The organism is Nonomuraea sp. NPDC003214, assembly GCF_053590035.1.
In genome coordinates this window covers 446,631-556,200 of sequence record NZ_JBSFSX010000002.1, presented here as the reverse complement: position 1 = coordinate 556,200, position 109,570 = coordinate 446,631, and the positions used below count along the sequence as shown (strand labels likewise).

Below are 109,570 nucleotides of genomic sequence, written 5' to 3'. Positions count from 1 at the left end.
CTGCGGACCATGTCGACCAGCCCGCCGCCCCAGGTGGAGTTGATCCGCCCGCTGCGCCTGAACACGTTGTCCTCGACCTGGTCCACCCGGCGGCCCGCCATGATGCCGCCCACCTGGACCTTCTTGGCGAAGGCCACGATGTCGGGCTCCAGGCCGAGCTGCTGGTAGGCCCACGGGGTGCCGGTGGTGCCGCCGCCGGTCTGCACCTCGTCCAGCACGAACAGCGCGTCGTGCTCGTGGCAGAGCCGCTGCATCGCCTGGAGGAACTCGGCGCGCATGTGGTTGTCGCCGCCCTCGCCCTGGATCGGCTCGGCGATGAAGCAGGCGATGTCGTGCGGGTGGCGTTCGAAGGCGGCGCGGGCCTGGGCGAGCGCGCGTTCCTCGGCCGCCTCGACGTCGCCGAAGTGGATGGCGGGCACGTCCACGCGCGGCCAGTCGAAGACGGGGAAGCGCTCGGTCTTGACCGGGTCGGTGTTGGTCAGGCTCAGCGTGTAGCCGCTGCGGCCGTGGAAGGCCTGCGTGAGGTGCAGGACGCGGGTGCCGAGCGCGGGTGAGCGGCCGGCGGCCTCGTTGCGGCGGCTCTTGTAGTCGAAGGCCGTCTTCAGCGCGTTCTCGACGGCCAGCGCGCCGCCCTCGACGAAGAACAGGTGGGGAAGGGCCGGGTCGCCGAACACGCGGGTGAAGGTGTCGACGAAGTCCGCCAGATGCTCGGTGTACATGTCGGGGTTGGCGGGTTTGTTCCGGGCGACCTGGCCGAGCAGGCGGGTGAAGTCCGGGTCGAAGGGCGGGTTCACGCCCAGGGGCGCGGATGCGAAGAACGTGTAGAAGTCCAGGTAGCGGCGGCCGTCGCGGGCGTCGACCAGCCAGGAGCCCTGGCTGAGCTCCAGGTCGAGGACGAGCCGGTAACCGTCGACGAGCAGGTGGCGGGCGAGGCGGGCGTGTACGTCCATGTCTCCTCCACAATGAGCCGGACATGCTGTACATTTCCCGCCTTCATCCCGATATATACGTAAGATTTACGGATGATGGGCCTTCGGCGCGAGGTTCTTCACCCGGAACGCCAGAGCCACCATCGCGATGCCGTACAGGATGGCGAAGAGCCCGATCAGCCAGGCCAGCGTGAGCAGGCCCGCCCCCGGCCAGATCAACAGCAGGACGCCGAAGATCACCGACAGGATGCCGCCCACGATGAGCATCCACTCGTTGTCGATCACCTTGCGGAGCTGGATCCCGTCCACGATCTCGGCGATCCCGTGGAAGATCGCCCAGAACGCGACCACGTACAGCAGTGCCAGCGAGGTGATGCCGGGCCACACGAGGGCCACGATGCCGGCCAGGACGCTGACGACGCCGATGAAGATCGGCCACGCCCGCGACCGCGCCCCGTGCCGGAACCCGGAGAAGATCGAGAAGATCCCGTCGACGATCGCGTACGCGCCGAAGAAGACCACCAGCACGAGCAGCGTGATGCCCGGCCAGATCAGCGCGAGGATGCCGAAGAGGATCGCCGCGATGCCGCGGATGAGCACCAGCCACCAGGTGCTTGCGAGTCGTTCCATTCCGCTCTGCTGTCCAGGATCGACTCCCGGATAGCCCCGCATGCGGTCAAATCACTGTGAATAGACCACGATCGACACCGCGATGTACTGCACCAGGTAGGCGGCCAGCGTGAAGGCGTGGAAGACCTCGTGGTAGCCGAACCAGCGCGGCGACGGGTCGGGCCGGCGCAGCCCGTACACGACGGCGCCGGCGCTGTAGAAGACGCCGCCGACGGCGACGAGCACCACGGCGGCCACCCCAGCGCCCTCCAGGAGCTGCGGCATCACGAAGATCGCGGTCCAGCCGAGCGCCAGGTAGAGCACGGTGTAGAGCCAGCGCGGCGCGCCCATCCACAGCACCCTGAACAGCACCCCGGCCAGCGCCCCGCCCCAGATCACGCCGAGCACCGCCACCCGGGCGGCCCCGTCGAGCGCCAGCAGCGCGAACGGCGTGTAGGTGCCCGCGATGATCAGGTAGATGTTCGCGTGGTCGCAGCGCCGCAGCACCTCCGCCAGCCGGGGGCCGAGCGTGCTGCGGTGGTAGGTGGCCGAGATGCCGAAGAGCAGCCCCGAGGTGATCGCGTAGACGGCGGCGGCGAGACGGGCCTGGAGCGTGGGGCCGAGCGCCACGAGCGCGAACCCGCCCAGCAGGGTCACGGGCAGCGCCCCCGCGTGCAACCAACCGCGCAACCGGGGCTTTACGGTGATCGTCGTCATGAAACCTACGGTACCGTAGGTTAGAGACCGTTGAGAAAGCGGACCGCGATCGGCACCGCCGCCGAGCCGCCCGATCCGCCGTGCCTGACGAACACGCAGAACGCCAGGTCGTCGGTGAATCCCATGAACCAGGCGTGCGGCCGCTGACCCTGCACCTCGGCCGTCCCCGTCTTGCCCGCCACCCCCGGCGGCAGCCCCGCGCCACTGGCCGTCCCATGGTCCACGACGGCCCGCATCATCTGCCGCAGCCCCGCCACGACCGTCGAGTCCATCGGCACCGGCGGATGCGGCGGGCCGTCGATCCGGCGCACCTCCTTCTCGGCGAGCAGCCGGGGCGAGCGCAGCGTGCCGTCCTGCACGGCGGCGGCGATCGCCGCCATGCACAGCGGCGTGGCCAGCACCTTGCCCTGGCCGATGATGTTCGCGCCGGCATCGTCCGGCGTCTGCGGGTCCTCGATCGAGCCGCACGCGCCCTGCGCGCCCGTCGGCATGCTGCGCCCGAACCCCCACTCCAGCGCCGTCTCACGCAGCTCCTCGGCGTCGAGCCGGGTCGTGCCCTGCTGGACGAACGTGGTGTTGCAGGAGTACGCGAGCGCGTCGGCGAAGGAGACCACGCCCCGGTCCCTCCCCCCGTCGTTGTCGAAGCCCCGGTGGCCCGGGATCGCGTACCTGGCCGGGCACGGCACCGGGGAGCCCGGCTGAAGCCCGGACTTCAGCAGCGCGGCGGCCACGATCGTCTTGAACGTGGAGCCGGGCGGGAACATGTCGTGGAAAGCGCTGTAGTTGTCCTTGAGCCGGTCGGCCACCGCCAGCACCTCCCCGGTGCCGGGACGCAGCACGACGATCGAGGAGTTCTCCACGCCGTCCAGCGCCCGCGCGGCGGCGGCCTGGACGGGGCGCGACAGCGTGAGGCGCACGACGTTCGGCTTCGGCTCGGCGGTCAGCAGCCGCCGCTCGGCCCCGCCCGGCTCCTTGGCCACCAGCGCCAGCCCCAGGTTCACGTCCCCGAACTCGGGCCGCAGCCTGGCCAGGTACGACTCCACGTGACTGTCGCGCGGGATCGGATCGCCCTCCCGGGTGACCAGCTCGACCGCCGGCCCCTCGAAGTCGGTCAGCTCCACCGTGGCGCCGCCCTTGAGCACCGGGTGCAGCGTCTCCGGGGCCCACAGCACCTTCCACTCCCCGTCTCGCACGGCCAGCCGCAGCACCCCGTCGAACGGCCACTCCCCCAGCTCGTCCAGCGTCCGCACCCCGCTGAACGGCACCTCCGCGCTCTCCTCGCCGGTGCTCTTGACCGGCGCGGGGCGTAACTCCAGGCCGGTGACGCCGAGCTCCGCGTCCATCGCCCGGTGCCGCTCCCGGAAGTCGCCCGGCGGCCGGTCGACCAGCCGGCTCATCGCCCCGACGTCACCCGCCCGCCAGGCGTCGAAGTACGCCTTCGCGGTGGCGGCGGCGCTGCCTCTGACCCCGCCGGCGGCGGCGACGGCGAAGGCCACCGCGGCCATCACCGCGAGAACCGCCCCGAGGAGCACGATCAGCCTTCTGCGTCGCATACGGTTCTCCCAGGGAGGGATCAGCGTGGCACGTGGACAGCGGCGGGAACCGGCCCCCGGCCAGTATTCGGTGACGTTCGGCGAGGTCGAACTGCTCCGGGATCTGGACAGGCAGGACGGCTGGATGCTGTCCAAGGATGGCGTACCGCAGTCGTATGTCGACCTACAAGACCCCACATTCCTGGAATTCGAGTACGTACGCCTCATGGCGGACGTCATCGACCTGCTTCCTGAAGGGGAGCTGAGCTGCGTCCACGTGGGCGGCGGGGCGTGCACGATCCCCCGTTACGTCACGGCGACCCGGCCGGGGTCGCGGCACATCGTCATCGAGCCCGACGGGCTGCTCGTCGACCTGGTGCGCGAGCAGCTCGGGCTGCGTTCGGTGCCCCGGCTGAAGGTCATCGTGGCCGGTGGGCGCGAGGGCACCGCGAAGGTGTGGGACGCCACGGCCGACCTGCTGGTCCTGGACGCCTTCAGCGGCGCGACGATGCCCGTGGAGCTGGCCACCGAGGAATACCTGGGCGACGTCGCCCGGGTGCTGCGGCCGTCGGGCACGCTGCTGGTCAACCTGGCCGACGGCAAGGGCCTGGCGTTCGCCAGGCGGCTGCTGGCCACGGTGACGGGCGCGTTCCGGCACGTGGCGCTGCTGGCCGAGCCGGGGGTGATGCGGGGACGCCGGTTCGGCAACCTCATCGTCGCCGCCTCACGGACGGAGCTGCCGGTCGAGCTGCTCACCCGCCGCGCGGCGGGCGGCCTCACGCAGGCGCGGTGCGTGCACGGCGAGGCGCTGGTCAACTTCATCGCCGGAGCCGCGCCCATCAGGGACGGCGACGCGGTGCTCGCACCGGTGCCGCCCCCCGCGGTGTTCGGCTAGGGGCGCAGGTAGGCCAGGACGGCGGCGACCCTGCGGTGCACGTCGCCGCTGTTCTCCAGGCCGAGCTTGGTGAAGATGGCGTTGACGTTCTTCTCCACCGACGACACCGACAGGTGCAGCGCCCTGGCGATGGCGCCGTTGGACCTGCCGTGGGCCATCTCGCGCAGCACGTCGCGCTCGCGCGGGGTGAGCGACTCCGGCTCGCCGCGCACGTCGTGCCTGGCCATCAGGCCCTCGACCACCTTCGGGTCGATGACGGAGCCGCCGGAGGCGACCGCCCTGATCGCGCCCAGCAGCTCGTCGAGGTCGCCGACGCGGTCCTTCAGCAGGTAGGCCAGCCCCTCGGTGCCGTGCTTGAACAGCTCCAGGGCGAACAGCGCGTCGGAGTACTGCGACAGCACGACGATGCCGACGCCCGGATGGGCGGCGCGCACGCGGTGGGCGGCGTCGATGCCCTCGAAGCCCTGCCGCCACCGCCCTCCGGGCATCCGGATGTCGGTGACCACCACGTCGGGCCGGAGCCTGCGGACGGCGTCGAGGAGCTGGTCGGCGTCGCCGACGGCGGCGGCGACGGTGACCTCGGCGGAGGTCTCCAGCAGCCGCCGGGTGCCCTCGCGCACCAGGTAGTGGTCGTCGGCCAGGACGGCCCTGATCGGCTCACCCATCGACCGGCACCCAGGCGTGCACCCGCGTCCCCTTTCCCCGCTCGCTGTCGACCCGCAGCCCGCCGCCCAGCGCGGTGAGCCGGTCGGTCAGCGTGCCGAGCACGCCGGGCCGGGCCTCGAAGCCGGCGCCGTCGTCGCCCACGGTCACGCCGAGCCGTCCGTCGTCCCTGGACAGCCGCACTTCTATCCTGGCCGCCGCGGCGTGCTTGAGCGCGTTGGCCACGGCCTCGCTCACGGTGAAGTACATCGCGCCCTCGACCTCGTCGGGGAAGCGCTCGGCCCGCAGGTCGCGCCCGGCGTGGACGTGGACGGGCACGGGCAGCCGGGCGCAGCGCTCCTCGACGGCCTCGACGAGGCCGCCCTGGCTCAGCGCCGACGGGTGGATGCCGGCGGCCAGCTCGCGCAGGTCGGCGAGGGTCTGGCGGGCCTGTTCGCGCAGGCCGGCGAGGGTCGCGGCGCCGCCCCCGGTGGCTCGGGCCAGCTCGATCCCGGCGATGAGGGCGACGAGCTGCTGCTGGACGCCGTCGTGGATGTTGCGCTCGATGCGCCGCCGCTCGGCCTCCTGGGCGTTGACCAGGCGGGTGGCCAGCCCGGCGCTCTGGATGGCGAGCCCGGCGGGCACGGCGAGCGCTTCCAGGAAGCGCCGGTCCTCGCGGGTCAGGCGGCCGGAGACGCGGGGGCCGCATTCGAGCCGCCCCTGGCCGCCCCGTACGGGCAGTGTGAGGGCCGCGGGGCCGTCCTCGGCTCCGGACACCACCCGCCTGCCGTCGGCGAGCGTGACGGCCGCCCAGCGCGTCTCCAGGCCGGTCCGTACGGCCTCGGCGAGCCTGCCGAGCTGCTCCACGGGCTCCGGGCTGTCCTCCAGGTCGGGGGCGAGGCCGGACAGCACCTCCCCAACGGTCGGCCGTACGTCGAACACCAGGAGCAGGCGCGAGCCGCGCAGGCCGATGCGGATGTCGAGCAGGTGGTGGCGGGCGACCGCGACGACGATCGCGCCGGGCAGCGCGCCGAGCACGGCCAGCATGCCGACCAGGCCGACCGCCGGGGCCTGGCCGCCGCTGAGGAACAGGTAGCCGAGCACGATCCCGATCTGGTTGGCGGCGGCGCCGGCGGCCATCCAGCCGTACTGGGCCCGCTCGGGCGGGCGGCTGCGCCACCAGCGGAGTACGAGCCCGGCGAGGACCACGTGGCCGAGGACCCAGACCGTGAACTGCCCGGCCGCGGAGGCGAAGACGCCGGCCCACTGGACGGGGCCGTGCACGTCGACGGGCCGGCCGGGCAGGAAGGACACCGCCAGGTTGCCGGCGGCGTGCAGGGCGATCGCGACCCCGGCGAGCCAGGCGACGGGCCGCCAGCGCCGCGACGGCAGCCGGCCCTCCGGGAACAGCAGCGGCACGTACACCCAGCTCAGCCCGTAGAAGACGGCCATCGCGGCGAGGGCCGCCCGGGCGAGGCCCGGCGCGACGTCCGCCAGGGCGACCCCGGACAGGCCGACGCCGAAGCAGACGGCGGCGGCCAGCAGCAGCCTGCCGTAGGGCACGTCGGGCCGCCGGACGGCCAGCAGCAGGCCGAGCGCCGGGAGGATCAGGCCGACGGCGACGAACGCCGCCTGTGAGGCGAGGGGCCCGCCCGTCGCGACGGTGGCCGCCACCAGCGTCACGGCCGCGGTCGCGGCCGCCAGGACCGCCGCCAGGTTGGTACGCATATCCGACCATCGTCACAAGCCTTCCGGACGGCGTCCATCCGGTTGACCGCACACTTCGTACGGCCGTCCGCACCGCCGGGACGGTGGCCCGCACGGTGGGCCGGGCGGGCCGGTCCGCGTTTTGCTGGAGATCCGTCGAGCGGAAGGGATCTTCCTCATGAACCACCGGACACGAAGCCTGGCTGCCGTCGCCTGCGCCGTCGCCCTGGCCGTCCCCGCCATGACCGTCCCCGCCCAGGCCGCACCCGTCTCCTACGCCGGGACCGCCCAGGTCGCGGGCGTCGAGATCCCGGACACGCCGCTGGGCGACGCGCTGCGCTGGGTGCTGGACGCCGCCACGCGGACGCCGATCGGGCAGGCCGAGCTGGAGGCGCGCTTCGCCCCCGAGTTCCTCGCCGCGGTCCCCGCCGAGCGGATCAACGAGGCGCTGGCCGCCTACAAGGGCATCCAGGTGCGCTCGGTGCACGTCCAGCACGCGGGCGCGCTCGTGGCCGCCGTGGACCTGGGCGGCAGGCGCTACCTGCTGACGCTCGGCGTGAACGGCGCCGGGCTGATCAGCGGGCTGCTGCTGGCCGAGCCGCCGGAGCCGCGGCCCACGCCGGCGAGCTGGGGCGAGCTGGAGCGGCGGCTGCGCGCGGTCGCGCCGCGCACCGGGTTCGTCGCGGCCGAGGTCACCGGCCGGTCCTGCCGTCCGGTGCGGGGCGTCGCGGCGGGCGTGCGCCGGCCGCTGGGGTCGATGGTCAAGCTGTTCGTGCTCGGCACGGTGGCCGCGCAGATCAAGAAGGGCGCCTACCGCTGGGACACGAAGCTGACGATCACGCCGGAGCTGAAGAGCCTGCCGACCGGCCGGTTGCAGGACCTGCCCGACGGCAGCAAGGTGACGGTCCTGGAGGCCGCCAAGCTGATGATCTCGATCAGCGACAACACGGCCACGGACCTGCTCGTGCACCGGGCCGGCCGGCGGGCGGTCGAGCGGACGATGCGCGCCTGGACGAAGGGGCACGAGCGGCGCAACGAGCCGCTGCTGACCACCAGGGAGCTGTTCGCGCTCAAGGGCGCCCGCTATCCGAAGCTGGCCGAGCGCTATCTGGCCGAGGACACCCGGGGCAGGCGCGCGTTCCTGGCGGACGTGGTGGCGAAGGTGCCGCTGCGGGAGATCGCCGGGTGGCCGCGTCCGCGCGAGCTGGACACGATCGAGTGGTTCGCCTCACCGATGGACGTCTGCCGCGCCCACGCGAGGCTGGCGAAGCTGGACGACGGCCGGATCGGCGAGATCATGTCGGCGAACGACGCCGGGCTCGGGCTGCCGGCGGACCGGTGGCGGACCGCCTGGTACAAGGGCGGCTCGGAGCCGGGGCTGCTCGACATGAGCTTCAGCGCCACCACCCGGGACGGCAGGAGGTACGTCGTGACGCTCATGGCGGTGAACCCGGGCGCGCCGCTCGACGACGACCGGGCGGGCCAGGAGCTCCTGGCGCTGGCGCGGGGCGCGTTCGGGCTCATGGTGGAATAGTTGAAAACTAAACTGGGTTGACCGGAGCACGATCCCCGGCCGTAAGGAGCCCGAGATGCCCGCCGTGACCGTCGACAACCTCCTCACCCTCCCCCGCCTGCCCGAGCCGGTGGCCGGGACGCCGCAGCGCAAGGTGCTGGCCGTCGAGACGGCGCCCAGCGGCTTCGAGGGCGAGGGCTTCCCGGTGCGCCGGGCGCTGGCCGCGATCAAGCCCGCCTACCTGGACCCGTTCGTGATGATGGACCAGATGGGCGAGGTCGACTACGCGGCCGGGGAGCCCAAGGGCACCCCCTGGCATCCGCACCGGGGCTTCGAGACGGTCACGTACATGATCGACGGGGTGATGGACCACCTCGACTCCAACGGAGGCGGCGGCTCGATCACCAACGGCGACACCCAGTGGATGACCGCCGGGGCCGGCATCCTGCACAAGGAGGCGCCGCCGGAGTGGCTGGTGCAGCAGGGCGGGCTGTTCCACGGCATCCAGCTGTGGGTCAACCTGCCCGGCGCCAAGAAGATGACCGCGCCGAAGTATCAGGACATCGGGCGCTCGTCCGTGGTGCTGCTCAGCAGCCACGACGGCAGCGCGCTGGTGCGCCTGATCGCCGGCGACCTGGCCGGCCACTCCGGGCCCGGCAGCACGCAGACGCCGATCACGCTGCTGCACGCCACGATCAGCCCCGGCGGCCGGCTCACGCTGCCGTGGCGCAAGGACTTCAACGCGCTGGCCTACGCCCTGTCGGGGCGCGGCACGGCGGGCGCCGACCGGCGGCCCCTGCACGGCGGCCAGCTCGCGGTGTTCAACGGCTTCGGCAACCGGCCCGGCCTCACCACCGACGGCGAGAGCATCACGCTGACCGCCAAGGACACGCTGGAGGTGATCGTGCTGGGCGGCGCGCCGATCGGCGAGCCGGTCGCCCACTACGGCCCGTTCGTCATGAACACCCGCGCCGAGCTCGTCCAGGCCTTCGAGGACTTCCAGGCGGGCCGGCTCGGCACCATCCCCGCCGGCCACTCCTGACCGGGGCCGCGACGAGGTCAGCGGTATGCAGGTGACTTCCAAGCGCCCGGCGGCAGGGTGGGCGGCGTGTCACGTACGGAACTCACCACGGAACTCACCACGGAACTCACCACGCAACCCACCACCGCCCCGGCGGTCGCCGGGCGGCTGCTGGGGCTGCTGATCCCGGGAGCCCTGCTGATCTGGCTGGCGGCCACCGTCGTCCTGGTCGCGCTGCCGGAGCTGAAGGTGGCGCTCGGCCACGCCGGGACGCCCGGCACCGCGACGGTCGTGTCGTGCCAGGCCCTGGGCCAGGGGCGCTACGACTGCCGGGCGTCCTTCGTGTTCGACGACCGGTCGAAGGCGCCGATCGTCGTCGCCACCGTGCCGGACGCCGAGGCGGGCGAGGTCTTCCCCGCCGCGCTGACGCCGGCCGGTGACCGGGCGCTGCCGACCGGGGCGCGCGGCGTGTGGCGTCAGGCGCTGGTGCTGGGCGCGCTCCCGCTGGGCGTGGCGCTCATCGCCGTGGTCACGGTCGTGATCAGGCGCCGTCACGCGCTCACTTGAGCGTCACGCAGGCCAGCCGGTCGCCCGCCGCGCCCGCGTCGGGGCCCGAGGACGTGGTGTGGCGGGCGTGGATCACCAGGGAGCCGGGCAGCCTGCCCGAGTCGAGCGACCAGGCGTTGCGCGCCGTGGCGCGGCCGGCCCCCGAGCTGTCGGTGGTGAAGTCGAGCCACACCTCGTTGCGCACGCTGGCCTGGCCGGGCTCGTGCTGGTAGTGGGGGCCGGCGTCCTCGCCGGTCTTGCCGCAGGGCTTGGTGTGCAGGTGGGCGCCGTAGGGGCGGGTCGGCAGCAGCCCCTCGACGACGAGGGAGGTGAGCGTCTGCCCGCCGGTGGACTCGGCGGTGACGCTGGCCTGCGCGCCGGCCGGGACGAGCTTGCGGTCGTAGGCGATGGCGGCGGTGTCGCCGTCGGTGAGCTCGCCGCCGCCGGTCAGGCGCACGTCGCCGGGGTCGGGGGCGTGCGCGAGCTGCGGCGGGGAGCCCGCGCAGCCGGCCGCGAGCAGGACGAGCAGGAGTGCGGGCACGCGCATGGAGATCCCCCGGTCCGGGAGCCCGTACGGTCCGGGCTCGGCGAGGGCACCACTCTAACCAGTAGCCGCTCGGCTACGCACCGTGTTTCGCGGCGATGTCGTCGATCAGGGCGGCCAGGGTGAAGTCGAGCTCGGTGAGGCCGCCCTGATCATGCGTGGTCAGCGCGAGATGCAGGTCGCGCCAGCGGATGTCGATGTCGGGATGGTGGTTGAGCTCCTCGGCCCGGACCGCGATCTCGTCGACGATCCGGATGGCCGTGGGGAAGTCGGGCGCGCTGACCGTGCGCCTGATCTCGTCACCCTCGCGCCGCCACCGGGGCAGCTCGCGCAGCTTCTGCTCGACGTCCATGAGGCCACGTTACTTCAGCGCCCCCGCGCCGAGCCCCGACTGGATCTGGCGCTGGAAGATGACGTACACGACGAGCACCGGCAGGATCGTCATGCTGAGCGCGGCGAACAGGCTCGGCCAGTCGGCGTCGGCGCCCGCCAGCGTGGAGATGCTGGCGATGCCCTGGGTGATGACCCAGTCCTCCTCGTCGCGGGCGACGAGCACGAGCGGCAGCAGATACTGGTTCCACTGGCCGAGCACGTTGAAGATGGTGATGCTGATCAGGCCGGGCTTGGCCATCGGCACCATGATCTGGAAGAACGTCCGCGTATGGGAGGCCCCGTCGATCCTGGCCGCCTCGGCCACCGACTCCGGCAGCCCCCGGAAGAAGGCGGCCAGGAAGAAGACCGTGAACGGCAGCGAGTAGGCGATGTAGACCAGCACCAGGCCCGTGTGCGTGTAGAGCAGGCCGACCTGCTGCACCACGAAGAACAGCGGCCCGAGCGCCAGGAACACCGGGAACGCCATGCCCGCCACGAAGAAGTAGTAGATCAGCCGGTTGCCGGGGAACCGGTAGCGCGCCAGCACGTAGGCGGCCATCGACCCGAACACCATCGTGCCCAGCGTGCTGAAGAAGACCACGATCACCGTGTTCAGCAGGTAGCGCCCGACGTGGGCCTTGTCCCAGGCCCGCCCCCACGCCTCCCACCGCAGCGCGCCCGGGAGCTGCAGCGCGTCACCGAAGATCTCGGCGTTGTTCTTGAACGAGGCCAGGAACGTCCACAGCAGCGGCAGGATGATCAGCAGCGCCCAGATGACCAGCGCGACGTGGGACAGCCCGCTGAGCAGGCTCGGCCGGGGCCTCGACAGGCGGCGACGACGCGTGGCCATCAGTACTCGATCCTTTCGCGCCGGGTGGTGCGCAGCGTCAGCACCGCGAACGTGACCGTGAGGAAGAACAGCGCCACGCCCATCGCGGAGGCGTATCCGTACTCGCTGTAGTTGAAGGCGGTCTTCCAGATCTGCACGGGCAGCACGTGCGTGGTGCCGTCGGGCTCGCCCTTGTCACCGGTGAGCACCTGGATCAGGGCGAAGCCGTCGAACGCGGCGATGCCCAGGTAGACCCAGCCGACCTGGACGGTGTCGCGCAGCAGGGGCAGCGTGATGGAGAAGAACAGCCGGAACCGGCCGGCCCCGTCGAGGGCGGCCGCCTCGAAGTAGTCCTTCGGGATGGCCGCCATGCCCGCCGAGAACAGCACCACGTAGAAGCCGACGGCCTGCCAGACCATCACCGCGATGACCGCCCACAGGGCGATGCTGGGCTCGACGAGCCAGCCCACCGGGTCGAAGCCCAGCTTGATCAGCACCCCGTTGACGACGCCGTACTCGTCGGGCCGGTAGATGGCCCTGAAGAGCACGCCGACCACGGCCACGGCCAGCACCTGGGGGAAGAAGAACACGACGCGGTAGAACTTCGACCCCCAGATGCCGCGCATCCCCGCGCCGTGCGACCCTCCGCCCAGGTTGATGAGGAAGGAGAAGAACAGCGCGATGACGATGGTCGCGAGCGGCAGCACCAGCAGCAGGATCCCGTGGTTGCGCAACGCCTGCCAGAACGCGTCGTCGTCAAAGAGCTTGGCGAAGTTCTCCAGTCCCACGTAGGCCGGGCTCGCCGCGTACCCGTCCCAGTCGGTCAGCGAGATCTGGAATGCCTGGATGTACGGGCTGATCACGAAGACCGAGTAGAGGACGACGGGGACGATCAGGAACCCGGCGATGAATCCGTACTTGCGCAGCCGCTCCATCGAACTATTCGCTCCGCGTCTGCTTGGAGACCTTCGAATCCTTCTTGATCTCGTCGGCCTTCTTCTGCACGTTGACGCAGAACTCCTCGGGGGTGCTGCGCCCGGCCATGACCACGTTCATCTGCTCGGTGGCGTAGTCGAAGAGCTCCTTGTACCAGCCTTCGAACCGGGCGTCGGTGATGATGTTCTGACCGGCGGCGTCCTGGGCCTTGGCGGCGCTCCGGAGCGCGGCGGGCAGGTCGACGCCCTCGGCGGCGCCGTTGACGACGGTGAGGTTCTGGGTTTTCTGGGTGAAACCCTTGGCCCCTTCCTTCGACAGCATGATGCGCAGGTACTCGAGGCCGCCCTGGGGGTTCTTGCCCTTGGCGCCGACGACGAAGTTCTCGCCCACGCCGACCTGGATGGCGCCGTACGGCATGACGTCGCTGGGGGTCACGTCGGGGATGGGGGCGATGGCGTACTCGAAGTCGTCCGGGATGTCCTTGACCATCTCGTTCTCGATCCACGAGCCGGTCGGGTAGAACAGCACCTTGTTCTGGAGCTGCTTGACCTGCGTCTGCGTGTGGTCGAGGCCGAAGTACGCCTTGTCGCCGTACTTCGCCTGGATGTCGACCCAGGCTGCGACGGCCTTCTTGACCGGGTCGGCGAGCCAGGCGTTGTCGACGAGGTTGTCGATGTCGATGATGACCTGGTTGCCGCCGATCTTGGCGGCCGTGTAGAGCATGTTCCACGTCTGGTAGTACGGGCCGACCTGTCCGGGGTAGGCGAACAGGACGATGCCCTCCTTCTTCGCCTGCTCGCCCAGGGCGGTGAACTCGGCCCAGGTCTTCGGCACGGTCCAGCCCTTCTGCTCGAAGAGCCGGGCGTTGTACCACAGGGCCCGGTGGGACACGGTGTAGTTGAGCACCAGGTCCTTGCCGTCGATCTTGGCGTTGGTGATCACGGCCGGGGTGACCGTGTCGCGGACCTTCTTGCTCGGGTCGTCGTAGGAGGGCGCGTCGAACAGCGCCGTGAGGTCGGCCAGGTGACCCTGGCCGGCGAGCGCCACGAGGTCCATCGACTCGGGGCCGGAGTTGTTGATCACGTCCGGCGCGTCGCCGCTGACGAAGCGCGGGCGGAGCTGGATGCCGATCTGCTGGGTGGCGTTGTGCTTGATCGTGGCACCGGGGAACGCCTTCTTGTACAGCGGCTCGTGGATCTCCTTGGCGTAGGCGTCGGTGTAGCCGCCGCTGAAGATCGTTACCTCGAGCGGCTTGTTCGGGTCGACGCCGAAGGGGTTCTTCGGGTCGGCCGAGGTTGCCAGCGTCGTGGCGGGGGCCGCAGAAGACGGGGTACCGCCCCCGCCGGCCGTCGCGCAAGCGCTCAGCAGTCCCGCGCCGGGACCTGCGACGAACGCGGTGAGGCCGATCCGGCGCAGAAGCTGGCGCCGCGTGATCTCTCCCGGGTGGGTCATGGGGGGCTCCTGAAGAGAAGGGACCGAATTAGGAAAGTTTCCTAAACGTGCGCCCGAACGTACGAACGCACCTGGATACGCGTCAAGAGGGTGCAATCGAGACGTGACCTTGCCGTGATCCCTTGCCTAGAACCGGATTCTAGAAGCAGAGTGGTCCGCATGATCGAGGAGTACGCGGACAGGGTCTGGCGCGGCGACGCCGACGACAGCATCGTGGACATGGGACAGGGTGGCCGGGGTGTCGTCAATATAGGCGATGGCCTGGGGTGGTGGTCCGGCTTCGGCAACGTGACCGCCTTCGAGACCGAGGGCTCGCTGGCGCTGTTCGACACCGGCAGCCCGTTCTCGGCGGGCAGGCTGCACGAGGACGTCCGGGCGTGGAGCCGGGCGCCGCTGTCCGCGGTGTTCTATTCCCACGGGCACATCGACCACGTCTTCGGAACCGGGCCTTTCGAGGAGTCGGGCCCCAGGGCGACGGTGTACGCCCACGAGGCGGTGCTGGACCGATTCCAACGATATTTGCTCACTAATGGTTACAATGCGGTCATCAATCAGCGGCAGTTCCAGGCAAGCAACCTGCGCTGGCCCACCGCCTACCGCCACCCCGACGTCACCTACCGTGACGCCCTCACCGTGCGGCTCGGCGGGCTCACCTTCGAGCTGTTCCACGCCAAGGGCGAGACCGACGACGCCACCGTCGCCTACGTGCCCGAACACCGCCTGCTGCTGCCCGGCGACCTGTTCGTCTGGGTGACGCCCAACTGCGGCAACCCGCAGAAGACGCAGCGCTACCCGCGCGAGTGGGCGCACGCGCTGCGCCGGATGGCCGCCCTGGACGCCGAGATCATGCTGCCCGGCCACGGCGCGCCGGTCTTCGGCCGCGACCGCGTCCGGCAGGCGCTGCTGGAGACCGCCGAGTGGCTGGAGTCGCTGGTCGCCCAGACGCTCGACCTGCTCAACGCGGGCGTCCGGCTCGACGACATCGTCCACGCCGTACGGCCGCCCGCCCACCTGGCCGACCGGCCGTACCTGCGGGCCCGCTACGACGAGCCCGAGTTCGTGGTGCGCAACCTGTGGCGGCTCTACGGCGGCTGGTACGACGGCAACCCGGCCCGGCTCAAGCCCGCCCCGGACGCCGTCCTGGCCAAGGCGGTGGCGGAGCTGTCCGGCGGCCCCCAGGTGCTCGCGGACGCGGCTCTGAGGGCCCTCTCGGACGGCGACGACCGCCTGGCGGGCCATCTGGCCGAGATGGCCGCGCAGGCCGCTCCGGACGACACGGGCGTGCACCGGGTGCGCGCCGAGGTCTTCGCCGCCAGGGCCGCGCGGGAGGCGTCGCTGATGGCCAGGGGCGTGTTCGAGTGGGCCGCCTCAGAGTCGCGCGGTCGCCTCTAGGTGCGCGCGGGTCTCGGCGAAGGCCAGGTCGGTGCCCTCCAGGGCGCGGGCCACGTCCTCGTCGGTGTGGGCGGCCGACATGAACCAGTTGTGCCACGGGTGCACGTAGACCCCGTGGCGCAGGCAGGCGTCGCTCCAGTACAGGGCCGTGGACAGGTCGGCGTCGCCGTCGAAGCTCAGCCACGGGATCGTCACCGGCCCGGTCTGCCTCACGGCGAACCCGTGCGCCGTGGCCTGCGCGTACAGGCCCTCGCGCAGCAGGGTCCCGGTCCGTTCCATGTGGGCGATGCCGGAGGTGTCGCGCAGCGTCTCGATCGTGGCCTTGGCCGCCGCCATGGCCACCGCCGAGAACCAGAACGACCCCGTCGAGTACAGCGACTGCGCCGCGCCGCGCAGCGCGTCGGTCCCGGTCACGGCGGCGATCGGGTAGCCGTTGGCCATCGCCTTCGACCAGGCCGTCAGGTCGGGCCTGACCCCGTACGGCTCCCACGACCCGCGCAGGTCGATCCGGAACCCGGCCCGCACGTCGTCGATCACCAGCGCGGCCCCGAGCCGGTCGGCCAGCGCCCGCGCGCCGCGCGCGAACGCGGGCTCCACCAGCTCCTGGTCCTCGAACGAGTCGTGCTTGAACGGCGTCACGATGATCGCCGCCACGTCGCCCTCGACGGTGGCCGCGGCGGCCTCCAGCGACTCCAGCGAGTTGTAGGCGAACTCGACGAGGTCGGTCCGCTCGTTCGGGGTCGTGCCCGCGGTGGAGGGCGTGCACCACGGGTCGGCGCCGTGGTAGGCGCCGTGCGCCATGAGCACCTTGGCGCGCCCGGTGGCGGCCCTGGCGACCATGAGCGCCTGGGTGGTGGCGTCGGTGCCGTTCTTGGAGAACATCGCCCAGTCGGCGCTCGGCACGGTGTCGACCAGCAGCTCCGCCAGCTCCACCATGATCGGCCCCGGCCCGTTGAGGCAGTCGCCGCGGGCGAGCTGTTTCGCCGCGGCCTCCTCCACGCGCGGGTGCCGGTGGCCCAGCACGACGGGGCCCCAGCTGCACATGAAGTCGATGTACTCGCGCCCGTCCGCGTCCCACTGCCGGCAGCCCTCGCCGCGCTCGAAGAACTGCGGGTAGCCCGGGGCGAAGATGGCCGCGTTGAGGTGCCCGTACATGCCTCCGGGGACGACCTTCAGCGCCCGCTGCCGGAGTTCGGCGTCAGTCATGGAGCTTCCTTCAGGTGAGGAGGGCCAGGGTCGAGTCGAGGTCCTTCAGGCCGGCGTCGGAGCCGAGCCCGGTGGCGACGCGGCCCGCCGCCGCGGTGCCCCAGCGGGCCGCCGTGCGCACGTCCCGCCCGTGCAGCAGGCCGGTGATGAAGCCCGCGCAGTACGCGTCGCCGCAGCCCGTGGTGTCGGCCACCGGCGTGTCGAGCGCCGGGACGAGCTCGTCGGCCTCGGCGGTGACGACGAGGCTGCCGCCCGCCCCCAGCGTCACCAGGACGCCGCGCGGCCCGTCGGCCAGCAGCGCGGCGGCGGCGGCCCGCACGTCGCGCTCGCCGGTCATGAGCAGCGCCTGGGCGTCGTTGGGCAGCACGTAGTCGACGTGCGGCAGGAAGGCCCGCGCCGGGCCGAGCAGGTCGGCCATCTCCGACAGCGGGTCCATCGTGACGATCGTGCCGCCGGCGCGGACCTCGTCGAGCAGCGCGAAGAACGCCGGGTCGCCGAGGCCGAACGTCACGTCCACGCCGCCGAGATGGATCGCGCGGGCGGCGCGCAGCGCCTCGGTGTCGAGGTCGGCGGGCGTGAGGCCGAGGTTGGCGCCGGGCACGTGGAAGCTGGGCCGGCCGCCGTCGGGCCTGATCGGCAGGATGGAGGCGGCCGTCTGCTCGCCGGGCCGGCGGGCCAGCCGGGTGACGTCCACGCCGCGCCTGGTCATGGTGGCGATCAGGAAGTCGCCGAGCTCGTCGTCGCCGACGGCGCCCATCGAGACGACCTCGTGGCCCAGCTTGACCAGGTCGACGGCGGTCCCGGCGGCGGCGCCCGCGGCGGTCAGCCTGATCTGGTCGACCAGGACGGTGTCCTGCCCGTCGGGGATGCGCTCGACGGGCCTGGCGAGGATGTCGACGATGTGCACGCCGACCGTGACGACGGTCATGGACTAAATAGACAGACGTCCGAATAAAAAGTCAATATGCTGGGGACGGGACGAAGGAGGGGCCCATGCCGAAGATCGTCGACCATGAGCAGCGCCGCCGCGAGGTGCTGTCGGCGGCCCGCCGGGTGATCGTCAGGGACGGCATCGACGCCGCCACCACCCGCGCGATCGCCAAGGAGGCCGGCTATTCCAACGGCGTCCTGGCGCACTACTTCACCGACAAGGACGAGATCCTGCTCTCGGCGCTGCGCCAGTCGCACCAGCGCATCCGCGAGCGCCTGGCGCGCAAGGTCGAGGGCGTGTCCGGGCTGGCCGCGCTGCGCGAGCTGCTGCTCGACAACCTGCCGCTGGACGCCGAGCGCACCCAGGAGACGCGCCTGGAGGTGAGCTTCTGGAGCCGCAGCCTGGCCTCCGAGCTCCTGGCCGACGTGCAGCGGGCCGAGGCCGCCGAGCTGCGCACCGCCGTGCGCGCCCTGCTCGCCCAGGCCAGGCTCGCGGGCGAGCTGACCACCGAGGCCAACCTCGACGACGTGACCGAGCAGCTGCTCGCCCTGGTCGACGGGCTCAGCCTGCACCTGCTGCTCTACCCCGAGCGGCTGCGCCGGGTGGACCTGGAGCGGCTGCTCCTGCAGTTCGTCGACCAGCTCTAGCCGTAAGTCGGACGACCGACTAGGTTGCCGGGCATGAACCTGCGCGAGGAGCTGTGCGCCTACGGCCGCAGAGCCGTCGAGCTCGGCCTGGTCATCGGCACGTCGGGCAACCTGAGCGTGCGCGACGGCGACCGGGTCGCGGTGACGCCGTCCGGGGCGGCGCTCGACCGGCTCACCCCCGACATGTGCCCGGTCGTCGACGTCGAGGGATTCCTGCTGGAGGGCGAGCTGCAGCCGTCCTCCGAGACGCCCATGCACCTGGCGATCTACGGGACGACCGACGCGCGGGCCGTCGTCCACACCCACTCGATGTTCGGCACCGTGGTGGCCACGACGATGACCGAGCTGCCGCCGGTGCACTACAACGCGCTGACGCTCGGCGGCACGGTCAAGGTCGCCCCGTACGCCACCTACGGCACGCCCGAGCTGGCCGCCGGCGTGCGCGAGGCGCTGGCGGGCAAGCGGGCCGCGCTGATGGCCAACCACGGCGGCGTGACCATCGGCGCGACCCTGGAGGAGGCGTTCGAGGCGGCCCGTCTGCTGGAGTGGCTGTGCGAGGTCTACGTGCGCGGCCTCGGCGTGGGCGAGCCGACCGTCCTCACCGAGGACCAGCTCGCCGCCGTGGTCGAGCGCGCGCTCAACCCGCCACGGTTCCCGCGCCGTTAGCCGCGATCTCCGCCAGCCCCAGCGGCAGCCCGCCGGAGCCCGCGATCCGGTCGTGGAAGGACTTCAGCGACCCCTGGTACGACTCCCGGATGCGGTCGATCTCGATCGCCCCGGTCAGGTAGGACGGCGCCTGCGTGGGCCAGGCGCAGTAGCGGTTGACCTCGCCCTGGGCGGTGCCGGGCGACAGCGACGCCTTGGTGGCCATGAACGTCTCGGCCTGCTCGATCGTCATGTCGTCGCAGTGCAGCGCGGTGTCGACGACGATGCGGGCGGCGCGGAAGATCCGGCAGTCGAGGTGGGCCAGCTCGGTCGCGGGCGTGTCGAAGTAGCCCTGCTCGTGCAGCAGCTTCTCGACGTAGAGCGCCCACCCCTCGCTGAAGTACGGCGTCCTGAACACCTTGCGCACCGCGCGCGGGTTGGCCGCCATGTGCGACAGGTGCCAGTGGTGCCCCGGGTACGCCTCGTGCACGGCGATCGAGGGCATCTGGGCCCGGCTGTTGGTCCGCAGGCGCTGCCGTACCTGCTCGGGGGTGAACCCGTCGGGCGTGTACGGGACGAAGAAGACGCCGGTGCGTGAGCTGGTGAGGGGCGGCGGGGCCAGGTAGTGGGCCACCGACAGGACGGGCCGGGTGTAGACGGCCGACGGCAGGACCAGGCACTCCTCGCCCTCGGGGAAGGTGACGAGGTCGCGGTCGCGGACGAAGTCGCGGGCGCGCAGCGTCTCGGCCTCGTACTCGGCGCGCATCTCCTCCAGGGTCGCCGGGTGGTCGTCCATCAGCGTCTCCATGGCGGCCCGCCAGTCCTGGGAGCCGTTGACGCGCACCGACACCTCGCGCATCCGCTCGTCGAGGGAGTCCCAGGCGGCCTTGCCCTTCTCGTGCAGCTCGGCGGCGCCGTAGCCGAGCAGTTCGCGCTCGCGCAGTAGCGTGCTGTAGAGGTGCTCGCCCATCCGCCAGGTGCCGCCGCAGGAGAAGCCGTCGAGGAAAGCGACGAGGTCGTCGAAGGCGTCGGCGGCCGGGGCGGCGGCGTCGGCCAGCTTGGCGCGCAGGTCGGGGTCGGCGACCATGCCGGGGACGGTCTCGGTGAGGAACGCGCGGCCGGTGCGCGCCTGCTTGAGCCCGCGCTCGACGAGCAGGGGCGCGGCCAGGACGGGGTCGAGGTTGGCGCGGCAGGCGGCGAGCACGCCGGGCACCTCGGCCAGCCGGGAGATCGCGGCGGCCACCAGCTCGGGCTCTGGCTTGAGCCGCTGCTGGAAGGGCGTGAAGAAGGAGGAGAAGACCGGCGCCAGGTAGGCGGCGGGGTCGCGGCGCCACTCGGCCCAGTTGGCCAGGGCGATGGACCCTCTCAGATGGGACAGGACCAGGTCGCGGTCGATCGCGTCGTCCAGGGTGGCCGCCTCGCGGGTGCGCAGGCGCTGCAGCCAGAGCACCTGCTCGCGTTCGCGGGCGGTGAAGCCCTCGGCGGTGAAGTCGCCGAGCGTGTGGTCGTAGCCGTCGGCCCCGAGAGTGCTGGCGACGACCGGACGTCCGGAAAAGTACCAATTGAGAAAGTCGTCCACCAACGCACAATATCCTGAGCAAATGCCCCTTCAGATCACCGGCGCGCTAGGCGATCCCGACCTGATCAGGCTCCCCTGGGAGCTTCCCCTCGAACAGTGGCCCCAGCACCATCTCGTCGACCTCCCGCGCGGCATCTCGCGGCACGTGGTGCGCTTCGCCCGGCTCTCCGGCAAGGTGTACGCGATCAAGGAGATCAGCGAGCGCTACGCCAAGCGCGAGTACCAGCTCCTGTGGGACCTGGCCCGGCTCGACGCCCCCGCCGTCGAGCCAGTCGCGTACGTCACCGGCCGCGACGAGGGGCTGGACGCGGCGCTGATCACCCGGCACCTGCAGTTCTCGCTCCCCTACCGGGCCGTCATGTCCGGCACGCTGCGGCCCGACACGCTCACCCGGCTGCTGGACGCGCTCGCGGTGCTGCTGGTGCGGCTGCACCTGAACGGGTTCTTCTGGGGCGACTGCTCGCTGTCCAACACGCTGTTCCGCCGGGACGCGGGCGCGTTCGCCGCCTACCTGGTCGACGCGGAGACCGGCGAGATGCACCCGATGATCAGCGAGGGCCAGCGGCTCGGCGACATCGACGCGGCGCACACGAACATCTTCGGCGAGATGCTCGACCTGGAGGCCGGCGGGCTGCTGCACCCGTCGATCGACCCGATGGAGACCGCCGAGGACGTGGTCAACCGCTATCACCGGCTGTGGGCGGAGATCACCCAGGACGAGATCATCGAGGAGGTCGACTGGCACCGCGTCGAGCAGCGCATCCGGCGGCTCAACCTGCTCGGCTTCGACGTGGCCGAGATGATGGTCCGGCGCAAGGTCGGCACCGGGCGGCTCATCGTCCGCCCCAAGGTCGTCGACGCCGGTCACCACCAGCGGCGGCTGCTCCGGCTGACCGGCCTGGACGCCGAGGAGAACCAGGCGCGGCGGCTGCTCAACGACCTCGACGGGTTCCGCGTGGCCAAGGGGCTGCGGCACGAGGACGAGGCCATCGTGGCGCACCGGTGGCTGGCCGAGGTGTTCCAGCCCACGCTCGCGGCCATCCCCGCCGAGCTGCGCGGCAAGCTGGAGACCGCCCAGCTCTTCCACGAGATCCTGGACCACCGGTGGTACCTGTCGGAGGCCGAGGGGGGCGACGTCGGGCTGGCGGCGGCGGTCAAGTCGTACGTGGACAACGTGCTGGTGTTCAAGCCTGACGAGAAGGCTTTACTGCCGGACGAGACTCCGAATATGAATTAAATTCCACAATGGCACGATAAATCCGTCGCGGTTGGGTTTTTCTTACTCCGGGCCATATAGATCCTTATCTTGTGGAAATTGCTGTCAGTCCGCTCTCCCTAAGCTGATCGCGTGCTGGGACTGGACGGCTGCCTGACCGAGGTCATGGCGATACCGGGAGCGCTGGACGCGATGCTCGTGGACCACACGAGCGGCATGGCGGTGGCCGCCAGCGCCATCCCGCCCGGCGCGGACGCGGAGAAGTCCGCCGCCGCGCTGACGGAGACGCTGCGCGCCACCGTCGACGGGCTGGCGCGCGCCTGCCCGGGCGACACCGTGCGCGTCGAGGACGTGCTGATCACCACGGACAAGGGCCACCACCTGCTGCGCCCGCTGGACACGCTCTTCGACGGGCCGCTGGTGATCTACGTCCGGCTGGACCTCGAACGCGCGAACATCGCCCTGGCGCGGCACCGGCTGCGCGCCATCTCCGCCGAACTGCTGGCGTGACGGCATGCCACCCCTGGACACGCACCTGGCCGGACTGGCCCGCGAACGCTCCACGGGCGCGCTGCGGGTCGGCCGGGCCGGCACGATCTACCTCGACGCCGGGCGGATCACGTACATGGAATGCGCCCGCACGCCGGGCGCCGAGCGGCTGCTCGCCTCCCGGGGGCGCGTGTCGGAGGCCGCGCTGCGGCGCACGCAGGCCGACGGCGGGTGCGAGCGGCTGCTGCGGGAGGGGCCGGTCACGCTCGGCGAGCTGCAGTACTGCGTGCTCGGCGCGGTGCTGGACGCGGCGTTCTTCCTGCTGCCCGCGGCGGGGCCGCGGCCGAAGTTCCGGCCGGGCGAGCGGCACTGGCTGGGCGGGCGCTGGTACTTCGACGTGGCGGGGCTGGTGCGCGAGTGCGCGCGCCGCCGCGCCCACCTGGCGAGCGTCTGGCCCGACGCCGCCGTCGACACCGCACCGGTACGGGTCTCGCCCCGGCTGCGCGGGCAGGGCGTGACGCTCACCGACGTGCAGTGGGAGGTCGTGGTCGCCGCCGACCAGGAGGCCACGCCGCTCGACCTGGCCAGGCGGCTGGGCCGGACGGGCTACGCGGTCATGCTCGCGGTGCGGCGGCTGGCCGCGGCCGGGCTGCTGCTCCCCGACGAGCGGGCCGCCCTGCCCAGACGCGCCAAGCGGCAGCCGAAGCCGGGCCCGCAGGGCGCCGGGGAGCCCGCGGAGCCCAGGCAGCAGGTGGACGTGGCCCTGCTGCTGCGGCTGAGGAAGGCGCTGGAAGAACTGGCGTGAGGACCGCTCACGCCGGGACGATCACAACGAACGGAGGACGACATGGCCGGCATGGACATCTCGCTCAAGGAGATGATGACGATCGACGGCTCGATCGGCGCGGCGATCGTCGACCACGGCAGCGGCATGGCGCTGGGCACGCTCGGCGGCTCCAAGGACCTGGACCTCCAGGTGGCGGCGGCCGGCAACACCGAGGTCGTCAAGGCCAAGCTGCGCACGATGGACTCGCTCGGGCTCAAGGACGCGATCGAGGACATCCTCATCTCGCTCAGCGGCCAGTATCACATCATCCGGCCGCTGACCGGGCGCGGCGGCAAGGGCCTGTTCCTCTACCTGGCCCTCGACCGGAGCCGGGCCAACCTGGCCCTGGCCAGGCACCAGCTCCGGGCCATCGAGGAGAAGCTGGAGGTCTGAGACCCGGTGGCTCGTGCCCGGGGCGCGGCGGGCACGAGCCACCGTCACACGCGGGAGGTGAGCCGCGTCACGGCGGCGACGATCTCGGGCCAGAGCGGGCGGGGAAGGTCGTGCCCCATGCCAGGGAACGTCAGCAGCTCGGCCCCATCGATGGCCGCCGCCGTGGCGCGCCCGCCCTCGACCGGGACGAGCTGGTCGTCCTCGCCGTGCACGACCAGCGTCGGCACCTTGACGGCCGCCAGGCCCTCGGTGCGGTCGCCGGAGGCCATGATCGCGGCGAGCTGGCGGGCCGTGCCCGGCGGGTCGAAGCAGCGGTCGAAGGCCAGGCCGGCCAGCCGCAGGACGCGCTCGCGGTCCATCTCGTAGCCCGGCGAGCCGATCACCGACCAGGTCTTGAGCGCCTGCGCCAGGACCGCCTCCCGGTCGGCCGGCGGCGCGCCGAACAGCACCGCGCCCGCGGCCTCGGTCGGCGGGGCGACCGCGGGGCCGGTGGTCGACATGATCGAGGTGAGGGTGAGCACCCGTTCCGGGTGGCGCACGGCCAGCGTCTGGGCGATCATGCCGCCCATCGACGCGCCCATGACGTGCGCCGCGGGCCAGCCGAGCGCGTCCATGAGCCCGGCGGCGTCGTCGGCCATGTCGTCCAGCAGGTACGGGGCGGCGCCCCGGAAGTCGGGCACGCCCGCCTCGTGGAAGTGCGTGGACAGACCGGCGTCGCGGTTGTCGAACCGGACGACGTGATGCCCCTGGCCGGCCAGGGCCGTGCAGAGGTCGTCGTCCCAGTGGATGAGCTGGGCGCCCAGCCCCATGATGAGCAGGAGCGGGCGCCCGTCAGGTGAGCCGAAGCTCTCGTAGGCGAGGTCGATGCCGTTCGCCGAGGCGTGGGTGGTCACGGATACTAGAATTACCTTCTAATTCGTCCCGCGTAAAGCACGCCCGGCCACCCATGCGGAAGGCTCAGGCGCCCGGCCGGGGGACGGCTCGGACGCCTGAGCTCCTTGCTGGGTCAGCTGCCCGTCAGGGTCAGCGGCCCATCAGCTTGCGGAGCCGGTCGCGGCCGAGGATCACGCCGCCACCGGCCAGGGCGAGACCGCCGGCCAGCACGGCGCCACCGACGCCACCGGTCTCCTCGCCGGCCGCCGCGGCGGCGGGCTTGGAGCCGCCGCCCGCGGGGCGCTCGCTCGCGGTGTACGCGGCCGGAGCGACGCCGCCGCTGCCGGGAGCCTCGACGCGGGGCTTGCTCTCCTCGGTCTTCTTCTCCGCCAGGATGGTCGGCGGCTGGGCCGGGTTGCGGTCCACGCGGGACCAGGCGCCGGTCGAGAAGGCCACGGGGTGGTTCTTCTTGCCCACGCCGTCGCCCCACTTGGTGATGACGTACTGGACCTCGATGTGGCCCTTGCCGCCGTTGCCGTCGACCATCAGCGTGCTGGAGTTGAACTTGCCGCCGGTCAGCTCGGCGAACGTCTTGGCGTCCAGGTCGAGCATGACGCCGTTGTTGGACGGGTTGCCGGGACCGCGGTCACCCACGAAGAAGGGCATCTTCTTGCCCTTGTAGACGACGTAGCCCTCGGTCATCAGCGGCCAGCTCGGGCTGGCGGCCAGGCCCTTCTGCATGGGCTTGCCACTGGCGGGCAGACCCGTGTCACCGGCGCGGCCGGAGGAGTCGTCCCAGAAGTAGGACGCGGTGGTCGCGCCCTTCAGCAGCACCTTCTGGCTCTCGTCGACGTCGGCGTGGGCGGCGCCGGCCCCGAAGGCGAGGGCGCCGGCGGCGGTGGCGGTGAGCAGGGCGAAGGAACGCATGCCGATACGAGCAGACATGAAAAAGTAAAGTCCTTTGTTAGGCAATGGGGAAAAGCGCTCACTCAGAAGGGCGTAGCCGGGCAGAACGCCAAACGGTCGCTACGCGGAGCGCGAGAAGTTCGGGGAAGTGGTGCCGCTCAGTGGGCGCGGGCTGGGGGTACGACGCAGCGGTACATCACAGGTAGGGTGTCCTCTCCATCTCGCCTACCGGGTTAGCTGACGGGTTCGGGCGTGGAGATGCCCTACCGGCCGCGAAGGGCCGGATTCACCCCAGAAGTTGGGTCCCCGGTTCCCGTGAGGGATTCGGCGCCAGGTGGCCGCCTCTTCCTGGTGAAGGGCTAGGTCACCACCTGGTAACGCCACCCAATGTATATGCCAAACCGGACAAACGCAAAGGTAACACCATGAATCAGGCGAAGATCTACCTAGGAGGGTCAAGAAAAGGGGGGCACGGCATTGCCGTACCCCCCTGAAACGCCAGGATCTCAGCCGCCGCTCTTGCGCCTGAAAGATCGCTTGCTGGCAGCCGGCCCGTGTGCCCCGTGAATCTTCGCGGCGTCGGCGCCCCTGCCACCCGCGCTCGTGCCCGCGGCCTGGTTGCGCTTGCGCTCCAGCGCCTCGCGGAACTTGCGCTTCATCTCGTCCTCGGGAGTCTCGCTGACTTCCGGCTCCGGTGTTTCCGCCATGGAGGACCTCCTGGTGTTGAGGGACGTACACAGCTTCGCACGATCGCCCACACGGCGCGAAACCGGGACGGCCGCCCAGCGGTTAGGGTGAGCCTGTGCGCGCACGCGATCTCGTCAGCGACTTCCCGACCGTGACGCTCGACACCCGCGCGGCCGACGCCGCCCGGCTGCTGGCCGAGCACGGGCTGCCGGGGCTCATCGTGCTCGACGACGACGGCCGTCCGCGCACGATCCTGCCCGGCACCCAGGTGCTGCGCCTGGCCGTCCCCCGCTACTGCCTCGACGACCCCGCCCTGGCCAGGGTCGTCGACGAGGAGCACGCCGACGCGTTCATGCGCGGCCTCGGCGAGCGCACGGTCCGCGAGACCCTGCCCGAGCAGCCGCGCGAGCTGCCCATCGCCGACGGCGACGCCACCCTGCTGGAGCTGGCCGCGCTCATGGCCCGCACGCACAGCCCGCTCGTCGCCGTCGTCGACGACGGCGCCCTGCTGGGCGGCGTCACGCTCCAGGCGCTGATGGGCCAGTCGCTGCCGCACTAGCTCCTTGGTGTTGCCTTGACCCGATGGCGGGCAGATTCCGGTCATGGTGAGCCCGCTCGGCCGGGATCTCGCGATCGATCTCGGCAGTGTCAGCACCCAGATCCACGCACGAGGCCGGGGCATCGTGCTCAACGAGCCCACGGCCGTCGCGCGAAGTCCCGAGACGGGCCGGGCCGTCAGGTTCGGCGCCCAGGCCGTCTGCTGCGGCGACACCTGCTGGCCGGTGCGCGGCGGCATGCCGGGAGACCCCGAGCTGGCCCGGCTCCTCATCCGCCACTTCGTGCACAGGGTGCACAAGTTCACCAGGCCGCGCCTGGTCATGGCCCTGCCCGACGGCTGCTCGCCGATCGTCGCGCGGACGCTCGGCGACCTGGCGTACGAGGCCGACGCGCGCGGCGTGGTCCTCGTGCCGCACGCGCTGGCGGTGGCCCTCGGGGCCGGAGTGGCGCTGGACGAGCCCGCCGGCGCGATGGTCGTCGACATCGGCCCCGGCCTCACCAGGATCGCCGTCCTGGCGGGCGGCGACGTGGTGACGGCCGCGTCCACCGGCGTCGGCGGCGACGACATGAACCGCGCCATCGCCCGCCTCGTCGAACACCGGCACGGCATCCTCATCAGCGAGAGCGAGGCCGAGGCCGTCAAACGCGACGCCGGCACCGCCTGGAAGCCGCTGCACCGCCAGGTCCTCGTCCACGGCCACGACCCGGAGACCGGGTGCGAGCGCGTGGTCACGGTCCCGGTGCACGACCTCTACGAGGCGACCAGGCAGCCGGTCGACGCGATCGTCCGGGCCGCCGCCCGCGCCGTGGAGCACTGCCCGCCCGAACTGGCCGCCGACCTCGGCGAGCGCGGCGCCACCCTCGCGGGCGGCGGCTCCCTGCTACGCGGCCTGGCCCGGCGGCTGCGCACCGCCCTGGCCATCCCGGTCCGCCGCGCCGACCAGCCGGTCGAGACCGTCGCCCTGGGCCTGGCCCGCTACGTCGACCGCCGGTGGCCCGGACGCACGCCCTAGCCGGTCTACTCCTGTGAGGCCGTGCGCAACGCCCGGTAGAGCAGGCGCGGGTCGCCCAGATGGTGGCGCAGCAGCTTCTCCAGGCCGCCGATCGGGACGAGGTTCTGCGGGGCGCGCGGGTCCTTGTAGTCGACGCCCGCCAGCGGCGGCAGCGCCAGCGTGAGCTCGTCGGCCAGCCGCGTCACCTGGGCGGGCTCCAGCTCGGCGCTCGCCTCGCACCGCGCGATCCCCGCCCACGGGGTCGAGGACCGTACCGGAAGCCGCACGTACCAGGCGTGCCGCCGCCAGCTCGTCCCCATGAGGAACACCGGCGTGCGCTCCCCCGGCGCGAGCGCCGACACGACCGCCGACTGCGGCGGCGGCAGGTAGGCGGTGTGGTGGGTCTTGATGTAGCCGACCGTGTTGGGCAGGTGGGTGCGCCCGCGCAGCGGGCCGTCGACCAGCAGCAGGTCACTCGTGCCGGCCCGGTGCCTGACGGCCAGGTCCACCTCCAGCTGGGTCACCTGGCGCTGGAGCGCCAGCGACAGCTCCTCCATGCTGGAGTCGGCCGCCCGCCCCGGCCGGTAGACGGCGTGCGCCGTCTTGACCTCCGGCGCGTACGGCGACGCGCTGATCAGCGAACGGCCGACCTCGATCGCCGCCAGATCCGCGCCGCCCGGCCCGCAGCGGACGATGCCCGCCGCGAACGAGGCCGCGATGCCCGGCAGCGGCATCGGCGCGTCGGCGTCCGACACCCACACGCGGGCGTCGATCCGCCGCACCCCGTCGGCCACCAGCAGCGTGTCGGGCGCGTCCACGCCGGGGCCCGGCCGGACGGGCTTCCAGTCGGCCACCGGCCGCTCGACGTCCAGGATCAGCTCGGCGCTCGTCGTGCCCAGCTCCGACAGGGCCTCCACGGCCAGCGCCGCCGCGTAGCCCGGATCCCACGGGTCGACGGTGAACCCGGTCATGGGCCCACCCGGCGCACGTGCGAGCCCTCGGTGTCGCGGCTGACCTCGAACCGTACGGGGACGCGCTCCGCCAGCGCCGGGACGTGCGTGACGACGCCCACCATGCGCTCCTGGCCCGAGGCGAGCCGTTCGAGCGTGGTGGCCACCGTGTCGAGCGTGGCGGGGTCCAGGGTGCCGAAGCCCTCGTCCAGGAAGATCGACTCCAGCCCGCGGGCGACCGTGCCCGACAGCGCCAGGGCCAGCGCCAGCGCCGCCTGGAACGTCTCGCCGCCCGACAGCGTGCGAGCGCTGCGCCGCATCCCCGCCTCCGCGTGGTCGATCACCTCGATCTCGCTGCGGCTGCCCAGAACGAGCTCGTACTGCCCGTCGGACAGCTCCCGCAACGTGTCGGACGCGGTGGCGACCAGCAGCGCCAGCGCCTCGGCGCACAGCCAGCGCTCGAACGCGTTGGCGCGCAGCCGCAGGTCCAGCTCGTGCGCCACCTGGGCCGCCTGGTCGTGCTCGGTCACCTCCGCGGTCAGCTCGGCCACCTTCGCGCGGTCCTCGCGGATGCGCTCCAGCGCCGCCTCCGACCTGGTCACGGCCGCCGCCACCGCCGCGGCGAGCTGGTCCGGTCCCCCGGCCCCACCTCCCGGTACGGGGACGCCGTGGTCGGTGAGGCGGTCGAGGAGCGCGGCCCGTTCGGCGTCACGCCTGGCCGCCAGCTCGGCCAGGGCCCGCTCCGTCTCGTCGACGACCACCCGGGTGGCGATGCCCGCCTGGTTGCGCCACTCGATCAGGTCGCTCCAGGCGTGATGCAGATCGGCCCGGTCCACCGGTGGCGGCGCCTCCGCGTGCCCGCCCAGCGTGAGCAGCCGGTCCCGGGCGGCCTCCAGGGCGCGCCAGGCGTCCTCGCCCTGCCGCGCCGCCCGCACCGCCCGCGTCCGTGCCTGCTCCAGCCGGGTCCGGCAGCCCCGCGCCGCCGACCGCGCCTCCGCGGCCACCTTCTCCGCCTTCCCCATGTCGGCCAGCCGCGCCTCGATGAACCCCCGGACCACGTCGCCGTCAAGGCCCCCACGCGACCCCCGCGAGCCCTCCCCAGGGGCGGCACCCCGTACGGGACGGCCACCCCCGGAAGGCGCGGCGCCCTCTGGGGAGGCGGCGCCGGGCCCAGGACCAGCCCCGTCCGGAGAGGCGGCGCCGCTTCCGGGGCGGGCGCCCTCCAGGGAGGCCACCCCGGCGGACGCGGAGGCTCCGGCGGACGCGGAGGCCCCGTCGGGCGCGGAGGCCCCGTCGGGCGCGGAGGTCCCGTCGGATGCGGAGGCCCCACCGGACGTGGTGGTTCCGGCGGGGTTGGTGGGGGTGGGGAGGCCGTAGGGGTGGAGGGGGTGGAGGGCGGCGGCGCAGGCGGCGCGGTGGTGGGCGAGGTCGGCGTCGAGGCGGGCGGCCTGGTCGGCGAGCATCGCGGCGGACGTCTCGGCCTTGCCGTGCTCGGTCCGCGCCTGGTCGGCGTCGCCGCGGGCGATGGACACGGCGCGCTCGGCCGTACCGAGGTCGGACAGGGCGCCGTGGCTGGGCGGGTCGGTGACGGGGCGCAGGCAGACGGGGCAGGGGTCGCCGGCCGTCAGGCGGGCGGCGAGCCCGGCGCCCGCGTGAGCGTCGCGGAGCCGGTCGCGGACGGTCTCGGCGGCGGCGAGCCGGTCGCGGGCCTCGGCGAGGCGGGCGGCGAGCGCGGGGACGCGGGCGGCCGTCTCGGCGGCGGTGGCGTGCGCGGCGGCGGCGGCCCGTTCGGCGCGGTCGAGGGCGTCGAGGGCGGCCAGCGCGGCGACGAACGCGGCGCGGTCGCCCAGGCCGGCGAGCGCCGCCTCGGCGGCCTGCTCGTCGGCGGCGAGCGTGGCGGCCTCGGCCTCCAGCGCGGTGACGGCGTCGGCGGCCTCGCGGGCGGTGGCGGCGAGGGTGGGCACCTCGGTCGGCATGGTGAGCGAGCGGAGCGCGGTGATGCGGTCGGTGAGCGCGGCGAGCGCCTCGCGGGTGCGCTGGTGTTCGGCGTCCCTGGCGCGCAGCAGCTCCAGGTCGGCGCCGATGCCGTCGGCGAGCGCGCGCAGCGAGCCGGCGCGCTCCCGCGCCTCGCGCTCGGCCTCGTCGGTGGCGCCGGACAGCTTGGCGAGCTGGTTGCGGGCGAAGGTGGCCGCCTGCCTGGCCTGCTCCTCCTCGGCCGCCGCGCGCTGCCGGATGCGGTCGTAGACGTCGGCGTCGAGCAGCTGGACGAGCAGGTCCTGGCGTTCGCGGGGGGCGGCGTGCAGGAACTCGGCGAAGCGGCCCTGGGGCAGCACCACGCACTGGGTGAAGAACCGGTATTCGAGCCCGGTGACGCGCTGGACCTCGGTGGTGACGTTCTCGCCTTCGGCGACGGGTCTGGCGACCTCGTCGAAGCCGGTGGCGCCGGGGGTCAGCTCGTCGAGCCTGGCCTCCTTGGTGCGCACGGTGCCCTTGCTGTCGCGGACCAGGGCGCGCACGACGCCGTAGCGGCGTCCGCCGCTTTCGAAGACGAGGCCGACCTTGCCGGCGGCGGCGGAGGGGGCGAGGGCGTGGGCGATCACGTTCTCCTTGCCCCAGCGCGGGACCGTCCCGTACAGGGCGAAGCAGAGAGCGTCGATGATCGTGCTCTTGCCCGCGCCGGTGGGGCCGACGAGGGCGAAGTAGTCGGTGTCGGCGAAGGAGATCTCGGTCGCGCCGCGGAAGCTGCCGAAGCCTTCGACGTGCAGCAGCAGGGGTCGCATCAGCCGGTCACCTCGTCGTGCAGGCGGTCGAACAGGGTGGCCACGCGCTCGTCCTCGCGCCCGGAGTCGGCGAGGTAGGCGCGGAACAGCTCGCGCGGGCTGCGGGCGGCGGATCCCGGCCTGCGTACGGCGTGCACGGGCCGGAACCGTTCGTCGATCACCACGTCGACGGCGCCGGGCAGCAGTTCGCGCACCTGGTCGGCGAGGCCGACGCGGGGTTTCTCCTCGACGACCACCTTGAGCCAGTCGTCGCCCGCCTCGACGGTCTCCAGCTGTTCCAGCGTGCCCCGTACGGTGCGGAGCCTCCGGGCGCCGGGGAAGGCGACCTCGCGGACCACGGCGGGGCGGCCGGGGGCGACGTCGACGAGCAGCGCGCCGGGCTCGTTGCCCTCCTCGCCGAAGTCGACGGCGATGGGCGAGCCGCTGTACCAGATCGGGCAGGGGCCGGGGATCTGCTGGCGGCGGTGCAGGTGGCCGAGGGCGGCGTACTGGGTGGCGGGCGGGAAGGCGGTCGGCTCGAAGTAGTAGGAGAAGATCGACTGGGCTTCGCGCTCGCCGCCGCCGAACCGGCCGCCGGGCAGGGTGCCGTGGGTGGTGATCAGGTTGACGGTGTCGCCGGTGAAGCTCGCGGTGAGCGCGCCGACGAGCTCGCCGATGCGGGCGGCGTAGTCGCGGTTGTGCTCGGCGGCGGTGCCGGTGAGCACCTCGGCGGCGCGCACCACGTAGCGATGGGACAGGAAGGGCAGCACGGCCAGGCGCACCGGCTCGCCGGAGCGCGCGGTGAAGGAGAGCGTGCCCCCGGCGTCGGGGCGGCGGAAGGCGCCCACGACGTGCAGGCCGAGCGCGCCGAGCACCGGCCGGTAGACCTCGAACAGCGGCGCGCTGTCGTGGTTTCCGGCCAGCACCACCACGTCGCGGCCGTCCTCGCGCAGCGCCATGAGGGCGGGCAGCACCAGCGACTGCGCCTCGGGGGTGGGCGCGGAGGTGTCGAACAGGTCGCCGGCGACGATGACGGCGTCGACGTCCTCGGCGCGGGCGGTGGCGACCAGCTCGCGCAGCACCTGCCGGTGCTCGTCGGCGCGCGAGCGGCCTTTGAGCACCTTGCCCACGTGCCAGTCGGCGGTGTGCAGGATCTTCACGTGGTCACCTCCTCGTCAGAACGGCGGGATGTCGTCTTCGGGGCCGGGCAGCCCCTGGAACGGGTCCGCCGGGGTCGCGGGGGCCCCGGGTCTCGTCACGGCCACCGCCTCGGACGGCCGGGTGGCCCAGGCGGGGAAGGGGAACGCGACGGCCAGCGGCACCGGGATCTCCGGCTGGGCCACGAACATGGTGCCGGGTTTGGCGATCGTGGCGCGCTCGCGCACGGCCGGGGGCAGCCAGCCGTACTCGGACCTGGTGGCCTCGGCGGAGTCGAGGCGGCCGGCGACGCGCACGGCGCTGTTGGCGACGATGCGGCGTTCGACCTCGGAGGCGGTCTGCTGGGCGCCGATGAGGATGACGCCGAGGCTGCGGCCGCGTTCGGCGACGTCGAGCAGAATCTCCTTGATGGGCGACTCGCCCTCGCGCGGGGCGTACTTGTTGAGCTCGTCGAGCACCACGAACAGCAGCGGCTTGGCGGTGCCGGACGACTCCTTGCGGTGGAACTCGCCGCGCAGCACCACGCCGACCACGAACCGCTGCGCCCGCTCGGGCAGGTTGTGCAGGTCGACGATGGACACCTGGGCGTCGGAGGTGCGGATGGTGTGGGCGCGGAAGAACGGCAGGTCGCCGCGGACGATGGGCGACAGGGGGCGTACGGCGCTGCGCAGGCGGCGCAGGAAGGCGTTGACGGTGCCGAGGGGCGTGGTCGCGCCGGTCCACTCGTGGCGGGAGGCCTCGTCCTGGAGCTGGTCGGACAGCAGCTCGACCAGGTCGGAGAAGGTGCGGCAGGCGGTGCCCCTGATGCGGACGGCGCCGCCGTCGCCGACGGGCTCGGCCCAGGAGTGCAGCCGGGCGGCGACCTGGCCGACGAGCAGCGAGTAGCCGGCGCGCTCGTCGTCGGCGTCGGCGAAGACGAACCGCAGCAGCTCCTCCTGGCAGAACTCCACCAGGGTCCAGAAGAACGAGCTGACCCCCTGGGTGCGGGCCGAGACGTGGGGGACGCCGTTGGGGTCGCCGGGCCGGGGCGGGGCGAAGACGTGGACGCTGGAGAAGGGCCTGGCGGGCAGCCCGAGCCGCCCGTAGACGCTGCGGGCGGCCTCGTCGAGGCGGCTGTTGTCGTGGTCGAGGAAGAGCAGGTCCTCGCCCTTGACGGAGAAGATCAGCGCCTTGGTGTTGGCCGCCTCGCCGCCGAGCACGCCCGAGTTGAAGATCGAGTAGAGCATGAACGTGGCGAACGAGGTCTTGGTCGCCACGCCGGACACGCCGGAGATCGACACGTGGGCGCCGCGGGTGCCGTCGAGGAAGTCGAAGTTCACGTACAGCGGCTGGCCGTCGCGGCCGGTGCCGATGGGGATGCGGCGGTCCATCACGTCGAAGTAGAGCGCCTGGTCGCGGTCGCCGGCGCCGGCGAGGTAGACCTGCGCGCCGGGCAGCGGCGGCACGAACACCTCGGGCTCGACCCGGGTGACGCGCACCTCGGCGACCTCGACGACGGCGGCGGGCAGCGCGCCGTCGGCGATGAGGAACACGTCGGAGTCGTAGGCGGCGCCCTCGTGGCGGGCCTCGACGGTGCTGACCACGCCCGCCATCAGGACCGGCCCGTGGCCGGGCACCTCGCGCCTGGTCACGACCACGTCGTCGAGCTGGACGACCTTGCCGGGCTCCAGCCCGATCCAGAACGACAGCGGTGAGGCCGACTGCGTGCCGAGCACCCGGCCGACCGCTTCGCCTGCCGGGACCGCCACCGCGGCGCTCGTCACCCCGTTGACCGTCACGTGTCTCTCCACCCCCACCGTCGTCATCCACCGCAGCGTAACCGGCGCCACCGACTATGACGGACAGCTTCGGCGTCCGGCCTGGCCGGGACGGCCGGGCTAGCCGCTGATGAGGGCCTTGGCCGTGAGGGTCTCCTCCCCTGCCGGGCCGGTCAGGCGGATGGACACGTCCCACACGCCGGACATGGTGAACAGCTCGCCCTCGGCGACGAACCGGCCCGGCTCCCGTTCCGCCGCGCTGAGCTCGGGCATGGCGTGGCCCATGTCGGGCATGACCGCCGATAGGGCCAGGCCGTCCGCGTCGCCCGAGGTCACGCGCGTCTCGACGACGACGGCCCCGGTCCTGGGCGGGTCGATCACGACGGTGGCGGTGTAGCGGGAGCCGGCGATGGTCAGGGTCAGCGGCTCGGCGCCCAGGGCGCGGCCGGCGACGAAGAGCGCGGCGGCGGCCACCAGGAGGGCGGCGAGGGCGATCAGGCGTCTCATCCGGCGGACGCCGATCCGGGTCCGGTCACGTCGACGGTGAAGGGCATGGTCACGATGCGGCCGTCCGTGGCGTGCTGGGCCCAGGCCAGGTACCGTCCCGGGCGGGGGAAGCTGAAGGTGAAGCGGAGGCGGTCCCCGGCCGTGCCCATCTCGTGGACGTGGCCGAGGAATGATCCGTCCTGGTTCCGTACGATCAGGTGGCCGGCCATGCCGAGCCAGGGCCGCACCCGGCCCTCGGCGGGCAGCTCGATCGTCGCCGGGCGGCCCGCGACCGGGGCGGCGGGCCGCAGCGTGGGGGCGAAGGTCTGCTCGGCGGCGGGGGCAACGGGTTCGCCGTCGACGGCGAACTCTCCGGTGAGGAGCTGGCCGCCGGAGTCCTCGCGTTCCAGCTCGGCGTAGGCGAGGTAGCGGCCGGGGCGGTCGGCGCGGAGCCTGACCTCCAGGCGACCCGGGGCGGTGCGCAGCGGGTGGACGTGGCGGAAGTAGCGGCCGTCCTCGCTGGTCACGACCACGTGGGCGAGCGCCTCGTGGTGGGAGACGAGGTCGTCGACCGGCCTGCCGGTGGAGCCGTCGGTGAGGTCGACGCGCAGCGTGAACTCCTGACCGGGGGCCGGGCGGGCCGGGGCGGTCTCCATCCGCGCCTGCGCGAACGGGCGGCCGCCCGCCGGCTGGGCGGTGGCGGTCGGGGCGGCGCCGTCGGGCGGGCCGGGCGGCAGCATCGGCTCGAAGACGACGACCATGGCCGCCACCGTCACCCCGGCCGCGGCTCCGGCGGACAGCAGCATCGCCGGGCCGCGCCGGGAGGTCGCGCCGGTGAGCAGGCCGCCCACCAGCAGCAGCCCGGCCGCGAACAGCCCGCCGTAGACGAGGAAGTCCCCCGCCGACCCGCGCTCCACCAGGACGCGGAACGGCACCACCGCGACCTCGCTCCCGGCGCGCAGCGTGAGCTGGTGCGGGCCCGTCTCCTCGACCCTGAGCTCGGTGTACGCGGGCTCCGCCGCGGCCCGTGCCGTGCCCGTGACCGTGTGGCCACCGGTCAGCGAGCGGATCTCCAGGCTCACCGGCAGCCCGTCGGCGCGTTCGTAGGCGACGACGCCGATGCGCAGCGGGCCGGGCACGCGCGACGTCCCCTTGATCACCAGCGTGACCTCGGCGCCCGCGATCGTCTGCGCGATCCGCAGGTCCGCCCCGGCCGTGACGTTGTGCGCGGCGGCCGGAGCGGCGAACACCACCACCAGGACGGCGGCGAGCAGGAACGCCCTGATCATCCTCGCGCGACGCCGGGGCGGGACGCGGCGGGGCTGTCACCGGCGGCATTGCGGCCGGCGGGATTGTGGCCGGGGGGATTGTGGCCGGCGGGGTCGTCGCCGGCGGCGTTGGGCAGGAACAGCGCGCCGAGCGCCAGGCCGACCAGCCCGGCGACGATGGGCGAGCCGGTCCACAGCTCGGGCACCGTGGGCAGCCGCCCGGCCACCGCCGAGGCCACCCCCATGTACAGCGACCAGGTCACGAACGCCGACAGCCCGGCGAACGCCCAGTAGGCGCCCCGCCGCCGCGCCGAGGGACGCAGCAACCGGATCAGCACGTCGCCGGCCAGCCCGGCCGCCACGAACGAGAGCAGGATCGGCACGTTGCCGAACGCCGTCTGCGCGCCCGGCATCAGGACGGCGATCCCGTACATCACGGTCATGCTGCCGAACGGCAGCTCCCAGCGGCGCACGAGCAGCAGCACCGGAGCCAGCATGATCACGTTGGTCATGACCATCGACGCGGCCAGGTGGCCGGGCATCTCCTCGTTGGAGAAGGCGGCCACGACGCTATCGCCGTCCCACTGCATCGCGTCGCCGTACGACAGGAACAGCGACACGAGCGTGGTCGCGAACGCCAGCCCGATCAGCGCGGGCAGCAGCCGCCCGAGCGACGGCCGGTCCCCCACGTCCGGCGCCTTCCAGGCCGAGCGGAGCGGGGTGGTGATGATGAGCAGCATCGTCACGATGAGCCCGAGATGCGAGGGGCTGAACAGGATGTCGAGCGAGGTCTCGATGCCGAGCACCGTGTGCCACATCATGTCGGCGAACCCGAACGCGGCGAACGCGGGCACCGCCACCAGCCCGGCCAGGTAGCCCATCGGCACCGCGGCCACCCCTTGCCGCCCGGTGCGGGTGTTGCGGAGCACCTGCCAGATGAGCCAGGCGGACACCGCCGCGAACCCCGAGTAGAACACCGCGTGCCAGGGGGTGAAGAACGTCTCCAGCTCGGCCGAGAGCTGGGTGTGGGCCCAGGCGTCGATCATCAGCCCGACGCCGAACCAGACGCCGAGCAGCGCCGTGACCAGGTCCGTCCGGGGCGATACCCAGGTGCGGGCCTCTCCGGAGTCCGCCAGTAATCGCCTTATGCCGGCGTTCGTCGTGGCCATCTGTTGCCCCCTTCTCCCGTCCACCGAGCGCGGAGATCGTGTCAGACGGGAGGTCAGCCGCGCATAAAGCCCGATAAGCTGCCTGTTTACGGCCCGGCCGGAACTCCGGGCCGTACGTTCGTCAGTACTGGACCCACAGGTTGTAGAGGCCGGGCGCCATCCAGTTGGTGGGGATGACGGTCTCGCAGTAGTACGAGCTCCAGGTGTGGTTGACCGTGCCCTGGTTGCCGAACCACTGGCACTGGTCGGGCCAGCCGTAGGAGGCGTGCTTGACGTAGGAGGCGGCCTGGGCGGGGGCGGACGTGGCGACGAGGGCGGCCGCGGTCAGGACGAGCGCGGCTGACAGACGCGACTTCATGAAAGAAAGTTAACTAATTACCGGGGTCCGGGCAATGCCCTCCGGGGCGTGGGTGCGGGGTCCGGGCAATGCCCTCGAAGGCTCATCGGCCAGGGCCGCGCGCAGGCGTTCGTAGGTCGGGGCCAGCGCGCGCAGACCGGCCGCGAGCGCGGCGTCGTCCCCGGTCACGACCGGCAGTTGCAGCGCGCCCACGAGGCGGGCCTGTTCCGCGGCGACGGCGGCGCCCTCCGCCAGGCCCAGCGAGGCCAGGCAGGCGGCCAGGTCGTTCGCCCGGCGGGCGCCGACGCGGACGGCGAACGCCCGCAGGAGCTCCCGCACCTGCGGGTCGAGCCGCCCCTCGGCCACCAGCTCGGCGGTCCGTTCCGCGGCCTCCGCCTGGCCCAGCGTGCCGGGGGCGACGGGCGCGTCCGTCCGGCCGCCCAGCCAGGCGAGCGCCGCGGGCAGCGAGCGGCGCAACGCCTCCTCGGGGCTCACCCGGGTCTCCCGTACGAAGGCGGAGCGCATGGTGAACGGCCGGGGCAGGTAGCTGATCAGCTCGCCCCGCCACGACTCGGCGAACTCCGCGACCGGGAGGGTGGCGTACGGGTAGCCCTGCGGGTCGTGCACGAGCACGGTGTCGTCCGTGACCTCCAGCACCACCAGGTAGTGGTCGGCGCCGACCGCCTGCCCGGAGCCGGGCTGGTAGCGCAGCAGTCCCAGCTCCAGCGGCCCGGCCAGCACCGGCCCCGCCGCGCAGGCGCGGCGCAGGCGTTCGACGGCCTCGTCCGCCGAGCCGCCGTCCTCGCGCGCGCACGTCCAGCCCAGCAGCTCGATCGCGGCGTCGAGCCCCTGCTCGGGATCCCAGCCGAACGGGTCGAACAGCGGCAGCCGCCCGCTGATCAGCTGCATCCCGTACGGGGAGCCGGTCAGCACCTCGACGACCGAGGCGGAGGGGGCCTCGTCGCCGAGGATCATGGCCAGCGAATTGGCGTAGCAGTAGGGGCCGGAACCCACATAAGGAATCGACATGCCGGCCACCTTGGCGCCTGACACGGTGTCAGCCTCAAGCCGGCGGCTTCCGGGCAGAGATGATCATGTTGGTCCCGAAGAACTTCTTCCGCCACGCGACCGACTCGAAGCCGGCCCGGCGGAGCATGGCGGCGACCTGCTGCGGCGTCATGAAGCCGAGCGTCGACTCCTTCAGATACGCGTACGACTCGCGGTCCCCGGCGACCGCCTGCCCGAGCAGGGGGATCATCATCCGGACGCCCAGCTCCACCGGATAGCGCAGCGGCCCGCGCGGCGGGCAGGTCTCCAGGATGACGACCCGGCCGCCCGGCTTCAGCACCCGGTGCTGCTCCCTCAGCACCCGCTCGGCGTCCTCGACGTTGCGCAGCAGGTAGCCGTGTGTGACGGCGTCGAAGCTCGCGTCGCCGAACGGCAGGTCGTTGGCGTCCGCGTACTGCCAGGTGATGCCCTCGGCGCCCGGTTTGCGGGCCGCCTCCTGGAGCATCCGCCCGGAGAAGTCCACGGCGTGGACGGTCGCGTCCGGATGCCGGTCCCGTACGGCGAGCGCGATGACGCCGGTGCCGGTGGCGATGTCGAGCAGGCTTCCCCCCGGCGGGAGGTGCGCGCCGGCCGCCACCTCACGGCACCACGCGGCGTGCCGCCCGAGCGTCATGATCCGGTTCATCCGGTCGTAGTAGCCGGTGATCTTGTCGAACGTCCGCTGGACCTCCAGGCCTTTGGGCGAAGGCGTTTCATGCGACGGCAACTGCGGCACTCCTCGGTTTCTCGGCGGTTCTGCGGCGCGCCCAGTAGGCGAACACCGCGGCCCCCAGCAACGGACCCCAGATCGGGCACGGGAACATCACGACGAACAGGACACCGTCCAGCCACGAGCCCATCTGGACGGCCCCGGCCAGCACCCCGGGAGCCGAGACGGACAGCGCGACCGCGCCGAACACGCCCGGCCCGACGGCCAGCATCACCGGGACGGGCCGCCCGCCCAGCCGGGGCACCCATCGCGGCACGGTCTCGCCCCACCGGCTGATCAGGCCGAGCGTCAGCACGAGGGCCAGGACGGCGCTCAGGCCGATCAGGAACCCCTGGATGCGGGTGGCCGCGTCGCCGGCCTCCACGGCGATCAGCGTGATGTGGCCGGTGCGCGGGTCGTAGCCGCCGAGCGGCCACGGCGTCGCCCACGTCAGCCGCGTCACCCCGTACGGCACGGGACAGAGGGCGGCCGCGATCGTGACCGCCTTCCCCCACCCCGGGACCGCCGCCTTCCGCTCGCGCGCGAACGAGCCGTAGGCCAGCCACGCCCAGCCGACCGCGGCGATCGCCATCGCCCACGACCAGGCGATCCGCCCGCCGAACTCGCCGAACCCGGAGGCCACGTTGACCAGGTAGCGGGCGACCGCGTCGGTCATGGTGAGCGACGCGACGAGCCCGGCCGGGAGCAGCACCGCCAGCACGTACGCGACGGGCCTGCGGCGGACGCAGCCCACCGCCACCAGCCCGGCGATCCCCAGCAGGGCGGCGGGGATCAGGGCGTAGCCGATGGACGACAGCACGGAGGCGTCGGACATCACCAGGAGGAAGAAGGCGCTCAGGACCCCGGCGACCGCGCCGGCGGCCCTGGGCCAGGACCGGACGCCGAGCGCCACCAGCACGCCCAGCACGCCGGCGGCCGCCATCAGGCCCACGCCCGGCCCGCGTTCGATCCAGTGGTTGACGCCCACCGTGACCTTGGCCGCCGCGCCGTACGGATAGCTGCCGGGGACGAACCACCACAGGGCGGCCACCGCGAGCGTCGCCGCGGAGATCGCCGATGCCGTGAGACGACGCATGCTCACCTCCCCCCGATCCCGGACTCACCGGCCGAGTCTGTCCACCTGCCCGGCCCGGCGGATCCCCCGCCGGGGGGATCTGTGCGGGCGGGGACATGCGGTGTGTCGTGCGGTCTTGTGGTTGCGCTCTTCATGACTGTGAGGCTCACAGCCCGGCGGCGGGCGGACATCCCCCAGGTGGGGGAAGGGGCGGCCCGGCGTCCCGGGCTAGCATCGCCGACGTGAGCCGACATGCCGGACGCGCCGTGCGGGCGCTCCTCTACCAGGTGCTGGGCGCGGCGCTGCTGACCCCCGTCGCCGTGGTGCTCGGCCTGCTCGTCCTGGGCGAGCCGACGCCGGCGCGCGTCCTGGTGCTGTGGGCGGCGTGCCTGCCCGCCTCGGTGCTGCTCGCCCTCGCGCCGCTGGTGCGGCGCATCGAGGTCGCCGCCCTGGCCGAGCTGCTCGACGTCCGGGTCTCCGACCGGGCCGACCGCGTCTACCTGGTGGCGCTGACGAGCCTGCACCTGTACGGGGGCGCGACGCTGGGCGCGGGCGTGCTCATGCTGTCGCCGGGACTGGTCCGGCTGGGCGATCCGGCGCTGTGGCGCGACAGCCCCGCCGTCCAGGCCGAACCGCTGGCCGCCCTGCTCGCGCTGGCCGCCGCCATGGTCGCGGCCGGGTTCGGGCAGCGGTGGGCGGCACGCCGCCTGCTGCGCGCCGAGCCGTCCCGCATGCTGGAGGAGCTCGGCCGCCGCCAGGCCCTCGCGCTGGAGCTGCACGACGCCGTCGGGCACGCGCTCAGCGTCGTCCTGGTGCAGGGCATGGCCGCGCAGGCCGCGCTCCAGCGGCCCGGCCCGCGCGCCGAGCACGCCACCCGCTCGCTGGACCACCTGCTCGACACCGCCCGCGCCGCCCAGGAGGACCTCGACGTGCTGCTCGGCGTCCTCGGCGACGGCGAGGCGGCCCGCACGCCCACGCTCGACTCGCTCGACACCCTCACCCGCGGGCTCGACGTACAGGTCACGACCGGCCCCCTCGGCCGCGTCCCCCCGGCCACCTCCCGCACCGCCTACGCCATCGCCCGCGAGGCGCTCACCAACGCCCTGCGCCACGGCTCCGGCCCCGTCACGCTCGACGTCGGCACCGACGCCGGCGAGCTGGTGCTGACCGTCGAGAACGCCACCACCGGCGCCGGCGCCTCCGGACCCCTGGCCGGGCCCCGGCGCGGCCTCACGGGCATGCGCATGCGCGCCCGCCTCGCCGGCGGGACGTGCACCACCGGGCAGGCCGGGACGACCTGGCGCGTCGAGGCGAGGCTGCCGCTGTGATCCGCGTCGTCCTGGCCGACGACGAGCCGCTGATCCGCGAAGGCTGGGCCGCCATGCTCTCCCTCCACGACGACCTCACGGTCGTCGGCCAGGCCGCCGACGGGCAGGAGGCCGTCGAGGCCGGCGCGGGCGCCGACGTCGTGCTGATGGACATCCGCATGCCCCGCATGGACGGCCTCGCCGCCACCGTCGAGCTGACCCGCCGCTCCCCCGCCACCCGCGTCGTCGTCGTCACCACCTTCGAGAACGACCAGCTCGTGTGGGCCGCCCTGCGCGCCGGAGCCGCCGGGTACGTGCTCAAACGCGCCCCGGCCGGCGAGCTCGTGGAAGCCGTCCGGCTCGTGCACTCCCGGCGCGCGGTGCTCTTCCCCGACGCGCTGCGCCGCATCGCCTCCCCGCACCACGGCAGCGCCCGGCCGCGCCGCCCCGTCACGCTGACGCCCCGCGAGCTGGAGGTGCTGCGGCACATCACGCTCGGCCAGGCCAACCCGGAGATCGCCGCCGCCCTGCACGTGTCCCGCGAGACGATCAAGACCCACGTGACCAACGTCCTGGACAAGCTCGGCGCCCGCGACCGCACCCACGCCGCCGTCCTGGCCTACGAACTCGGCCTGATCCTCCACGGCGTCGATCCCCCGTGACCCGGTTGACCTCTGATCCGCCGCTTGGGGTTCAGGCCGGGTGCGGGGGTGGGTCGAGGGCGGCCGGGGTGGCGATCTTGAGGAAGGGCACGACGACGAGCAGGGCGGCGACGGCGAAGAGGGCGAAGGCGGCGCGGATGCCGAGCCATTCGGCGAGGAGCCCCACGAGCCCGGCGCCCAGCGGCATGGCGCCCCAGCTGAACAGGCGGGCGGCCGCGTTGTAGCGGCCGAGCACGCCGGGGTCGACGAGGCGCTGGCTGAGGGTGCGGGAGTTGACGGTCCACAGGGTGCCGCCCATCCCGCCGAGGAAGGCGCCGAGGCCGACGATCCACAGGTCGGTGGTGAGGACGGGGGCGGCGACCATCGCGGCGGTGCCGATGAGGTCGGCGAGCATGGCCCAGCGGCGGCCCAGCAGGCGGTTGACGGTGGTCACGGTGAGCGCGCCGACGAGCCCGCCCGCGCCCAGCGCGCTCAGCAGGAAGCCGTACTCGCTCGCGTCCAGGCCCATGAGCCGGGTGGCGACCAGCGGGATGAGCGCCAGCCAGGCGCCCCAGCAGGCGGACAGCACGCTCAGGGCGAGCGCCATCAGGCGGAGCAGCGGCTGCTGCCACAGGCAGCGGAGTCCTTCGGCGATGCGCTGGTTGACAGTGGCGTCCGGGCGCTCGCCGGCCGGTCGCGGCCGGAAGCGGCCGGCCAGGAAGACCAGGACGGCGGTGCCGATCAGGTAGCCGGCGCCGGTCCAGCCGAGGGCGGCGGCGGACCCGGCGGCGATGAGGAGGCCGCCGACGAAGGGTCCGCAGAACTCGTTGCACACGGTCTCGGCCCCGGCGACCCAGGCGTTGGCGCGTTCGCGCCCGGCGGGGGCCACGGCGGCCGGGACGAGGGTCGCGGCCGAGGTGAGGGCGACGACCTCGGCGATCCCGAGCGCGAGACCTCCGGCGTAGAGGGCGGGCAGGGTGACGCCGCCGGTGAGGGTGAGGGCGAGCAGCCCGGCGACGACCAGGATGCGGGCGGCGTCGGCCAGCCACAGCAGCAGGCGCCGGTCGAAGCGGTCGACGAGGACGCCGACGTGCAGGGCGATCAGCAGCCACGGCAGGGTGAGGGTGAGCCCGACCCCGGCGACCTGTGCCGGGGAGTCGGTCAGCCGGGCCGCCATCAGCGGCAGCGCCATCTTGGTCACGCCGTCGGCCAGGTTCGTGATCGCCGTGAAACTCACCAGCACCGCGGTGTTGCGCCCGCTGCGATCCGCCTTCAGCACGCCGTCCACCATGTAACCCCCTATCAGCTATAGGTGGTTATCTTGCCCGGAACGAGGCGACGGCACCAGGGGTGATAACTGGTAAATTCGGTTAGCAGGTTACGCAGGCAGGCCCGGCGTCGCTGCGGCTCACCGACGAGGAGCACGCCGTCTTCCTGGAGCTGCGTGCCGGGTTCCGGGAAGCGCTCGACCCCGGCCATCCCGTGTTCCCGCACCACCTGGCGCGGGCCGACGCGATCCTGGCCGACGCGCCTCTCCTCGTCACCGTGACCCGGGCCGGGCCGGAGCGGCCGCTCGCGCCCGCCCCCGGCCTGCCCGAGGCCCGTACGGCCCTGGCGCGGCTGGCCGTGGCGTGGGCCGAGCTCGTGCTGACCGGCCAGATCCACCGGCTCAAACGGTGCGCCGAGCACACCTGCCAGGGCGCCTTCTGGGACTCCTCCAGGAACCACAGCCGCCGCTGGTGCTCGATGCGCCTGTGCGGCAACCGCACCAAGGCCCGCCGCTACGCCGCCCGGCAGCGCCCCGAGCACCCCTGAGCAGGGCTTCAGGTGGCCGCGCCCCCGGCCGCCGCCTCGCGCACGGCGCTCGCGGCGGCGACCGGCCGGTAGCCGTCGGGAACGCCCTCGACCACGATGATGTCGCCCTCGATGTGCCGCGAGCGCATCGGCGCGATCTCCCGGTACTCGGGCGAGTCCCACCACGCCCGCGCCCGGGCCGCGTCGGGGAAGGCGAGCATCACGACCGCTCCCGGCCACCGGCCGTCCAGCACCTCGTGCTGGGTTGCGTGCACCAGGTAGCGGCCGCCGTACGGCTCGAAGGTGCCGGGCAGGCGCTCCATGTACTCGGCGATCTCCGGGTGCGGGGCGGCGTCCTGAAGGTGGGCGATGACGTACGCGGTCATGATTCCTCCTGTGTCGTCCGATTCAGGCGGGAGCGGGTCAGGCCTGGGCCGGCACCTTGTCCAGGAAGCCGAGCACCTGGCTGATCCGCCCGTCCGCGCCGAACACCGCGACGTCGAAGCCGACGGCGACCGGCTCGGCGCCCTCCGGGCCCAGGTGCCAGGTGAACCGGGCGATGTCGTGGTGGGCGTCCACGGCGCCGCCGAGGCTGAAGACGAGCCCGCCGAACTGCGCCTGCACCGCGGCGATGGTGGCGTCCAGCCCGTCGATGCCGCGCACGGAGACCAGCGGGTCGGTGTAGCCGGCGTCCTCGGCGAAGACCTCCTCCAGGGCGGCCCGGCGGGCGGCGGCGTCGGTCTCGTTCCAGGCGGCGAGGTAGCGCTGGACCAGCTCGTTCGTGTCGCTCACGTTCGTCTCCTCAGTGGTCGTGCTCTCTTGTGACCACCACGTTAGGGAGACGGCGACGACGCGGAATCTGACGTGCTTAGGTACTTTCTCCCCTGCTTTCGGTACGCATCCGGGCCAGGGTCAGCAGGCTGAGCCCGAACATCAGAACGCCCAGCGGGACGTGGAGCGGGGTCATGCCCGCGATGCCCAGCGCGACCTGCGCCGACGCGAGGACGAGGAAGCCGGCCGCGTACAGGATGGGGCGTGGCGTGCCGCCACCCGGACGCCAGGCCAGGATCGCGGCGATCACGTACAGCACGGTCGCGCCGTACATCACGGGTGACCCGATGTGGTGCAGCTCCGAGCCGCGGGAGGACATGAGGATCCCGGCGGTGGCCGCCTGGAAGAAGATGCTCAGCGTCTGCAACGCGACTGCGATCTTGAGGATGGCGGGGCCGTGCGCGGTCATGCCGGGGCCTTTCATCGGAGGGTGAGCGGGGTCTCGGAGGCGACGCGGGTCAGCTTGTGCGGGTTGCGGACGTAGTAGAGGCCGGTGATGCGACCGTCCTCGACGCGGGTCGCGAGCACGCCGTCGAACGCGCCGTCCAGGTGGACGAGCAGCGCCGGGTTGCCGTTGACCACGGTGGCCTCGCAGGTGATCGCCGCGCGCACCACGGCCGCCTCGCCCAGGTAGAAGCGGACCACCTTCTCCGCGCCGACGACCGGCCGGGGCGCGGCCAGTTTCACGCCGCCGCCGTCGCTGACCAGGACGACGTCGGGGGCGAGCACGTCCAGGAGGCTCCGCAGGTCCCTGGTCTCGAGCGCCCGCTTGAACGTCTCCAGGACCGCCTGAGCCTGGCCCGGGGAGACGGTCTCGCGCGGGCGGCGGGCCTCGACGTGCTTGCGGGCCCGGTGCGCGATCTGGCGGACGGCCGCGGCGTTCTTGCCGACGGCGGCGGCGATCTCGTCGTAGCCGACGTCGAAGACCTCGCGCAGCACGAAGACGGCGCGCTCGGTCGGCGAAAGGCTCTCCAGGACGAGCATCAGCGCCATCGACAGGCTCTCGGCGAGGTCGGCGTCCTCGGCCACGTCAGGCGTGGTGAGCAGCGGCTCGGGCAGCCACGAGCCGATGTACGTCTCCTTGCGGCGTTTCATCGTGCGCAACCGGTTGAGCGACTGCCGGGTGACGATCCGGACAAGGTAGGCGCGCCGGTCCGACACCTGCCCGAGGTCGACCTTGATCCAGCGCAGCCAGGTCTCCTGGAGGACGTCCTCGGCGTCGGCCGCCGACCCGAGCATCTCGTACGCGACCGTGAACAGCAGGTTGCGGTGGGCGACGAAGGCCGCGGTGGCGGCGTCCACCGGGTCCGTCGTCGCCTCGTCGTGCTCGTTCATCACTCGCTCCCGCCGGTTCGTCTCTCGTGCTGATCCGCGCACAGGACACCGGCCCTCCCGCCTGTGTGACACCCCGGCCCGGTGGCGTACGTCACAGGACCGCGCTGTCACACAGCCAGGATCGCCGGTGCCTCATGGCCGTCAAGGACGGCGTCACGGGCTCGCGGTGAACCGGGCCAGGAGGAGGGCGAGACGGTGCTCGTGGAACTCGCGGGGGATGCGTCCGCCGCGCATCAGCGTCACCAGGCCGTGGAGTGCCGCCCAGAGGGTCTCCGCCAGCAGCGGGGGTTCGTCGCCGTGCGCGTACGGGCGGACGGCCTCGGCGAACTCGCCGAACGCGGCGTGCAGGGCGGGCGGGGCCTCGGGGGTGGCGAAGGGCAGGTCGACGCGCTGGCTGAACATGGCGTCGTAGAGGGCCGGCCGCTCCTCGGCGAAGGTCACGTACGCGGCGGCGAGCGCGGCGACGGCGGCCTCGGGGCCGGAGGCGGCGAGGCGGGCGGCGCGCAGGTCGGCGGCCATCTCGGTGATGCCTTCGAGGGCGACGGCGGTCACGATCGCGTCCTTGCCCTTGAAGTGGCTGTAGAGGACCGGCTGGCTGTATTCGACCTGCTCGGCGAGCCGCCGGGTGGTGACGGCCTCCCAGCCCTCGGCCTCGGCCAGCTCCCGGGCTGCGGTGACGATGAGTTGCTCCCGGTGGGCGCGTTCGCGTTCCTTGCGGCTCTGGATGGACATGCTCCCGAATCTAGCACCGCTAGCGCTTATGTCGATGCTCTGCTAGCGTCGTCCTCGTTCCTAGCGCTGCTAGTTTTTGGAGTCACGACATGCTCACCACCGTCGCGTACGGCCTGGCCATCGTTCTCAACCTGCTGTGCCTGCTCATCGGGGCCCGGTTCCTGCTCACGCCGCACGCCGCCGCCACGGGCTACGGGGTGCCCGCCACGACCGACCGCGCCTACCTGACGATCAAGGGCCTGCGCGACGGCACGTACGGACTGGTCGGCCTGGCGCTGCTGGCCTTCGCCGGACCCCAGGCCGAGGCCTGGTTCATGCTGGTCGTCGCCCTGGTGCCGCTCGGCGACACCGTCGTCGTGCTGCGCAACGGCGGCACCAAGGCGGTCGCGTTCGGCATCCACTTCGCCACCGCCGTGCTCCTGCTGCTCAGCGCGGGCCTGCTGTTCGCCGTCTGATGACGCCTTCTTCCGTGCTGAATCGGGCTGAAAGGGGCGGGCCGGCACGCCACCGGGCATGCCGGCCGCCGTTTCGGGCATGGGAAGATCACGCGGCGGAAGGCAGGCCCGACATGATTCCCGGATTCCGGATGCAGTGGCCGATCACCTCAGAGCTCGCCGTGCTGCGCGAACGGGTGCACGCCTTCGGGACGAGCGCCGGGCTGTACGGGCAACGCTTGCAGGACCTGGTGATCGCCGCCCACGAGGCCGCCGTCAACGTGCTGCGGCACGGCGGCGGCCGTGGCTCACTGATCGCGTGGCGCGACGCTCACGGAGTCAGCCTCGACGTGGTCGACGCGGCCGGCACCCTGACCGAGGCCCACCTGAGGAACGCCAGGCCCGACCCCGACCGGGGCGGCGGCGTCGGGCTGCTGCTGGTGCGCACCCTGTGCGACGAGGTCCGCGTGGAGCACGAGGCGGGCAGCGCCCGGCTGCACCTGCGCATGCGCACCACCCCCCAGCCCCACTGACCAGCACGGGTGCCCGGGCGCTCGCCGCCATGCCGCACCCCGTCCGCCGCCGCCTCCTTCGACCTGGGCCGGAGGAGCGCCGACCTGCGCGGGAAGCGTTACGACCGGCGCGTGACGGGGCACTCCCAGGTCAAAAGCTCGCAGACGATGTCGAGAACGGCCTGGCAGCTCCGTACCAGGGGCGCATACGGCCACCGCGGCCCGTATCCCACCAAGGAGACCCAGCATGACGATCCAGCGGATGGACAACGTCCTCATCATCGTCGACGATCTCGACGCCGCCATCGCGTTCTTCGTCGAACTCGGCATGGAACTGGAGGGCAGGGGGCCGATCGGGGGCGCTTGGGTGGAGAACGTGCTCGGCCTTGACGACGTCCAGCAGGAGATCGCGATGCTCCGCACGCCGGACGGTCACGGGCGGATCGAGCTGGGGATGTTCTTCACGCCGAAGGCGATCAGCGCCGAGCCGAAGATCGCGCCGGCGAACACGCTGGGCATCCGCCGCATCATGTTCGCCGTCGACGACATCGAGGACGTCCTGTCCCGGCTGCGCGCCCGCGGCGCCGAGCTCGTCGGCGAGATGGCGCAGTTCGAGGACAGCTACCGGCTCTGCTACGTCCGCGGCCCCGAGGGCATCATCGTCGGCCTGGCCCAGCAGCTCAGCTGAGCTCCCGGGCATGAAGGGGTGCGGGCAGGTCGCTTGCCGGCGCGCTCAACGCCGTTCCTCTCCTGCTGGGCCTGCTGTGACGGGGGTCAGGTCGTAGTCGAACCAGGCGAAGCGGGGGCGTCCGGCCAGGACCAGGTAGAGGGCGTCGTGCGAGGCGGGAGCCCCGGCGGCGGCCTCCAGCAGCCCCTCCCTGATGGCCCGGACCGGGCGGCAGAACAGGCCGGCCCCCGCCGCGGCCGAGCAGACGTGCTGGGCGACCGCGCCGGCCGTCCGCAGGAGGGCGCGGTAGCCGGCCGCGCCGCTCGCCCGCACCGCCGAGCCGACGTCGGCGGCGATGAGCAGCGCGAGGTTGGTCCCGCCGACGTCGAACTGGGTGCGGGGGTAGCTGTAGGCGGCCTGCACGGCGGCCATCGCCGCCCCGGCCCGCCCGGTCACGGGGCTCAGCGGGGCCGGGACGTACCAGCCGTCCGCCAGCCCCGTCACGTTGCGGACCGCCAGGCGGCACCACACGCCACCACCGGCCGCCGGGGAGCCCGGCGGCGGATCGGCGACCGCGGCGGCGAACGCCCGCACCGCCTCCTCGGGCAGGGGGCGCGGATCGGCGGAAAGACCCCGGGGACCGAGCCCGGCGCTGCGCCGTTCCCCGCCCGCGACCGCCTGTCCCGGCCTGGCCGGCACGCCGGGAGCCAGGGTGACTCCGGCCGGCCCGTACGCCACGGTGAGCGGCAGGGCCGCGGCGTGCTCGGCCACCGCGGCGGCCAGATGGCCGGTCTCCAGCTCCGCCAGCGCGTCGGCGAGCTCGCCGTAACCGGGACGGAGCCGTTCCGGCCGCTGCGACAGGTCCAGCCACACGGTCCCGGCCGGCGCCGGCGGCGCCGGCCCCACCAGCTCGCGCCGGACCGGGTCGAGACGCCACCGCCCCCGCTCCGTCCGCACCCCCACGTCCACCAGGTACGCGGCGCGCGGCGACGGGTAGGCGCGGTGGTCGTTGTACGGGTTGTACGGCTCCCAGCGTTGCGGGGTCAGGGCGGAGACCAGCAGCTCCGCCACGGCCGCGCCGAACTCCCCCCACGCCGCCAGGTCGCGCAGCGGGGTGCGCGTCCCCTCCCCGGCTCGGGCGGGCTCACGGTGCACGGCCGCGCCCGGGATCGGGGCCTTGCCCGGCCCGTGCGCGTAAGCGGCGGCCAGCGCCAGGGCAACCTCGTCGTGATGCACCACGGCGACTCCAGTCACGGGAAGGGATGGGGAAGCACGGGATCGCCGGCGGAACGCGTGGGGCTCCGGCCCAGGCGGTGCGGCACCTCCCACAGCCGGGGCAGACCGCGGACGCGGCGGTTGCGGTGCCCGAACGTCATGGGGAGCGTGCCGGGCACGACGACCTTCGCCGCGTGCAGGCCGAGACGGTCGCGGATCCGCCGATCACTCTGGTCGACCGCGATCACCTCCAGCCCCAGCCCGCGCAGGCGGTCCACGTGGTGGTCGAGGACGGTCCACAGGTCCGTGGCCGTCCCCGGGAGGTCGCCGACGAGCTCCGCCGGGTCCACCGTCCCCGCCCGCCCCGACAGCAGGAAGCGGTAGCCCGCCGCGGCCTCGGGCAGGCTGTACAGGGCGACGTGATCGTGCATGGCCCGTACGGAATCCGGGTCCGCCAGCAGGCGCAGGAGGCGTTCGCGGCGGTGGTCGGCGGGAGAGCGGCGGGCGCGGTCGGCCGACGACTCGACGTCCACGGCCAGCTCGGCGGCGGCCGACCGCATCGCGGCGACCGGGTCCGGGTGCGCCCCCGCCGCGAAGAAGGCCGCCGGGGCCGCGCCGTCGTCCCGCCACGCGAGCGTGAGCACGACCGGGATGCCCAGGTCGTTGGTCGCGTCGAAGAACAGCAGCTCGTAGCCCAGGCACTCCAGCCGGTCGGACAGGTGGGGCAGCACGGGATCGTCCGGCGGCACGGCGACGCGGCGCAGCGGCGTGCCCGCGTACCAGGCCATCAGGAACGCGTCCCGCTCGGCCACCTCGAACAGGCCGTGCAGCACCGCCTCGGCCAGGCTGTTGCCCAGGCCGCACCCGCTGGAGGTCTCCGCCACGAACCGGGGCGTGCCCGGCTTGCGGACCCCCCAGTACGCGACGTGCTCCGGCACCAGGATCGGGGCCGTGCGCGTGCAGGACCAGCCGTCCACCCAGGTGGTGGGCACGCCCGGGGCGTAGGCGGTGAGGCCGCTGCCCGGATCGGCGTAGCACTCAGGCTCGTGCGGGCCCAGTCGTGCCGGATCGAGCGCCCGGTCCGGGCCCAGCGCCTCGAACGCGGCCTCGGTCACCGGCCGGCCGCTCGCCGCGATCCCGCCGAGCCGCTCCACCGCCTCGAAGAGCGCGACGCGTTCGGACTGGGCGAAGGCGGGGGTGCGGCCGTAGCCTGCCGCGTTCCCGTCCGGGTCGCCCGCCAGGACGGCGGCGACGGTGGCCAGCGGCAGGTGACCGCTCCGGCGCACCGTGGTCACCGGGCCGTAGCGCGCGTCCACCAGGGCCTCGCGCAGCCGGGCGCCGTCGGTCCGCGGGTTCGGCGAGCGCAGCGACCCGGGCGGCACGGCCACGGGCTCCCGGGCGGCCGGCGCGTACGGCTCGCCAGGCCCGCACACCCGGCAGCCCTCCGGCCGCGGCATCACGCGGTGCCGGGTCAGCGAGCCGTGGTCGGTACGGAGCGCGAGGACGACGTCCCCGTGCCGCTCCGGCTCGGCCAGCAGCAGCGCGGCCAGCACGGACAGCGTGTCGTGGAAAGCCGGAGCCGCGAGCCCGCCCACCCGCAGCTCCGGCAGCCGCACGGGCACCGCCGCGCCGAACGCCGCCAGCCGCTGCGACTCCGCGCAGGCCACGCAGACGCCCTCCCCCGGCCCCTGCACCGGGCCGGCCAGGGCGAGCGCGCCGTCGAGGAGCACGGGAAGCAGCGGGTGGCGGCGTCCGCGCGCGAGGCGGCCGACCTCTTCCAGGTCCGCGAGCCCGTACCCGCTGATCAGCACGGCCTCGGCCCGGTCGTCGCGCAGCTCGCCGATGCCGTTCCTCATGCGACGCTCCCGGCCTGGACGGCGGCGGGCACCGTCGCGGCGGCCGGCACCGTCGCGGCGGCGGGCACCTTCGCGGCGGCCGGCACTGCTACGGCGGCCGGCGCCCTCCCTGCGGGCGGCACCGTCACTGCGGCCAGGCCGGTCGCCGCGAGCAGCGGGCCCAGCGGCGCCGGCTCCGGGCCCGGCACCAGCGCCTCCATCGCCGCCTGGAACCGCTCCTCGCCGTCCCGCGTCCCGGCGGGCCAGAACCAGGAGCGCGTCTCCCACGGCACCGGCGGCTCCTGAGGCGGCGACCAGACCGGAGCCGCCCCGCAGGGCGCCACCGGGTCGCCGAACTCCCGGCCCGCCGCCCGCGCCTGCGCCGCCGCCGTGGCCGCCAGCAGCGCGAACGCCGCCGCCGTGCCCGCCTCAGGCTCCACCGCCCAGGCGAGGGTACGGCCCGCCGCGCTGACCCGGGCGTGCGCGACCCCCTCGGCGACGCGTACCACCTCGACCTCGGCCGGCACGGCGAACCGCAGCGTGAGCGCCTTCCACCAGCGCCGCGCGGCCGGGTCCGCCGCCCACTCGCCCTCGCCCACCGCGGTGCCCGGAAGATCGGCGAGATCGCGGTGCACGGCCTCACGCAGGCCGAGGCCACGCGCGTGCAGCCGGTCGGCGCCCACGACGGTCCCGGCCGAAAGCGCGGACCGCACGGCGGACAGCGCCGCGTGCAGCCGCGCCGACTCCAGGCCGGTGCCGAACCCCACCGCCTCCCCGCACGCCGCCAGGCTCACCGGCACCTGCGGCAGCTCCCCCGCCTCGGGAGGCGCCACCATGCCCAGCTCCGGATCGCCCAGCACTTCGAGCATCGCCGCCGCCCGCTCCCACGGGTCCGCACCGGCAGGCTCCCCGACGGGCCACCGGTGATGCGTGACCCCCAGCGGCTCGACTCTCGCCACCATGACCGAAAGCCCCCGCCCCACGCCCTCGGGCGAACGGGCCGCCGCCTCCTCCACCGGGTCCGGCATACCCGCCACGGCACACAGCAGCCGATGCGCCGCCGCCCCGCCCACCAGCGCCCACAAAACCTCCGGCACCGGCGCCTCCACCCCACCCTGCGTGGCCGCCAAGGCCGGGGTCAGCCCGGTCGCAACCGACACCCCCACGCTCGACCCACCCGGGGCCAGTGAGGGCACGTTCGGGGCGGTCACGCTACCGACCGGCCCGCCCGCGCTCGCCCCACCCTGGGCCGCTGGGGGCGCGGTCGCCCCGCCCGGGGCCGAAGCACTCATGGTCGGCACGTCCGGAGCCGGGCGGCTCGGGGGCGGTGGGGGCGCGGTCGGGGGCGGTGGGGTCGGGGTCGGCGGGGTTGGGGGCGGTGGGGTTTGGGTGGTCAGGAGGGAGGTGGGGCCGTGGAGGAGGCGGTGGCGGATGGCGGCGGGGTCGGGAGCCGGGGTGCCGGGGGTGGTCGGCGGCAGGGCGTAGCCGGCTTCCGGGAGGCAGCCGGCCCTTACCGTCACCGGGGGGCCGGAGGGTGGGGTGGCGGTGAGTTCGAGGTCGGTGGGGGTCGCGCCCGGGAGGGTGGCCGGGTGGCAGCCGGCGGCGGCGAGGGCGCGGGCGGCGGCCTCGGCCAGGGGGCCGCCGCCGCGGACCGCGTAGGCGGCCCCCGACAGGCGCTCCCAGGCGTGCGCCGGGTCGGCGGCGGCGGACTCCAGCCAGGCGGCCACCCGGGCGGGCGGCAGCCCGGGCCCCGGGCTCCCCCAGCCGGGCGGCACCTCGACGAGCATGTCGTGCTCGCGGAGCTGGGCGATGATGAGCTCCAGCGCCTTGGCGACCGGCTCGGGCAGCCCGGCGGGGGCGGTCAGCTCGGCGGCGGGCACCCCGTCGGCGAGCAGGACGGACAGGCGTTCCCACAGCCGCCACAGCCCGGCGCCGCCTTCGGCGGTGAAGCTGGAGGTCCAGCCGCGTACGTGCAGGCCGGTGGGGGTGGGGGTGGCGTGGACGACGGGGCGCAGGCGGAGCAGCATCGGCCTCATCCCGTCTCGCCGAGCTGGGCGCGCCACGTGGTGCCGTTGAGCTCCTGCACGGCGGCGGCGACCATGCTCGCCGCCAGGTAGCGCTCGACGGGCGTGACGTCGCACACGGCCAGGAGCTGGTACAGCACGTTGGTGCCGAACCGGTAGACGGCGAACGCGCGGGCGAGCTCCGGCCGGGAGAAGTCGACGACCCGCAGGGCGCGGTGGTAGTCGCTGAGTGCGGTGCGTTCGGCGGGGTTCCAGCGTCGCGCGGTGTCGGGGTCGCCGAGCCTGGCCGCCTGCTCGGTGTAGCCACGGCTGAGCTCGACGGCCAGGCTGCCGCCGTCGAAGGCGGGTTCGGCCAGGAGGCGGGCGGTGATGGTCCAGTGCTGCCAGGCGGCTTCCACCTGGTCGGTCGGGTGACCGTCGGCCACGCGGCCGACGAGTTCGAGCACCTGGGTCCGGTTGCGCGTCCAGCCCGCCTCGAACGCGCGGCGCAGCCGCCCGTCGGGGTCGTGGTGGAACAGGAAGTCCTCGACGTGGGAGAGGAAGGAGTGGTAGCCGAGCGCCTGGCCGCGGGGGTAGCGGGCGGCGTGCACGGCCATGGCGGTCACCGCGAGCTCGATGCGTCCCGCCGCGCTGTCGCCGGTTCCGGCCAGCCGGTCGAGGGAGTGTTCCAGCGCCGGGAGCCCGGCTTCGAGGGAGTCGGCGCGCAGCCGTACCGATGCGGCCGAGCCGAGCAGGGCGGCGACGCGGCCGGTCTCGGCGGGGCCGACGGTGACGGTGTTGTCGGCGTGGATGGGCTCGTACGGCGGGGGGACCAGCTCCAGGAGCCCGGCCTTGCGTGCGTGGGCGAGGAGGTCGGGGGTGCCGGGCGAGCCGGTGGAGGGGTGCAGGCGCAGGTGTTCGCGCAGCCGTGCGGCGAGCTGGTCCGCCGCGGCGGCGACGGGCCCGTCGGGGCCGCGCAGGCGGATCCGTACGTGGGGGCCGTGCAGCCAGTGGCGTTCCAGGTGGCCGCGCACGCCGGGGCGGGCGGCGAGGGCGGCGCGCAGCCCGGGGATGACCGCCGCCCTGACCAGCGGCGCCTTGACCGGGTCGTGGTAGTAGCAGACGACGTCGAGCTCGGTCACTGTGGTCTCCAGCAGGTCTCGATGATGAGCTCGGTCACCGGCTCGCCGTCGCCCGCCGCGCCCGGCACGGGCAGCGCCTCGACGAAGGCCGGCTCCTGGGGGTATCGGGCCAGGTAGGTGGGCAGGCAGCGCAGGTGCAGGGCGTTGCCGAGGTCGACGTACTGCGGCTTGGCGGCGCGCAGCCTGCGCAGGAAGCCCTCCAGGGAGGCGGCGCTTCCCCCGGCTTCGAGGAAGACGTGTTCGGGCAGGTCGTGCCGGGCTCGCAGGTGCGCGGCGGCGACGGCGGGGTGCTCGGCCGCCCACTGCTCGCGCAGCCGCGCCGCCGCGTCGTCGTCGAAGGCCCAGCGGCGGCGGTTGAGCACGATGCCGTCGTAGGTGAGGCGTCCGCTCGCGGTCACGCCGTCCACGGTGCGCTTGGTGACGAACCTGGTCAGCGAGGGGAACCCGCAGCTCAGGTCGCCGGTCAGCGGAGCAGTCCGGTACGGGAGCACGAACGGGACGAGGAAGCCCAGGTAGAGGACGCTCACCTCGCGGCCGGTGCCGCGATGCCGGATGCGGACCAGGCCGGTGTGCTCGTCGTGGACCATCTCCAGGTCGTCGAGGGTGAGGCCGGCCCAGCGCGGGTCCTCGCCCACCTCCTCGGGCAGCACCATCGGGTGCAGGTTGGCGTTGAACCCCATCAGCGGCCGGAACTGGGCGACGTCCTCGCCGAGGAGGTGGCGCAGCCAGCCGGCCACGGCGGTGGCCGCGGAGGGGTCCAGGTGGGGCAGGAACCGGCTGGTGAAGCGGGCGAATCCCGCGTAGACGTGGTTGATCGCCAGGCCGCCGGGGAGGGGCTGGGCGAAGAAGGAGTAGGAGGCGGGGCGGGCCCGCGCCCAGCCGGGCAGCAGGTCGCGCGCCGCCGTGACGGCTTCCTCGGGGATGACGACGTCGGCCGCGTCCGGGCCGTTGGCGGCGGCGATGATCTCGGCCACGATCTCGCGGGCGCTCCGCAGGTCCTCCGGCACGCGCCGCTCGCGGGGGTCGCCTTGGAGCAGGTCGCGCCAGACCTCCGACATCATGGCCGCGCCGGCGGTCATCGGGGCGCGCCCGCCGGCGCCGTGGCGGGCGGTGAACGTGTCGGCGACCAGCCGCCGGATGGCCAGGTGGTGGTCGTACAGCATGACGAGCGGGGTGAGCCGGGTGAGGGCCGGGACCTGGTCGCGCCCGTGGCGGGCGCGCAGGCTCAGCGGGCCGGGCAGCGTGACGTCCTCGGTGAGCACGGGCGCCCCGGTCAGGTCGGCGCCGGCCCGCTCCCCGAGGAGCCGCCAGTCGTCGGCGAGGGCTTCGAGCCTGTCGCGCCTGCTCGCGGGGGGCAGGCCGGTGAAGGAGCGGGTGGCGTCCCGGATGGCGGTGAGGCGCGCGGCCACGTCCGTCAGGTCCTGCTCGTGGCACCAGCGGGCGAGGGAGCGCAGGATGTCGGGGTCCTGGACGTGTACGGGCCAGACCGGGACGAGGAGTCCCATCTCGGTCATCTTCCGCACGTAGCGGGTGGCGATCGCGTCGGCGTCGGCGCTCTGGATGTGGACGGCCAGCGCGGCGGCCAGCTCCCGGGGGGTCAGGCCGTCCGGCGTGTCGCGCAGCCGTTCGATCAGGAAGCGGATGGGCCCGGTCAGGCCGACGTCGACGAGCTCTTCCGTGGTGCCGTAGAGGTGGCTGGAGTCGGGGAGCGGCACGTCGCGGTGGAAGAGCACCCGGTCGCCGTCCTCCCGCAGGCCGGGCGCGAGGCGGTGCGGGCACTGCGCCTGCCCGAGCAGGGCGGCCATCAGCCGGGTGACGAGCACCCGGTTGGCCTGCACGGCGGCAACCGGCCCAGCGGCGGGGCCGGCGGGGCGCGGGTCCGGGGCCGCGTCCCACCAGCCCAGGCCGACCAGCGTGTACCAGGAGAGCGGGCTGGTCTTGGAGGTGGCGCGGAGGGCGTACCGCAGGACGGTCGGCTCGGCCTTGCGCGCCCGCTTGTCGGGCCGGCCTTCGCGGGCGGCCGTCCTGTCCACGCCGTGGAGCAGGTCCCGGCCGGTGAGCGTGACGGCCAGGCGGAGCGGTTCGGCCCGGCACAGGTCCGCGAGCACGACGCGTTCGGCGGCCAGCGCGTCCTCCCAGGGGCCGTCCGGCGCGGCGAGCAGGTCGCTCAGGGCCTTGCGGTCGCGGACGGCGTCCAGCCAGGCCGCCAGCCCGGCGACCCGGCCGGGCAGGTCGCCGAGCTCACGCAGCAGCGACTCGCGCGGGACGCGGCCGTTGTGCACGTCGCGGCGCAGCGGCAGGACGACGCCGCGGTGGAAGGCGGCCGGGTGGCCGGGCAGGCTGGCGGCCAGCGCGTCGGCCAGGGCGGGCGCGGCGGAGGCGGCGCTGCGCAGCGCCTCGGTCAGCGCGCGCACCGCGGCGCGGAAGGGCTCGGCCGCCGCGGGCCGTTCGGGGTAGGGCAGGGCGGCGCGCCTGACCACGGCGAAGGGCGCGGCCTCGAACTGTCCCGCGCCCACTGCTACGGGGTTCTCGACAGTGCTGGTCATCGATGTTTCCTCGTTCGCGGGTGACCTCCCGGCCGCCGTGAGACGGCCGGGAGGATGACCTACCTCGGGTTGATCGAACAGCAGGAGCTGCACGAGTCCGTCAGGTAGGAGCAGCTCACGGCCGATGCGCCGGTGTCGGGCACCGCGAAGCCGTCGCGCATGGTGGTGACGGACAGCTCGTTCAGGTCGAGGTCCTCGACCTGGAAGGAGAGGCTGGACATGGGCGGGGTTCCCTTCTGGGCGATCACTGGGGCTCGGTGCAGCAGCAGCACGAGGACGAGGACATCCAGGAGATGCAGCTCGACGAGGACGCGCCGGTGTCGGGCAGCGCGACGCCGTCACGCACGGTCGTCACCGAGAGCTCGTCCAGGGCCAGGTCTTCGACATCGAAGGCCAGTGCGTTCATGGGGGGTTTCTCCCTTTTCATCAATGGTTCGTGCTGTTCGGATGCGGTTCTGCGGAGTGGGACGGGCCTCCCTTCTCAATCGACGGCACGGCGGCCGAAGCCGCGCATGCCCGCCTCGGCCGCCACCGCGCCGGCGACGGCCAGGACCAGAAGGCAGAGCCACAGCGGGATGTGCGGGATCCGCGGCACCATCACCGCGCGCATCCCCTCGCTGACGTACGTGAGCGGGTTGACCGCGCACACGATCTGGAACCACGGCAGGCGGTCCAGGCCGGGCCACGGGAACTGGGTGGCGCCGGTGAACATCAGCGGTGTGAGCACCACCGTGAAGACGACGTTGATCCCGCGCGGGGAGACCGCCGTGCCCACGACCATGCCGACGGCCGAGCCGACGAAGGCGCCGAGCGCCATCACGGCGAGCGCGGGCAGGAGGGACGCGGGCGCCAGTGTGGCGTCCGGCAGGATCAGCAGGCCGAGCGGGATCATCACGGCGCCGGCCACGACGCCGCGGATCGTGCCGAACACGATCTTCTCCATCGCCACCAGCCGGGTCGGCAGGGGCGACAGGAGCCGGTCCTCGATCTCCCTGCTGAAGGAGAAGTCGAGGGTGAGCGGCAGGGCGGTGTTCTGCAGCCCGCCGACGAAGGCGTTCAGGGCGATGACGCCCGGCAGCAGGACGTCGCCGAACCCGCCGCCGACGTAGCCGAGGTCGGCCAGCACCTTGCCGAAGACGAACAGGATGAACAGCGGCTGGAGCAGGACCTGCGCCAGGAAGGCCGGCAGCTCCCGGCCGGTGACCACGAGGTCGCGGCCGAGCACGGCGGCGAAGGCGCGCGCGGTGGGCGGGCGCTCGTCGAGGACGCTCATCGCAGCTCCCGTCCGGTCAGGCGGAGGAAGACGTCCTCCAGGCCGAGCTGGGCCACGTCCAGGCCGGTCAGCGCGATGCCGTGCCCGGCGAGCGCCTTGAGCACGGCGGGCAGGACCTCGCCCGGCTCGCGGGAGGTGTAGAGCCTGACGCGCCCGCCGGGCATCGCCTCGACCCGTTCGACGGTCTCGACGGCCGTCAGCGCCGCGTCCACGTCCTCGGCCGGGGCCCGGCCTGGCTCGAACGAGAGCGTGAGCGTGGTGCTGCCCGGCAGCTCGCGGACCAGGGCGGCGGGGGCGTCCAGGGCCAGCAGCCGGCCCCGGTCCACGATGGCGACCCGGTCGCAGAGCTTGGCCGCCTCCTCCATCTGGTGGGTGGTGAGGACGACGGTGACGCCCCGCTCCTTGAGCTCCCGTACGCAGGCGTGGACGAAGATGCGCGACTGCGGGTCCAGCCCGGTGGACGGCTCGTCCAGGAAGAGCACCCGCGGCTCGTGCATCAGCGCCCGCGCGATCATGACGCGCTGGGCCTGGCCGCCCGACACGTTGTCGAGCCGGTCGTCGCCGCGCTCCGCGAGCCCCATGCGCTCCAGCAGCTCCCCGGCGCGCCGGCGCCGCTCGGCCCGGCGCACGCCGTGGTAGGCGGCGTGGAAGAGCAGGTTCTGGCGGATGCTGAGCGACCGGTCCAGGTTGTTGCGCTGGGGGACGACGCCGAGCAGCCGCCGGACCCGGGTGGGCTCCTTCGCCACGTCCACGCCGCCGACTCTCGCCAGGCCGCCCGTCGGGCGCATCCGGGTGGTCAGTACGCCGACGGTCGTGGTCTTGCCCGCGCCGTTGGGCCCGAGCACGCCGAACACCTCGCCGGAATTCACACGGAAGCTGAGCGAGTCGACCGCGGGCTGCGGCGCGCCCGGGTATTTCTTGGTGAGATTCTCGACCTCTACGGCATTCATGTGCCCGCCCATGCCAGTCAGGTTCCCGATGAAAACGGCTGCAGCGTATTCACGGTCAATTCGCAGCGTCAAGACGGCAATTCCGGCGATTTATCGGCCTTTACTTCGCGCGGCCGGGCCGTGTCAATACCGCCTTTCTCCTGTCAGGCGGCGGCCGGCCGGGCCCGCCCATACTGCGGATGTCGTTTCGGCCCACCGTGACGCGGAGGAGGTGAAGAACATGTCCGTGACCACCCGGTTCGACCTCGCCGACCTGGACCTGAGCGGGCTCCAGGTGACGGTGATGCGTGACGCCGTGGCCGTGCCCGAGGGCGGGGCCACGTCCGGCTCGTCGAGCAGCGACTCCAGCTCGACCTGCGGGTCGTCGTCGTGCTGCTCGTCCGTCGAGCAGCAGTAGTTTTCCGCATCGTCCTGCGGCCGGGCGCTTTTCCATCGGCGCCTGGCCGCACGGGCGCCATTGTTCGCAACGACTCAGTGGAGCGCACACATGATCGACGTCGTGTGCCATTATTTCGACCCGGAAAAGGCGCCGTTGCTGCGCCGCCATTTCATTCCGCTGGCGCGTTCGCTGTCCGCCGAGGGATTCGCCGTCCACCTCGACCGCCACTGGCTGCACGGGCCGCACGTCCTGCTGCGGTTCGAGCCCGGGCCGGGGGCCGAGGCGGCGGCGGAGCGGGCGGCCGACGCGTGCCGCCGCCACCTGGTGGAGCATCCCTCCACCGTGGCCGTGGACGAGGCGGCGCTGCTCGCGGAGGCGGAGGCGGCCGGTCGGGCCGAGCTCGTCCCCGGGCCCTACACGCCGATCCGGCCGGACAACACCGTCCTGGTGCGCGAGGCCGATCTCGGCGCGCTGACGGCGCTGCTGGGCTCGCCGCAGGCGGTGGCCGGGCGCTGTGCGCTGCTCTCGCTGGGGCTCGACGCCGTGGCCGGCTCCCTGAGCTACCTCGCCGACCGGGGCGACACCGCCAACGCCAGGATCGTGGTCGCCCTGGCCGCGATGACCGCCCACAGCGCGAACTACCCGGCCGGACTCGGCCGGGGCTATCAGTCGTTCCTGTCGCACGTCGAGGACTTCCTCGCCCACGACGACCCGGGCAGGACGCTGCGGGCCGCCTTCGACCGACACTGGTCGGCGCACGGGCCCGGCGTGAGCGCCATCGTCCGCGCCGCCGCCCCCAACCCCGCCGAGCCTGTGCCCGATGACCTGCGGGCGCTGGTGGCGGGCTGGCGGGACTGGTCGGCGGCCGCCTGGCGGCACGCGGACGCCACGCTGGACACCGGGGCGCTGATCGGCAGCCGCAACGGGCACGCGGCGGTCGCGGCCGGGTTCGGCGGCGAGACGGAGATCCGCTGGGACTTCTCCCGCCGCCGCTTCAGCGACTACCACGAGCTGCTCAACCGGTCGAACTTCCCGCGGATCGCGGTCAGCCGGGAGTTCGGCCTGTACCGGTTCGCCACGAACGTGCTCTACCGGCTGCTCGCCCTGTGCGATCTGCGGCCCGTGGAGCGCTACCTGGCGGCCTACCTGTTCAGCCGGGCCGTGGAGGAGATCAACGGGATGAGCTGGCGTGAGCTCCTGGAGCCCGTGGTGAGGTCCCGGTGAACGGCTCGCCGGACGCCGCCGTGCTGCGGCTCAGGCCGGTCGTGCGGGCCAGCCGACTGCCGGACGGCATCCACCTGCGGGCCTGGGGCACGTCGGTGAGCCTGGAGGGCGCGGCGGGCCTGTGGCCGCTGTGGGAGCACCTGCGCCCGCTCCTGGAGGCGGGGGTGACGGATGCGGGCCTGGACGCCCTCTGCCCGGACCCGGGCACCCGCCGCGCCGCGGACGTGCTCGTCGGTCAGCTCCAGGAGAACGACCTGCTGGTACGGGTCGCGCCCGGCGAGGCGGCGCCCCCTGCCGTGCGGTCCTGGCTGGAGTCGGCGGCGCCCGACCCCGACGCCGCCTGGGCCGCCCTGCGCGACCTGTGGGTGAGCGTGGACGGTGAGGGCCCCGTCGCCGACGCCGCCCTGGCCGCGCTCGCCCGCTGCCGCATGTCGGCGCACCGGACCGCCAGCACCGGCGTCCCACCGGGCCACCTGCGGCTGCGGGCCGCCGGTCTCGCGGTCCACGCCGGTCACCTGCCCGGCGCCGGCTTCGTCACGTACCCGATCGAATCCGGCGAGCCCGCACAGACGGACGGCGCCGCAGCGGCGGGGACGGTCGGCGGGCTGGTGGGGGTGGTGGCCGAGCGGCTGGGGCGGCTGCCGGCGCGGGCCTGGACGCCCGCGGCGGCGGAGCTGCTCGCGGCGGCGGCCGTCGACCGGCTGCTGCGCGCCTGCGCGGGCCTGCCCGGCAGGCCCGGGGAGATCCTCCTGGTACGTCCCGGGCAGCTCACCGCCGCGTACCGCCCCTGGCCGCCCGCCGATCCCGCGCCCCGCGCCCGGCGGATCACGCTGGAGGAGGCGCTGCGCCGCGCCGGGCTGGTCACGGACCCGGAGCTCGGCCTGCTCCCGGAGGTCCGCGTCGACGGCCTGGCGCAGTTGCCGGTCTCGATGGCCGTCTGCGACGTGCCCGGGCTGCCGGTCGCCGGGATCGGCCCGACCGTGGAGGCCGCGCGCCTGGAGGCGGTCCGGGCGGCGGCGCAGGCGCGTCTCGGCGCCGACCCGGCCGTGGCGGCGGTGGGCGCCGACGAGCTGCACGCCCGGGGTGTCCTGCTCAGGCACCGCGCGGACCGGGCGGCCGGGCGCGTGCGGCCGGGTGACTGCGTGACGCACGACCCGATCGCCGCGCACTGGTGGCGGACGCTGGCGGAACGGCTGCGCGAGCCCGTCCGGCTCCAGGTCCGCGACCTCGGCGGCGCCTGGCACGCGGAGATCCACGACACCGGCGGCGACCGCCTGGCGTGGGCGGTGGAGCTGGAGCGCGACAGCGCGGTGGCGATGGCGGCGCTCGCCGCGGCCGGCGCGTCGTACGCGGGCCCGTCGATGCGGGCGGCGGCCGTCTGCGGCGCCCTGCCCCCGCCCGACATCACCGGCGAGGAGATGGACGAGGACCTGGGCCGCTGGCTGTGGCCGGCCCCGATCTCCCGGGACGAGGAGGCGCTGCAGGAGGTGCTGAGCCGGGTGACCGGCTGCCGCCCCCGCCTCGACGACTCCGACACCGACCTGGCGGCGGCGGGGTTCCAGATCTGGCGAGGAGAGGGATGAACGCGAACGAAGCGGCGCGGCTGCTCCGGGAGGCGCTGGCCGGGGCCGCGCTGACCGTCCGCGACGGCGACGGCCTGTCCGCCGGGGAGACCGCCGTCGTGGTGCTGGACTCCTGGACCCTCGCTTCCGTCACGGAGCTGGCGGCGCGGGCCAGGGCGGCGGGCTCGACCCTGCTGCCGGTGCGCTGCGACGGCGGCCTGGTGCTCGTCGGGCCGCTGGCCGGGCCGGCCGCCACGGGCTGCCTGGCCTGCGCGGAACGCGCGCGGCTGGACGCGCTGCCGGGCCGCGTCCCGGCGGGCGCGCCGCAGACGATGGGCGGCACGGTGCCCCCGCAGGCCGCCGGGCTGGTGGCGGCGCTGGCCTCGGACGTCGTCACGGCGGGGACGACCGGCGTGCTGTGGGCGCTGCGCGGGGAGGACCTGGAGGTCTCGGCGCATCGGGTGCTGCCGTTCGGCGGCTGCGCGGTGTGCGCCCCGCTGCCGGCGGACGCCCCCAGGCCGGTCGGCGCCGGGCGCCATCCGGTCGCCGGGTCCTCGCTGCGTGAGGACAATCCGCGCACCGAGACGGCCGCCCAGCTCCGTGACGCCCTGGTGGACTGGCGGCTCGGCCCCGTCCTGCGGCTGTATCGCTGGGAGGCCCGCACCCTGCCGCTGGCCAGCGCCCAGCTGGCGGGCAGCGCGGGCCTGATCGGCACCGGCTACGGCAGGGCGGAGGACTTCGCCGAGGCCGAGCGGGTGGCGCTGTTCGAGGCGGTCGAGCGCCTGACCGGCATGCGCCCGCGCGGCGTCCGCCCCCACGTGTACGCCACCCGCGCCGAGCTCGACCCGGCCGTCGCGCTGGACCCGGCCCTGCTGGGCCTGCACGAGCCCGAGCTGGAACGCCACCCGGACTTCCTCCTGGAGCCCTACTCGCCGGACAACCCGGTGCACTGGGTGTACGGCTGGTCGCTGACGCACTCCCGCGACAGGCTCATCCCCGAGCAGCTCGTCTACTGGGACTCACGCGGCTGGTTCGACGGCCGCAGGCAGCGGATGCTCTACGACTCCTCCAACGGCTGCGGGCTCGGCTCCAGCCAGGCCGAGGCCGTGCTGCACGGCCTGTTCGAGGTGGCCGAGCGCGACGCCTTCCTGATGGCCTGGCACGCGCGCACGCCGCTGCGCCGCATCGCGCCGCCCGCGGACGACCCGGAGCTCGGCCGTCTCATCGACCGGCTGGGCAGCATGGGCCACGACCTGCTGCTGTTCGACGCCTCCAACGACTTCGGCGTGCCCGTGGTGCTCAGCATGACGCGCCGCCGCGTCCCCGACCCGCGCCTGCCCGACGCGCTGTTCGCGGCCGGGGCGAACCGGCACCCGGTCCAGGCCATGCGCTCGGCCGCGACCGAGGTGTACATCAACGTCCGGAACAAGGCCGACAGCCGGATCGCCGCGTTCGACCGGGACCGGCTGCTGCCCATGATCGACGATCCGTTCCTCGTGCGCACCCTCGACGACCACGTCTTCATGAACGCGCTCGACGAGGCGCGCGACCGGTACGAGTTCCTGCTCGGCGGCGACTCGGCCGCGCCGTGGCGCGAGCTGTGGCCGGAGCCCCCGCCCTGCCGCGATCTGGGCGCCTACCTGGAGGAGTGGGTGGACCGGCTGGCCTCGGCGGGCCTGGAGGTGATCGCCGCGGACCAGTCGGAGCCGGTCACGCGCGACCGGCTCGGGCTGCACGCCGCCAAGGTGATCGTGCCGGGCTCCCTGCCCATGACGTTCGGGCACGTCTACCGGCGCACCAGGAACCTGCCCCGGCTCCTGGAGGTGCCCGCCCGGCTGGGCCGGCTGCCCGCGCCCGCCCGTTACGAGGACCTGCCGTTCCATCCGCACCCCTTCCCCTGAGCCGAGGTGGACCCGCCGATGACCACGCCCGCTGTCGACCTCTGGACGAGCCTGCACTGCTTCCTGCACTGGGACGCGGAGCGCAACGACGCCTTCCTCACCGGCTCGGCCGGCCCGCTGCTCGACGGCCTGCGCGCCGACGGCCTGCTGGAGGACTGGTTCTTCATCAGGTACGGGGAGGGCGGCCCGCACCTGCGCGTGCGCGCCCGCGCCGTCGCCGACCCCGAGGGGCTGCGGCAGGCGCTCGCCTCGCTCGTCGGCGACGCCGGCTTCCCGGCTGCTGAGGGCTGGACCCCGCACGGGACGGTGGCCGAGATCGCCTACGAGCCCGAGACCGAGCGCTACGGCGGGGCGGAGGCGATCTCCGTGGCCGAGGAGGTCTTCTGCCGCTCCACCGAGATCGTCCTGGAGGCGCTGCGAGGCTCCCCTGCCTCGCGGATGAACACCGCGCTCCCGCTGATGTACGCGACCGCGCTCGGCCTGGGCCTGGACGAGCGCGCCTGCGCGGCATGGCTGAGAAGGCACGCCGGGGCCTGGCGGCTGGCCGTCGACACGCCCAAGCTGCCCCCGGCCGTCCCGCTGGCCCGCGCCGAGGCCATGCTCGCCCGGCAGCGGGACAAGGTGCTGGGCGTGCTGACCGGCACCCGCGCCGCGGTGCGCGACGGCGACGGGCTCGCCGCCCGCTGGGCTCAGGTGGTCGCGCGGGCGGACGCCGAGCTGGCGGACCGGGGCGTCGCGGCCGGGCGCCGCCTGGCGGTGTGGGCCTCGCAGCTGCACATGCTGTGCAACCGGCTGGGCGTGCAACCGGACGAGGAGCGGGCGCTGTGCTGGGTGGTCGCCGGCGCGCTGGCCCCCGAGGCCGGGCTGGACCAGCGCTACCTGGAAGGCTCGAAGTACCCGCCCGGGCAACTGCCCGAGCTGGGCGACGACGAGCGCGGCGAGCCGGCCGCCGACCATCCGGGCTGGCGGGCCACCACGGTGGCGCTGCCCCCGGGCCCCGCCTTGGACATGCCGCTCGGCCGGGCGTTGCGGGAGCGCCGCTCCTGCCGCCACTACACCGGCCCGGTCGCCGCCGCCACGCTGGGCGCCCTCCTGCGCGAGGCGTTCGGCGGGCCGGCGCGGCCCGGCGCCGGCGGCTGGGCCACGCGCACCTTCCCCAGCGCGGGCAGCAAGTACGCCGTGCGGCTGCGGCTCATCGCCTGGTCCGTCGACGGCCTGGCGCCGGGCACGTACGGCGTGGGCGGGCAGGGGGACCGCCTGCACCGGTACGCGGACGCGCCCGGCCAGGCTGAGGCGGCGGCCACGTCCATGTGGTTCACCACCGGCCACCCCGAGCGGCACCCGCTGCTGGTCGACCTGGCCCGGGTGCCCGCCCTGCTGGCGCTCACCGTGCACACCGACGCGCTCCGGGCGAAGTACGGGCTGCGCGCCCTGCGCTTCGCGCTGCTGGAGGCCGGGCACGTCGCCCAGAACCTGGCCCTGGCCGCGACCGGCCTGGGGCTGGGCACGATCCCCGTCGGCGGCTTCTACGACGATCTGGCGCACGAGCTGTTCGCGGTGGACGGGGTCACCGAGGTCGCGCTCTACCTGCTCCCGCTGGGCGTCCCGGACGAGGTCAGCCGATGAGCCCGTCCTCCCTGGCCCGGGTGGCGAGGTCCAGCTTGGTGTAGGCGTTCCGGCCGCAGTCGGCGTACTTCTGCTTGATCCTCTCCAGGTACTTCTTGGCCGTCGCGGGCCGGATGCCGGCCCGCCGGGCGGCGGCGGCGAGGGTCAGCCCGGAGGCGTAGCCGAGCAGCACCGCCCGCTCCTGGCCGGACAGCCTCGGCCCGGCGGACGCCACCGCGCGGATGGCGGCGGCGAGCCGGCCCCCCGGCGGCCCGCCGTCGCCCAGGGGCAGGACCAGCCGTCCCTCCTCCCGGAGCAGGCGTACGGTCTCCGCGCCGCCGGGCGGGCCGCTGACCGCGGCGTGGACCACGACGACGTGGGCCGGGACGCTCTCGGCGCGGCGCAGCTCCGCCAGGGAGCCGGCGCGGGTCAGCAGGCACAGGCCGGGATCGGCCGCCAGCGAGGTCATGGCCGCGACGAGCGTGCCGGGATCGTCGATCACAAGAGACACCGAGATCATACGAAGCTCCATACGTGTCCTGACAAATCCTTGTCACACGGTAGGAGCCCGGATTGGACGGGGACTGGACGGCGAATGGATCACCCCGGCCCGGACCCGCTCTCGCCGAGCTTCGCCAGCTCGCCCGCCTCGCTGAGGTTGCCCATGCGCCGGAACAGGCTCTCCGCCTCCCGCCAGGCCGCCAGGGCCGCGCCGGACTCCCCGAGCAGGGCGTGCGCGTGCCCGAGCGCCTTCAGCACCATCGCCTGAAGGTGCAGCACCCCGTGGCCGCGGAAGACCTCCAGCGCGACCAGCAGCGCGTCCCGGGCCTGCCCGGCGCGCCCCTCCAGCAGGTCGCGGGTGGCCTTGCCGCGCCGCACCAGGGCGAGCGCGAACTCGCCGCCCATGTCCGTGGCGAGCGCCTCCGCCTGGTCGAGGTAGCCCGCGGCGTCGGGCCTGCCGAGCAGCACCCCGCTCTCGCCGAGCACGAGCAGGGCCAGCAGCTCCTTCACCCGCACGCCGAGCAGCCGGGCGAGCCTCAGCATCTCCAGCAGCAGGTGCCGGGACTCCTCGGTACGGCCCTGGTAGAAGCGGACCATCCCGAGCGAGCGCAGCGCCATCAGCCGCAACCGGCTGAGCCGGCGGCCCTCGGTCCGCTCCAGCACGCGCTCCAGGTGGTGGGAGGCGAGCTCCAGCTTGCCCTGCTCGCGGTAGATGAAGCCGAGCGCGGAGTGGAGGAAGTCCAGCTCGGCGTCGTGCCCGAGGGTCACGGCCAGCGCCTCGGCCCGCCGGAGCTGCTCCAGCCCTTCCTCGCCCAGCCCGCCGGCGACCAGGGCGGTGCCGAGCAGCACCTGCGCGTCGACCTCCCCGTGCCGGTCTCCCACCTCCCTGAACAGCCGCAAGGACAGCTCGGCGTGCTCGCGCATGACCTGCGGGCGCACCACGGGCAGGCACGACAGGTAGGCCAGGCTGCGGGCCAGGACCGCCCGCCCGCGCGGCTCCGGCTCGCACGCGGACAGCGCCACGGTGTGCACGGCGCGCCACTCGGTGAGCAGGTCGCGCATCTCGTAGAAGCCGACGCAGGCTTCGGCGAGGTTCCAGCAGAGGTCGGGGTGGCCGTCCTCGGCGCACTGCGCGATCGCCGCCGCCAGGTTGGCGCGTTCGCTCTGGAACCAGCGCACCGGGTCGGCGAGCATGGCCTCCGCCCTGCCTCCCGGCAGCCGCCTGCGCGGCGCCTCGCCCTGGAGCGGGAGCAGCGTCCGGTAGGCGAGCAGCCGGTCGGCGTCCTCGGCGAGCGCGAGCCAGGTGGCGAAGGCGCGCCGCCGCGCTGCCCGGCGGTCCTCGGCGCTGTCCTCCGCCTCGGTGCGCTCCCTGGCGTACAGCCGGATCAGGTCGTGCATGCGGTAGCGCGACTCGCCCGTCTCGTCCTCACCGGCCACGGTCACCAGGTGGGCGTCCACGAGCAGGTCGAGGATCTTCGCCGTCTCGCCCTGCGGCGCGTCGAGGAGGGTCGCGAGCACCCAGTCGGCGAAGTCGGGCACGTCCAGCAGCCCGAGCAGCCGGAACCCGCGCCGCGCGGAGGCCGGCAGCGAGGCGTAGCTGAGCCGGAAGGACGCGCGCACGGCCAGGTCGCCGGCGGCGAGCTGGTCAAGCCGGCGCCGCTCGTCGCCCAGCTCCCGGTGGAACCGGCCCAGGCTGAGCCGGGGCTGGGCGGCGATCCGGGCTCCGGTCACCCGGACCGCGAGCGGGATGTGGCCGCACGCCTCCACGATCGCCCGGGCGGTCGCCTGGTCGGTCCGCACCCTGGACTCGCCGACCAGGTGGATGAGCAGGTCGAGCGCCTCCTGGGGGTGGAAGACGTCCAGGTCGACGTGGTGGCCGCCGCTCAGCCCGCGCAGCCTGGACCTGCTGGTGACGACCGTCGCGCAGGTGGGCGCGCCGGGCAGGAGCGGGCGCACCTGCGCCTCGTCGAGGGCGTTGTCCAGCACGACGAGCACCCGGCGGCCCGCCAGGCGGCTGCGGTAGAGCGTCGCGCGCTCGTCCAGCTCGGCGGGGATCACCGAGCCGTCCACGCCCAGCGCGAGCAGCATGCGGTTCAGCACGGACGCGGGGTCCACCGCGTTGCCGTCGGTCCCGTGCAGGTCCACGTACAGCTGGCCGTCGGGGTGGCTCTCGCGCAGCCGGTGACCGGCGTGCACGGCCAGCGTGGTCTTGCCGACCCCGCCCATGCCGGTGATGACGACCAGCGGCATCGCGGTCCGCTCCCCCGGGCCGAGCATGCGGGTCAGCGCCGACACCTGTTCGAGCCGGCCGCTGAAGTCGCTGATGTCGGGAGGGAGCTGGGCGGGCGCGGGGAGCCGGGCGGGACCCGGCGGGGCGGCCGGCTCGTCGTGGAGCGCCGTGGCGTGGACCGCGCTCAGCTCGGGGCCGGGGCGGACGCCGAGCTCTTGCTCCAGGCGCCGGCTGATCTCCCGGTAGTGCAGCAGGGCGTCGGTGCGCCGGCCGCCTTCGAGGCAGAGCCGGATGAGGACGCTGTGGACGCGCTCGTCCAGCGGGAGCATGCGGGCGACGTCCTCGGCGAACGGCAGGAGGTCGGCCGCCCTGCCCTCGCGCACGGCCACGCCGGCGAAGCGGCCGAGCGCGTCGACCAGCTCCCCCGCCAGGCTGGTCAGCCGGGGGTGCCCGGCCAGCAGGGGCAGCTCGGCGAGGGGTTCGCCCCGCCAGAGCGCCAGCGCCCGCGCCACCTGGTCGTAGCCGGCCGGGTGCGCGGCGAGCTCACGGAACCGCGCCACGTCGACCTCGACCAGGCCCGGGTCCAGGGCGTAGCCGTCGCCGACCCGGGGCAGCAGCGGGCTGGACGCCCGGCTGGCCCGATCGGGCTCCAGCGCGTGGCGTAATCGTTTGACGTAGGTCTGGACGACGTTGACGGCGCTCGCCGGGACCTCCTCGCCCCACAGGGTGCCCGCCAGCTCCTGAATCCGCACCGGCCTGCCCTCGGCGAGGACGAGGCTGGCGAGCACGCAGCGCTGCCGGGTGGAGCCCAGATCGACGGGGACCCCCGCTCTCGAGGCGACGAGGGGTCCGAGGATCGCCATCCGTAGAGTCACGCCAGGCAAGTATGGCGGCCCGGCACCGGAGATCCAATGCCTGGGCCCTATCGGTCCGCCCCGCCAGGGCCGGGGTTCAGCGGCCCGCCTCCCGTCCGGCCAGGTGACCGGCCAGGTGGTCGATCACCTCGCGGGCGTCGGCCTCGATCCCGTGGATGAACGTGGATTTGCGCCGCCGCAGCAGCGGCAGCCCGAGCGCGTACAGCCCGGGGCTGTCGGCGACGCCGCCGTCGTGCCGCAGCCGCCCCTTCCCGTCGAGCACCGGGACGTCGAGCCACCGGTAGTCGGGGCGGAAGCCGGTCGCCCACACGATCGTGCCGATCTCGCCGCCGCGCAGGTTCAGCCGCAGCCGCGCCGACTCGGGCACCCGCGTCGGCTCGAACCGTTCGGGCGGGCCGACGTCGGGCCCGTGGGCGCGGGCCCAGGCGTCGAACGTGTCGAGCAGGCGTTCCATCTTGAGGTCGGCGAGCGAGAACACGTTCCGCAGCCCGCCGGAGAACAGCGCGTGGCCGTCGCGGACGGCGGCCCAGCGGCCCACCAGCTCGACGCCCATCGAGGTGAGCGCGTTGAGGTCGAGCGTCGGGCGGCCGGGGGCGCCGACGAGCTGGGGCGAGGGCAGCCGCCTGGCCCGCGCGAGGTCCGGCACCTCGTCGTGCCGCTGGTCCCACACGCCCGAGGCGCCCATCCACCACAGCACGTCGCGCCCCCGGTAGGTGCGGGGCAGCCGTACGTGCTCGCCCACCGAGAGGATCACCGGCCGGCCCGACCGGCGCAGCTCGGCGGCGAGCTGCACGCCGGTCGCCGACGCGCCCACGACGAGCACGCCGCCGTCGGGGAGCCGGCCGGGCTCGCGGTAGTCGTACGGCGTGAGCTGCTCGACGGACGGGGGCACCGCCTCGGCGAACGGCGGCACCGACGGCAGGTTGCACGCGCCGCTGGCGATGACCACCGTCCGGCAGGCGATCTCGCCGTGGCTGGTCGTCACCCGGTAGCCGTCACCGGACTGCCGCACGGACGTGACGTCCGTCCCGGTCCGCACGGGAGCCCGGGTGAGCGCGGCGAAGCCCTCGACGAACTGCGTCACCTCCTTCGCGGTCATGTAGCCGTCGGGGTCCGGGCCTTCGTAGGCGAGGCCGGGCAGGCGGCTCTGCCAGTTGGGGGTGAGCAGCCGGAAGGAGTCCCAGCGTTCGCGCCGCCAGGAGTTGGCCACCTCGCCGCGCTCGATCACCAGGTGGTCGATCGACCGTGCGCCGAGGAAGTGGCTCGCCGCGAGGCCCGCGTGCCCCGCGCCGATGACGACGGTGGTGACGTGCTCGATGGCTCGGCCCTCTCAGGCGACGTCGACGGTGACGTTCGTCGGGTTCGTCAGGGCGTCGAACACGGCCGAGCGCTTCTGGGACTGGGCCACCAGCGCCTCGATGTCCTGCTTCGAGGCGTCCGCGTCGATGTGGAACGTCACCTTGATGTCGTTGAAGCCGTTGCGGACGTCGGGGTCGACGCCGAGGATGCCGCGGATGTCGTGCGCGCCTTCGAGCGTCGCCTCGACCGAGCGGAGCTGGATGCCGCGGTTCTGCGCGACGGAGGCGACGCCGGCCGTCAGGCAGCTCGCCAGGCCGACGAGGAGGTATTCGATGGGCGTGACGCCGTTGTCCTCGGCGGCGAAGACCTCGGGGTGGTCGGCGTCGAAGACCGCCTCGCTCTTGTGGGCGCGCTCCTCCCCGAGACCGTAGAACTCCTTGACGGTCGTGGTGCTGTGGACGCCGTTGCGCCAGGTGGACGAGGCCCGCCAGACGAACTGCGCGGCCTCGGGCGCGTCCTTCAGCGCCTCGCGCGCGTCCAGCAGTGCCTGCACGTTCACTCCGTTGGCGACCGTGGTCGTCATGTCCCGCCCTCACTCCCTGTATTACTGGTAGGGATTTGACCATACACCCCCGGTGGCGGTTGGATAAGCCCCATGTCGCAGCCAGCCACGACGTTCGCGGCCGACCAGGCCGGCAGCGTCGGCACCGTGGAGACCCGGTACCTCGACCTGCCGCGGCCGGTGCCCCTCGACTGTGGCCGGGAGCTGCATCCCGTACGGATCGCGTACGAGACCTATGGCGTGCTGTCGCCCCGGCGTGACAACGTGATCCTCGTGTGCCACGCCCTCAGCGGTGACGCCCACGCGGCGGGCCTGGCCAAGGCGCCGCCGCCGGAGAGCACGCGGGACGGGTTCGGCGCCCAGGACCGCGACAGCGCGGGCGGCAAGGGGCTCGGCTGGTGGGACGGCATGATCGGCCCCGGCAAGGCGTTCGACACCGACCGCTTCTTCGTCGTCTGCACGAACCTGCTCGGCGGCTGCCGGGGGACGACCGGGCCGTCGTCGATCGACTCGGCGACCGGGCGGCCGTACGGACCCGACTTCCCCGTGATCACGGTCGCGGACATGGTGCGCACGCAGCGCGCGTTCCTCGACGCCCTGGGCGTCGAACGGCTCGCGGCGGTGGCCGGGGGCTCGCTCGGCGGCATGCAGGCGCTGGAGTGGGCCGTCCGCTACCCCGGCCAGGTCGACGCCGTCGTGGTGATCGCCAGCACGCACGCGCTGCACCCGCAGGGCGTCGCCTGGAACGCGATCGCCCGCGACTCGATCATGCGCGACCCGGCCTGGCAGGGCGGCCGCTACTACGGCACCGGCCGCGCGCCTGACGCCGGCATGGGCGTGGCGCGGATGGTCGGCCACGTCACCTACCTGTCCGCGCCCGCGCTGGAGACCAAGTTCGGCCGGCGGCTGCAGTTCGCCGACGACCTGCGCTACACGATCAGCGAGCCGGAGTTCGAGGTGGAGAGCTACCTGCGCCACCAGGCCGACGCGTTCGTCAAGCGCTTCGACGCCAACACCTACCTCTACACCTCGCGCGCGCTGACGTACTTCGACCTGGCCAGGCAGCACGGCGGGCAGCTCACGCGGGCGCTCGACGGGGTGTCGGCGCGCACGCTGCTGATCGCCTTCAGCTCCGACTGGCTCTACCCGCCGTCGGCGTCGCAGGAGATCGAGCAGGCGCTGCGCGCGCTCGGCAAGCCGGTCGAGCTCGAGGTCATCGACGCGCCGTACGGCCACGACTGCTTCCTGCTGGAGGAGGCGCGGCAGACACCGGTCATCCGCCGGTTCCTGGCCCCCGGAGGGGCCGCTTGATGTCGAGGAAGAGGCCCAGGTGAACGACCGGATCCCCCGTACGGAACACGACCGCGAGTTCGGCTTCGAGACCCGGCAGCTGCACGCCGGGCAGCGGCCGGACCCCAACACCGGCGCCCGCGCGGTGCCGATCTTCCAGACGACCAGCTACGTCTTCGAGGACCCCGAGTCCGCGGCGGCGTACTTCAACCTCCAGGAGTACGGCAACACGTACTCGCGCATCATGAACCCGACCGTCGCCGTGTTCGAGGAGCGGGTGGCGAACCTGGAGGGCGGGTCCGGCGCGGTGGCGTTCGCCAGCGGGATCGCCGCGCAGGCGGCAACGCTGTTCACGCTGCTCCAGCCGGGCGACCACGTCGTGTCGTCCTCGGCCCTCTACGGCGGGACGGTGAACCAGCTCAAGCACCTGCTGCGCAAGATGAACGTGGACCTGACCTGGGCCGACCCCGACGACCCGGACGCCTGGCGGCGGGCGGTGCGGCCGGCGACGAAGGCGTTCTTCGGCGAGACGATCGGCAACCCCGCCGGGAACGTGCTCGACATCGAGACGCTGGCCGGCATCGCGCACGAGCACGGGCTGCCGCTGATCGTGGACAACACGTTCGCCACCCCGTACCTGTGCCGGCCGATCGAGTGGGGCGCCGACGTCGTCATCCACTCGGCGACCAAGTTCATCGGCGGCCACGGCACCAGCATGGGCGGCGTCGTCGTCGAGGCGGGCACGTTCGACTGGTCGAACGGGCGCTTCCCGGTGATCGCGGAGCCGTCGCCCGCCTACCACGGACTGCGCTTCCACGAGACGTTCGGCGAGTACGGCTTCCTGATGAAGCTGCGCGCCGAGACCCTGCGCGACCTGGGCGCGGCGCTGTCGCCGTTCAACGCCTTCCTGCTGCTGCAGGGCCTGGAGACGCTGTCGCTGCGGATGGACCGCCACGTCGGCAACGCGCGGGCGGTCGCGGCGTTCCTGCAGTCGCACGAGCTGACCTCCGGCGTGACCTACCCCGGCCTGCCGGAGAGCCGCTACCGGCCGCTGGCGGACAAGTACCTGCCGCGCGGCGCCGGCGCGGTGTTCTCGTTCGACTGCGCCGGCGGCCGGGAGGGCGGGCAGGGCCTCATCCGCGGCCTGACGCTCTGGTCCCACCTGGCGAACGTCGGCGACGCCAAGAGCCTCGTCATCCACCCCGCCAGCACGACACACCGCCAGCTCGGCGACGAGGAGCTGCGGGCGGCCGGCGTCGGCCCCGGCACCGTGCGGCTGTCGGTCGGCACCGAGTCCGTCGACGACCTGATCTGGGACCTCGAACAGGGCCTGGCCCAGGTGGCGGCCACGATCGGCGTGAAGGCGGCCTCGGCATGACCGCGCCCGGCCGCTACCAGGACGCCCTGACGATCCAGCGCGTCCTGCACGCCACCCGGACGATCGCGATCGTCGGCCTGTCGGGCAACGAGCTGCGGGCCAGCCACTTCGTCGGCTACTACCTCAAGCGGCACGGCTACCGGATCGTCCCGGTGAACCCGCGCGAGACGGAGATCCTCGGCGAGCCCAGCTACCCGAGCCTGCTCGACGTGCCCGTCCCGGTCGACCTGGTCAACGTCTTCCGCGCGCCGGACGCCCTGCCGGAGATCGCCCGCGACACGGTGGAGATCGGCGCCGCGGCCCTCTGGGGCCAGTTCGGCGTCGTCAACGAGGAGGCCGCGCGGATCGCCGAGGACGGCGGCGTCACCGTGATCATGGACCGCTGCCTCAAGGTCGAGCACGCGCGTTACGCGGGCCGGATGCACTGGCTCGGCTTCAACACCCGGCGCATCACCTCCGTGCGCGGCGGCCTCCAGTGATCCACGCCCCCGCCCGGCCCCCCGTGGAGGTGGCCGGGCGGCCGGGGTGACATTGATCTATGACTGGGCGTGCAGTTGAATGAGCGGGTGCGTGGTGGGCGGGTGGTCTCCCCTGTTCTGGTGGCGCGGGAGAAGGAGCTCGCCCGGCTCGTCGCGCTGGTCGAGGGGGCTCCCGCCGTCGCCGTCGTCGAGGGCGAGGCCGGCATCGGGAAGTCGCGGCTGACAGCCGAGCTGCTGGGCGGTCCCGCGGTGGCGGGCCTGCGGGTGCTGGCCGGGGCCTGCGTGCAGATCAGGGAGCCGTTCCCGCTGGGCCCCGTCGTCGAGGCGCTGCGCGGGCGCGCGTCCGAGCTGGCCGGGGCGGCGCTGTCGCCGGTCGCCGGGGCGCTGCGCGAGCTGCTGCCGGAGCTGGCCGCCGAGCTGCCGCCGACGCCGCCGCCGCTCGACGACCGGGCGGCCGAGCGGCACCGGGTGTTCCGGGGGCTGGCCGAGGTGCTGACCGCGCTGGGCCCGGCCGTCCTGGTGGTGGAGGACCTGCACTGGGCCGACGGGCAGACGGTGGAGTTCCTGACGTACCTGATGTCCGTGCTGCCCGGCACGTTGCGGGTGGTGCTGACGTACCGGGGCGAGGAGGCGTCCGAGGCGGTGCGGGCGATCACGGCACGCGCCCCCGACACGATCAGGGCCGAGCATCTGGTGCTGCCGCCGCTCGACGCCGCCCAGACGCGGGTGATGGCCTCGGCGATCCTCGGGGCCGAGGAGGTGACGGCCGAGTTCGCCGAGCATCTGTGCCTGCGGGCCTCCGGCCTGCCGCTGGCCGTGCAGGAGTTGCTGGCGCTGCTGCGCGACCGCGGCACGCTCATCCGCTGGGAGGGCGGCTGGGCGCGGCGGGCGCTGGAGGAGCTGGACGTGCCGAGCGGCGTGCGCGCCTCGGTGCGCGAGCGGGTGGCCCGGCTGTCCCCCGGCGCCAAGGAGGTGGCCGAGCGCGCCGCCGTGCTGCAGCTCCCGGTGCCGCTCGCGCTGCTGTCGGGGCCGGACGACGTCGGGGCGATCGACGAGGTGCTCGGCTCCGGGCTGTTCGCCGACACCGGCGGGCTGGTCGGGTTCCGTCACGTGCTGGCGGCGCAGGCGGTCTACGAGGCGATCCCGCTGGGCCGCCGTCAGGCGCTGCACGCCGCCGCCGCCGACACCGTACGGGGGCTGCGGCCGGTGCCGCTGGGCCGGCTGGCCCACCACCTGCGCCGGGCGGGCCGGGCCGGGCAGTGGGTCGAGGCCGCCATCGAGGCGGCCGAGCAGGCGTCGCGGCTGGGCGACGACGCGGAGGCCGCGCGCCTGCTGGAGGAGGTGCTGCGCGACGCCGACCTGCCGGCGGCGCGGCGGGCGGAGCTGACGGTGAAGCTCGGCTGGGCCGCCCTGGAGCTGCTGCGCCCGCCGCCGGTCGCCGACCTGGTCACCGGCGCGCTGGAGCAGGACGTGCCGCCCCCGCTGCGCGGCCAGTTGCGCATGCTGCTGGCGCTGCATCTGGAGCGGACCCGCACCGACGGGGCCCGCATCGGCGAGGCGTTCGCCCGGGCCGCCGAGGACCTGGCCGGGGAGCCGGGGCTGGCCGCGTGGGCGATGGCCGGGGTGGGCCGCCCGCCGAGCGGCCTGCCGCCCGAGGAGAGCCGGTCGTGGCTGGAGCGGGCGCTCGCGACCCTGCCCGCCGTGGCCGATCCGGCGATGCGCATGCTGGTGCTCGGCAAGATCGCGATGATCTTCGTGGTGATGGGCGACCCGCGCTGGGCCGCGCTGGCCGGTGACCTGCTGCGGGAGACCGGCGGGCGGCGGCTGCTGCGCCGCGAGGTGAACGCGTACCGCTCGATCGGCGGCGCGGCCCTGTTCAGCGGGCACCACCGGGAGGGCCGCCGGCTGCTGACCGCGGCGGTCGAGGAGGGCGCCGAGCCCGACCTGCGCGGGCGGCTCGAACTGCGCTGCCTGGTCAACCTGGCCGCGGCCGACTACTTCGAGGGCTCCTGGCGCGGGCTGCCGGACCGGATGCAGGAGCTGCGCGACCAGTTCGGCGACGAGCCGCACGAGCGCATCCTCGTCGACATCGTGACCGCCTGCCTGGCCGCGGTGCAGGGCCGCCAGGAGGCCGCGCTGGCGCCGCTGCTCGACGCCGCTGCCGAGGCCCGGGCCCGGGGGCAGTACGACGACCTCGTGGTGCCGCTGGCGATGCTGCTCAGGCTGGCCGCCGCGCGGGGCGAGCCGGAGCCGGCGATCGAGGCGGCCGTCGAGGCGGGCCACCACTGGGAGGCGAGCGAGCTGTGGCCGGTGGCGGTCCGGGCGCTGCCCGCGCTGACCGAGGCGCTGCTGGCGGCGGGCCGTCCGGACGAGGCGGCCGGCGTCGTCGCCCGGCACGCCGCCCGGCTGGCCGGGCTCGACGCGCCGCTGGCCGCGCCCGCGCTCGCGCACGCCCGCGGGCTGCTGGCCGAGGCGGGCGAGGAGTGGGGGCGGGCCGCCGTGGAGTTCGCCGCCGCCGCCGACGCCTTCGAGCTGGTCCCGGCCCGCTACGAGGCCGCGCAGGCCCACGAGAAGGCGGCCGCCTGCCTGTTCGCCCTCGACGACCCCGAGGCCGCCGTCCGGCTCGGCCGGGCCGTCGCGGCGTACGCGGATCTCGGGGCGCGCTGGGACCTGGACCGCGCGACCGGGCTGGGCCGCAGGTGGGGCGTCCGGGCGGCGGCGCAGGGCGCGCCCGCGCCGGGCGGCGGCGACCACGCGCTGTCGGCCAGGCAGGAGCAGGTGGCCCGGCTGGCGGCCGAGGGGCTGACGAACCAGCAGATCGCCAGGCAGCTCTTCCTGTCGCCGAAGACGGTGGACAAGCACGTGAGCGCGGCCATGCGGAAGGTAGGGGCGCGGTCGCGGACCGAGCTGGCCCGCCACCTCCTCCCCAGCGACTGACCCACCAATTGGGGATTTTTCCCCATAGGGCACCCCATACCCCACCCCATCCCGCTGCACGACACTTTCGGCATGTCCGAAACCATCGACGAACCCGGGCAGCCGGACCCGGACGACCCCTCCGACACCGGCGAGCCCCAGGAGCCGCCCCGCCCGCCGGACGGCTTCGAACCCGTCTGACCCCTCACTCCCCCCGCCAGAAAGGCCACCATGGCACTGCCCCGCCCCCCGCTGGCGCGCCGGACAGCGGTCCTGCTGACCGCGGTCACCACGCTCGCCGGCGTGCTGACCGCCGGCCCGGCGACCGCCACGCCGCCGGACACCCCCGCCGCGTCCCCCGCCGGCTCGCCGGCCTCCGATGCGCAGCCCGCCAAGGACGTCGCCCTGTCCGGGGTGCGCGCCCGGAAGCTCGTCGTCACGCTGATCACCGGCGACAAGGTCCAGCTCACCCGCTCCCCCGCCGGCCGCTACCGCGTCGAGCCGGCCCCCGGCACCCGCCAGGACGGCCGCCGGATCAACCTGTTCACCCAGTTCACCCCGGACGGCGTCTTCGTGCTGCCGGACGACGCGGTCGCCGCCGTCCAGGCGGGGCTGGTCGACCGGCGGCTGTTCGACGTCAAGTACCTGGCCGAGAACGGCTACGCCGACGACGTGGCCAAGCGGCTGCCCGTGATCGTGCAGTACCCCGGCACCCAGGCCGAGGCCGAGGTCAAGCGCTCGGCCGCCGCCGTCCCCGCCGCCGAGCCCACCCGCACGCTGGAGAGCATCCACGCCTCCGCCCTCGACGTCGCCAAGGCCGAGGCGGGCACGTTCTGGCAGGCCGTACGCGCCGGGCAGGGCTCCGGGCAGGGCCTGGCCAAGGCGCCCGCCACGCTGGGCGGCGGCATCGCCAAGCTCTGGCTGGACGCCAAGGTCAAGGCCGACCTGGACGTGAGCGTCCCGATGATCGGCGCCCACCAGGCGTGGGAGCGCGGCCAGGACGGGACCGGCGTGAAGATCGCCGTTCTCGACACCGGCGCCGACGCCGGCCACCCCGACCTGGCCGGGAAGATCGCCGACAGCCGGTCGTTCGTCCCTGACCAGGCCGTGCAGGACGGGCACGGGCACGGCACGCACGTCGCCTCGACCATCGCCGGCACCGGCGCGGCCTCGGGCGGCAAGCACAAGGGCGTCGCCCCCGGCGCGCAGCTCGTCGTCGGCAAGGTCCTCGACGACAGCGGCTCCGGCCAGGAGTCGTGGATCATCGAAGGCATGGAGTGGGCGGCGCGCAGCGGCGCCAAGGCCGTCAGCATGAGCCTCGGCGGTTTGCCCAGCGACGGGACCGACCCGCTCAGCCAGGCCGTGAACGACCTGACCGCCGAGACCGGCGCGCTGTTCGTGATCGCCGCGGGCAACCTGTACGAGGCCGAGACGATCAGCACGCCCGGCGCCGCCGACGCCGCGCTGACCGTGGGCGCGGTGGACAAGCAGGACCAGCTCGCCGGGTTCTCCAGCCGCGGCCCGCGCCCCGGCGGCGGGCTCAAGCCCGACATCGCCGCGCCGGGCGTGGACATCGTGGCCGCGCGGGCGGCAGGCACCGCCATGGGCACCCCGGTGGACGAGCACTACACCGGCTCCTCCGGCACCTCGATGGCCACGCCGCACGTCGCCGGCGCCGTCGCGATCATGGCGCAGCGGCACCCGGACTGGACGGCGCGGCAGCTCAAGGCCGCGCTCATGTCCACCGCCAAGGACGACGGCTTCACCGTCTACGAGCAGGGCGCCGGCCGGGTGGACCTGGACCGCGCGACCCGCCAGCAGGTGTTCGCGGACAGCGGCGGCGTGGACTTCGGCCTGCTGGAGACCGGCAGCGCGCCGAAGACCGGCCAGATCTCCTACCGCAACCTGGGCGACGCGCCCGTCACGCTCACGCTCAAGACGGCGATGAGCGGCGACGCCGAGCCGGTGCTCGCCGACACGACGCTGACCGTCCCCGCCGGAGGCACGGCCGGCACCACCGTCACGCTCGACCCGGCCGAGCTGCCCATCGGAACCTACAGCGGCGCGGTGACGGCCGAGGCCGACGGGGTCCGGCTCACCACGCCGCTCGGCGCGGTCCGCGACGTCCCCAAGTACGACCTGACCATCCGCACGCTCGACCGGGACGGCAAGCCGCGCACGCCGACGGCCATGAGCGTCGTGGACGTCGACGGCGCCAAGGGCGAGCTCGGCCCGCACCGCATCGACGACGTCGGCCTGGTCGTCACCCGCGTCCCGGCGGGCACCGTCAGCCTGCTGCAGGTGCTCGACTGGGTGGACGGCGACGACCGCGCCAACCGGGCCTGGCTGTTCGAGCCCGAGCTGACCATCACCGGCGACACCGAGGTCACCCTCGACGCCCGCAAGGCCACCGAGATCGGCTTCAGCGCCCCCAGGACCGCGCAGCCGCTGAACAACACCTACGACCTCTTCTTCCAGCGCACGCTGCCGAACGGCGACGTCTTCGGCGGCTCACTGCTGTCGAGCCGCCCGCTCGGCGGGTGGGAGAAGGTGTGGGCGCTGCCCACGAAGAAGGTCACCAAGGGCGGCTTCCGGTTCACCGGCCAGTGGGAGCTCGGCGTCCCCGAGGTCACCATGACCATGCGCGCCTCCGGGCGGGCGGCGAAGCGCACCACCCTGCACCCGGTCTCCCGGGTCCACATGATCGACGCGGGCGAGCTGCACGGAGGCTACGTCCCGTTCGACGGCGTCAAGGACCTGCGGGTGGTCGACGCCGGCAAGGGCCGTCCCGAGGACCTCGCGGGCAAGGACCTGCGCGGCGCGCTCGTGCTGATCGACGCGGAGCCCGCCGAGGGCATCTTCGGCACGGCGTGCGGCCTCCAGATCGAGCGCGTGGGCCCGATCAGGGACGCGGGCGCCGCGGGCGTCCTCGCCTTCAACGAGCGGGCGTCCGTCTGCCCGATCCCGCTGCCGATCACGCAGAAGCCGTTCAGCGGCCCGTTCAAGCCGGTCAACATCCCCGTCGCGTACGTCTCCAACGCCGAAGGCCAGAAGATCCGCGAGGCGGCCGGCCGCGGTGAGGTGACCGTACGGGCCGAGGGCACGCCGAACACCCCGTACTCGTACGTCTTCAAGCCGTACGCCGACGGGCGCATCCCGGCGTCGATGCGCTACAAGGTGACCGAGCGCCAGCTCCACCGGGTCGACCTCGACGTGCACGCCGGGCCGTACACGAAGTACATGAACTGGCGCAGCACGTGGCGGACCGACGACATCACCTACACGGGCACCGGCACCAACATGCTGCACTGGTCGTCCCCGATGCCCGAGCGCAGGCCGCAGTGGGTCTGGCCGCTGGACCCCACGATCGTGAGCCAGGCCGGGATCTCCGCGCTCCTGCCGTCCGAGCCGGGCGCGGAGGTGGAGGAGACCCGCTACCGCACCGACGTGTTCGACCGGCCGGGCAGCACCCGCCAGCAGTGGTTCGCCACCCCGAGCACGCCGGGGGCCGCGACCGCCTCCGGCAAGCTGTACGCGCTCGGCGGCGGCCCGGACGACGTCCCGCTGGAGAAGCTCGTGATCGGGCTGCCGTGCGCGATCTGCGTGCACGACGGCAACCTGTGGGTGACCCCGTCCATGGTCAACGGGGTCGGGGAGCGGCGCGACGACGGCGTCGCGTTCGGCGACCTGGCGCCCCGGTACGACCTGCACCTCTACCGCGACGGCAAGGAGATCCCGAACGCCCCGGTGGCCGGGTTCGACAAGCTGCCGCGCTACCCGCTGCCCGAGGGGCAGGGCGTCTACCGGCTGACGGCCGAGAACGAGCTGCAGGACATCGAGTGGACGTTCACCGCCCCGCCGGCCAGGGACCAGGTGCTGCCGGGCTCCAACTGCTACGCCTGGTTCGTCGACGGGCCGCTCGAGCAGTGCCGCACCACCCCGGCGGTCTACGTCAGCTACGACCTCGGCGACAGCCTGTCCGCTGACAACACGGTGGCGGCCGGGCGCAGGCACACGTTCGAGGTGGAGGCCTATCACGGGCCGTCGGCGGCGAAGATGCCGGCGATCGCGGGCGTGCGGCTGTGGACCAGCACCGACGACGGCGCCACCTGGCAGCCGGCCGACCTCAAGCGGGGCCGGGACGGCGTCCACACCGCCCGGGTGAAGTACCCGGCCCACCACGCCACCAAGGGCGCGGTGAGCCTGAAGGCGGAGGCGTGGGACGCGGCGGGCAACCGCGTCAAGCAGACCACCCTCCGCGCCTTCGCCCTGCGCTGACCAGCCCAGCCGCGGCCTGCCGTGGCCTCCCGCGGCCGCCCTGCCGGGTGGCCGCGGTCAGGCCGCGGTGCAGGGCTTGCCGTTGAGGGCGAAGGTCGCCGGGGCCGGGGCCGGGGCGGTGTGGGAGGCGGTGAAGCCGACCTGAGTGGACGAGCCCGGGCGCAGCACCTTGTTCCACGACCGCGCGGCGCCGGAGAACCGCGCCCCGCTCTGGGTCCAGTCGGCCGACCAGCCGGCGACCAGGCGCGGGGCGGGCTCCGGGTAGTCCAGGGTCAGCGTCCAGCCGTCGATCGCCGCCGTGCCGGTGTTGCGCACGGTGATCTCGGCGCTCAGCGTCGGGCCCCACGTCGCCGCCCTGTAGGACACCGCGCACTCCAGGCCGGGTGACGAGGTGGGCGAGGGCAGGCCCGGCCTGGCCAGCGCCGACAGCGGGTCGGACGGCGCGCTGAGGTTGCCGGCCGCGTCCCTCGCCACCACCACGTACGTGTAGCGCTGCCCGGTGACGAGGCCGGATTCGGCGAAGTTCGGGAACGTCGAGGCGGCGAGCGTGCCGGCCTTGACGTACCCGGTGGCGCTCTCGCGGTAGACGTCGTACGCGGTCACCGCCACGTTGTCGGTCGACGGCTGCCAGCAGAAGGTGACGCCGTGGTAGTCCTGGAGGCAGGCGTCACGCAGGCCGGTCGGCTTGCTCGGCGGCAGGCGGTCGCCGGGCGGCGGGGTGGGCGTCGAGGTGGGCGACATGCCGGTCACCGCGGTCACCGTGATCAGGCCGGAGGGGCGGCTGACGTTGCCCGCGGCGTCCCTGGCGACGACGTACATCGTGTAGGCGCGGCCGAGCTCGCCCGAGAAGCCGCCGACCGTGCCGGTCGTGGTGGCGGCGCGGGTGAACCCGTCGGGGTCCAGCCGGTAGAGGTCGTACGCGACGACGCCGGTGTCGTCGGAGGAGGCGTTCCAGCAGATGGAGGCGTAGCCGGTGGGGGACGGCGCGAGCGGCACCGGGCACGGCCGCTCCCCGGCCGGCCGGGTCGGCGGCGTCGTGTCCACGGCTTCCCCGGCGGCTTCCCCGTCAGCGGCCTCCCCCTGAGCGGCTTCCCCGGCGGCCGGATGGGGCAGCGCGCCGGTGGGCGCCGGTGCGGCGGCGGCCAGGTGGGACGGGGCGGCGGCCGCCTGGCCTGCCGGGCCGATCGCCAGGGAGGCGACGAGCAGCGCCAGCGTGACGAACCCGAGGGTGAGGAGGACCGCTCCCACAGACCGGCTTCCGGTGCGCATGACTTCCCCTATCGCATCGTGTCCCCCCGCGGTGATTCTGCGGCATTTCCGGCATCGGGCATAGATACGATTTCGGGGATAGCGGACGTGTGGTTGGTGCTCGCCGTCCGGCTCGTGGGGGAATCCGAACCCGGCGTTAAAGAGCCCAATGCCCACATCCTCCTAACCTGGCGGTATGCGGTGGAATGAACCCGGCTGGCCGTGACGCGGCACGATGGCGACGGCCCGGCTCCGGGTGCGGCGACCGAGGCGTCCCGCCTGGACGAGGTGCTGATCGAGACGGTCTTCGGCGCGGGAGCCCACATCGGCATCGCGTACGTCCTCGACGAGGACGGCCAGGTCCTGCGGATGGTGTCGGCCATGGGGCTGCCGGTCTCCATCGCCCGCGTGTGGGCGAGCATCAGGCTCAACGACGCGGCGCCGGTCTCGGTGTCGGTGCGCGACCGGCGGCTGCTGTGGTTCGGCGATCGGGAGGCGCTGGCCAGGGAGTTCCCCGGGGTGGCGCTGACGCTGCCGTACCCGTTCGCGATGGCGACCGCGCCGCTCGGCTCGGGGGGCGGCGTGTGGGGCGGGATCGTCCTCGCCTGGCCCGCCGGTCACCCGGCCGACCTCACCGTACGCCAGCTCAAGGTCATCGACGACTGCTGCGGCGCGATGGGCGACCTGCTGCGCCGGGCGAGCGAGCGCGGCCGTCCGATCACCGCGGGGGACCATCCCCGGATCCTCGACCCTATACGCGCCCACCAGCGCGAACCGCGTGCCGCGCAGGCCGCGCTGCGGGCCTTCGACGCCCTGCCGGAGGGCTACTGCCACCTGGACGCCCAGGCGCGCGTGGCGTTCGTCACCGCGCAGGGCGCGCAACTGCTCGACGCGACCCCGTCGGAGCTGGTGGGCCGGCGGCTGGCCGTGGCCGTGCCCTGGCTGGGCGATCCGGTCTACGAGGAGCAGTACCGCCTCGCGGTCGTCAGCCACCAGCCCACCCGGGTCACCGCCCGCCGTCCCGACGGCAGGCAACTGCTGCTGCAGTGGTTCCCGAGCGTGCCGGGCATGACCCTGCGCATCACGCCGACCGCGGCGGCCGCCCTGCCGCCGGCCGTCGGCGGCAGTGAGCCGCTGCGCACGGCCGGGCTGCACGAGCTGCTGCACCTGGCGACCAGCCTGGCCCAGGCGACGAGCGCCCAGGACGTGATCGACCTCGTCGCCGACCACGTCGTGCCCGTCTACGGGGCGCAGGGCCTGGCCATCATCACCTGGGAGAGCGGCCGCATGCGCGTGGTCGCCGCGCGCGGCTACACCCGGCAGCTCATCGAGGAGTTCGACGGCCGCCCGGCGCTGCGCCGCGTCAGCCCGCCAGGCGGCTCCGACCCGGGCAGGCCGTCCTTCTACGCGACCAGGGACGAGCTCTTCCAGGCGTACCCGGACCTGCCCGAGTCCGCCGTCATGGAAGCCTGGGCGGTGCTCCCGCTGGTCACCTCGGGCCGCCCCATCGGCACCTGCGTGCTGGCCTTCGACCGACCGCACCGGTTCAGCGAGGAGGAACGGGCGGCGTTCACCGCGCTCGGCGGGCTGATCGCCCAGGCGTTCGAGCGCGCCTGGCTCTACGACAACAAGCACCAGCTCGCCCAGTCGATGCAGGCCAGCCTGCTGCCGCACGCGCTGCCCAGGATCCCCGGGCTGGACGTGGCCGCCCGGTACGTGCCCGCCACTCCCGGCATGGACATCGGCGGCGACTTCTACGACCTCATCCGGCTCGGCGACTCCCAGGCCGCCGCCGTCATCGGCGACGTCCAGGGCCACGACATGACCGCCGCCGCCCTCATGGGCCAGGTGCGCACCGCCATCCGCACCCACGGCACGGCCGGCGCCACCTGCGGCGACGTGCTCGCCTACACCAACCGCATGATGACCGAGCTCGCCCCCGACCGCTTCACCAGCTGCCTCTACCTCACGCTCGACCTGGACCGGCACATCGCCTGCCTGGCCAGCGCCGGGCACCCGCCGCCCCTGATCAGCCGCCCCGGCGCCCCCACCCAGGTGATCGACGCCCCGCCCGGCCTGCTGCTCGGCATCGATCCCGACGCCGAGTACACGACCCTGGACCTGTACGTGCCGCCGGGCTCCACGCTGACCCTCTACACCGACGGCCTCGTCGAGGAGCCCGGCCGGGACCTGGGCGACGCCATCGCCGCCCTGGCCGCCCGCTTCGCCCCGGCGCCCGGCCGGCCCCTGCACAGCCTGGCCGAATCGCTCGTCGGCCAGGTCACGAGACCCCGCACGGACGACACCGCCCTCCTCCTGCTCCGCAGCGCACCGGAGGGGGTCAGTCGAAGGCGGGGAGGTTGAGCAGGTCCAGCAGCCTGGCTATCTGGGCGGGGACGTTGCGGATGCGGGCCGCGCCGTCGGCGGCGAAAGCGGTCAGGGCCCTGACGACCGAGATGTCGGCGAACGTCACCCGGCCGAGGTCGACGATGAGCTGGTCGTCGATGCGCCGGGCCTGGGTCAACGTGGACATCGCCTCGCGCCTGTTGGTGACGTCGATCTCGCCGGCGAGCCGGATCACCGTCGACTCGGGCGTCAGGGTGCACGTGACGCGCAGCTGGTGGTCGACGTACAGCACCTGCTCGGGCGGGACCAGGGAACGGACGGCAACGCACTCGCCAGACCGCGTTGGCTCGCCGATTCCGTTCACTGTCATAGGGAGAAGTTTACCGGAAAAAATTTTCCGTAGACATTCTTCTGCCGACGGAGCTTCCTCCTGTACCATGTTCTGGCGATGGACCACGATGCTGGCAGGCGTTCCTCCTGGACGTTCCTCACCAACCACGCCCGCGTGCTGTTGGCGATAGCGGCGGACCCGGAGCTTCGCATGCGCGACATCGCCGCCCGGATCGGCATCACCGAACGGGCCGCGCAGGGCATCGTGAGCGACCTGGAGGACGGCGGCTACCTGGAGCGCATCCGGGTCGGCCGCCGCAACCACTACCGGCTCAGGCCCGAGCGGCAGTTCCGGCACCCGACCGAGGCAGGCATGCCTGTCCAGGCGCTGATCGACATGTTCACCCAGCGCCACGACGACCAGCGGACGATGCGGTCCGAGCTGCACCAGGTCGTCGGCCCGCTCTCCCCCGGTGCCGCCTGACGGGGTTCAGGCGAGGGCGGCGATCTCGATCCGGGTGCGGTCGGCGGGCGCCGTCAGGCACGGCAGCACGACGTTCCCCCGTTCCAGGCGCTCCCCCGTCGACGAGGTGAGCCGGGCCGTCCGGTCGATCTCGTACGGGCTGCCGTTCCGAGGGGTGACCCGCAGCCGCAGCCACCAGATGTAGCGCCCGTTGAGCTTGTTGTCGGTCTGGTCGGCCCGCAGCACCGCCGCCTCGCACGGCAGCGCCGCCACGCGCTCCTCCGCCGTGAAGGTGCTCAGCGCGGCCGACTCCAGGCTCGCGAACGAGAAGTGCCCCAGGGCGAGGATCCCCGCGGCCAGCAGCGAGAACAGGGCCGTGACGTACGCGCCGACCCGGGTCTGCGGACGCCGCCTCAGCACGAGGAACATCACCACCGCGACGATCACCGCGACCACGGCGAACATCCCGAAGACCGTCGACGCCATCGTTCATCCCTCACGTTGAAGGGCGGGGCCCGGGGGCCGGCCCTGTCCGATCCGACACCGGCAGTGGACCAGCCGTCGCTTGCGCGGCGCCTGCAGCCCGCATGAAGCGTCAGGCGCCCGGGTCGTAGAGGGCGAGCTCGCCAGCGTCGGGGGCCTCGAAGAGCTTCGCGTACGCCTCCAGCAGCTCGCGCCCGATCGCGACCGTCCCCGGCGCACCCTCCCTGACGCGGGCCTCCAGGCGGCGGCACAGCTCGTCGAGCGGCGCGGCGAGGTAGCGCAGCTCGACGGGGACGCCGAGCGCACGCGCGCGCAGCCGCTTGTCCTCGCGTTCGGCCCGCGTCCAGAAGCCGAACTCCAGCACCACGGTCTGCCCGAGCCTCAGCAGCTCCTCGGCGTGCCGCGAGAACCGCCGCTCCAGCCGTTCGCGCACGGCCTCGTCGAACAGGTCGACGCCCAGATCGGCCAGCCATTCGTCCGGGCACAGCCGCACCGCCGGGATCTCCCGCTCCAGCCGCCTGGCCAGCGTCGTCTTCCCCGCGCCGGGCAGCCCGCACAGCAGGATCAGCCTGGGCCCCGGGCCCGTGTCCATCGGCACCACACCGACAGCATGGCAGCGATCCCGGGTGTCAGCGGCCGTGTCAGCGCGAAGGCGGCCCGCTGTCAGGGCGGCCCGCGATGGTTGAGCCATCACCCGGAACCACCCAGGAAAAGGAACCCGCCACCATGTCGATCACCCTCACCGACCAGGACCAGCTCACCCTCCGCGTCGCCGCCTGGGGCGCCGTCTCCCTGATGTCCGCCGCCGGCGCCGCCGGTTCGGCCCACCGGGTCGCCACCGAGGGGTCCATCGCGCTGACCTCGGCGACCGGCCCGGTCGGGCACGTGCTCGCCAAGGCCCCCAAGGGCGTCAAGTACGGCAGGACCGTCGCCGAGCTGGCCGACCAGGTGCTGCCCGCGCTGACGGAGTCGATGCGCCTGCTCGACCGGCAGGACCCGGCCGAGGCGGCCAACTTCCGCGGCACCGTCCTCGTCGCCGTGGACGCGGCGGCCCAGATCCACAAGGGCGAGCCCAGCCCCGCCCTGGTGGACATGGCCCGCAAGATCACCGAAGCCCTCGACGCCGCCTGACCTCACCCCACGCGAAGGAGCCACACCGCCATGTCTTCCCCCATCCAGCAGGACCGCCCGGAGCTGCGGAAGGTCATCCAGGAGATGGTCGATTCCGGATTCGTCGGAGTGTCGCTGCGCGTACACGACGAGCGGGGCACGTGGACCGGCAGCGCCGGAGCGAGCGAGCTGGGCGGCGCCGCCCGGCCGCCCGCCGGCGGACACGTGCGGATCGGCAGCAACACCAAGACCTTCACCGCCACCGTGGTGCTGGGACTGGTGGCCGAGGGCCGCATCGCCCTCGACGCCCCGGTCGACGACCACCTGCCGGAGTTCGGGCTCGACCGGCGCATCACGGTGCGGATGCTGCTCCAGCACACCAGCGGGATCTTCAACTTCACCGGCGACTTCGACCCTGACGGCACGTACGTGCCCGGGATCCCCGCCACCACCGCGGGCCAGGAGTGGGTGGAGGGCCGGTTCACCACCTACGCCCCCGAGGAACTGGTACGGGTGGCGCTGGCCAAGCCGGCCCGGTTCGAGCCGGGCGCCGACTGGAGCTACTCCAACACCAACTACGTGCTGGCCAGGCTGCTGATCGAGCAGGTCACCGGCCGCCCGGTGGCCGAGGAGATGCGGCGGCTGATCCTGGACCCGCTCGGCCTGACCGGCACCCTCCAGCTGACCGCCGAGACCGGCGTCCCCGCCCCGCACGCCCACGCCTACTACCGCTACGAGGAGGACGGCCAGGCCCGGACCGTCGACGTCACCGCGCAGAACCCGTCGTGGATCTCCAGCGGCGGCGACATGATCTCCACCACCGCCGACCTGCACACGTTCATCTCCGCGCTGGTGGGCGGCAAGCTCCTGCCCGCCGACCTGCTGGCCGAGATGCTGACGCCGGAGTCCAAGGCCGGCTACGGCCTGGGCGTGTTCGTCCAGGAGGTGCCGGGCGGCGGCACCGTCATCACCCACAACGGCGGCATGGCCGGGCACGCGGCGCTGATGTACAGCACCCCCGACGGCGGCACGACCCTCACCGCCGCCCTCAACTACGTGGACGACGCCGCCCTGTCGCTCGGCCCGGCCTTCCAGCAGGCGACCCAGCGCCTGGTCACCGAGGTCTTCGGCACCCCGGCCCCCTAACGCGTACCGTAAGATGACAACCACGAAGAGTAGTTTCGCCGGGCTTCCCCCACCACCACCGGACCGGCCGCGAAGAGGGGAAACCCGGGTGACCACGACTCCGTACGCATCGTCGCCGTTCAGCTATGTCTCCGAGCCGCCCGCCGCCCCCAACGCGATCGCGGAGCTGATGCCGGGGGTCCGCAACCTGTTGCGGCACGTCCAGCTCCGGCCGGACGACCGGGTCCTGATCCTGACCGAGCACACCGCCGACCCGGTCGTGATCCAGGCCGTCGCCGCCGGCGCCGCCTACGAGGGCGCGGACGTGCGCATCCTGTCGGTGCCGCCGTTCAGCCCCGGCGGGTGGGACGCCGAGCCCTCGCTGCAGGTCGAGGTGGCCGCGGTCGGCCAGGCCGACGTGGTCATCAGCGCCACCTGGTGGGCCGAGGTGCACACCGCGCCGCTCTTCTTCGACCAGGTCATGGCCATGCCCGTGCGCTTCGCGTCGCTGCACATGGCCGCCACCGCGGGGGCGTTCCTCACCGGGGCCCGGTTCCCCAACGAGCTCTTCTACGCGCTCAAGCAGCGCGCGCTGAGCCGACTCACCGAGGCGGGGACGATCCGGGTGACCTCCGCCTCGGGCACGGACCTGACCATGTCGGGGCTCACCTTCGCCCCCGACGGCGGCCCGATCCGGACGGGCACCTGGCAGCCCTTCCCGTACGGCGGCGCCAACTTCTGGCCGACCCACACCGAGGGCGTGCTCGTCGTCGAGGACTCCACCTTCACCGGGGTCCCGGACGAGCCCGTACGGGTGACGCTGCGGGACAACCGGGTCAGCGCGATCGAGGGCGGGGCGGCGGCCGAGCAGATCCGCCGCCGCGCGCCGGGCGGCTACTACATGCGGCACGCGCTCATCGGCCTCAACCCGAAGGTGCGGATCGCCGGCGGCACCCAGTTCGAGCGCGAGAAGCACGCGGGCGCGTTCTACTGCGGGCTCGACGCCCTCACCGGCGGGGTGGCGGAGACCACCGCTCCGGGGTTCGCGCACTGCGACTGCCAGATCGACCGGCCGACGGTCCACCTCGACGGCGAGCCGTTCGTGGACCGGGGACGCCTGCTCCTCCTCGACGATCCGGACCTGCGGGAGGTCGCCGCCCGGTTCGGCCCGCCGGACGTGCTCCTCGACGACAACCCGTTGCTGATCCTGCCCGCCCGCTACGCGGGTGGCCGGCCGGCGCCGGAGCCGAGGCCGCTCACGCCCGCCTGATCCGGGGGGCCGGCGAGGATGCTGATGCCCAGCATGCGGGCGCCGGTCTCGGTGCGCGGGCGGTGCGTGCTGCCCGGCGCGAACACCACGTAGCTGCCCGGCCCGAGCCGCCGGCCCCGGTCGACGAACTCTCCCGAGATCACGTAGTAGCGTTCCTCGCTCTCGTGGACGTCGACCTCGGGCCACTCGGCGCCGGGGGCGAAGTCGTACATCCAGCCGCGGGCCCAGGCGGTCGCCGGGAGCCGCCGCCGGATGATGCCGGGGACGACCTCGACGGGTTCGACCTCGTCGACGTTCAGGACCTGCATGTCAGGGGAGTCGTGCGTCATGTCCCCATCGTGGTGAAGGCAACCGTACGGGGGCCAGTGTCACGATTGTCTCCTACAGGTATTTTCTTGCCATGCGGATGCATCGGGTGGTCGCGCTGGTCCTGCCGCCGCAGTCCACGTTCGAGCTGGCGTGCGCGGCGGAGGTGTTCGGCCTGTCGCGCCCCGGCCTGCCGGGGCGGTACGCGTTCACCGTGTGCGCCGAACGGCCCGGGGCCGTGCCGACCCTGGCGGGCTACGACATGGTCGTCGGCCAGGACCTGTCGGCACTCGGCGCGGCGGACACGGTGGTGGTCCCGGGCTGGCACCGCCACCGGGAGGCCGCCCCGCCCGCCGTGCTCGACGCGCTGCGCGGCGCGCACCGGCGTGGCGCCCGGATCGTCGCGATCTGCTCGGGCGCCTTCCTCCTGGCCGAGGCCGGGCTGCTGGACCACCGCAGGGCGACCACGCACTGGAGTCTCGCCGGCGCGCTCGCCGCCCGCTTCCCCGACGTGCGGGTCGAGCCCGACACGCTCTACGTCGACCTGGGCGACGTCGCCACCAGCGCCGGCACCGCGGCGGGCATCGACCTGTGCCTGCACCTGGCGCGGACCGACCACGGCGCGGCCTACGCGACGCACGTCGCCCGGCACATGGTCATGCCACCGCACCGCGAAGGCGGGCAGCTCCAGTACAGCACCGCGCCGCCCGCCGCTCCCCCGTCGCAGTCGCTCGCCCCCGTCCTGGACTGGGCCGCCGAACGCCTGCACGAGCCCCTCACCCTCGACGACCTGGCCGGACAGGCCGGGATCGCGCCCCGGACGCTGGCCCGCAGGTTCGCCGGCCAGCTCGGCGTCAGCCCCGGCCGCTGGCTGCTCCAGCAGCGCGTCACGGCCGCCAGGACGCTGCTGGAGGAGACCGACCTGCCCGTGGAGACGATCGCCGCCCGCGTCGGCCTCTCCTCGGCCGCCAACCTCCGCAGGCGCTTCCACGCCCTGGTCCGCACCACCCCGGCCGCCTACCGGCGCTCCTTCCGCGGGCTCTGACGTGCGCGGATGCGACAATTCGGGTTATGGACGTGCGGAGCAGGAACAACGTCCGGGTCATCGGACCGCAGGACGGGCGGGTCGTCATGCTCGCCCACGGATTCGGCTGTGACCAGAACCTGTGGCGGCTGGTCGCGCCCGTCCTCGCCCAGGAGTTCCGGGTGGTGCTGTTCGACTACGTGGGCTCCGGCCGCTCCGACCTGTCCGCCTGGAGCGAGGAGCGGTACGCCACCCTCGACGGTTACGCCGCCGACGTGCTCGACATCTGCCGCGATCTCGACCTGCGCGACCTGGTGTTCGTCGGCCACTCGGTCAGCGCCATGGTGGGCGTGATGAGCGCGGCGCGCGAGCCCGGCCGGTTCGCGGGCCTGGTGCTGCTCGTCCCCTCGCCCCGCTACGTCGACGACGAGGGCTACCGGGGCGGGTTCAGCGCCGAGGACATCGACGAGCTGCTCGCCTCCCTGGAGGCCAACTACCTGGGCTGGTCGGCCACGATGGCGCCGCTGATCATGGGCAATCCGGACCGGCCCGAGCTGGGGGAAGAGCTGACCAACAGCTTCTGCCGCACCGACCCGAACATCGCCCGGGCGTTCGCGCGCGCCACGTTCCTCAGCGACAGCCGCGCCGACCTGGCCGGCGTCCGGGTGCCGACGCTGATCCTGGACTGCGCCGAGGACATGATCGCCCCGCGCGAGGTGGGCGCGTACGTGCACCGGGCGATCACCGGCAGCCGGCTCGTCACGCTGTCGGCCACCGGGCACTGCCCGCAGCTCAGCGCCCCCGACGCCACAGCCGCCGCCATCGCCGCCTTCGCCCGTGAAAGCGCGTGACGCGGTGTGACGGAGATGGACCGCCCTGCGGAACCGGAGTTCGCGGCGCTGCTGGAGGACAGCCCCGTGGACCTGTACGAGAACGCGCCCTGCGGCTACGTGTCCACGCTGATGGACGGCCGGATCGTCAAGATCAACCAAACGCTGCTGACGTGGCTCGGCCGCGCCCGTGACGAGGTCGTCGGCCGGATGCGCTTCGCCGACCTGCTCACCGTCGGCGGCAAGCTCTACCACGAGACCCATTTCGCCCCGCTGCTGCGCATGCAGGGGGAGATCGGCAACATCGCCCTGGAGCTCAGGACCGCCGCCGGGGAGCGGCTGCCGGTCCTGGTGACCTCCAAGGTCAGGGCGGGCCCCGACGGCAGGCCGTTGCTGATCCGCAGCACCGTCTTCGACGCGGGCGACCGGCGCGCGTACGAGATCGAGCTCTTGCGCGCCCGCGAGGAGGCCGAGAGCGCCCGCGCCCTCGCCGACCGGGCGCGCGAGGCCGCCCAGGCCGAGCGGCGGCGGCTGCAGGACGTGCTCGCCACGCTCCGGCGCAGCCTGGTGCCGCCGGCGCTGCCGGACGTGCCGGGGCTGGAGGCCGTCGCCCACTACCACACGGCCTCGCCCGACGACCTGGGCGGCGACTTCTACGACCTCTACCCGCAGGGGGACGGGCGCTGGGGGTTCTTCCTCGGCGACGTGAGCGGTCACGGCCCCGGCGCCGCGGCCGTCGCGTCGCTGGCCCGCTACACGCTGCGGGCCTCCGCCATGCACGACCCCGACCCCACGAGCCTCCTGGCCATCCTCAACACCGCGATGTACGACCGCCAGGTCGACGAGGAGACGTACTACTGCACGGTCATCGCGGGCGTGCTCACGCGCACCGGAGACGGGTTCGCGGTGACGTTCGCGGGCGGCGGTCACCCGTCGCCGATCCTGCTGCGTGCCGGGGGCGGGGCCGACTACCTGCCGACGACCGGCGGCGTGCTCATCGGCCTGCTGCCCGAGGCGCCCTCGGTCACCGTGCACGCCGAGCTGCGGCCGGGCGACACGCTGCTGTTCTACACCGACGGGCTGATCGAGGCGCGCACCGCCGACGGCTCCGGCGACGACGGCCGCTACGGCGACCAGGCCCTGCTCGCCTTCGCCGGGCGCATCGCCCCGGCCACGCCCGCCGCCGCCATCGCCGCGATGACCGGACTGCTGGAAGAGCTGGGCGAGGGCGTCGACGACGACACCGCGCTGCTGGCCCTGGGCGTGCCGCCGGACCGGGACGCGCCTACTCGCGCTTGACGGCGAGCAGGGAGAGCAGGATCTCGCGCTTCTCGCGCAGCAGCCGCAGCCCTTCCGCGGCGGTCGCATGGACGTCGGCCGCGCTCGCCCGCTCGCCACCCAGCAGGGCCGTCACCGTCGCGGCCATGACGGCGTCGGCGTCGGCGACGGTGATGCCGCCCGGGGCGCCTTCGCTGGTGGCTGAGTCCAGGAACCCGGCCATGACCGCCCGCAGCGCGTACGCCTGCGCGTCCAGCGCCCAGTCGGCGCGGGCCAGGCGGTGCTCGCGCCACACCGGCAGCACCGTGTACATCAGCGCGGCCGGGCCCACGTGGACCAGCAGCTCCTTGGTGCGCGGATGCCCGGCCAGCACGCCGAGCAGGTCGCCGTCGTTCGCCTGGAGGGCGCGCATGAACGGGCGTTCGACGGCGTTGCGGATCAGGCGGGGGCAGAACCGCTGCGGCCGGGCCAGGTCCGGGTCGGCGCTCAGGGCCGCGATGTCGGCCTCCAGCACCTCCAGGAACTCCCGGGCGAACAAGTCGATGAGCAGGTCTTCCTTCGTCGCCCAGTACAGGTACGCGGTGCCCTTGCCGACGTGCGCCTTCTCCGCGATCTCGGCCACGGTCACGCCCTTGACGCCGCGCCGGAGCACCAGGTCCCGGGTGACGGCCAGGATCCGGGCGGCCTTGTCCGAGTCGTGGTCCGCCGGGCGTTTCATCGTTCGCTCCCGTTGCCGCTGCCGAAGGGGTGTGCGAACGATTGTGCCGTGCCGGCACGCGCTCGCACGCCATCGGCGTCACACCCGCGCGGGTCGTGGCCCGGCGAAGGGCTGCCGGACGAGGCCGGGGTGGGCGAAGTCCGTCTCCTTCGTCCGGGCGGCCTTGCCCCGGGACTGCCACAGGACGAACAGCGAGGAGGTCACCGGCAGCTTGCTCGCCCGCAGCATCACGCGGCGCAGCGCCAGCTCGTACCGGGTGGCGGGGACGAACAGGCTGCGCATCTGCATCCCGTTGCCCTGGAAGTACTCGATCGTGGGACGCAGCCGCCGTTCCCAGCGGGTCAGCGCCTCGGTGAGGCTGCCGGGGTGGCGGGCCAGCATGGTGCCCAGCAGGTCGGCCCCGGCCATCCCGGCCGACGCCCCCATCCCCGCGTACAGGCTCACGCACCACGCCGCGTCGCCGACGAGCACCACCCGGCCGCGGTGCCAGCGGTCCATCCGCACCTGCTCGACCGAGTCGAACAGCACCTGATCGGCCGACTCCAGCCTGTCGAGGGCCGCTCCCAGCGCGGGGCCGGCGGGCTCCGGGCCGAACGCCGCGCGTACGCGCTCGGCGGCCGTCGAGGTGAACTCGGCGTCCACGTCGTCGGTACGGTAGCTCAGCAGCACCATCGGCGGCCGGTGCCGGAACGGGAAGATCCACATGGACCGTCCCGGCTCGGTCAGGACCACGGAGTCGCCCTGGCCGAACCCCGGGAGCGGGCCGGTCAGCTGGAAGGCGACGGCCATGTAGTTCATCCGGCGCAGGTACGCCTCGTGCGGCCCGAACACCAGCCGGCGCACGGTGGAGCGCAGCCCGTCGGCGCCGACGACCAGGCCGAAGCGCTCGACGGTCGAGGCGCCCGTGACGGTGTCGGTCAGCGTCACGTCCACCCCGCCGGCGTCCTGCTCGATCCGCGCCGGGACGGTGGAGTAGCGGATCTCCACGTCCGGCGGCAGCGCGGCGAACGCGGCCTCCTCCACGTCGCCGCGCGTCATCACCCACGGCCGGCCGGGGAAGTCCTTGAAGCTCAGCCCGGGCCGCCGCCTGCCGGAGCGGTCGATGTCGTAGCTGGCGCCGTCGGCGCCGAGATCGGTCATCGCGTCCAGGACGCCCAGGCGGCCGGCGGCGGCCCGGCCCGCGCCGAACAGCGCGATGAAGTGCCCGCCCTGCCGCCTCTCCGGGGCGCGCTCGACGACGACCGGCTTCCAGCCGATCTGCCGCAGCCGCAGCGCGGTCGCGATCCCGCTGATGCCCAGCCCGACGACCAGGACCCGGCGATCTTGCTTCGTGATGTCCATGGTTCCACGGTACGACCGACTGACCATTTCGCTCATTTGGTCAGAACGTGATGTGCGCCACGTCCCTCGGGCGCCGCAGTCCCGCGCCTCGTCCGGGATGCCGTCGGCCACGTCCGGCTCAGGAACGGAGCCGCCGCCGCGTTCTCGACATCCGGCCACGAAATCGGCGCATTCCGGGAGATGCCCGCCCCCGCCGATCGCGATCGACTGGTGCCATGACAGGCAGAATCGTGATGGCGGCGATGCTGGTCGTCGCCGCGTTCGTCGCCACGCCCCAGGCAGCGGCGGCGGCCGGAGCGGCGTGCACCTGGCGGATGCAGGCCCTCCCGGCGCCCGCGGGCTCGACGCAGCACCAGGTCCAGGCCACCGACCACCACGGCGGCTACTCCGGCAGCGCCTACTTCCCCGACTCCGGCTGGCACATCATCTCCTGGAAGAACGGCCAGGTCATCGACTACGGGTCGTCCGGCCACGGCGCCGACCGGGTCGTGGCCCAGAACGGCGACGGCACCATCGCGGGACTGTCCGTGACCGGCCTGTGGCAGGCCTCGGCGATCTCCTTCCGCATCCGCGACGGCCGGCGGGAGCGGCTGACCCCGCTGCCCGGCGCGGAGCTGAACAGCCGGGCCTTCGGGATCACCGGCAAGGGCGACGTGTACGGCCGCGCCGTGGTCTGGGAGGGCAGGACCATGACCCACGTGGTGGTGCGCTGGCCGTACGACCGGCCCGGCGTCGTCGAGGAGGTGACGGGCCTGCCCGAGGACATGAGGGTGGTCGGCGTGGACCACGACGGCACGCTGCTGATGGAGCGCAGCTCGGCCGATCCGTGGCCGCACCTGTGGCGTGACGGCCGGCTCATCCGCCTGTCGGAGCCGCCGGACCTGCAGTTCGGGTACGCCCTGGCGATCTCCGACGGGCTCGTGGCCGGGTCGCTCCGGGTGGGCTCCGATCCGAACCGACCGGCGTACTGGGACCGGGACGGGCAGCCGCACCTGATGCCCGAGGGCGCGCGGGCCGAGCAGATCAACAGGAACGGGCTCGTCGTCAGCGCGCTGACGGCCACGCCGTACCAGGTCTGGCGGTTCGGGACGCCGGTGGGCGAGCTGCCCGGGGCGGCCTCCGTCACGACGGTCGGGGACGACGACACCATCGGCGGCGCGACGACCGGCCCGAACCACCTGCCGGCCGCGGCCGTCTGGCGCTGCTCCTGAGATCCGTCCAGGCAAAGTGCTCACTCGTTGAGCACTTTGCCTGGAAGCATGGATCTCACAAGCCGCCGAACGGACGTCCTCACGGGACGGAAGGGCTGAGCACGATGACCGACACCATCCAGACGCTGAACGCCCTGATCCTTGAGGACGCCGCCGCCTGGCGGGCCTGGCTCGCCGAGCACCACGACAGCGCCCGCGACGTCTGGCTGCTGATCGCCAAGAAGAACAGCCGCGCCAGGACCGTCACCCTCGACGAGGCGCTGGACGAGGCGCTGTGCCACGGCTGGATCGACAGCCACCGCCGGGCCTACGACGGCGACTACTACCTGCAGCGCTACTCGCCGCGCGCCCGCCGCAGCCCATGGTCCCGCATCAACGTCGCCAAGGCCGAGGCGCTGACGGCCGCCGGCCGGATGCGCCCGGCGGGCCGCGCCGCGATCGAGGCCGCCAAGGCCACCGGCCGCTGGCCCGACTAGCGGGGCTATACATCGAGTGTATAACCCTGAGGTATAGTCGCTCGGCATGAGTCAGATGATCGACCACCAGACCCGGGCCACCCCTCGCGCGACGCGCCGGCCCTGGCGGCTCACCGCTGCCGCCGGGCTCGTCCTCGCCATCACCGCCACCGGCCTCGGAGCCGGCCCCGCCGCCCCCGCCCCCGCCTTCGCCGGCAGCTCCGCGAGCGCCGCCGCGCCGCACCTGCCCGCGCCCACCGGCTCCCGGCCGGTCGGCACCACGTCCCTGCACCTCAAGGACACCTCGCGCGCCGACCCCTGGGTCCCCAGCGCCAAGGCCCGCGAGCTCATGGTCTCGCTGTGGTACCCGGCCAAGGCGCCGGGCCGTCATCGCGCGCAGTACATGACGCCCAAGGAGTCCGAACTGCTCCTCAAGGACGGGGGCCTCACCAGCATCCCCGCCGACACGCTGAGCAAGGTGCGCACCAACGCCTTCACCGACGCCCGCCCCGCGGGACGCGCCCGCAGCCTGCCCCTCGTCGTGCTGTCCCCCGGGCACAGCAAGCCCAGGTCCGAGCTGACGGCCCTGGCCGAGGACCTGGCCAGCCGGGGGTACGTGGTGGCCGCCGTCGACCACACGTACGAGAACGTCGCCCAGACCTTCCCCGACGGACGGGTCACCACCTGCGTCACCTGCGAGATGAAGAAGGACCCGGCCACCTGGCAGAAGCTCGAGAAGGGACGGGCGGCCGACGTCTCCTTCGTCCTCGACGAGCTGACCGGGGCGCGCCCGAAGTGGAAGGGGGCGCGCCTGATCGACACCTCCAGGATCGCCATGTCCGGCCAGTCCGCAGGCGGCGCGAGCGCGCTCGCGGCCCTGGCCGCCGACCGCCGGCTGCGCGCCGGCATCGACGTCGACGGCAGCGTGGAGACCCCGCTCCCCAAGGCGGGGCTGTCCCGGCCGTTCCTCCTGCTGGGCAAGCCCGCTACGTTCACGCCCGGACAGCCCGGCTCGGCCGCCAGCTGGGAGCGCGTCTGGGCGGGGCTGCACGGCTGGAAGCGCTGGCTGCTCGTGACCGGCGCCGCCCACACGTCCTTCACCGACCTCGGCGTGCTGGCGGACCAGATCGGCTTCGACGACGGCTCCGACATCTCCGGCGTCCGCGCCCTGGCCATCACCCGTCAGTACGTGGCGGCCTTCTTCGACCAGCACCTGCGCAAGAAGCCGCAGCCCTTGCTGGACAAGCCCTCGGCGAGCTACCCCGAGGTCACGTTCTGCGCCCCGGAGAAGAAGACCTGCGCCTAACCCCGGCGACAGCCGAACGTCCCCGCACGAGAACCCCGCGCGGCGACCACCCCCGTCCCCGAAGTCTCGGTGTGCACGTCGAAGTAGACCGCGTGTTCCAGGAGGCTGACGACGTAGCTGCCCACGGCTCGTCCCCGCAGAAGTGGTGTGGTCGTCGAGCTGTGGGAGGGCGGCGTCAGAAGGTGGCGATCGGGTTGACCGGGCTGCCGGAGGTGCCGGCGAAGCGGACCGGGGCGACGGCGAGGTGGAAGTCCCACTGGCCGAGTTCGGCGGCCGTGGCCGCGCACGCCTCCAGGTCGCAGTTGTCGAGCATCCACAGCCCCATCGCGACCAGGCTCACGGCGTGGACCGGCATCAGCACGTCGTCGTACCCCGACGGCTGCACGTCCTGGGGGGTGTCGGCGCCGATCAGCGCGACCTCCCGTTCGTGCAGCCACGGCAGGCTGGCGGCGTGCCATCCGGCCTGCGTGAAGCCGCCGGCCACGCCGCTCTCGTGGCGGAAGCGGCCGTAGCCGGTCCGCAGGAGCACCGCGTCGCCGGCTCGTACGCGCACGCCCTGGCGACGCTCGGCCGCCTCGAGGTCGTCGGGGAAGACGCCCTGGCCGGGTTCGAGCCAGGGCACGTCGCGGACGGCGGCGACGTCCAGCAGGACGCCGCGGGTGACGATCCCGTTCGCCGCCGCGGTGACGGACGCCCACGCTGATCCGGTCGCGGCGTCGACCAGCGTGTGCGGGCGCCCGTTGTACATCGTGCCGTCCCAGAGGATGTGGCACGGCGAGTCGACGTGGGTGATGGTGTTGCCGTGGAACATGAGGCCGAGCCGCTCGGTGGAGAAGCCCCAGCGCCGGTCGTTGCGGAATCCGGGCGCCGGCATGTTCTCGGCGCCCGGCATGTCGGCGGCGCACGGGCACGCGGTCGTCGCCCGCTCCATGTCCTCGGGCACGGCGACGTCCCATGCGCATGACACGCTCCTGCCGTGGCGCACGGCCCGGGCCGCCGCCAGCCGGACGTCGTCGGTGATGTGGTTCAGGGTGCCGAGCTCGTCGTCGTCGCCCCACCGGCCCCAGTTCGACAGCGTGTCGAAGTAGCCGAGCACGTCGTCCTGTGTGGGCATCGGTCGCTCTGCCGTCATCCCGGCAGGCTATCCCGCCCGTCCTCCCGAGTCCCGGTGATCGGCGCATGACGCGACCCGTGTGAAAGGAAACCGGGGCATCGGGTGATAAACGATGACCATTGATGCATCGGAAGGCAGCACATGACGGCGGAGGCCATCCTGACCCCTGTGCCCTGGGCGGCCCGCGCGCGAGGGGCGCTCGACGCTGAACGGTTCGAGGAGGTGTTCGGCACGTACTACGGGGAGATCCACACGTACGTCGCCCAGCGGCTCGGCCAGGACCACGCCGAGGACATCGTCGCGGAGACGTTCTTCACGGCGTACCGCAAGCGCGCGCAGTACGACCCGGACCGCGCGAGCGTCCGGGCCTGGCTGTACGGCATCGCCACGAACCTCATCGGCAAGCACCGCCGCCTGGAGGCCCGCACCCTGCGCGCCCTGGGCCGGCTCGGCCCCGAGGCCGACTCCCCGGGGCACGAGGACTCCGTGGCCGTCCGCGTCAGCGCGCAGAGCCTGCGCCCGGAGCTGGCCGCCGCCCTGGCCGAGCTGGCTCTGCGTGACCGCGACGCGCTGCTGCTGGTCGCCCTGGCCGGACTGAGCCACGAGGAGGTCGCCAACGCGCTCGGCATCCCGTACGGCACCGTCGGTTCCCGCCTGAACCGGGCGAGGAAGAAGCTGCGGGCCCGGCTGGGCGGGGTGGCCGACCGTGGATGACCTCGTACGCGATCTGTACGGCGAGCCTCGCCCGGACCCGCAGGCCCAGGCCAGGGTGTGGCGGCAGCTGGCGGCCCGGCGCAGGCGCAGGCGGCTGCCGTGGCTGGCGGTCCCGGTCGTGGCGGCGGCGCTCGCGCTGTTCCTGATCGTCCCCGGCGCGCCCGAGCAGCCGCTGCCCGGCCGGTCGATCCTGCTCGCGGCGGCCACCACGGCGGCGTCCACGTCGGCGGAGGGCGCGTACTGGCACGTCAGGAAGGTGCGCGACGGCACGAGGGAGACCGAGCTCTGGGCGACCAGGGACGGCCGGGCGTGGATCTCGGAGGGCGGCCGGGTGACCCGCGTCGAGGGCGGGCCGCCGTTCAGCATGGCGGGGCGGGCCATGACGTACGCGCAGATCCGGGACCTGCCGGCCGACCCGGCGGCGCTGCGGGAGCATGTGGCCGCGATGCTGCCGGACGCGGGGCTGCTCGCCGACGCGCTCGGCGGCCTGCTCTGGACCAAGCCGTCGCCGCCGCAGGTCCGCGCCGCCGCCTACCGGGCGCTCGCCGACCTGCCCGGCGTCCGCTACCTGGGCGAGCGTACGGACGCGCGCGGGCGTCGCGGTCAAGCGTTCTCCTTCGGGCTGCCGTCGGGCGCCCGGCGCACGCTGGTCATCGACCCGGCCACCTCGCAGGTGCTGTCGAGCACGGACGACCGGGCGGGACGTTCCGAGATCGTCCTGGTGGCCGGCTGGACGGACGAAGGCCCCCGCTGACTCATCCCCGCGCGGCGCGTGGCTGCCGCGTGCCCGAAATCAGGAGCCATGACGTGTTCTGGCATGCCCGCACGACCTCAGGCAAGGCCATCTGCCTGAGCGACCAGTTCCCGCTGAGCAACGTGGAGGAGGTGATGCTCGGGCGCGTCACGTTCGCCGGGCAGCCGCCGGTCGACCTCGGCGCGGTCGTCGACTGGACGGCGAACCCGCACGGCAACCGCTCCTGGGCGCTGAACCTGCACGCGTTGCGCTGGGCGGGCCGCCTGGTCGCCGAGTACGAGCGTTCGGGGGAAGCGGTGTACCTGCGACGGGCCACCGACCTGGCCGGGCAGTGGACGCGGGCGAACCCGCGCGGCGGCCGCGGGGTCAGCTCGTGGGCGTGGGCCGAGCATCCGGTGGCGTTGCGCGCCCCGGTGCTCGTCTGCCTGAGCGAGCACGTCCGGGCCCGGTGGCTCCTGGACTGCCTGGCCGGGCACGGCGAGGTCCTGGCGGATCCGGCGCTCTACCGCGCGGGCCACAACCACGGCCTCGACCAGGACATCGCGCTCCTGGTCGTCGGCTGCCGCCTCGGCCGGGCGAAGTGGCGGGACCTCGCCGTCCGCAGGATGACCGCCTCCGCCGAGCTCGCCGTCGACGACCAGGGCGCGCTGCACGAGCAGGCTCCCCGCTACGGCCTGTACGTGCACCGGCGGCTCGGCGTGGCGCTGCGGGCCATCAGGGAGAGCGGCGCCGAACCGCCCCCGCGGCTGGTGGCCAGGAGGTCCGCGCTGGAGGCGTACGTGGCCCACGCCACCCAGCCCGACGGCCGCCTCGTCCCCATCGGGGACAGCCCGGCCGACGCCCGCGCGACCGGGTTCGCGCAGGAGGGGCCGGTGGTGCGGGTGTTCGACGCCGGGTACGTCTTCGGCCGCACGGCCTGGAACGATCCAGACTCGGCCTACTACTCGATCCGGTTCGGGCCGGGGCGGGCGTTGCACGGACACGAGGACCACCTGGGCGTCACCTACAGCGCCCAGGGGCGCCGGATCCTGGTGGAAGCCGGTTTCCACTCCTACGAGCGGACTCCGTACGTGGACTGGACGCGCTCGCCGGAGGCGCACAACGTGCCCGTCGTCACGGGCGTCTTCCGGCCGGGCACGCGCACCCATCTGCTGGAGTCGTCGATCGGGCCCGCCCGCCAGTGCTTCGAGCTGTCCGACGACGCCTACGGGGTGCCCAGGACCAGGCGGGTCCTGGTCAGCCACGCGCCGGACCTGCTGGCCGTGCACGACAGCGTGCCCGCCGGGTCCCTGCGCAGCCTGTGGCACTTCGATCCCGCCCTCACGGTCGTCTCCCGGACCGGCGGCGCGGTGGTGCTGGGCGACGGGGACTGGCGGGTGACGCTCCTGCAGTTCCCCGCCGACGGCCTGCGGCTGCGCCCCGGTACGGTCTCGCCCGGCTACCTGCGCACCGCCGGAACCGTCACCGTGGAGTCGGCGGAGGCGTCCGACGTCCTGACCCTGATCGTGCCGGGCGCCGCCGCCCCCGAGGTCACGATCTCGGGCTCCGCGCTGACCGTCGGGACGCCCGGCGGCCCGGTCACGATCGACGGCGGGAGGGCGGTTCAACGAATCGGAGGGTGAGGCCGTCTACGTGGTGAAGGACCACGGAAAGGCGAACCCAAAGTGGAAGACGACTCGCGTTCCGTCGAGTTTTCCGCTGAATCGCCCGGCGGCGGGCGGTCCCTGGGGTCAGGTCGGCGCGGGTGACGGCGGCGCCTTCGCCCGCGCGATGCGCGCCTTCACGTCGCGGAAGTGCAGCCGCATAGCCTCCCGGGCGGCCTCGGCGTCCCGCGCGCGGAGCGCCGTCACGATCCGGCGATGGTTGACGACGATCTCCTCGGTCCGCTCCTCCGGCGGGCCGAGCGTCGGCTCGACCTCGTGGTAGACGTCCCAGAACAGGCCGATCAGCTGCAGCACCAGCTCGTTGCCGCTCGACTCGTACAGCAGCGCGTGGAAGGCCCGATCGGCCTCCCGGTCGCGGTCCATGCCGTTCACCAGGGCGTCCAGCGCGGCGAGCCGGGCAGCGCTGGCGGTGCGGGCCACCTGGCCGATCAGCCCCGTCTCCAGCAGCTCGCGGACCTCGACCAGATCGCGCAGCGCGTCGATCCCGCCGCCCGGCCCCGAGCGCACCTGGAAGGCGAGCGACGGCGTCAGCACGTCGAGCGACGCGTGCCCGACGAACGTCCCGTGGCCGTGCCGGATCTCGACGATGCCCAGGGCCCGCAGCGCCCGTACGGCCTCGCGGACGCTGTTACGGCTCGCGCCGAGCAGCTCCATCAGCTGCACCTCGGTCGGCATCGGCGATCCGGGGGCCAGCCCGCGTTCGTGGATCAGGGCGACGATGCGCTCCTGAAGCGACGCGCCGTCACGCGCAGGCATGCTGCCTCCAGGCTCGGAAGACGTTGTGGTCGAACATCCCACCTCTCGGTCCCGGACGGCCAGGCGGTACGGAAAGTTTACGACGACTGCACGGCCTGGCCACCGGGTGAGCCTCGGTCGTTCACCACCCGCGCAGGACATGGGATGTCCTGCGCGGAGCGATGACTCGCTTTCTCAGTTGACGTGGTCGAACGGCAGCCGCAGCCCGAGCCGGCCGCCGATCGGCAGGTTCCGCTCGCGGATCAGGTCCAGCTCGGTGCCGCTGAGGGCGCGGCGGTAGACCCGCAGCTCGTCCAGCGTCCCGCGGAAGCGGTCCGCGCCGTCCATCCGCTGGCCGACGTGGATCCCGCCGATCCCGAACTCCTTGCCGAGAGTCAGCGACCCGGCCGGCGCCGCCGCCGCCGAGACCTGCACGCCGTCCACCATGAGCCGCAGCTCGCCGCCCGCCCGCTGGAGCGCCACGAAGTGCCACTGCCCGTCGTTGTACGCGCTCGGCGACTGGACGGTCACGTCGTACCGGTCGACGGAGAGCACCGCCCGGATGCGGTTGCTGGCGGGCTCGGCCCGCAGCCACAGCCCCGGCGGGTTGGTGCCCCGGTCCACCCGGTGGAACCAGAGGATCGCGTGCGAGCCGGTCTTCTCCGTGTAGCGGACCCAGGTGGTCAGCGTGAAGTCCTTGCCGCCCAGGTCGATGGAGTCGTCGAAGGCCACCTCCACCCGGTCGTCCACCCGGTCCAGGGCCAGCCCGCCGCCGAAGCGCCCGTCGGCGGGCTGCGCGCCGCCCCGGACGTACGCCGCGTTGCGGTGCGGCGAGGTGTCCGGCGTCGTCGGGCCGGGCTCGGGCGGGCCGGGGATGCCGGGCGGGGTGCCGTTCGGCGTCTCCAGGTACGCCTCGTTGAACCGCGCGAACCGGATCTGCTCGTACGGCGAGACGCTGCCCGCCTCGTACATCAGGGCCGCCTCGTCACCGTCCAGCCGCACCATGTCCGAGTACGCCGACGGTCCCCAGTGGAAGACCTTGCCCTCGTCCCACGTCTCGAAGCTGCGGGCCTCGTCGTAGGACGACTTGATGCCCATCGCCTCCCGGGCGCCCGGGTGCATCGGCGAGGAGAAGAGGATGCGCTCGTCGTCGAAGCGCAGCAGCGACCCCTGGACGTCGGTCGTCGCCAGCGCCGGCACGGTGCGGAACGGCGCGTCCCACGTCCTGCCGCCGTCGCTGCTGGTCGCGTACGCCCGGCTGCCCTCGTCGGTGCCGCGCTCGCGGGCCGAGGCGTAGATCCGCCCGTCGGTGAGCTCGACGACGGTGACCTCCTGGGCGATGACCGCGCCGTCGTCGCGGGCCGTCTCGGCGCCGATGTTCCAGGTCACCCCGCTGTCGTCGCTGTAGAGCAGGTGGGTGCCGTAGACGTGCTTGCCGACGCGGTCCCAGCTCTCGAAGCTGGCCCCGACGACCAGCCGGCCGGCGTGCGGGCCGGAGGTGAGCTGGATGCCGTGCATCGGGCCGGTGGCGTACCAGAAGTTCCACTCCGGGCGCTTGCCCTCGGTCATCTCCCTGGCGGCCGACCAGGTGGCCCCGTGGTCGTCGCTGAACTGGACCCAGGGGTCGCGGTCACAGCCGTTCGGGCACGGCTCGGCGCCGTTGCGGGTGCTCACGAGCACGACCCGGCCGGTGCGCCCGTCGACGATCGGCACCGGGTTGCCGTGGGTCGTGCCGTTGCCCTCCGAGATCACCTGGATCGGCCCCCAGGTCCGGCCGCCGTCGGCGGAACGGCGCAGCACGAGGTCGATGTCCTCGTCGTCGCCGCAGTCCTTCACCCGCCCCTCGGCGAACGCCAGGACCATGCCGTTCGCCGCCCGCACCACGGCGGGGATCCGGAAGCAGCTGTAGCCGGAGTCGCCCCGGTTGTAGATCACCTGCTCGTCCACGAACGGCGCGCTGTCGCCGGTCGCTGCGGCCGGCGCGGCGAACGCGCCGACGAGTAAGCCTGCGAACGCCATCACGGCGCCCGCCCGGCGCCGCAGGAAGCGCCCGGTACGGCTCTCCGGGGGGTGGCCATCGTGCATGTCTTCGCCCTTCTGGCTGGAGTAGCTGGGGGAGAAGACATCCTACGTCCAACGTCGGATGTCACAACAGATGGTGAACGTAGAATGTCCGCCAGAAAACGGGCCAAATCTCCGGGGGCCGGCACGTGGTGGCCGGCCAGGCGCCAGGGCCGGCTAGGCCGTGAGGTCCGGGCCGGCGTACCGCGGGCGCCCGGCGGGGCGGTAGACCTGGCACGTGATGCCGCTCGCGAACGCCCGGAAGCCGACCAGGTCCAGCGCCAGGTCCGGGCCCGTGGCGGGGAACAGCCGCGTGCCCTGGCCGACGACCACGGGATAGGTGAACAGGGTGATCTCGTCGACCAGACCCTCGTCGAGCAGCCGGCGGACCAGCGCGCCGCTGCCGTGCACCTGCAGCTCACCGTCCCGCCCGGCCTTCAGCTTCCGCACGGCGTCCACGGCGTCGCCGGACAGGACGGTCGTGCCCGCCCATCCGGGGTCGGTGAGCGTGGTCGAGGCCACGTACTTGGGCCGCGCGTGCAGGGGACCGCCGATGGGGTTGCTCTCCGGATCCGGCATCACGCCCCAGGAGCCGGCGAAGATCTCGTACGTCCGCCGGCCGAACAGGAACGCGTCGGCACGCTGGTAGATCTGCCCGAGGAACGCCTCGGCCTCACCGTCGAACAACGGCAGGGCCCAGCCGCCGCGCTCGAACCCGCCCCTGCGGTCCTCGTCCGACTGCCCGAGTCCCTGCATCACGCCGTCGACGGATACGTTCGTGATGGTCGTCAGCTTCATGCTCTTCGTCCTTCTCTTTCTCGACCCTGGGGACATCCCTCGTGGACGCCCTCTCACACCTTCAACGAACAGCCCGGCCCGATCCGACAGGGACGTTTCTCTGGATCGCCGGGTTTCTCACTCCGCGGTGACCGTGGCGAGGCCGGACCGGTAGCCGGCGATCACGAGCTGGGCGCGGTCGCGGGCGTGGAGTGGCGGATCATCCGCCCGCGCGGCGTCCCTCCCCTGGTCGACCTCGTACGGCGAGCCGCGGCCGTCATGGGTGACGGCCGGTGCCCGCCGGGGTTTCGGCGAGCACGCAGGCGACGGGCGGGTCGAGGTCGAGGGTCTCGACCCGGAGGCGGGTGAAGCCGGCCCGGGTGAGCAGGTCCTGGAGCTCCTGGGCGGCCCGGGCCGTGGTGTCCCGGTTGGCGCCCGGGCTGCGCGGCTGGCTGACGAGCGCGATGCGGCCTCCGGGGCGGAGCAGGCGGCGCAGCTCGGCGAGCCGCTCCACCGGCTTCGGCCAGAACCCCGCGGAGTTGACGGCGAGGACGGCGTCGAGCGGGTCGCCGAAGTTCGGCAGCCGCTCCACGGAGGCCTGCGTGAGGCGCACCCGGCGGGCGCGGACGGCGGCGGCGTTGCGGCGGGCGGCCTGCCGGACCATGGTCCGGGAGTGGTCGACGCCGAAGACCTGGCCGTGGGTGGCCCGGCGGGCGAGCTCGGCGATGGCGATGCCGGGACCGAACCCGATCTCCAGCACCCGGTCGGTGGGCCGCACGTCCAGCAGCGACACCGCCCACCTGTTGCGCCGCCGGTTGGAGGGGCGAAGGGCGAACATCCAGCTCGTCGCCCACCCGACGACGCCCCGGGGACGATGGGCCTGGCCCACCAGGTATCTGATCACGCGCTGCTTGAGAGACGTATCCGCTGTTCGCATGATCGCCAGTCAACGGCTTCAAGTATGCTTGAAGTCAATGGGCGAGCAGTTGACGATCGGCGAGCTGGCGAGCCGCACGGGTGTCGCCACCTCCGCCCTGCGCTACTGGGAGGAGTTCGGCCTCCTGCCGGCGCCGGCCCGGATCTCGGGCCGGCGGCGTTACCCGCCGTCGGCGGTCGAGCTGGTCGGCGTGGTCCTGCTGCTGCGCGACGCCGGTTTCACGCTGCGGGAGATCAGGGCGTTCGTCGCCTCACGCGCACCGGCCGACGACGGGTGGCGCGAGCTCTACCGGCGCAAGCTCGCCGAGCTGGACCAGCGGATCGCCCAGGCCCAGGTGGCGCGCACCGCCATCGCCCACGGCCTGGCCTGCCCGCACGAGGACCTCTTCGCGTGCGCCAACTTCACCGGCGGGATCGCGGCGGTCCTGGCGGGATCCTCGCTCGAAGAGGCTCACGACGAGATCCACTCACATCCCTGACCGGCTGAACCCTTCAGGCCGCCGGCGCGTCCCTCAGATATGAAGGGATCACGTTGGACCGTCATCGCGCTGCTCGCGGCGTTGTGCGCCTGCGGTCAACCCGGTGCCGGCGCGGCCGGCGCGGCGCCCACGGCGGCCGGGACCGAGACGATCGTGTTACCGAGGGCCGATCAGCCCGCACCTCATCGGCCCACCCTGGAACGGCTCGAACGAGAGGCGGCGTCGTCGGGCCGCCCCCTGGAGGAGGTCGTCAAACGGTACGCGACCCGGCTGGCCGCCACCTCGTCGCCCAAACCGACCGACTTCGACGGGTACGACCCCGCGGTGACCGAGCCGGACGTGACGATCGACGGCATCCCCTACGCCGAACTGGTCGACCTCGTGAACGTCGCCAGATCGCAGGGCATCTCCTACGAGGAGGCCATCGACCGCTTCGGCTCACAGACGGCCAACAACCGGGTGCTCGACAAGCTCCACAAGGAGTTCCCCGGCGAGCTCTCCGGCATCAGGTACGTCGACGACCACCGAGGGCTGCGCATCGGCTTCAAGGGGCGCGTCCCGGCTCGCGCGATCGAGCTGGCCAGGACCCTTCCCACGGAGGTCACGCTGATCGGCGGCAAGGGATTCTCGTCCGCCGACCTCCAGCAGGCCCACGACACGGTCGTCAGCTGGCTCCGTTCCCGGCCCGAGGTGGCCACGATGACCTCGCGCACGGATGAGGAGACCGGCCAGGTCAAGGTCACGATCCAGCCGAAGGCGATGCCGGACGACGCAGAGGAGTTCGAGCGCGGGCTGCAGCTCCCACGGCCGGACAATCCCCGCATCACCATCGAGGTGACGCTCTCCGCCGACTCGGTCGCCGTCCGGCCGCTTCGCGTGCGGTCATGACGTTCTCCTCGGCGTACGGGTGCCGCGCAGATGGCTCATGCCGGGGACGAGGAGCAGGCACAGCGGGATCACCAGCACCAGCCGCCATCTCCCCCAAGGCACGTCCGTCATGGTCCGGCCGCGTTGGTCGGGCCATGATCGAATCTGCTAGTGTCTGCTTTCCGGTCGGATGTTGATTCCGGCCGGAAGGTCTATGTATGACCACTATCAAGGCAACCGTGCGGCCCATCAACGCCGCGGACCGCCCCATCATCGAACGCCTCTGGCTCATGTTCCGCCACGACATGGCGGACTTCCAGGGCGGGCTGCCCAGCCCTGACGGCACCTATCACAGCGACCGGTTGCGCACGGCGCTCGAGGACGACGAGTGGGCGGCGTACCTGTTCACCAGCGGGGACCGGCCCGTCGGGTTCGCGTTCGTGCGCGCGCTGTCCGGCCCGGCGCGCGTGCTCAACAGCTTCTTCGTGGTACGCGGCGCGCGCCGTTCCGGGGTCGGGATGGAAGTCGTGCGAGAGGTGATCTCCCGGCATCCGGGACCCTGGAGGATCGCCTTCCAGGAGGCCAACACGGCGGGCGCGGCGTTCTGGCGTCGTGTCGCCACGGAGATCG

106 protein-coding genes and 1 riboswitch (2 of these 107 only partly in view) are annotated in these 109,570 nt (G+C 73.6%); of the genes, 46 read left to right on the top strand and 60 right to left on the bottom strand.

The window, feature by feature from the left end:
- The 4 genes from lat to ACWDXC_RS07595 all read right to left on the bottom strand — a co-directional run.
- Positions 1–950 carry the 5' portion of an L-lysine 6-transaminase gene (gene lat, locus ACWDXC_RS07610; protein ID WP_449979175.1) on the bottom strand. It extends 337 nt beyond the left edge of the window, so only the first 950 of its 1,287 coding nucleotides appear in the window; the start codon lies at positions 948–950; its stop codon lies beyond the left edge, outside the window.
- A gap of 66 nt (positions 951–1,016) precedes the next feature.
- Complete coding sequence (locus ACWDXC_RS07605) at positions 1,017–1,559, bottom strand: HdeD family acid-resistance protein (protein WP_449979173.1); 543 nt, start codon at positions 1,557–1,559, stop codon at positions 1,017–1,019.
- 51 nt (positions 1,560–1,610) lie between these two features.
- The gene (trhA, locus tag ACWDXC_RS07600; protein ID WP_449979171.1) at positions 1,611–2,255 is read right to left on the bottom strand and encodes a PAQR family membrane homeostasis protein TrhA; all 645 of its coding nucleotides are present in this window, start codon (positions 2,253–2,255) and stop codon (positions 1,611–1,613) included.
- Positions 2,256–2,275: 20 nt separating this feature from the next.
- Entirely contained in the window at positions 2,276–3,808 is a 1,533-nt protein-coding gene (locus ACWDXC_RS07595) for a penicillin-binding transpeptidase domain-containing protein (protein WP_449979169.1), read from the bottom strand.
- A 25-nt stretch (positions 3,809–3,833) separates the two neighbouring features.
- On the opposite strand from ACWDXC_RS07595, the gene ACWDXC_RS07590 reads away from it, so the two are divergent.
- Positions 3,834–4,682 carry a spermidine synthase gene (locus tag ACWDXC_RS07590; RefSeq protein ID WP_449979166.1) on the top strand — a complete coding sequence of 283 codons (849 nt, stop codon included), beginning with the start codon at positions 3,834–3,836 and terminating at the stop codon, positions 4,680–4,682.
- On the opposite strand, the gene ACWDXC_RS07585 is transcribed toward ACWDXC_RS07590, so the two are convergent.
- Both ACWDXC_RS07585 and ACWDXC_RS07580 read right to left on the bottom strand, forming a co-directional pair.
- A complete protein-coding gene (locus ACWDXC_RS07585; protein ID WP_246646449.1) occupies positions 4,679–5,347 on the bottom strand; it encodes a response regulator transcription factor in 669 nt (222 codons plus the stop codon). The two genes, ACWDXC_RS07590 and ACWDXC_RS07585, sit on opposite strands and share 4 nt — an antisense overlap.
- Positions 5,340–7,052: a sensor histidine kinase gene (locus tag ACWDXC_RS07580; protein WP_449979164.1), complete on the bottom strand. Its 1,713-nt coding sequence runs from the start codon at positions 7,050–7,052 to the stop codon at positions 5,340–5,342. Before ACWDXC_RS07580 ends, ACWDXC_RS07585 begins: the two co-directional genes overlap by 8 nt.
- 157 nt (positions 7,053–7,209) lie before the next feature.
- On the opposite strand from ACWDXC_RS07580, the gene ACWDXC_RS07575 reads away from it, so the two are divergent.
- From ACWDXC_RS07575 to ACWDXC_RS07565, 3 genes are all read left to right on the top strand, one after another.
- The gene (locus ACWDXC_RS07575; protein WP_449979161.1) at positions 7,210–8,565 is read left to right on the top strand and encodes a serine hydrolase; all 1,356 of its coding nucleotides are present in this window, start codon (positions 7,210–7,212) and stop codon (positions 8,563–8,565) included.
- 55 nt (positions 8,566–8,620) lie between these two features.
- Positions 8,621–9,586, top strand: coding sequence for a pirin family protein (locus tag ACWDXC_RS07570; RefSeq protein WP_219513668.1), 966 nt, complete (start codon positions 8,621–8,623; stop codon positions 9,584–9,586).
- A 66-nt stretch (positions 9,587–9,652) separates the two neighbouring features.
- A complete protein-coding gene (locus tag ACWDXC_RS07565; protein WP_449979158.1) occupies positions 9,653–10,132 on the top strand; it encodes a hypothetical protein in 480 nt (159 codons plus the stop codon).
- Here ACWDXC_RS07565 and ACWDXC_RS07560 read toward each other — a convergent pair.
- The 5 genes from ACWDXC_RS07560 to ngcE form a co-directional block, all read right to left on the bottom strand.
- Entirely contained in the window at positions 10,125–10,658 is a 534-nt protein-coding gene (locus tag ACWDXC_RS07560) for a superoxide dismutase family protein (RefSeq protein ID WP_219513678.1), read from the bottom strand. The genes ACWDXC_RS07565 and ACWDXC_RS07560 overlap by 8 nt on opposite strands.
- A gap of 73 nt (positions 10,659–10,731) precedes the next feature.
- Positions 10,732–11,007, bottom strand: coding sequence for a 4a-hydroxytetrahydrobiopterin dehydratase (locus ACWDXC_RS07555; RefSeq protein WP_219513680.1), 276 nt, complete (start codon positions 11,005–11,007; stop codon positions 10,732–10,734).
- Between the two features lie 9 nt (positions 11,008–11,016).
- Positions 11,017–11,877, bottom strand: a complete 861-nt coding sequence (locus ACWDXC_RS07550) for a carbohydrate ABC transporter permease (protein ID WP_364174312.1) — start codon at positions 11,875–11,877, stop codon at positions 11,017–11,019.
- A complete protein-coding gene (locus ACWDXC_RS07545) occupies positions 11,877–12,791 on the bottom strand; it encodes a carbohydrate ABC transporter permease (protein WP_449979155.1) in 915 nt (304 codons plus the stop codon). The genes ACWDXC_RS07550 and ACWDXC_RS07545 overlap by 1 nt, the downstream gene beginning before the upstream one ends.
- 4 nt (positions 12,792–12,795) lie before the next feature.
- Positions 12,796–14,244, bottom strand: coding sequence for an N-acetylglucosamine/diacetylchitobiose ABC transporter substrate-binding protein (ngcE, locus tag ACWDXC_RS07540; RefSeq protein WP_449979152.1), 1,449 nt, complete (start codon positions 14,242–14,244; stop codon positions 12,796–12,798).
- 159 nt (positions 14,245–14,403) lie between these two features.
- On the opposite strand from ngcE, the gene ACWDXC_RS07535 reads away from it, so the two are divergent.
- A complete protein-coding gene (locus ACWDXC_RS07535) occupies positions 14,404–15,636 on the top strand; it encodes an alkyl sulfatase dimerization domain-containing protein (RefSeq protein WP_449979149.1) in 1,233 nt (410 codons plus the stop codon).
- On the opposite strand, the gene ACWDXC_RS07530 is transcribed toward ACWDXC_RS07535, so the two are convergent.
- Positions 15,613–16,842, bottom strand: coding sequence for an aminotransferase class III-fold pyridoxal phosphate-dependent enzyme (locus ACWDXC_RS07530; RefSeq protein WP_449979146.1), 1,230 nt, complete (start codon positions 16,840–16,842; stop codon positions 15,613–15,615). The genes ACWDXC_RS07535 and ACWDXC_RS07530 overlap by 24 nt on opposite strands.
- A 10-nt stretch (positions 16,843–16,852) precedes the next feature.
- Positions 16,853–17,770 (bottom strand): carbohydrate kinase family protein, encoded by a 918-nt coding sequence (locus tag ACWDXC_RS07525; RefSeq protein ID WP_219513710.1) that lies wholly within the window; start codon positions 17,768–17,770, stop codon positions 16,853–16,855.
- A 65-nt stretch (positions 17,771–17,835) separates the two neighbouring features.
- Here ACWDXC_RS07525 and ACWDXC_RS07520 point away from each other — a divergent pair, with 65 nt between their 5' ends.
- Together ACWDXC_RS07520 and ACWDXC_RS07515 are read left to right on the top strand one after the other, a co-directional pair.
- Positions 17,836–18,420 (top strand): TetR/AcrR family transcriptional regulator, encoded by a 585-nt coding sequence (locus ACWDXC_RS07520; RefSeq protein WP_219513712.1) that lies wholly within the window; start codon positions 17,836–17,838, stop codon positions 18,418–18,420.
- A gap of 33 nt (positions 18,421–18,453) precedes the next feature.
- Positions 18,454–19,086 carry a class II aldolase/adducin family protein gene (locus tag ACWDXC_RS07515; protein WP_449979143.1) on the top strand — a complete coding sequence of 211 codons (633 nt, stop codon included), beginning with the start codon at positions 18,454–18,456 and terminating at the stop codon, positions 19,084–19,086.
- On the opposite strand, the gene ACWDXC_RS07510 is transcribed toward ACWDXC_RS07515, so the two are convergent.
- Positions 19,058–20,644: a DUF885 domain-containing protein gene (locus tag ACWDXC_RS07510; RefSeq protein ID WP_449979140.1), complete on the bottom strand. Its 1,587-nt coding sequence runs from the start codon at positions 20,642–20,644 to the stop codon at positions 19,058–19,060. The genes ACWDXC_RS07515 and ACWDXC_RS07510 overlap by 29 nt on opposite strands.
- A 22-nt stretch (positions 20,645–20,666) precedes the next feature.
- On the opposite strand from ACWDXC_RS07510, the gene ACWDXC_RS07505 reads away from it, so the two are divergent.
- The 4 genes from ACWDXC_RS07505 (at position 20,667) to ACWDXC_RS07490 (ending at position 23,568) form a co-directional block, all read left to right on the top strand.
- Positions 20,667–21,881, top strand: coding sequence for a DUF4032 domain-containing protein (locus tag ACWDXC_RS07505; RefSeq protein WP_219513719.1), 1,215 nt, complete (start codon positions 20,667–20,669; stop codon positions 21,879–21,881).
- Between the two features lie 111 nt (positions 21,882–21,992).
- Entirely contained in the window at positions 21,993–22,370 is a 378-nt protein-coding gene (locus ACWDXC_RS07500) for a roadblock/LC7 domain-containing protein (RefSeq protein ID WP_449979138.1), read from the top strand.
- Positions 22,371–22,374: 4 nt separating this feature from the next.
- The gene (locus tag ACWDXC_RS07495; RefSeq protein WP_449979136.1) at positions 22,375–23,154 is read left to right on the top strand and encodes a hypothetical protein; all 780 of its coding nucleotides are present in this window, start codon (positions 22,375–22,377) and stop codon (positions 23,152–23,154) included.
- Between the two features lie 42 nt (positions 23,155–23,196).
- A complete protein-coding gene (locus ACWDXC_RS07490; protein WP_357585559.1) occupies positions 23,197–23,568 on the top strand; it encodes a hypothetical protein in 372 nt (123 codons plus the stop codon).
- Positions 23,569–23,612: 44 nt separating this feature from the next.
- On the opposite strand, the gene ACWDXC_RS07485 is transcribed toward ACWDXC_RS07490, so the two are convergent.
- The 3 genes from ACWDXC_RS07485 to ACWDXC_RS07475 form a co-directional block, all read right to left on the bottom strand.
- Positions 23,613–24,461, bottom strand: coding sequence for an alpha/beta fold hydrolase (locus ACWDXC_RS07485; protein WP_449979134.1), 849 nt, complete (start codon positions 24,459–24,461; stop codon positions 23,613–23,615).
- 130 nt (positions 24,462–24,591) lie between these two features.
- Positions 24,592–25,386, bottom strand: a complete 795-nt coding sequence (locus ACWDXC_RS07480) for a hypothetical protein (protein ID WP_449979131.1) — start codon at positions 25,384–25,386, stop codon at positions 24,592–24,594.
- A 168-nt stretch (positions 25,387–25,554) separates the two neighbouring features.
- Positions 25,555–25,687, bottom strand: a riboswitch (cyclic di-AMP (ydaO/yuaA leader).
- Between the two features lie 166 nt (positions 25,688–25,853).
- Positions 25,854–26,054 carry a DUF5302 domain-containing protein gene (locus tag ACWDXC_RS07475; protein WP_219513739.1) on the bottom strand — a complete coding sequence of 67 codons (201 nt, stop codon included), beginning with the start codon at positions 26,052–26,054 and terminating at the stop codon, positions 25,854–25,856.
- Between the two features lie 95 nt (positions 26,055–26,149).
- Between ACWDXC_RS07475 and ACWDXC_RS07470 the strand changes: the two genes are divergently transcribed.
- Positions 26,150–26,593, top strand: coding sequence for a CBS domain-containing protein (locus tag ACWDXC_RS07470; RefSeq protein ID WP_219513741.1), 444 nt, complete (start codon positions 26,150–26,152; stop codon positions 26,591–26,593).
- Positions 26,594–26,636: 43 nt separating this feature from the next.
- A complete protein-coding gene (locus ACWDXC_RS07465; protein WP_449979128.1) occupies positions 26,637–27,605 on the top strand; it encodes a rod shape-determining protein in 969 nt (322 codons plus the stop codon).
- Between the two features lie 5 nt (positions 27,606–27,610).
- On the opposite strand, the gene ACWDXC_RS07460 is transcribed toward ACWDXC_RS07465, so the two are convergent.
- The 11 genes from ACWDXC_RS07460 to ACWDXC_RS07410 all read right to left on the bottom strand — a co-directional run bounded on the left by ACWDXC_RS07460 (position 27,611) and on the right by ACWDXC_RS07410 (position 40,320).
- Positions 27,611–28,555 carry a hypothetical protein gene (locus tag ACWDXC_RS07460; protein WP_449979126.1) on the bottom strand — a complete coding sequence of 315 codons (945 nt, stop codon included), beginning with the start codon at positions 28,553–28,555 and terminating at the stop codon, positions 27,611–27,613.
- A complete protein-coding gene (locus ACWDXC_RS07455; RefSeq protein WP_449979123.1) occupies positions 28,552–31,314 on the bottom strand; it encodes an AAA family ATPase in 2,763 nt (920 codons plus the stop codon). Before ACWDXC_RS07455 ends, ACWDXC_RS07460 begins: the two co-directional genes overlap by 4 nt.
- A complete protein-coding gene (locus ACWDXC_RS07450; RefSeq protein ID WP_449979121.1) occupies positions 31,314–32,453 on the bottom strand; it encodes an exonuclease SbcCD subunit D in 1,140 nt (379 codons plus the stop codon). Before ACWDXC_RS07450 ends, ACWDXC_RS07455 begins: the two co-directional genes overlap by 1 nt.
- A 15-nt stretch (positions 32,454–32,468) precedes the next feature.
- A complete protein-coding gene (locus ACWDXC_RS07445; RefSeq protein ID WP_357585545.1) occupies positions 32,469–34,256 on the bottom strand; it encodes an ATP-binding protein in 1,788 nt (595 codons plus the stop codon).
- A gap of 72 nt (positions 34,257–34,328) precedes the next feature.
- A complete protein-coding gene (locus ACWDXC_RS07440; protein WP_449979118.1) occupies positions 34,329–34,715 on the bottom strand; it encodes a hypothetical protein in 387 nt (128 codons plus the stop codon).
- On the bottom strand, positions 34,712–35,983 hold the full coding sequence (locus tag ACWDXC_RS07435; protein ID WP_449979116.1) for a hypothetical protein: 1,272 nt from the start codon (positions 35,981–35,983) through the stop codon (positions 34,712–34,714). Before ACWDXC_RS07435 ends, ACWDXC_RS07440 begins: the two co-directional genes overlap by 4 nt.
- Entirely contained in the window at positions 35,980–37,131 is a 1,152-nt protein-coding gene (locus ACWDXC_RS07430; protein WP_449979114.1) for a hypothetical protein, read from the bottom strand. The genes ACWDXC_RS07435 and ACWDXC_RS07430 overlap by 4 nt, the downstream gene beginning before the upstream one ends.
- A gap of 121 nt (positions 37,132–37,252) precedes the next feature.
- Entirely contained in the window at positions 37,253–37,489 is a 237-nt protein-coding gene (locus ACWDXC_RS07425; protein ID WP_219516783.1) for a hypothetical protein, read from the bottom strand.
- A 9-nt stretch (positions 37,490–37,498) separates the two neighbouring features.
- On the bottom strand, positions 37,499–38,497 hold the full coding sequence (locus ACWDXC_RS07420; RefSeq protein WP_449979111.1) for a hypothetical protein: 999 nt from the start codon (positions 38,495–38,497) through the stop codon (positions 37,499–37,501).
- Between the two features lie 34 nt (positions 38,498–38,531).
- Positions 38,532–39,242: a ubiquinone/menaquinone biosynthesis methyltransferase gene (locus ACWDXC_RS07415; protein WP_449979109.1), complete on the bottom strand. Its 711-nt coding sequence runs from the start codon at positions 39,240–39,242 to the stop codon at positions 38,532–38,534.
- Entirely contained in the window at positions 39,229–40,320 is a 1,092-nt protein-coding gene (locus ACWDXC_RS07410; protein ID WP_449979106.1) for a hypothetical protein, read from the bottom strand. Before ACWDXC_RS07410 ends, ACWDXC_RS07415 begins: the two co-directional genes overlap by 14 nt.
- A 221-nt stretch (positions 40,321–40,541) precedes the next feature.
- On the opposite strand from ACWDXC_RS07410, the gene ACWDXC_RS07405 reads away from it, so the two are divergent.
- Positions 40,542–41,627, top strand: a complete 1,086-nt coding sequence (locus ACWDXC_RS07405; RefSeq protein WP_449979103.1) for a sensor histidine kinase — start codon at positions 40,542–40,544, stop codon at positions 41,625–41,627.
- On the top strand, positions 41,624–42,268 hold the full coding sequence (locus tag ACWDXC_RS07400) for a response regulator transcription factor (RefSeq protein WP_219516749.1): 645 nt from the start codon (positions 41,624–41,626) through the stop codon (positions 42,266–42,268). The genes ACWDXC_RS07405 and ACWDXC_RS07400 overlap by 4 nt, the downstream gene beginning before the upstream one ends.
- 31 nt (positions 42,269–42,299) lie before the next feature.
- Here the strand turns inward: ACWDXC_RS07400 and ACWDXC_RS07395 are convergent, their stop codons facing one another.
- Together ACWDXC_RS07395 and ACWDXC_RS07390 are read right to left on the bottom strand one after the other, a co-directional pair.
- Positions 42,300–43,526 (bottom strand): MFS transporter, encoded by a 1,227-nt coding sequence (locus ACWDXC_RS07395; protein ID WP_449979099.1) that lies wholly within the window; start codon positions 43,524–43,526, stop codon positions 42,300–42,302.
- 23 nt (positions 43,527–43,549) lie between these two features.
- On the bottom strand, positions 43,550–43,726 hold the full coding sequence (locus tag ACWDXC_RS07390; RefSeq protein ID WP_449979096.1) for a hypothetical protein: 177 nt from the start codon (positions 43,724–43,726) through the stop codon (positions 43,550–43,552).
- A gap of 3 nt (positions 43,727–43,729) precedes the next feature.
- On the opposite strand from ACWDXC_RS07390, the gene ACWDXC_RS07385 reads away from it, so the two are divergent.
- Positions 43,730–44,062: a CGNR zinc finger domain-containing protein gene (locus ACWDXC_RS07385; RefSeq protein ID WP_449979094.1), complete on the top strand. Its 333-nt coding sequence runs from the start codon at positions 43,730–43,732 to the stop codon at positions 44,060–44,062.
- Between the two features lie 8 nt (positions 44,063–44,070).
- On the opposite strand, the gene ACWDXC_RS07380 is transcribed toward ACWDXC_RS07385, so the two are convergent.
- From ACWDXC_RS07380 to ACWDXC_RS07360, 5 genes are all read right to left on the bottom strand, one after another.
- Complete coding sequence (locus ACWDXC_RS07380) at positions 44,071–44,427, bottom strand: DUF1330 domain-containing protein (RefSeq protein WP_364174242.1); 357 nt, start codon at positions 44,425–44,427, stop codon at positions 44,071–44,073.
- A gap of 37 nt (positions 44,428–44,464) precedes the next feature.
- The gene (locus tag ACWDXC_RS07375) at positions 44,465–44,833 is read right to left on the bottom strand and encodes a nuclear transport factor 2 family protein (protein ID WP_219516725.1); all 369 of its coding nucleotides are present in this window, start codon (positions 44,831–44,833) and stop codon (positions 44,465–44,467) included.
- Between the two features lie 76 nt (positions 44,834–44,909).
- Positions 44,910–45,281, bottom strand: a complete 372-nt coding sequence (locus ACWDXC_RS07370; protein WP_449979091.1) for a hypothetical protein — start codon at positions 45,279–45,281, stop codon at positions 44,910–44,912.
- A gap of 11 nt (positions 45,282–45,292) precedes the next feature.
- Positions 45,293–46,207 (bottom strand): RNA polymerase sigma-70 factor, encoded by a 915-nt coding sequence (locus ACWDXC_RS07365; protein WP_449979088.1) that lies wholly within the window; start codon positions 46,205–46,207, stop codon positions 45,293–45,295.
- A 153-nt stretch (positions 46,208–46,360) separates the two neighbouring features.
- A complete protein-coding gene (locus tag ACWDXC_RS07360; protein ID WP_449979085.1) occupies positions 46,361–46,939 on the bottom strand; it encodes a TetR/AcrR family transcriptional regulator in 579 nt (192 codons plus the stop codon).
- Between the two features lie 89 nt (positions 46,940–47,028).
- Here ACWDXC_RS07360 and ACWDXC_RS07355 point away from each other — a divergent pair, with 89 nt between their 5' ends.
- The 3 genes from ACWDXC_RS07355 (at position 47,029) to ACWDXC_RS07345 (ending at position 48,573) form a co-directional block, all read left to right on the top strand.
- On the top strand, positions 47,029–47,394 hold the full coding sequence (locus ACWDXC_RS07355) for a DUF4267 domain-containing protein (RefSeq protein WP_449979082.1): 366 nt from the start codon (positions 47,029–47,031) through the stop codon (positions 47,392–47,394).
- 113 nt (positions 47,395–47,507) lie between these two features.
- Positions 47,508–47,906, top strand: coding sequence for an ATP-binding protein (locus ACWDXC_RS07350; RefSeq protein ID WP_364174233.1), 399 nt, complete (start codon positions 47,508–47,510; stop codon positions 47,904–47,906).
- A 226-nt stretch (positions 47,907–48,132) separates the two neighbouring features.
- Positions 48,133–48,573 carry a VOC family protein gene (locus ACWDXC_RS07345; RefSeq protein WP_449979078.1) on the top strand — a complete coding sequence of 147 codons (441 nt, stop codon included), beginning with the start codon at positions 48,133–48,135 and terminating at the stop codon, positions 48,571–48,573.
- 45 nt (positions 48,574–48,618) lie between these two features.
- Here the strand turns inward: ACWDXC_RS07345 and ACWDXC_RS07340 are convergent, their stop codons facing one another.
- The 9 genes from ACWDXC_RS07340 to ACWDXC_RS07300 all read right to left on the bottom strand — a co-directional run bounded on the left by ACWDXC_RS07340 (position 48,619) and on the right by ACWDXC_RS07300 (position 59,516).
- Positions 48,619–49,791 (bottom strand): hypothetical protein, encoded by a 1,173-nt coding sequence (locus ACWDXC_RS07340; protein WP_449979076.1) that lies wholly within the window; start codon positions 49,789–49,791, stop codon positions 48,619–48,621.
- A gap of 11 nt (positions 49,792–49,802) precedes the next feature.
- The gene (locus ACWDXC_RS07335; RefSeq protein ID WP_449979073.1) at positions 49,803–51,623 is read right to left on the bottom strand and encodes a TOMM precursor leader peptide-binding protein; all 1,821 of its coding nucleotides are present in this window, start codon (positions 51,621–51,623) and stop codon (positions 49,803–49,805) included.
- Complete coding sequence (locus ACWDXC_RS07330; RefSeq protein ID WP_449979070.1) at positions 51,620–53,638, bottom strand: hypothetical protein; 2,019 nt, start codon at positions 53,636–53,638, stop codon at positions 51,620–51,622. Before ACWDXC_RS07330 ends, ACWDXC_RS07335 begins: the two co-directional genes overlap by 4 nt.
- On the bottom strand, positions 53,635–54,747 hold the full coding sequence (locus ACWDXC_RS07325) for a hypothetical protein (protein ID WP_449979068.1): 1,113 nt from the start codon (positions 54,745–54,747) through the stop codon (positions 53,635–53,637). The genes ACWDXC_RS07330 and ACWDXC_RS07325 overlap by 4 nt, the downstream gene beginning before the upstream one ends.
- On the bottom strand, positions 54,744–57,293 hold the full coding sequence (locus tag ACWDXC_RS07320) for a lantibiotic dehydratase (protein ID WP_449979066.1): 2,550 nt from the start codon (positions 57,291–57,293) through the stop codon (positions 54,744–54,746). Before ACWDXC_RS07320 ends, ACWDXC_RS07325 begins: the two co-directional genes overlap by 4 nt.
- A gap of 59 nt (positions 57,294–57,352) precedes the next feature.
- Positions 57,353–57,514 (bottom strand): thiazolylpeptide-type bacteriocin, encoded by a 162-nt coding sequence (locus tag ACWDXC_RS07315; protein WP_219519446.1) that lies wholly within the window; start codon positions 57,512–57,514, stop codon positions 57,353–57,355.
- A 23-nt stretch (positions 57,515–57,537) separates the two neighbouring features.
- Complete coding sequence (locus ACWDXC_RS07310; RefSeq protein ID WP_219519441.1) at positions 57,538–57,699, bottom strand: thiazolylpeptide-type bacteriocin; 162 nt, start codon at positions 57,697–57,699, stop codon at positions 57,538–57,540.
- 75 nt (positions 57,700–57,774) lie between these two features.
- Complete coding sequence (locus ACWDXC_RS07305) at positions 57,775–58,566, bottom strand: ABC transporter permease (RefSeq protein WP_364174207.1); 792 nt, start codon at positions 58,564–58,566, stop codon at positions 57,775–57,777.
- Positions 58,563–59,516: an ABC transporter ATP-binding protein gene (locus ACWDXC_RS07300; RefSeq protein WP_449979062.1), complete on the bottom strand. Its 954-nt coding sequence runs from the start codon at positions 59,514–59,516 to the stop codon at positions 58,563–58,565. Before ACWDXC_RS07300 ends, ACWDXC_RS07305 begins: the two co-directional genes overlap by 4 nt.
- 220 nt (positions 59,517–59,736) lie before the next feature.
- On the opposite strand from ACWDXC_RS07300, the gene ACWDXC_RS07295 reads away from it, so the two are divergent.
- The 5 genes from ACWDXC_RS07295 to ACWDXC_RS07275 all read left to right on the top strand — a co-directional run bounded on the left by ACWDXC_RS07295 (position 59,737) and on the right by ACWDXC_RS07275 (position 66,208).
- Complete coding sequence (locus ACWDXC_RS07295) at positions 59,737–59,913, top strand: thiazolylpeptide-type bacteriocin (protein ID WP_219519431.1); 177 nt, start codon at positions 59,737–59,739, stop codon at positions 59,911–59,913.
- Between the two features lie 90 nt (positions 59,914–60,003).
- The gene (locus tag ACWDXC_RS07290; protein WP_449979058.1) at positions 60,004–61,119 is read left to right on the top strand and encodes a hypothetical protein; all 1,116 of its coding nucleotides are present in this window, start codon (positions 60,004–60,006) and stop codon (positions 61,117–61,119) included.
- Positions 61,116–62,702: a hypothetical protein gene (locus tag ACWDXC_RS07285; protein ID WP_449979056.1), complete on the top strand. Its 1,587-nt coding sequence runs from the start codon at positions 61,116–61,118 to the stop codon at positions 62,700–62,702. Before ACWDXC_RS07290 ends, ACWDXC_RS07285 begins: the two co-directional genes overlap by 4 nt.
- Positions 62,699–64,582 (top strand): TOMM precursor leader peptide-binding protein, encoded by a 1,884-nt coding sequence (locus ACWDXC_RS07280; protein ID WP_449979054.1) that lies wholly within the window; start codon positions 62,699–62,701, stop codon positions 64,580–64,582. The genes ACWDXC_RS07285 and ACWDXC_RS07280 overlap by 4 nt, the downstream gene beginning before the upstream one ends.
- 18 nt (positions 64,583–64,600) lie before the next feature.
- On the top strand, positions 64,601–66,208 hold the full coding sequence (locus tag ACWDXC_RS07275; RefSeq protein ID WP_449979051.1) for a thiopeptide-type bacteriocin biosynthesis protein: 1,608 nt from the start codon (positions 64,601–64,603) through the stop codon (positions 66,206–66,208).
- On the opposite strand, the gene ACWDXC_RS07270 is transcribed toward ACWDXC_RS07275, so the two are convergent.
- The 4 genes from ACWDXC_RS07270 to ACWDXC_RS07255 form a co-directional block, all read right to left on the bottom strand.
- Positions 66,198–66,707 carry a hypothetical protein gene (locus ACWDXC_RS07270; RefSeq protein ID WP_449979048.1) on the bottom strand — a complete coding sequence of 170 codons (510 nt, stop codon included), beginning with the start codon at positions 66,705–66,707 and terminating at the stop codon, positions 66,198–66,200. The two genes, ACWDXC_RS07275 and ACWDXC_RS07270, sit on opposite strands and share 11 nt — an antisense overlap.
- Positions 66,708–66,787: 80 nt before the next feature.
- A complete protein-coding gene (locus tag ACWDXC_RS07265) occupies positions 66,788–69,793 on the bottom strand; it encodes a BTAD domain-containing putative transcriptional regulator (protein ID WP_449979045.1) in 3,006 nt (1,001 codons plus the stop codon).
- Positions 69,794–69,869: 76 nt separating this feature from the next.
- Positions 69,870–71,087 carry an NAD(P)-binding domain-containing protein gene (locus tag ACWDXC_RS07260; protein WP_449979810.1) on the bottom strand — a complete coding sequence of 406 codons (1,218 nt, stop codon included), beginning with the start codon at positions 71,085–71,087 and terminating at the stop codon, positions 69,870–69,872.
- Positions 71,088–71,123: 36 nt separating this feature from the next.
- Positions 71,124–71,675: an OsmC family protein gene (locus tag ACWDXC_RS07255; RefSeq protein WP_219517866.1), complete on the bottom strand. Its 552-nt coding sequence runs from the start codon at positions 71,673–71,675 to the stop codon at positions 71,124–71,126.
- A 72-nt stretch (positions 71,676–71,747) separates the two neighbouring features.
- On the opposite strand from ACWDXC_RS07255, the gene metX reads away from it, so the two are divergent.
- The 5 genes from metX to ACWDXC_RS07230 all read left to right on the top strand — a co-directional run bounded on the left by metX (position 71,748) and on the right by ACWDXC_RS07230 (position 81,995).
- A complete protein-coding gene (gene metX / locus ACWDXC_RS07250) occupies positions 71,748–72,965 on the top strand; it encodes a homoserine O-acetyltransferase MetX (RefSeq protein ID WP_449979041.1) in 1,218 nt (405 codons plus the stop codon).
- A gap of 19 nt (positions 72,966–72,984) precedes the next feature.
- Entirely contained in the window at positions 72,985–74,322 is a 1,338-nt protein-coding gene (locus ACWDXC_RS07245; RefSeq protein ID WP_449979039.1) for an O-acetylhomoserine aminocarboxypropyltransferase/cysteine synthase family protein, read from the top strand.
- Positions 74,319–74,801 carry a CoA-binding protein gene (locus ACWDXC_RS07240; protein WP_449979037.1) on the top strand — a complete coding sequence of 161 codons (483 nt, stop codon included), beginning with the start codon at positions 74,319–74,321 and terminating at the stop codon, positions 74,799–74,801. Before ACWDXC_RS07245 ends, ACWDXC_RS07240 begins: the two co-directional genes overlap by 4 nt.
- A gap of 102 nt (positions 74,802–74,903) precedes the next feature.
- Positions 74,904–77,738 (top strand): ATP-binding protein, encoded by a 2,835-nt coding sequence (locus tag ACWDXC_RS07235; RefSeq protein ID WP_449979034.1) that lies wholly within the window; start codon positions 74,904–74,906, stop codon positions 77,736–77,738.
- A 210-nt stretch (positions 77,739–77,948) separates the two neighbouring features.
- Positions 77,949–81,995 carry a S8 family peptidase gene (locus ACWDXC_RS07230; protein WP_449979031.1) on the top strand — a complete coding sequence of 1,349 codons (4,047 nt, stop codon included), beginning with the start codon at positions 77,949–77,951 and terminating at the stop codon, positions 81,993–81,995.
- 57 nt (positions 81,996–82,052) lie between these two features.
- On the opposite strand, the gene ACWDXC_RS07225 is transcribed toward ACWDXC_RS07230, so the two are convergent.
- A complete protein-coding gene (locus ACWDXC_RS07225; RefSeq protein WP_449979028.1) occupies positions 82,053–83,243 on the bottom strand; it encodes a cellulose binding domain-containing protein in 1,191 nt (396 codons plus the stop codon).
- 222 nt (positions 83,244–83,465) lie between these two features.
- On the opposite strand from ACWDXC_RS07225, the gene ACWDXC_RS07220 reads away from it, so the two are divergent.
- Positions 83,466–85,607, top strand: a complete 2,142-nt coding sequence (locus ACWDXC_RS07220; RefSeq protein WP_449979025.1) for a SpoIIE family protein phosphatase — start codon at positions 83,466–83,468, stop codon at positions 85,605–85,607.
- Here ACWDXC_RS07220 and ACWDXC_RS07215 read toward each other — a convergent pair.
- On the bottom strand, positions 85,585–85,959 hold the full coding sequence (locus ACWDXC_RS07215) for an STAS domain-containing protein (protein WP_449979024.1): 375 nt from the start codon (positions 85,957–85,959) through the stop codon (positions 85,585–85,587). The two genes, ACWDXC_RS07220 and ACWDXC_RS07215, sit on opposite strands and share 23 nt — an antisense overlap.
- Before the next feature lie 78 nt (positions 85,960–86,037).
- Between ACWDXC_RS07215 and ACWDXC_RS07210 the strand changes: the two genes are divergently transcribed.
- Complete coding sequence (locus tag ACWDXC_RS07210) at positions 86,038–86,403, top strand: helix-turn-helix transcriptional regulator (RefSeq protein WP_449979021.1); 366 nt, start codon at positions 86,038–86,040, stop codon at positions 86,401–86,403.
- A gap of 6 nt (positions 86,404–86,409) precedes the next feature.
- Here the strand turns inward: ACWDXC_RS07210 and ACWDXC_RS07205 are convergent, their stop codons facing one another.
- Entirely contained in the window at positions 86,410–86,868 is a 459-nt protein-coding gene (locus tag ACWDXC_RS07205) for a hypothetical protein (protein WP_449979018.1), read from the bottom strand.
- Positions 86,869–86,977: 109 nt separating this feature from the next.
- Positions 86,978–87,457, bottom strand: a complete 480-nt coding sequence (locus tag ACWDXC_RS07200; protein WP_449979015.1) for an AAA family ATPase — start codon at positions 87,455–87,457, stop codon at positions 86,978–86,980.
- Between the two features lie 134 nt (positions 87,458–87,591).
- Between ACWDXC_RS07200 and ACWDXC_RS07195 the strand changes: the two genes are divergently transcribed.
- The 3 genes from ACWDXC_RS07195 (at position 87,592) to ACWDXC_RS07185 (ending at position 90,370) form a co-directional block, all read left to right on the top strand.
- Complete coding sequence (locus ACWDXC_RS07195; RefSeq protein WP_449979012.1) at positions 87,592–87,996, top strand: hypothetical protein; 405 nt, start codon at positions 87,592–87,594, stop codon at positions 87,994–87,996.
- A 30-nt stretch (positions 87,997–88,026) separates the two neighbouring features.
- Positions 88,027–89,121, top strand: a complete 1,095-nt coding sequence (locus ACWDXC_RS07190) for a serine hydrolase domain-containing protein (protein ID WP_449979010.1) — start codon at positions 88,027–88,029, stop codon at positions 89,119–89,121.
- Between the two features lie 88 nt (positions 89,122–89,209).
- Entirely contained in the window at positions 89,210–90,370 is a 1,161-nt protein-coding gene (locus tag ACWDXC_RS07185) for a hypothetical protein (RefSeq protein ID WP_449979007.1), read from the top strand.
- Here ACWDXC_RS07185 and ACWDXC_RS07180 read toward each other — a convergent pair.
- Complete coding sequence (locus ACWDXC_RS07180; protein ID WP_449979004.1) at positions 90,319–90,699, bottom strand: cupin domain-containing protein; 381 nt, start codon at positions 90,697–90,699, stop codon at positions 90,319–90,321. The genes ACWDXC_RS07185 and ACWDXC_RS07180 overlap by 52 nt on opposite strands.
- 77 nt (positions 90,700–90,776) lie before the next feature.
- On the opposite strand from ACWDXC_RS07180, the gene ACWDXC_RS07175 reads away from it, so the two are divergent.
- The 3 genes from ACWDXC_RS07175 to ACWDXC_RS07165 are packed head-to-tail and all read left to right on the top strand — an operon-like array spanning position 90,777 to position 93,829.
- Positions 90,777–91,721: a helix-turn-helix domain-containing protein gene (locus ACWDXC_RS07175; RefSeq protein WP_449979808.1), complete on the top strand. Its 945-nt coding sequence runs from the start codon at positions 90,777–90,779 to the stop codon at positions 91,719–91,721.
- Between the two features lie 26 nt (positions 91,722–91,747).
- Complete coding sequence (locus ACWDXC_RS07170) at positions 91,748–92,551, top strand: alpha/beta fold hydrolase (RefSeq protein WP_449979001.1); 804 nt, start codon at positions 91,748–91,750, stop codon at positions 92,549–92,551.
- 15 nt (positions 92,552–92,566) lie between these two features.
- Positions 92,567–93,829 (top strand): SpoIIE family protein phosphatase, encoded by a 1,263-nt coding sequence (locus ACWDXC_RS07165; RefSeq protein ID WP_449978998.1) that lies wholly within the window; start codon positions 92,567–92,569, stop codon positions 93,827–93,829.
- On the opposite strand, the gene ACWDXC_RS07160 is transcribed toward ACWDXC_RS07165, so the two are convergent.
- Positions 93,816–94,526, bottom strand: a complete 711-nt coding sequence (locus ACWDXC_RS07160; protein WP_449978996.1) for a TetR/AcrR family transcriptional regulator — start codon at positions 94,524–94,526, stop codon at positions 93,816–93,818. The two genes, ACWDXC_RS07165 and ACWDXC_RS07160, sit on opposite strands and share 14 nt — an antisense overlap.
- Positions 94,527–94,604: 78 nt before the next feature.
- On the bottom strand, positions 94,605–95,867 hold the full coding sequence (locus tag ACWDXC_RS07155) for an FAD-dependent monooxygenase (protein WP_449978994.1): 1,263 nt from the start codon (positions 95,865–95,867) through the stop codon (positions 94,605–94,607).
- Positions 95,868–96,082: 215 nt separating this feature from the next.
- Between ACWDXC_RS07155 and ACWDXC_RS07150 the strand changes: the two genes are divergently transcribed.
- The 3 genes from ACWDXC_RS07150 to ACWDXC_RS07140 all read left to right on the top strand — a co-directional run bounded on the left by ACWDXC_RS07150 (position 96,083) and on the right by ACWDXC_RS07140 (position 98,839).
- Positions 96,083–97,078: a hypothetical protein gene (locus ACWDXC_RS07150; protein ID WP_449978991.1), complete on the top strand. Its 996-nt coding sequence runs from the start codon at positions 96,083–96,085 to the stop codon at positions 97,076–97,078.
- A 104-nt stretch (positions 97,079–97,182) separates the two neighbouring features.
- On the top strand, positions 97,183–97,554 hold the full coding sequence (locus tag ACWDXC_RS07145; RefSeq protein WP_449978989.1) for a YdeI/OmpD-associated family protein: 372 nt from the start codon (positions 97,183–97,185) through the stop codon (positions 97,552–97,554).
- A gap of 46 nt (positions 97,555–97,600) precedes the next feature.
- The gene (locus ACWDXC_RS07140) at positions 97,601–98,839 is read left to right on the top strand and encodes an alpha/beta hydrolase family protein (RefSeq protein WP_449978987.1); all 1,239 of its coding nucleotides are present in this window, start codon (positions 97,601–97,603) and stop codon (positions 98,837–98,839) included.
- 175 nt (positions 98,840–99,014) lie between these two features.
- On the opposite strand, the gene ACWDXC_RS07135 is transcribed toward ACWDXC_RS07140, so the two are convergent.
- Positions 99,015–99,971, bottom strand: coding sequence for a cyclase family protein (locus ACWDXC_RS07135; protein WP_449978985.1), 957 nt, complete (start codon positions 99,969–99,971; stop codon positions 99,015–99,017).
- Between the two features lie 123 nt (positions 99,972–100,094).
- On the opposite strand from ACWDXC_RS07135, the gene ACWDXC_RS07130 reads away from it, so the two are divergent.
- From ACWDXC_RS07130 to ACWDXC_RS07120, 3 genes are read left to right on the top strand one after another with little or no spacing between them, the layout of a single operon-like run.
- On the top strand, positions 100,095–100,667 hold the full coding sequence (locus ACWDXC_RS07130) for an RNA polymerase sigma factor (RefSeq protein WP_219502770.1): 573 nt from the start codon (positions 100,095–100,097) through the stop codon (positions 100,665–100,667).
- Entirely contained in the window at positions 100,660–101,421 is a 762-nt protein-coding gene (locus ACWDXC_RS07125; protein ID WP_449978983.1) for a CU044_5270 family protein, read from the top strand. Before ACWDXC_RS07130 ends, ACWDXC_RS07125 begins: the two co-directional genes overlap by 8 nt.
- 53 nt (positions 101,422–101,474) lie before the next feature.
- On the top strand, positions 101,475–103,043 hold the full coding sequence (locus ACWDXC_RS07120; RefSeq protein WP_449978980.1) for a heparinase II/III domain-containing protein: 1,569 nt from the start codon (positions 101,475–101,477) through the stop codon (positions 103,041–103,043).
- A gap of 108 nt (positions 103,044–103,151) precedes the next feature.
- Here the strand turns inward: ACWDXC_RS07120 and ACWDXC_RS07115 are convergent, their stop codons facing one another.
- The 4 genes from ACWDXC_RS07115 to ACWDXC_RS07100 form a co-directional block, all read right to left on the bottom strand.
- The gene (locus ACWDXC_RS07115) at positions 103,152–103,841 is read right to left on the bottom strand and encodes a FadR/GntR family transcriptional regulator (protein WP_219502776.1); all 690 of its coding nucleotides are present in this window, start codon (positions 103,839–103,841) and stop codon (positions 103,152–103,154) included.
- A gap of 174 nt (positions 103,842–104,015) precedes the next feature.
- On the bottom strand, positions 104,016–105,905 hold the full coding sequence (locus ACWDXC_RS07110; protein WP_449978977.1) for an exo-alpha-sialidase: 1,890 nt from the start codon (positions 105,903–105,905) through the stop codon (positions 104,016–104,018).
- 153 nt (positions 105,906–106,058) lie between these two features.
- Positions 106,059–106,679 (bottom strand): dihydrofolate reductase family protein, encoded by a 621-nt coding sequence (locus ACWDXC_RS07105; protein WP_449978974.1) that lies wholly within the window; start codon positions 106,677–106,679, stop codon positions 106,059–106,061.
- A gap of 256 nt (positions 106,680–106,935) precedes the next feature.
- A complete protein-coding gene (locus ACWDXC_RS07100; RefSeq protein WP_449978972.1) occupies positions 106,936–107,562 on the bottom strand; it encodes a class I SAM-dependent methyltransferase in 627 nt (208 codons plus the stop codon).
- A 70-nt stretch (positions 107,563–107,632) separates the two neighbouring features.
- Between ACWDXC_RS07100 and ACWDXC_RS07095 the strand changes: the two genes are divergently transcribed.
- The 3 genes from ACWDXC_RS07095 to ACWDXC_RS07085 form a co-directional block, all read left to right on the top strand.
- A complete protein-coding gene (locus ACWDXC_RS07095; RefSeq protein WP_449978969.1) occupies positions 107,633–108,073 on the top strand; it encodes a MerR family transcriptional regulator in 441 nt (146 codons plus the stop codon).
- Positions 108,074–108,112: 39 nt separating this feature from the next.
- Entirely contained in the window at positions 108,113–108,961 is an 849-nt protein-coding gene (locus ACWDXC_RS07090; protein WP_449978968.1) for a hypothetical protein, read from the top strand.
- A 197-nt stretch (positions 108,962–109,158) separates the two neighbouring features.
- A protein-coding gene (locus ACWDXC_RS07085) for a GNAT family N-acetyltransferase (protein ID WP_449978965.1) crosses the window boundary here: on the top strand, positions 109,159–109,570 show its 5' portion. 83 nt of this gene lie beyond the right edge of the window; 412 of the gene's 495 nt are visible here — the first part of the coding sequence; the start codon lies at positions 109,159–109,161; its stop codon lies off the right edge, out of view.

What these genes read in the sequence shown, in the direction of transcription:
- ACWDXC_RS07300 (WP_449979062.1), bottom strand. Translation starts at nt 59,516, where the DNA reads ATGAATGCCGTAGAGGTCGAGAATCTCACCAAGAAATACCCGGGCGCG.
- ACWDXC_RS07160 (WP_449978996.1), bottom strand. Translation starts at nt 94,526, where the DNA reads ATGAAACGCCCGGCGGACCACGACTCGGACAAGGCCGCCCGGATCCTG.
- ACWDXC_RS07110 (WP_449978977.1), bottom strand. Translation starts at nt 105,905, where the DNA reads ATGCACGATGGCCACCCCCCGGAGAGCCGTACCGGGCGCTTCCTGCGG.
- ACWDXC_RS07550 (WP_364174312.1), bottom strand. Translation starts at nt 11,877, where the DNA reads ATGGCCACGCGTCGTCGCCGCCTGTCGAGGCCCCGGCCGAGCCTGCTC.
- ACWDXC_RS07090 (WP_449978968.1), top strand. Translation starts at nt 108,113, where the DNA reads ATGAAGGGATCACGTTGGACCGTCATCGCGCTGCTCGCGGCGTTGTGC.
- ACWDXC_RS07105 (WP_449978974.1), bottom strand. Translation starts at nt 106,679, where the DNA reads ATGAAGCTGACGACCATCACGAACGTATCCGTCGACGGCGTGATGCAG.
- ACWDXC_RS07560 (WP_219513678.1), bottom strand. Translation starts at nt 10,658, where the DNA reads ATGCGCGTGCCCGCACTCCTGCTCGTCCTGCTCGCGGCCGGCTGCGCG.
- ACWDXC_RS07150 (WP_449978991.1), top strand. Translation starts at nt 96,083, where the DNA reads ATGACAGGCAGAATCGTGATGGCGGCGATGCTGGTCGTCGCCGCGTTC.
- ACWDXC_RS07195 (WP_449979012.1), top strand. Translation starts at nt 87,592, where the DNA reads ATGTCGATCACCCTCACCGACCAGGACCAGCTCACCCTCCGCGTCGCC.
- ACWDXC_RS07200 (WP_449979015.1), bottom strand. Translation starts at nt 87,457, where the DNA reads ATGGACACGGGCCCGGGGCCCAGGCTGATCCTGCTGTGCGGGCTGCCC.
- ACWDXC_RS07425 (WP_219516783.1), bottom strand. Translation starts at nt 37,489, where the DNA reads ATGAAGTCGCGTCTGTCAGCCGCGCTCGTCCTGACCGCGGCCGCCCTC.
- ACWDXC_RS07490 (WP_357585559.1), top strand. Translation starts at nt 23,197, where the DNA reads ATGGCCGGCATGGACATCTCGCTCAAGGAGATGATGACGATCGACGGC.
- ACWDXC_RS07420 (WP_449979111.1), bottom strand. Translation starts at nt 38,497, where the DNA reads ATGTCGATTCCTTATGTGGGTTCCGGCCCCTACTGCTACGCCAATTCG.
- ACWDXC_RS07255 (WP_219517866.1), bottom strand. Translation starts at nt 71,675, where the DNA reads ATGACGACCACGGTCGCCAACGGAGTGAACGTGCAGGCACTGCTGGAC.
- ACWDXC_RS07095 (WP_449978969.1), top strand. Translation starts at nt 107,633, where the DNA reads ATGGGCGAGCAGTTGACGATCGGCGAGCTGGCGAGCCGCACGGGTGTC.
- ACWDXC_RS07545 (WP_449979155.1), bottom strand. Translation starts at nt 12,791, where the DNA reads ATGGAGCGGCTGCGCAAGTACGGATTCATCGCCGGGTTCCTGATCGTC.
- ACWDXC_RS07320 (WP_449979066.1), bottom strand. Translation starts at nt 57,293, where the DNA reads ATGACCAGCACTGTCGAGAACCCCGTAGCAGTGGGCGCGGGACAGTTC.
- ACWDXC_RS07280 (WP_449979054.1), top strand. Translation starts at nt 62,699, where the DNA reads ATGAACGCGAACGAAGCGGCGCGGCTGCTCCGGGAGGCGCTGGCCGGG.
- ACWDXC_RS07580 (WP_449979164.1), bottom strand. Translation starts at nt 7,052, where the DNA reads ATGCGTACCAACCTGGCGGCGGTCCTGGCGGCCGCGACCGCGGCCGTG.
- ACWDXC_RS07330 (WP_449979070.1), bottom strand. Translation starts at nt 53,638, where the DNA reads ATGAGGCCGATGCTGCTCCGCCTGCGCCCCGTCGTCCACGCCACCCCC.
- ACWDXC_RS07230 (WP_449979031.1), top strand. Translation starts at nt 77,949, where the DNA reads ATGGCACTGCCCCGCCCCCCGCTGGCGCGCCGGACAGCGGTCCTGCTG.
- ACWDXC_RS07350 (WP_364174233.1), top strand. Translation starts at nt 47,508, where the DNA reads ATGATTCCCGGATTCCGGATGCAGTGGCCGATCACCTCAGAGCTCGCC.
- ACWDXC_RS07475 (WP_219513739.1), bottom strand. Translation starts at nt 26,054, where the DNA reads ATGGCGGAAACACCGGAGCCGGAAGTCAGCGAGACTCCCGAGGACGAG.
- ACWDXC_RS07370 (WP_449979091.1), bottom strand. Translation starts at nt 45,281, where the DNA reads ATGACCGCGCACGGCCCCGCCATCCTCAAGATCGCAGTCGCGTTGCAG.
- trhA (WP_449979171.1), bottom strand. Translation starts at nt 2,255, where the DNA reads ATGACGACGATCACCGTAAAGCCCCGGTTGCGCGGTTGGTTGCACGCG.
- ACWDXC_RS07430 (WP_449979114.1), bottom strand. Translation starts at nt 37,131, where the DNA reads ATGGCCACGACGAACGCCGGCATAAGGCGATTACTGGCGGACTCCGGA.
- ACWDXC_RS07535 (WP_449979149.1), top strand. Translation starts at nt 14,404, where the DNA reads ATGATCGAGGAGTACGCGGACAGGGTCTGGCGCGGCGACGCCGACGAC.
- ACWDXC_RS07290 (WP_449979058.1), top strand. Translation starts at nt 60,004, where the DNA reads ATGATCGACGTCGTGTGCCATTATTTCGACCCGGAAAAGGCGCCGTTG.
- ACWDXC_RS07270 (WP_449979048.1), bottom strand. Translation starts at nt 66,707, where the DNA reads ATGATCTCGGTGTCTCTTGTGATCGACGATCCCGGCACGCTCGTCGCG.
- ACWDXC_RS07355 (WP_449979082.1), top strand. Translation starts at nt 47,029, where the DNA reads ATGCTCACCACCGTCGCGTACGGCCTGGCCATCGTTCTCAACCTGCTG.
- ACWDXC_RS07135 (WP_449978985.1), bottom strand. Translation starts at nt 99,971, where the DNA reads ATGACGGCAGAGCGACCGATGCCCACACAGGACGACGTGCTCGGCTAC.
- ACWDXC_RS07445 (WP_357585545.1), bottom strand. Translation starts at nt 34,256, where the DNA reads ATGACGACGGTGGGGGTGGAGAGACACGTGACGGTCAACGGGGTGACG.
- ACWDXC_RS07410 (WP_449979106.1), bottom strand. Translation starts at nt 40,320, where the DNA reads ATGCGTCGTCTCACGGCATCGGCGATCTCCGCGGCGACGCTCGCGGTG.
- ACWDXC_RS07480 (WP_449979131.1), bottom strand. Translation starts at nt 25,386, where the DNA reads ATGTCTGCTCGTATCGGCATGCGTTCCTTCGCCCTGCTCACCGCCACC.
- ACWDXC_RS07155 (WP_449978994.1), bottom strand. Translation starts at nt 95,867, where the DNA reads ATGGACATCACGAAGCAAGATCGCCGGGTCCTGGTCGTCGGGCTGGGC.
- ACWDXC_RS07240 (WP_449979037.1), top strand. Translation starts at nt 74,319, where the DNA reads ATGACCGCGCCCGGCCGCTACCAGGACGCCCTGACGATCCAGCGCGTC.
- ACWDXC_RS07460 (WP_449979126.1), bottom strand. Translation starts at nt 28,555, where the DNA reads ATGACCGGGTTCACCGTCGACCCGTGGGATCCGGGCTACGCGGCGGCG.
- ACWDXC_RS07515 (WP_449979143.1), top strand. Translation starts at nt 18,454, where the DNA reads ATGAACCTGCGCGAGGAGCTGTGCGCCTACGGCCGCAGAGCCGTCGAG.
- ACWDXC_RS07295 (WP_219519431.1), top strand. Translation starts at nt 59,737, where the DNA reads ATGTCCGTGACCACCCGGTTCGACCTCGCCGACCTGGACCTGAGCGGG.
- ACWDXC_RS07275 (WP_449979051.1), top strand. Translation starts at nt 64,601, where the DNA reads ATGACCACGCCCGCTGTCGACCTCTGGACGAGCCTGCACTGCTTCCTG.
- ACWDXC_RS07145 (WP_449978989.1), top strand. Translation starts at nt 97,183, where the DNA reads ATGACCGACACCATCCAGACGCTGAACGCCCTGATCCTTGAGGACGCC.
- ACWDXC_RS07115 (WP_219502776.1), bottom strand. Translation starts at nt 103,841, where the DNA reads ATGCCTGCGCGTGACGGCGCGTCGCTTCAGGAGCGCATCGTCGCCCTG.
- ACWDXC_RS07530 (WP_449979146.1), bottom strand. Translation starts at nt 16,842, where the DNA reads ATGACTGACGCCGAACTCCGGCAGCGGGCGCTGAAGGTCGTCCCCGGA.
- ngcE (WP_449979152.1), bottom strand. Translation starts at nt 14,244, where the DNA reads ATGACCCACCCGGGAGAGATCACGCGGCGCCAGCTTCTGCGCCGGATC.
- ACWDXC_RS07210 (WP_449979021.1), top strand. Translation starts at nt 86,038, where the DNA reads ATGGACCACGATGCTGGCAGGCGTTCCTCCTGGACGTTCCTCACCAAC.
- ACWDXC_RS07165 (WP_449978998.1), top strand. Translation starts at nt 92,567, where the DNA reads ATGGACCGCCCTGCGGAACCGGAGTTCGCGGCGCTGCTGGAGGACAGC.
- ACWDXC_RS07495 (WP_449979136.1), top strand. Translation starts at nt 22,375, where the DNA reads ATGCCACCCCTGGACACGCACCTGGCCGGACTGGCCCGCGAACGCTCC.
- ACWDXC_RS07555 (WP_219513680.1), bottom strand. Translation starts at nt 11,007, where the DNA reads ATGGACGTCGAGCAGAAGCTGCGCGAGCTGCCCCGGTGGCGGCGCGAG.
- ACWDXC_RS07215 (WP_449979024.1), bottom strand. Translation starts at nt 85,959, where the DNA reads ATGACAGTGAACGGAATCGGCGAGCCAACGCGGTCTGGCGAGTGCGTT.
- ACWDXC_RS07315 (WP_219519446.1), bottom strand. Translation starts at nt 57,514, where the DNA reads ATGTCCAGCCTCTCCTTCCAGGTCGAGGACCTCGACCTGAACGAGCTG.
- ACWDXC_RS07440 (WP_449979118.1), bottom strand. Translation starts at nt 34,715, where the DNA reads ATGAGACGCCTGATCGCCCTCGCCGCCCTCCTGGTGGCCGCCGCCGCG.
- ACWDXC_RS07435 (WP_449979116.1), bottom strand. Translation starts at nt 35,983, where the DNA reads ATGATCAGGGCGTTCCTGCTCGCCGCCGTCCTGGTGGTGGTGTTCGCC.
- ACWDXC_RS07570 (WP_219513668.1), top strand. Translation starts at nt 8,621, where the DNA reads ATGCCCGCCGTGACCGTCGACAACCTCCTCACCCTCCCCCGCCTGCCC.
- ACWDXC_RS07205 (WP_449979018.1), bottom strand. Translation starts at nt 86,868, where the DNA reads ATGGCGTCGACGGTCTTCGGGATGTTCGCCGTGGTCGCGGTGATCGTC.
- ACWDXC_RS07335 (WP_449979073.1), bottom strand. Translation starts at nt 51,623, where the DNA reads ATGAGGAACGGCATCGGCGAGCTGCGCGACGACCGGGCCGAGGCCGTG.
- ACWDXC_RS07505 (WP_219513719.1), top strand. Translation starts at nt 20,667, where the DNA reads ATGCCCCTTCAGATCACCGGCGCGCTAGGCGATCCCGACCTGATCAGG.
- ACWDXC_RS07605 (WP_449979173.1), bottom strand. Translation starts at nt 1,559, where the DNA reads ATGGAACGACTCGCAAGCACCTGGTGGCTGGTGCTCATCCGCGGCATC.
- ACWDXC_RS07140 (WP_449978987.1), top strand. Translation starts at nt 97,601, where the DNA reads ATGAGTCAGATGATCGACCACCAGACCCGGGCCACCCCTCGCGCGACG.
- ACWDXC_RS07465 (WP_449979128.1), top strand. Translation starts at nt 26,637, where the DNA reads ATGGTGAGCCCGCTCGGCCGGGATCTCGCGATCGATCTCGGCAGTGTC.
- ACWDXC_RS07585 (WP_246646449.1), bottom strand. Translation starts at nt 5,347, where the DNA reads ATGGGTGAGCCGATCAGGGCCGTCCTGGCCGACGACCACTACCTGGTG.
- ACWDXC_RS07175 (WP_449979808.1), top strand. Translation starts at nt 90,777, where the DNA reads ATGCATCGGGTGGTCGCGCTGGTCCTGCCGCCGCAGTCCACGTTCGAG.
- ACWDXC_RS07170 (WP_449979001.1), top strand. Translation starts at nt 91,748, where the DNA reads ATGGACGTGCGGAGCAGGAACAACGTCCGGGTCATCGGACCGCAGGAC.
- ACWDXC_RS07520 (WP_219513712.1), top strand. Translation starts at nt 17,836, where the DNA reads ATGCCGAAGATCGTCGACCATGAGCAGCGCCGCCGCGAGGTGCTGTCG.
- ACWDXC_RS07380 (WP_364174242.1), bottom strand. Translation starts at nt 44,427, where the DNA reads ATGACCGCGTACGTCATCGCCCACCTTCAGGACGCCGCCCCGCACCCG.
- ACWDXC_RS07130 (WP_219502770.1), top strand. Translation starts at nt 100,095, where the DNA reads ATGACGGCGGAGGCCATCCTGACCCCTGTGCCCTGGGCGGCCCGCGCG.
- ACWDXC_RS07575 (WP_449979161.1), top strand. Translation starts at nt 7,210, where the DNA reads ATGAACCACCGGACACGAAGCCTGGCTGCCGTCGCCTGCGCCGTCGCC.
- ACWDXC_RS07525 (WP_219513710.1), bottom strand. Translation starts at nt 17,770, where the DNA reads ATGACCGTCGTCACGGTCGGCGTGCACATCGTCGACATCCTCGCCAGG.
- ACWDXC_RS07310 (WP_219519441.1), bottom strand. Translation starts at nt 57,699, where the DNA reads ATGAACGCACTGGCCTTCGATGTCGAAGACCTGGCCCTGGACGAGCTC.
- ACWDXC_RS07455 (WP_449979123.1), bottom strand. Translation starts at nt 31,314, where the DNA reads ATGCGACCCCTGCTGCTGCACGTCGAAGGCTTCGGCAGCTTCCGCGGC.
- metX (WP_449979041.1), top strand. Translation starts at nt 71,748, where the DNA reads ATGTCGCAGCCAGCCACGACGTTCGCGGCCGACCAGGCCGGCAGCGTC.
- ACWDXC_RS07345 (WP_449979078.1), top strand. Translation starts at nt 48,133, where the DNA reads ATGACGATCCAGCGGATGGACAACGTCCTCATCATCGTCGACGATCTC.
- ACWDXC_RS07360 (WP_449979085.1), bottom strand. Translation starts at nt 46,939, where the DNA reads ATGTCCATCCAGAGCCGCAAGGAACGCGAACGCGCCCACCGGGAGCAA.
- ACWDXC_RS07180 (WP_449979004.1), bottom strand. Translation starts at nt 90,699, where the DNA reads ATGACGCACGACTCCCCTGACATGCAGGTCCTGAACGTCGACGAGGTC.
- ACWDXC_RS07390 (WP_449979096.1), bottom strand. Translation starts at nt 43,726, where the DNA reads ATGGCCGGGGTCGAGCGCTTCCCGGAACCCGGCACGCAGCTCCAGGAA.
- ACWDXC_RS07305 (WP_364174207.1), bottom strand. Translation starts at nt 58,566, where the DNA reads ATGAGCGTCCTCGACGAGCGCCCGCCCACCGCGCGCGCCTTCGCCGCC.
- ACWDXC_RS07365 (WP_449979088.1), bottom strand. Translation starts at nt 46,207, where the DNA reads ATGAACGAGCACGACGAGGCGACGACGGACCCGGTGGACGCCGCCACC.
- ACWDXC_RS07190 (WP_449979010.1), top strand. Translation starts at nt 88,027, where the DNA reads ATGTCTTCCCCCATCCAGCAGGACCGCCCGGAGCTGCGGAAGGTCATC.
- ACWDXC_RS07595 (WP_449979169.1), bottom strand. Translation starts at nt 3,808, where the DNA reads ATGCGACGCAGAAGGCTGATCGTGCTCCTCGGGGCGGTTCTCGCGGTG.